The organism is Bacillus cereus group sp. BfR-BA-01347, assembly GCF_022663835.1.
In the GTDB taxonomy this organism is placed as follows: Bacteria; Bacillota; Bacilli; order Bacillales; family Bacillaceae_G; genus Bacillus_A; species Bacillus_A thuringiensis_K.
The window spans coordinates 1-115,343 of record NZ_JAKUGG010000008.1 but is presented as its reverse complement, the minus strand read 5'-3'; the positions used below and the strand labels follow the sequence as shown (position 1 = coordinate 115,343).

The following is a 115,343-nucleotide window of genomic DNA, read 5'->3' as shown; positions in this document are numbered from 1 at the left end:
CTCCCTGAAGAAAATACATTTTGAGCGTAACTGGCACTTGTGACCACATAAATTGATAAAACTCCTCGACTCTCCGATTTGTCGAAACAATTAAATCATTTACAGGTCCTTGATTCCATATTGAAGTTCTAACTGAAGTAAACGGAATATCTTTCCCATTAACCACTATTCTGGCCATACTTTGAGTTATGTCCACACCAATTCCCTCCATCGTTATAAAAATCGGACCTGTTTCTACAGTCATATTTTATAAATATTCTTGACTGTTATAAATGATTAAGGCAAATCCCTAATAAAATTTTTTATTAATTAATTTCCATTACATTTATATAAATTCTAGCCTTATACAGTTTTTATAATAAAATATGAAATATTCATGTGTTATCTTCAATACGTTCTTTTCTTTTTATAATTTCGTGTGAGATATACCATGACTTGAAGCCCTAGCCTCCTAATCCTAGGGCTTCTCCATTGAAATAACGATTTTAATAAAACTTTTCACCTTTTAACTGGACAAGCATATATTATTGTATGGAGGCATCCACTCATAGAAATCTATCTTTCTTGTGAAAGAGCATGCTTATATGCATGTTCTTTTTCGATATTATGAAATAAAGACTTCACATACATTAGAGAAATACATACAATACTTATGATCATCTCATTATGAATCATTTAGTATCATTTTCCATACATTCCTTGGTCATGGAACGCCTTTCTCCCAAGGCGTTCTTTAATTTCCAGATAAGGGGTTTGTTAAAGAATTGAATAAAGTGAAACTCTAATCAATGGGGGGTGTTCATCCCCCACTGATTATTAGCCCTCACCAATCGGGCTTTTACGGGCAGCCCGACCGCCACCTAACTTCTTTGCTTCTGCTGAATTTTAAGGTGGGGTCTTACTGCTCACAAATAGCGGGCTAAAATCTTTAAATCCACTGAAACCATGTTCCTTTGTCTCTCTGATTCCATCAATTATAGAAAATAGCTAAACCAATTAACGCCTTTGTTCACTGTAGTAATTTTCTTGTATAATAAAAGTTAATTAATCTAGAAGGGACTGAATTATGCGCAGATATCAATATTTTTAAACTACCTATTCTTACAACATAACGGAGGTAAAAGTATTGATTACTGAACTACACACACAACGATTATATTTAAGGCAAATGAAAGCATCTGATTCATTAAGTATGTTTAAAATATGGTCTGATCCTGATTACTAAATTCATGAATATAAGTAATTTCACCGATGAAAGCCAGGCAAAAGATATGATTCAATTTCTTAACGAACTCGCTCAAAATAATAAAGCTATACGTTTTACTATTATTGAAAAAGAATCTAATCACATTATCGGTTCATATGGCTATAATTCCTTAGATTTTGAAAACTCAAAGACTGAGATTGGTTATGATATTTCAAAAAAATTTTGGGGTAAAGGATATGCCCCTGAAGCAATATCCTCTTTATTAGATTATGCTTTTACACATTTAAAACTATATCGTGTTGAAGCAAAAGTTGAACCTGCAAATGTAAATTCCATAAAGGTATTAGAAAAATTAAACTTTACTTTTGAAGGGACTCTGAGAAAGAGCGAAAAATCAGCTGGAAAGCTTATCGATTTAAATATCTATTCGAAATTAATAAGCGATTAATTTTAGTCACTCTGCCCACACTCAATCAAAGTGTGGGCTTCTTTAATTGCTGTATAAAATTCAGAAGTTTGACACAATCCTGGAAAAAGCTTATAAAGTAAAGTGAGGTTCCGTTATTTTCACACTTAGAAGTGCAGTCATGTTATATACAATTTAAAATACAGTTTTATAAGTGTGAACGAACTACAAAACTAAAAAACAAATAATAAGTTTGCAACATGTTTGCAAATACGAATTTTGCATATAAATTCGTGTAATATTGAAAGGAGTTTTACTTATGAAAGAAATTAAAACAGAACAAGAATTCAAAGACATCATCGCAAGCGAGGAGCCTGTAGTTGTTAAGTTCTTTACTACATGGTGCCCAGATTGCGTACGTATGGACAACTTTATCGGAGATGTAATGGAAGAGTTCAATAAATTTGAATGGTATTCTATTAATAAAGATGAGTTTCCAAGTATCGCTGAAGAGTATCAAGTAATGGGTATTCCAAGTTTACTTGTATACCAAAATAGTGAGAAGCTAGGCCACTTACATAGTGCTAATGCAAAAACTGAAGAGCAAGTTACTGAGTTTTTAGAAGCATACTAAAATAAAAGCCCTCTGGAAAATATTTTTCAGAGGGCTTTTATCTGTTTTCACAATTATCTTTTGATGTTTTTCATCGTTTAATGAATTACACCCTGTCATTATAAGAATAGTACATAGTAAGAAAAGTATTCGCTTCTTCATCCATCTACCCTCCTATCTCTTTAGTAAATAAACTCTAATTAGGTTCACACCCTGACTTTGTACTTTTCAACATATTTTTCCTTCACGAAACTTTGTTATCCCCTTCTTAAAAAGCTATAAAACGTCAACAATGTTTGTATAGACCCACACGACTTTCGTTTGATACTCTATTTATAGAAAGAAATTCCTTTAAAGAAAGGTGAGTGATTAAAATGGATACTCTTTCTCATAAAGAAGCTGATAAAGGTGCTATTGTCAGCATTATGGCCTACATATTTTTATCCTCTATGAAAATCATCATCAGTTATATTACCCTCTCTAGCGCATTGCGTGCTGACGGTTTAAATAACTTAACGGATATCGGTGCTTCTTTAGCAATATTAATTGGTCTAAAAATATCTCGTAAACCTCGTGACCCAGATCATCCGTATGGGCATTCGCGGGCCGAACAAATCGCATCACTTGTTGCTTCCTTCATTATGGCAACAGTCGGATTAGAAGTTGTTATTAGTGCCATTCAATCTTTCTTAAATCCGAAACACGCAGCGCCTAATGTACTCGCTGCATGGGTTGCTTTATTTTCTGCTGTCGTTATGTATTGCGTGTATTTGTATACGAAAAAAATTGCAGCACGAACAAAAAGTAAATCATTAGAAGCCGCTGCAAAGGATAACTTATCAGATGCACTCGTAAGTATTGGTACTGTAGTAGGTATTGTCGGTTCTCAGTTCCAAATGCCTATTTTAGACCCTATTGCCGCTTTAATTGTCGGTCTTATTATTTGTAAAACTGCATGGGAGATTTTCGTAGAATCTTCTCATATGCTTACAGATGGAATTGATCCTGATAAAATGGAAGAATACGCTGATGCTATTGAGCATATTGGCGGTGTGGAAAACATTGTAGATATTCGAGCACGTATGTACGGGAATCAAACGTACGTTGATATTACAATTGAAGTAGATGCTCGTATGGATGTTGGAGAAAGTCACTGTATTACCGACAACATCGAAGCTATGCTTCGCAAAAAGTTTGGAATTTACCATGCACACATTCATGTTGAGCCAATGAAAAAAGAACCTATTATGACATAGGTTCTTTTTTTATAAACGTTTTATGGAATATAACACATAAAACGAGCCAGCTACCGCCGGCTGCCCATCCTGCTAATATGTCAGATGGATAGTGCACGCCAAGATATATTCGGCTAACTGAAATAGATAATACAACAAAGCTTGCTATAAGAATAATTAACAATTTTTTATGCAACGAAATACGCTCTTCAGTAATTGTGACGTATGCAATAAATCCTAAAAAAGCAGTAGCATTCATCGTATGACCGCTCGGAAAACTATATCCAGTTGCAGTAACAAGCTGCGTGACATCAGGTCTTGCTCGTTCGTACCATAGTTTAAGCATACTGTTTAAATAACGAGATCCGTAGTAATTAATTGTTAGAAGCAACGCACTAAGCAACTTTTTTCTAACGAGAAAATACATTACAAGAATAATGAGTAATGGAAAATATATTCTTTTGGAACCGATAAAAGACACCCAAGTAAAATAGGTCGTCAAATAATCGTTTCGAAAGCTTTGAATAAAATGTGCGACTATATTGTCAAAGTTCTCAATACAAGCGGTATGATACGAAAGTGATAATACGACAAAACAAATGAGTAACGTAAAACTTAGCAAGTATAAATGTCGATATCGTTTCACATACATAACCTCACTATGCAAAAAAATGGAGCGGTTGTTTTAGTTTTCCTCTCCATTTCTTTTTTATGCATAGTTTATTAAAAAATATAATTATTAATTTTTTGCTTCATCTCAGGGATATCTTCTCTTGTTACGGTAAAACGAATCACCTTCTCATCAAGATCAAGTGCCTCAGCGAATAAACCAGCTAATCCACGTGATTTTCTATCTACTTCCATAATTATTTCTAATCGGTCGTATGCACGTGGCAAGATTAATAATTCTAATTCATCTAATTTCCCATAGTACTCTCCAGAAACCGGAGTAAACTCAAATTCTTGTGCGAATGGAACTTGCTTACGTAATCGATGCGGTAATTCTTCACATTCTATATGACGTGCTTTAAACCCTAATTCATTTACACTATCTAAAACACTACTTAATAATGCATTGGGTAACACTTGAACGTAGTCGCGGTCACTTGGGTCTATACTACGTTTAATATCAAGACCTGTATGAATCCAAACCGTTTTCATACCAAGTGTAAGTGGTGCTTCAATTGGCATTGGAAAAGAAAATGGAATGTCAACTTTTTCATTCGGTTCTACAGAAAACGGTTCTGTTAAGCGTACTCGCTCTAAATCATATGTTGCTGTTACTTTCTTATCATCCACTTCTCGTACATACGACGTTGATAATGTTAAGTAAATGCTTTCAATTTGTTGGCTAACTGAACCTCCAGTTATATGAACTTTTCCAACTATTTCTTCCCCAACAATATACTCATCTTTTTCAAGAACAGTATCTACCTTTGCCCTTCCAATACCAACGCTTGCTAAAAACTTTTGAAACATGGAGTCTCCATCCTTTCTAAAGCAGAAGCTACATCTTGTTTTAAATCTTGTACATTCTCATAGTACGGCGTTTTTATTTGTAACATTCGCATAAGCATTTCGCGAGTATAATGTTCCAAAGTTAATTCTTCGTACCATGGTTTTTCCTGTTTTTCATTAGATTCATATCCTGCATATAATAAAAATAATGAGAAATGACCGAGCGCATAAAAGTCGCTACGAAAGTGAACTTCTCGCATCAAAGCTTGTTCACCTTCGTAAGTTGTAGCTCGCTCATCATCCTCACCTTTCCATTTAGCCAATCCAAAATCAATAATACTAATTTGATTTTCTTTCATTAGTATGTTTGGAATGCGTAAATCTCGATGAATAATGCCTTCACTATGAAACACCGATACAATTTCTAATATTTCATATAAAATCTCAAAAACTTCACGTTCTGTATATACATACCCATCTATGAAAATATAATCTTCAAAATTTTTACCAGGCATGTACTCCATCACAAAGAAGCTCTTTTTCTCCCATAGGAAATGATCATATAGACTAGGAATTGCATGATGATTTAATGTTTGTAAAATCATTTTCTCTTGTTCAAATGATCTTCTACCAGACTCATATCTTTGTTTACTTTGTCTTAATTGTTTTAAGACTTTATATCTATTTATTTGTAAATCATTAACGACATATGTAACCCCATAACTGCCCATTCCAATTACTGATTCAATTTTATAACGCTCTGCAACAATTGTATTTTTTCGCAGTGGTCTATCAAATAATGCTAGTACACGACGCCATTTCATCAGCTGCTTGAAAAGAAGCTACGGCTTTTACGTTTTCTTTTATAATGTTGATGTCCATAACCAGATGAACGTCGTTTATAATCGCTACTTGAATACGAGCGCCCTCTACGACGATAATCACTACTTGAATACGAACGATATTTTTTCTTTCCTAATAAAGAATCAATAATTTTTTTGAACATTCCTTCACCTCTTGAGTAAAATTTCCTTTTCATTATACCAATAATTATTGACTATATTTGTGACAGGTTTGTAAAGAGTAAAAAACGACGGGTTATGCCCGTCGTTACTTTCATTCATCCTCTTCATCAAAAACTTCATCAATCATGCATTTCTCTAATAAATACTCAAATGTAATATCTGCGAGATCTTCAATTTCTTCTCGTTTTGGGACGTACCCTCTTTCAATTAGTTGCTCATAAAAAAACTCCGCAATCTCTTCCGTATCAATCACGACTTCAATTTCCTTCATGAGCATCACTCCTTTATTTCTGTTTTATGAAAAAATCTCAAAATTATGTATATGAGATTAGAAAAATAGATTTTATTTTTTTATAGGTCATAACCTTTGGACGAGATACATACGATTGTAGTACAAGCTATTCAAAGGGGGAAATAATAATGGAAAATCAATATGAAGTAGGACAAACAAAAGAAGAGTTCATGCATGAAGATCAATGGGCAGACTCTCTTATAAAGTGGCTTTTTATTTTTTTAATAGTTGTAGGCATACCTTATACTGCATATGTTGTTGTTCAATTTATTCTCTCTTTCTAGTTAACTATTTTTTCTCTGTCAATTTAACTAAATAATTATGAACAACATCCATTACAATTTTATATTCTTCATCTTTAAATGTATCGAACAATAATTGATAATCGTTATAAATATCAAGTAATCCATCAATGATTTCTTGACGATTCGTCTTAACACTCACTTTTTTCGAGTTGTTAATTGACTTTAACTTCCCTAAATCTAATTTATTCATACCTGCTTTATCTTGTTTCATTTTCTTCAAAATTGCATTTGCCGTTTGAGCATTGGCGAGTAACGTTAAATCTGATTCATCCGCTTCTAACCATTCACCATCCGTAATCCGTGACAATTCATAAATTGTATCTTCCCATGCGTCATTCTTATATCTCCATACTTCTGTACGAAAACCAACAATACGGAAAACATCTTTATCATATCCAGTTACTTGCACAAGATCACCAAACGTAAAATTATAATTTAATTCAATCCACTCCGTATCGCCCTTTTTCATATCTTGCTCTGTAACGTGCTGCAATGTTTGCTCTACGTAAAACCCATCGTGATTATTGACTTCGTATACATAAACTCCATCTAAAACCTTCATATTTGTGATTTTCCCAACGGTTCCATATAGCGTAATCACGACTATGTCCCCTACGTTGTATTTAGGTTGTTTTTTTCTTGCCATCTCTATCTCTCCTTTTTTTGACGTCGTGATTTTGATATCAGTATATGCAACCTACATAAAAACGCTTATCACAGAAGCTTATATTCATAAATTTTTTCAATAAAAAATATAATCTTATAAAATTTACATTACACTCAAAAAAAAAGCTAGTAACTAGACTAGCTTCAAATCAACAAATTTCATAATAAAAAACATACAGAATACTTCACTTTAAATAAAGTAATGTATTCTGTATGTTTTCAAATAGTTTTTATCTATCTTGTATGTATAAATCCCAGGCTTCATCAAATATAGACATACTTTCTAGCATTCCGCTCAACTCTAAGTATGAACTAATTTCATCATAGTCTTCAGATTGCTTCGGAAAACTTAAATCATCATACATCGCCTCTGCTAAATCTGAAATTTCATTTCTAAATAAAGCTGCACGATGCTTCATCATATAATGGTAAAATGTCTTTTTCAAAAATATTCCCTACCTTTCTAACTTGGGTACATTATACAAGGCAAAAAAGAAAAAAACCAGCATAAAAGCTGGTTAAAAATCGAAATAATTTCTTTTTAATAGACGTGGTCTTCCCATTAATTCTTCATATGTTAGTTGTTTTGGTAAATCTTTCGTGTAAATTAAGAATAATTGATCTTCAATTTCTTTTACTGTATGGTCTGATTGATAGTCCATCCCGCACGAGGAACAAGAAATACATGGTGTCTCTTGGATTTCAATGGCTTTCGTACCATCTGGTAATTCCCAATATACAGTATTCAAGCTTTCTTTCGCTTCTGTACTGTCACACCACATACAATTCATACTGCATCACCCTCAGTTTTTTTGTCGTTTTCTTCTAATTTAGCCATTTGTGCTTGATATTTTTTATCTTTTAATTGATCGCGCTTATCACGTTTATCTTTTAAAGATGCATGAGTATCATTATCTTCGTAGTCTTTACGACGGTTCATACGCTGTAAGTCGTCTGGAACGAGGTTAAATTTCTTATCGCTCATAAGACCTGCGATACCAACATCTGAACGTTTTTCTTCGTAGTTCGGATAAATCTCTTTAAAGTATCCTTCCGCTCTTCCTGGAATATAGCTCTCTGGCTCTGGATACGTCGTAATAACACCTTCAAAGTTACGAAGTACAACTTTATCTGCACTTTGTGAGATTAAATAGTTTGGTTGAAGTGCAATTTTACCGCCTCCACCTGGCGCATCAACAACGAATGTCGGAACAGCATAACCAGATGTGTGTCCACGTAAACCTTCAATAATCTCAAGACCTTTAGATACTGGTGCACGGAAGTGACCGATACCTTCAGATAAGTCACATTGATAAATGTAGTATGGACGTACACGGATTTTTACTAAGTCATGCATAAGTTTTTTCATAATTGGAACGCTGTCGTTAATACCAGCTAAAATTACTGCTTGGTTTCCGACTGGAACACCAGCATTCGCTAACATTTCACATGCCTTTTTCGATTCTTCAGTAATTTCAATAGATGTATTGAAATGTGTATTTAACCATACTGGATGGTATTTTTTAATAATGTTACATAAATTTTCTGTAATACGTTGTGGGAATACTACTGGTGCTCTCGTTCCGATACGAATAATCTCAACATGCGGAATCTCTCTTAAATTTTTTAATACATATTCTAAAATTTTATCGTTAATTAGAAGTCCGTCACCACCTGAGATTAATACATCTCGTACTTGTGGCGTTTCACGAATATAAGTAATTGCATCATCTAATTGTTTCTTCGGTACACCCATTCCAATTTGTCCACTAAAACGACGGCGTGTACAGTAACGACAATACATAGAACATTGATTTGTTACTAGGAATAGTACACGGTCTGGATAACGATGTGTTAGCCCTGGAACTGGTGAATCTTCATCTTCGTGAAGTGGATCTTCTAAATCATATTTTGTTTTATATAACTCTTCCGAAATCGGTACTGATTGCATCCGAATCGGACAGCGTGGATCATCAGGATTCATTAGCCAAGCATAGTATGGTGTAATGTTTAACGGGATCGTTTTCGTTGAAATTTTAACGCCCTCTTCTTCTTCAGGTGTTAAGTTAATCACTTTTCTTAAGTCATCTAACGTTTTGATCGTATTCGTTAATTGCCAAACCCAATCATTCCATTGCTCTTCAGTAACATCTTTCCATAATTCGATATCCTTCCAGTGACGATTTGGTTTGTATACATCATGTAACATTGCTATTCCCCCTTTTTATACGCTCATTCTTTATATAAGCAATAGTTATGCCAACTTTACATTGTTGATAAGTAATTGTGCGGAGAACCCTATTACATAAGCGAAAAAATATTTTTAAGCGTTGTATGAAATCAATACTTAACATCATATTCATTACTATTTATATATGTAAACGCTCTTTTATTCGTGCAAACACATAAAAACCGCCGATTATTCGGCGGTTTTGTCGTACTTGCTCAGTTTATATTGAAGCGTTTGACGAGGGATACCCAACATTTTTGCGGCTTGTAATATATTCCCTTCCGTTTCAATCAACGCTTGATCTATCAATTCTTTTTCTGTTTGATGAAGTGCTTCTCTAAGTGGCATTATACCCTTCTTCTTCGAAAACGTCTCTTTCCGAAATATACGTGGTAAACAATTGGCTGTTAATGTATTTCCTTCTGCAATAATAACAGCATGTTCAATCGTATGTTTTAACTCCCGGACATTTCCAGGCCACTGATAAGCTTGCAGTCTATCTTTCGCTTCCTCATCAATTTGAAGTACACCTTTTTTATAACTTTTATTATATTCTTTCAAAAAATAAGATGCTAATAATAGTACATCCTCAGTTCTTTCACGAAGCGGTGGGATATATAATGAAAATACGTTTAAGCGATAATATAAATCCGTGCGAATTTTATTCTCTCGTAAACATATTTCTGGAGGCTGGTTCATCGCGGTAATAACACGAACATCTACTTTTCTCGTCTTATTATCACCAATTCTTCTAATGACTCCATCTTCTAACACTCGTAACATTTTTGCCTGCAAATCAAGAGGCATTGAATTCAGTTCATCTAAAAATAATGTACCACCATCAACCAGTTCAAATAGCCCAGCTCTTTCAATCGCTCCTGTATAGCTTCCTTTTGTCGTTCCAAACAATAAACTTTCTAGTAGCGACTCTGGTAAAGCTGCACAGTTTTGTGCAATAAATGGCTTATTTTTTCTTTTAGAAGCTTCATGAATTGCTTGTACGAACAGTTCTTTTCCTGTTCCTGTTTCACCATATATTAAAACATTCGCGTCTGTTGGTGCTACTTTTTGTGCTAACTCTTTCGTCTGTTTAAACCGCGTATCATTTGTCACTATCGTCTCAAATGCAGCGTGCTTTTTAATCACTTTTTTTCTAGATGATCGCTTTATTTTCGACTGTAAATCAACAATTGTGTCAGTAAGTTTTTGAATTGTAGAGTAATCCTTTGCAATTTCAACAGCCCCAGCAATATTCCCATCTATAAAAATAGGTAATGTCGTATTTACTGTACAAACATCTTCACCATTTAAATTTTGATAATGCTGTACTTGATGTACGATAGGTTTTTTTGTATCTAGTACTTTCATCAATGTACTCGTTTCCCTTGATAAAGACGGGAACGCTTCTAACAGATGTTTCCCTAACACTTTTTCAATCTTCGATCCATCGTGTTTTGCAGCTACAGAATTATAAAATATTGTAATTCCATTCTCATCTACAGCGTGTATAGCCTCATCAATACTGCCCAAAATCGCTTCAATGACTTCTTGTGTCGAAACTGCTAGCAATGTCATCCCCCCTCTTGCCGAAAATTCAGCAATTACATGCCGAATTTTCGGCATACCTATGTGCGATTGTAAGCATGACGATTCCGTTCTATAATTTTGATCAATTTTATATTTTCATTAGATAACTCGAGACTCTAATTAGTACGGCTTTTCGAACACCCAGCTCCACCTAACTGTTTTGCTTTACAGCCAAATTTTGAGGCGAAATTTTTACTGCTTTCGAATAGCTAGATAGATTTTTCACCCATATATTCATATCTTCCAACTTATCGAAAATGTAACAATTATTCGCCAGTCTTCCTGTATACGTATAGCCTAACTGATGAAAGGCAGCATTCATTCCGAAAGAAAGCGATCGAGCAATTGTATAGGAGCAGAAAATAGATCTTTCTCGAAGTTCTTCCTCTAATTTAATTAGTAAACTTTTCATAAATCCATGTTTACGATATTCAGGTAAAGTAGCACAATTTGTTAATTCTGCATTCCCTTCCTTTATGTTCATTTCTGCAGATGCTGTACTAATAATTTTCCCCTCAAATTCATATACGTAGTAAATTGTATCGTCTTCTTTCATCGTCTGTAATACATAACTCGCTTCATTTAAAGGTGTCGGATACACTTCAAACACTTTTCCGAATACAATTGCTAATTCTTCTGCATCTTCTTCAGTCGCTTTTCTCAGCAAAAATTCCTCTGGAACTACTTTTTCTTTTATTTCTTTTGCTTTTACACCGCTTAATATAGTATCTTCCTCAGTCCAATGCATACTATTTCGTCTTTCATCATTATTATATTTCACGAAAAAGTATGCATCGTGTCCTTGAAAATAATGAGGTATCGTTGCTTCCAACAAAAAACCGAAAGAGAGCCATGTTGAAACATGCTCTCCCTTTCCTTTAATAATGCATTTAGTGAAAGAATGTTTCTCTGCTAGTTCGTCAATTGTCTGTATAATACTTTCAACATTTCCTGTATAGTGATCTACCCGGATACGTTTATTAAAATAATCTAAAACGCCTTCTACTGTATAACAATTCGTCTGTTCTCTAAAAGATTCATAGTATTTCATTTTTTCACCTCACACCAATCTAGTAATGTACATGCAATAATTTTTGCGGCAGCTATCATTTTATCAACTTCTATATATTCGTTTGGATAGTGTGCTACTTTCGTCTCTCCTGGACCAAATACTATTGTTGGTACGTTTGCAATTTGTGTAAATAAACCTCCATCAGTCCCCCACGGAGATGCTTCAATAATTGGTTCGTTCCCTTCGATTTCAACAAAGTTGTGATGAAGTGTCGTAATGAGTTCATGATTCTCTTCTAGTTCACCAGGAACCCATCTCGCTCCAAACCATTCTACTTCTACTGGATTTTCAACAAACCAATTGTCCACATCATTTAATTCAGCAATCCAATTCTCAAACTCTTCTTTTGCCGCCTCTATAGTCTCATTCGGCGCAACACCGCATCTTCCTTCTAAAATTAATTCATCGGGAACAGAACTTGGCCAACTCCCTCCTTCAATTTTCCCAATGTTAATTGGAATCGGAATCGGAATTCCTTTAAATAACGGATCTGTAATTCGACTATTTCTTTTCTCCTCTAGCTTTCTTACATGTTCTATAACAAACATACTTTTTTCAATTGCACTAACCCCTTCATAGCGCGTTCCACCGTGTGCAGCTTTCCCTTTTACACGTAGACGAAACCACATGGAACCTTGTTGTTTCGGGAAAAACTTCATATTAGTAGGCTCTGGAATAATGACACCATCTGCCTTATATCCTCGTAATATAGTTGCTAATGTCCCAGCTCCGCCACTTTCCTCTTCTATTACACTTTGAAAATAGATGTCTCCTTTTAATTCAATGTTAGATTCAATAATCGCTTCCATCGCAAGCATAAGTGCGACATTTCCGCCTTTCATATCCGTCGTTCCACGGCCATATATACGATTTCCTATTTTCTCACCGCTATAAGGATGATGTTCCCACTGATTCACATCCCCTTCTGGAACTACATCAATATGCCCATTTAATATCATAGATTTCCCGTCGCCACTTCCTTTTAAAGTTGCTACAATATTTGGGCTATCTGAAAAACTTGTACGGGGTGATACAAAATAAGGATGATCTTTCATTTTAGAAAAAGAAGGCTCCCATATATCAAGGTCTAAACCTAATTCACGTAATTTTTCAATCACAATTGCCTGCGCTCCGCTTTCATCACCAGATACGCTCTTTTCTTGAATTAATCGTTTTAAAAATTTCACACTTTCCTCTTCATGGCTCTCAATATAATCACAAACTTGCTTTTTTAATTGCTCCATATATTACATCTCCCTTCATTCAATTACTAGTAAGTTAGAACTAATTTGAAAATCAGCTTCTGTATGTCGTTTTACATCTTCTACTGTGTATGGGCTCATTAATTCTAGTAATATAAGTCCACTCGGAGTTACCTCCATGACTGCCATATCAGTAATAATTAAATCTACACATTTCTTTGAAGTTAATGGCAATGTACACTCTGAAACAATTTTTGCATTTCCGTACTTATCAACATGATTCATCACAACAACGACCCGCTTCGCTTTTTGTGCTAAATCCATTGCTCCACCAATACCTGGAACACGTTTTCCAGGTACAATCCAGTTTGCTAAGTCACCATTTTCACTTACTTGTAATGAACCAAGAATCGTTATGTCTAGCAAACCTTTTCGAATCATACCAAACGCTGTGCAACTATCGAAATAACTCGCTCCTGTTATAAGAGAAGTTGGTAAACCTGCTGCGTTACACAAATTTTCGTCTTCATTCCCTTTACTTGGCGTTGGTCCCATGCCGACGATTCCATTTTCCGCATGAAACATAACATTTATATCGTCAGGCAAATGATTTGGTACAAGCGATGGTATGCCAATACCTAAATTTACAATCATGCCATTTTGTATTTCTTTCGCCGCTCGCCTAGCAATCTTATCCCTCACTTCTACGCCCATACCCATTTCCAGTTCACTCCTTCCGACGGTACAATATAATTTACGAAAACACCTGGAACGACAATTTCCTCTGGATCTAAACTTCCAAGCGGAACTATTTCTTCTGCTTCTACAATTGTTATATCCCCAGCCATAGCTACGTGAGGATTCATATTTCGTGCACTTTTGTCAAATACAAGGTTACCAAACGGATCTGCCTTTTTCGCATATACAATTGAAACTTCAGCAGTTAACGCTGTTTCAACTAAGTAGGTCTTACCATCCATTTCAACTGTTCGTTTTCCCTCTTCCACAATCGTATCAACACCAACATCAACTAAAACACCACCAAGACCAACGCCACCAGCGCGAATGCGCTCTGCTAATGTTCCCTGCGGAGAAAACTCAATTTGTAATCTTCCCTCGTTTAGTTGCCTTCCTGCATTTGGATTGGAGCCAATGTGAGAAGTAATTAGTGATTTAACTCTTTCATTTGTAACAAGACGACCGATACCTACATCAGGAAATCCAGTGTCATTTCCAACCAAATTTAAATTTGTAATGCCTTTTTCTAAAATTGCCTGTATTAAAGATGGAGGGGATCCAATCCCTCCAAATCCCCCAAACATTAATGTCATATCATCATGGAACAAAGAAATTACTTCCTCAATTTCTTTTAATTTACCGAATGTATTTGTAATAGTTGTCATGCGATACTATGCCCTCCTTTTTGCATCATCTCTTCCACACTTTTAGAGAAAATTGAAAGTAATTCATCTAACTCGGAATATGTAGTTGTCATTGGCGGTGCTACAAGCAGTGCACTATCTTCTTTTCCTGCTTGCCCTGAAACGGCTTGGTATAAAAGTAGCCCATTTTTAGCTGCAACTGAAATAAGCTCTGACGCTTTTGTAAACGGTTGCAATTCTACTCCGATTAGCAACCCTTTTCCGCGCACATCAGCAATGATTGTCGATTGTTGCTGAACTTTCTGTAAGCCTTTTATTAAATACTCTCCCTTTTCTGCTGTTTTTTCAGGGAGATTATGTTTCTCCATATATTCAATAACAGCTAAAGCCGTTGCTGCAGACAAGGGATTTGCACTTAACGTATGACCGCTCATTACTGAACGTGATCCACGTAATATTGGTTCCATAACACGATCACTTACAACTGTCGCTGCCATCGGTGTATATCCCGCTCCTAACCCTTTACCAAGTGTCATAATATCCGGCTCTACACCCCAATGCTCCATCGCAAACCACGCTCCAGTACGACCAAGCCCAGTCATTACTTCATCCGCAATAAATAAAATATCGTAATGATTACAAATATCTTTAATGACTTTATAATAGTCCTTCGGCGGAACAACCGCGCCTCCAGCTGCTCCGATAATCGGCTCAGCAATAAAAGCAGCAATATGCTCTGCACCAATTCTTTCAATTGATCTTTCTAGTTCAGTCGCACATGCCAGCTGACAAGTTGGATATACCTTTTGAACAGGACATCTGAAACAATATGGAGCTGGTATAGTCGGATAGTCTTCCAAAATAGATACAAAACGTTGTCTACGTAGTGGGTGACCAGACATCGATAAAGCACCCATCGTAATGCCGTGATAACTCATCCATCTTGATAAAATTTTATGTTTCCCTTGAATACCTCGCTCTTGAAAATGCTGAATTGCAATTTTCATAGCTGTTTCATTCGCTTCCGTACCACTATTTACAAAAAAACTCCAGTTCAAATCTCCTACACTTAAATCACTTAACTTCTTCGCTAATTTTTCAGCTGGTTCACTCGTAAACTGTGATCTATAAACGAAAGCAATCTCCTCAGCTTGCTTTTTAATAACGTCTGCAATCTCCTTTACGCCATGCCCAATACCTGCCGTAATTGCTCCTGACGAACCATCAAAATATTTATTGCCATTTTGATCATACAAATAAACACCTTTTCCATGTGAAATCATTGGATACGGCTGACCAACAAGTGGTTTAATTAAGTAATCGCGCATAGCGCTCCCCCATTTCTCCAATTTGTATATATATATGAAGAAAATTGACGTTTCTTTCATAAAAAAGAATCCTCTGCAAAAGCAGTGAATTTATCAAAAAACTATTATAAAATATACAAATGAGTGCTTAAAAATATTTATAAAACAGAAAATTCAGAGCTCTAAACGAAGACCAATCCTTTTCTATACGCCCAAATAACCCTCCCTTTTATATGAAATGACTACATCACCAAATGTTTTTATAGCATAATGTCAGCTGTCCTTAAATGCCGACATTCTGTACACTTCGACGGAACTCCCGTTAAACTCCTTCCTATTATCCTACTTTAAATTGCATATTTTAAAACAAATTTCGACACCCCACCTTACTAATCAATTCAAATTCCTATTTATTATGTAAACTTTTCATTTTTAAACTATAAAAAAAGAACCGATTAACCACACTAATCAGTTCGTCATGACGCTCTCTTATGGGTTAATACTGTCAATTGCTAAAATAAATAGAAAAATGAAGTTTACAAATTCATCCTACAGCCTATAACACAAAATCTTTTCATAACTTCATTCACAATTACTATCGGGATATCCCTATCCCGAAGTGGCACTCCTTTTCTCAGATTTAAATTATCTTTCCTTTATAATTTATGTAGGACAATTATCACTTTGTATGTGTATTTGCCTATAATTAAAAAAATCCCTAGTTTTCTAGCGATTTTTGGACATGTATTCTATATGTTAATTGAAATGCACTTACAATTTGGCATTTATTTTACTTTCATACAGTCATATGTACTGCTTTACTCTGCGAAATACTCATAAGCACCAGCACCTCTTTATGACAACATATTTGTTGTCAATTTTTAATTTCCCCTCTATAAAATCATTTTTTTCGCATAACCGCTTTCTTGCTTCGCATATAGTTTTAATGATGACAAAGGAGGAATGTTCATGTCTCAATCTGAAATCGAAAAATATGGACAAGAAGTTACACAATACGAACAGCTCGCACGTTACTATCAGTTTCGTAATCCTAAAAAATATATAGAATTATATATGAAATATTACGATGCACTATCAAAACTTGTACAGGCGTATGAAACAAGAGATTCACAAGAAGCTGCTTTACCTTCACATATAAGAATTTTTCATGCCAATCCAAATATACCGGCTGTTGACATTTTAGTAAACGGACAAAAAGTTATTAAAAATATTTCATTTAAGCAATTCAGCCCTTATTTATCATTAGTACAAGGTAAATACCGTATAGATATTGTTCCTGTCGGAAATGAAACTCCAATCTTTTCAGCGCTGGTACCAATAATGGGAAATCATACTTATACTCTTGCTGCAATAAATAGTGACAATCACCTACAATTACAACCTATACTTGATAATACACATTTACCAGCTGGTCAAGCCAAAATACGCTTTGCACATTTCTCTCCAGATACCCCTGTTGTAAATGTAGATTTAAAAGATGGGGATCATTTATTTGAAAATGTACTCTTTAAACAAATAACAGATTTTTTGCAAGTTAGCCCTGGTACAGCAGATATTGAAATTTCACTCGCAGATAATAAAAACGTTTTACTGACTATACCGAAATTCAATGTTGAACCAAATGTTATTTATACAATTTCAATAGTAGGTTATTCAACTAAAGATCCTAAATTAGAAGCCGTCATACTCACAAATTAAAACAGTCTACACCATTCATTTGGTGTAGACTGTTTATTTTTGAAATGCAATTTGAAATTCTGTCCAATCGTTATCTGATCGACACATAATGGACCCATTATGTTTTTCCACAATTTGTTTACATACAAATAATCCAATACCAGTTCCTAACTTTTTAGTAGTTACAAATGGTTCAAAAATCGTTTCTACATTTTCAGCTGGAATCATTGGTCCATTATTTTTTATCACAATTCGAATAGCTTGATCTTCTTCAAATACATCGATGATAATTTTTCGTTCTTCTTTCATTGATTCAAGAGCATCAATTGAATTCATTAATATGTTTAAAAATACTTGTCTCACTTCACTTCGATAACCAACAAGCGGAATTGGATACGGTAAGTTCTTTTCAATCAAAACATTCGCATTGACCAAACTCGGATATAAGAATTGTATAATGTCTTGAAACAAGTCATTAAGCCAAAACCGTTCCGATTCATTCCACATTTCTTTTTTCGATACGAGTAAAAATTGCGAAATACGAAAATTTAATTGGTCTAATTCATGCGAAATAATATCTAAATACGATAAACTCGGATGATCTGCCTTTAATAATTTGACAAACCCCATAATGGAAGTAAGCGGATTACGAAATTCATGTACAAAACTAGCTGACATTTGTCCTAAAATCGTCAGTCTTTCTTTATGTGTTTCGTTAATATATTGCTGTTTTTCCTCTAAATTCTTCGATATAATTTCCGAGTATTTTAAAACGGTATAATAAATTAATTTGTCAAAACAAGTATGTATTTTTGCCATAATTGGTTTCAATTCACGAGCACTAACATCTAATTCACACATCGCTTCGAAAAGTTCATTTCTTCCCACGTTTGCGTTATAAACAAAATCTCCAATATTCGCATCTGCTCCAGCACGTTCAATAGCAATTTTCTCGCATAACGGTTGAAGATAATTTATATCTTTATCTTCCATAGTAAGTTCGATAATTAACTCTAGTAAATCCTCTCCATTTTGAACTACTTCTAGTTTAAATGGATCTTTTTCGGAAATTATCATTTTGTTTTTCCAGTTCTCTACGAATTGGTGCCTATTGTTTTTCAAGTGTGAACAAAATATTTCTTTAATATCCTTATCGATTGGAAAAACCTCCATTCCCTCCATTTCCATACGACGAATACCCTTTATATTTTGAATATTAACACAAAAAATAAGATTCGTTAATAGATTTTTGTCACATTTTGTTAATTTCTGTTGATAAAATTATTTTTTTCTTTCTTATTTAACTAATTGTATGTAAATCCCCTTTTTCCTTCACATATTTTCATTATTTCCTTAGTCAAAACGACTTTTTTTTGCATCATTTTTAATTCTTGCGTACAATAGAAAATGAAAGGTGTGAAAAATATGGTAAATAAAAATGTGGAAGATTATCTCCAAGAAGGCATTTACGGCCAAAAGCAAAACAAACCAGAAGAACGTAATATGTATTTAACTACATTACGTGAGCGTGTGGAAATCGCTTTAACGATCGGTCAAGTAATGCAAAGTAATGTATACTCTGAAGTGGCGGGTAGCATGCGCTCTTCTCAATCATTACAACTCCTCCTAAATGGTGGCATTGCTTACCCACATTTATCAAAATACATTAAATTAGCAAACGAAAAAAATGTTCCTTTTACAATTGTTCAAAATAAAGATACAAAAACACCAATCGGTTTAGTATTAACTCATGCTACTGCTGTAGATAAAGAACAAATTTATGTAGAAGATACTATTTTCAAACAAGAAATGAAGTAAAAGTTACACTTAATTAAATAGTTACTAGAAGCGTAAAAAACGAGTATGGAATCGTAAACATTTCCTACTCGTTTTTTAGCGCAAGTTTTAAGTTTTTCTACTTTATTTTTTAATACATACTAATTTCATTTCTGTCATTTCTTCTATTGCATATTTAATTCCTTCGCGCCCCGTGCCACTTTCTTTCACGCCACCATAAGGCATATGATCTACTCTGAACGTTGGAATATCATTAATCATGACACCACCAACCTCTAGCTCATCAATTGCACGCATTGCTTTAAATAAATTATTTGTAAATACCCCTGCCTGTAAGCCGTAACGCGAATTATTTACTTGCTCAATCGCTTCATCAAATTCTTTAAATGTATTTACTGTCATGAGTGGACCGAATACTTCTTGGCACTGCACAGATACATGATCTGGAACATTTGTTAATACAGTCGGTTCAAAAATTCTTGCATCCTGCTTTTTACCACCGCATAAAACAGTTGCTCCTTCCTTAATTGCTTCTTGAACCCACATATCAATTCGCTCTACATCTTTTTTTGAAATTAAAGCTGATACATCCGTTTCCTCAAGCAGTGGATCACCAACAACAACTGATTCCATCGCTTTCTTTAGCTTCGAAAGAAATTCATGTATTTTCGTTTCATGTACAAAAACACGTTGTACGGAAATACAAACTTGCCCATTATTAACAAATGCTCCCCATTTTACACGTTCAATTATTTCATCTGTTAACTCTACATCTTCATCAATAATAACAGCAGCATTTGAGCCTAGTTCTAACGTAACTCGTTTTAGCCCAGCCTTTTGTTTTATTCCGATTCCAACTTTTGGACTTCCGGTAAAAGTAATAGAAGCAACATAATCATTTTTGACGATTGCCTCACCAACCGTGGAGCCAGGGCCAGAAATGATATTTAAAGCTCCATTTGGCAATCCTGCCTCTTTAAATAACTCAACTAATGCATAAGATGATAATGGCGTTTGATCAGCTGGCTTTAATACAACTGTATTTCCGGCAGCAATTGCTGGTCCAACTTTATGCGCTACTAAATTTAATGGGAAATTAAATGGTGTAATAGCCCCTATAACCCCAATCGGCTTTCGGATTGTATATGCAATACGCCCATTCGCACCAGGTGCGGCGTCTAATGGCAATGTTTCACCATATATACGCTTCGCTTCTTCAGCTGCAAATTTGTACGTTTGAACAGTACGATCTACTTCTCCCCTTGCAGCACGTATTGGTTTGGCAGCTTCTTTTGCAATAATCTCTGCAAATTCTTCTCTTCTTTCATCCATTTTTTGTGCAACTTTCTCTAAAATAGTCGCACGATCATATGCAGATAATTTATTCATTTTTGTCATTGCATTTTTTGCAGCAGTAACAGCCTCTTTTACATCTTCTTCCGTTCCTTGTGCAATTTCCGCTAATGTTTCTTCAGAATATGGTGCGTATAATGGTTTATACGTGTTTACAGTTTTCCAATGTCCATTTATATATAAATGCTTTTTCATACTTCTTCTCCTTCCAAATATATGTATACAATAATATTTCACCTAGTGAAAGAACTGACTTATTTCATTGTATCATAGCCCCTATCCCTCAAAAAACATTATGCTCAAAAAAACTCTGCTATATAGCAGAGTTTACGAGCTAATTTGCTCTTGTAACGAAATTTGTTTTTCATCTTCTAAAATAACAATCGATTCTACTATCTTTGTAACTTCTAATCTTTTTATATATCGTCCATCTAATTCTTTCACACAAAACTTATAATTTTCAATTTCAATGGAATCTTCTTCAGCAATCTCTATATTCTTCGTTAAAATCCAACCACCGATTGTATCAACACCATCATCATCAATCCCTAAACCAAATAACGTATTCACTTCACTAACAAGTACTTTTCCCTCTAGTATCGTCTTCGTTTCACTAACCTTTTGAATTTCTGGCTGCTCATCCGTATCAAACTCATCCTGAATATCTCCAACAATTTCTTCCAGAATATCTTCAACAGTAACAAGTCCAGATGTTCCACCATATTCATCTATCAATATAGCAATATGTGTTCTTTCTTTTTGCATTTTTAAAAACAAATCATGAATTGGAATAGAATCGATAACTAAAATAATTGGTCTCATATATTGCTCTACTGTCTTCTTATTAGCAGCTTTATGTTGTACAAATTCAGTAAAAATATCTTTAAAATTCACAAAACCTATTACATGGTCTTTGTCTCCATCAACAACTGGATACCTTGTATATTTTTCACGAGACATTTTTTGCAAAGCTTCTTCAGCAGGCATCTCTTTACTTATAATATTCATTTCAGTTCGAGGTACCATTATTTCTTTTGCAATCCGATCATCAAATTCAAAAATTTTATTCACATATTTATATTCAGATTGATTAATCTCACCATTTTTATAACTTTCTGAAACTAACAACCGTAATTCTTCTTCTGAATGTACCTCATCATGCCCCTTCGGCGGTTTCAGCCCTAGCAGCTTCGTAATGATTCGAGCTGAACCATTTAATAGCCAAATGAATGGGAATGCAATACGATAAAAGAAAATTAACGGCTTAGAAACAAGTAAACTCACCTGTTCAGATTTTTGAATTGCAAATGTTTTTGGGGCCAATTCCCCTATTACAACATGTAAAAAAGTAATTAACAAAAACACTAAAATTACAGCAAAAATGTCTGCTAGTTGAGTAGAGATATTCCAATTTGCAAAAAGCGTATCAAACATTTGCTTTAACGCAGGTTTACCAAACCACCCAATTCCTAAAGCTGTAACAGTAATTCCCAGCTGACAAGCAGATAGATATTCGTCTAAGTTTGTAATGACTGTTTTGACCGATGTTGCACGATTATTTCCTTCTGCAATTAAATAGTCAATTCGTGAACTTCTCACTTTAACAATTGCAAATTCTGCTGCAACGAAAAATGCCGTTAAGGCAATTAAAACAATCACTATACTTATACTATATATGTCCAAATACTTTTCCTTACTTACATTGTAAGCAAGGAAGCCACCTCCTACTTAATTTTATTCAAGTGAAGTAAGCATTCTAATACTCTAACAAAATTCTACATTAGCAACCACCTTTTTATATATTATATGCATACATAAAAAAGATATTTATCATTATGATAATCTAATTCATTTACACTCGTCAAATTATTCTAAATGCTACGATAAGACATTTTTATTTAAACGAACTATTCTTCTTAACTCAATTTCGTGAAAAAACACTTTCTTTGCCGATTCCACACTTCTTTTGTCGCACTAGAAGGGAACTTACTTTATAGCTCGAAATCATTCAACAGGATATATATAGGAGGGATTATTTTGGAATATAAAACACCATTTATCGCAAAGAAATTAGGTGTTAGCCCAAAGGCTGTTGTTCGGATCGCGCAACAATTAAATCTTACGATAGAGAAAAACAAATATGGCCACTTTATTTTCACACAAGAGGATGTCGATCAAATGTTAGAACACCATCGATTTCAAATAGAGCAATCTCAAAATTCTCAATCTACTCAAAAAGCTTCCTCAGATGAGGTTGAGGAATTAAAAACTCAAGTTAATACAATTGTTCAAAACATATCATCGAATGATTTTGAGCAATTAACTAATCAATTAAACACTATTACGAGAAGACTTGATCGAATGGAAGAACAAATGCAAGATAAGGCAAATGATGTCGTCACGTACCAACTTTTACAACACCGTCGTGAAATGGAGGAAATGTTAGAGCGAATTCAAAAGTTAGAAGCTGCCCTAACGAAAGAAGAACCCATTTATATTACTCCTGATTCAAAACCAACATATGAACGAGAAAAGAAACCGAAGCGCCGCAAAATGATTTTTAGTATATTTGGATTATAATTTTTAGACCCTTATTAAAATAATAAGGGTCTTTTTTAATGAAGAGTTATATCCTATACAAATATTATTCTCTTTATTATACATATTCACTTCGCTTTATTTCGTTAACATAATATTTTTACTGTATTCTGCAATTAATGCCTGTGCATGAGCATTCCCTTGAATCACATCACGAAATTCTTTTAAAGAATACAAATGCGTAACCCCTTTTCGAGCATGAATTCTTACTGGTACACCTTGTAAAGTATCATGAAACTGAAATGGATTATCTATCGGTTCAATTGGAAAACCAAGTGTAAGTAAATACATATACATTCTTTTTGTTACTGCTGCAATGTACCATTCAGCTTTTGTTTCTAACGCATGTATAAATAAAATAGCTGTTAGCCTTTTGAAATGTCCTCTCCCACGAGACGTTTTCGAAATACTTAACTTGCCTATTTCATACACATTCTTCAAATCTTTTACTAAATCATTTTTAGAAAACGGATAGAAAAACTCAGAATTCGATTGCTCAGGTACCGTATACTTAATACATTCTACTGTACCAATAGGATGTTCATCTTCTATTAATAAAAATCGTGATGGATTTAAATTACGTTCTACGAACATTAAGTTTCTTTCTTCACAAAAATCTCCCCATAGTTGTTCGAACCCAAAATGTTCTTCCTTTGTTTGAACACGCTGGAACATATTTAACCGCCTTTCCCATCGCCGCTCTGTTTTTTGATAACGCTTTCACTATCTATCATATAAGAACAAATCTTCGTATGCAACTAAAAATATTTATGACTTATTATATTCTGCAAAATGAATTAGATTCCAATTTAATCGACTTTTATCCCGCGCTCACATTCCTTTTAATAACACATTTGTATCACTTTTCAAATCTAAATTACATTATGTTTCTTTCCATACAGCATATAATTCTTCTTAATCTAAAGAAATCCTTTATGAAAAAGGATTTCTTTTACTTCTTAATGCTTTTTAACCATTTTTCAAAAATTTGTACCATCCCATGTTTTCCAGCTAATTTCTCTTCCCCTTGTTTCGTCTTATATGGATATAACTGCAAGAAAACACCGCATCCAGACTCAATTTTTTTGCTATGCATATGGCTTCCTGGATATACACAAATGACTTCATAAATTGACCTTCGATAATAGACTCGCTTTCCATCCTGTTCTTCTACATACTTTATAGACCAGTACTTATACATTTGCTCAGTTGCTTTCGTATTTCCGACGTGCTGAAAAATATTGTACATTGGACTATACTTCACTTCAATAATAATAGAAGATTTATATACGTATTTCCCACCTTCTTTTACATAACAGTCTAAGCGAATATCTGGCTTCTTCGTATCCTCACCATTGTAAAAATTACTACCTTTACTTAATGCAATAAGAGGATGTGTTTCAATTAAGTCATTAAATGCGACATGCACCTTTATATCATCTCGTTCTAAAACTACTGTCGTTCCATCTTGTAATCCATCTACATAAAAATGTTCTTGTATTTGTTCACGAATGGAGTTTCTAGCCTCAAAACCAATTTGCTCTAAAATTGAAATAACGATAAAAAAAGCGTAATATTCATACACTAAAAACGTTGGCTTATAAACAAATAATAACGATGGAGATTGATCCGTATATTGCGGGAGTACTTCTAAATGATGTAGTAATTGTTGATGTGGTATCGGTAAATCATGTAAGTTCATATTACTTGTTTCAGTAACTTCCCTCCAAAACGAAGAGTGCATTAACATTTGAAAGTATTGTACATTTTCATGCACAATATGCGCCAATATTTTATATTCTTGTATTTTCATTGAGCTCTTTCGTAAATCGGCTTCTTTTAGTAAATGTATATTTTTATATTTTTGCTTCTCTCTATCGGTTACTGATCCATTACGCTCAATTGTTTGTATAATCGTTTTTACAGCTTGAAACTCTTCTGATTTTTTCTTTTTTTCTCTTTCTAAGATTTCAATTGTTTGACGTAAAAAACTTTTAGCTTCAATTAAATAATGATAAAATTGCATCGCTTTATATTTAAGAAATGCATTTTCCTTACTATTTTTTTGTTCCATAAACTTACGATTATAATGTTTGGCATAAGGTTTTCGTTCTGCCACTATAGTTCCTTTTCTTGTTGGCTTTCGCTCTTTTCCTTCCCATTTATATTCATTTATAAATTTTGAGCTTGATTCTATTTTCTTAAAAATTGGCTTTATTATTTTCATTTTTTGGGGTAACTTTCTAAGTAACACTAAATAAGAAGAATCCTCAATATCGCTAAGTGCAGAGAAAGTCTTTTTATAGTAACCTCTATCCAAAATCAACTCATTTAAAATTGACTTCACATAGTCTTGAATCATTTCAAATTGATCATCAAAAAAGTTTTTCGGTACGATTTGAAATGCGCCATAATACGTTGTATCTTCTATACGCACTTCAAAATGGTATAGACCACAGCGCCATGGATAAAAGAATTCTGTTTTCCCATGTTCATATATTAATACTCTTTGTTTTTTTTCATTTATTTCATATTGAGCCTCTTTTATATTTTTCTGTCCCTCATATACTTTATTCCATATAAAAGTAATATTCATTGGGATTTCATAATTGTACTGCAATCTTATTGGTTTTAATTCTTGTACTTTATAAATACATTGAACTAATGCTGTAGTAGATGTACAAAGACGATTTAATAAAATATAATCTCCTTTCCCCTCATTTCCAATGATTAACTTTAATACAAAAGGGAGCGTTTCATTCGTATCAACGATTTTTGTTTCGTAACGCCCTTCATTTTGCATATCCATACAACTCCAGTTCTCTACGTTTTTCTCGTATATATGCTAAAGAGTGTTCAAATGTAGATACTCTGTTAGCAAGTGCAGATTGCAAAAGAGGTACTAAGGTCGCCCCCCTTTTTGCTTCTTCAGAAAGTAAAGGCCCAACCATCATTTCGGTCCCTCTGATTTTCGTCAATACACGCTGCTTTATTTGTAAATCAAACCCCTCTTCTCTACTGATCATATAGGTATGGTTATTTTGGAACGGTATGTTTTGCAAATAAGTCGCAATTGCATTTGCACATCGGAAAGAAATTCCCTTAGACGCGTCATGTGATGACAATACGACATGCAACTTATCTAATAGCTCTAATTCTTCTTCAGAAAATACTTCAATCATCGCTTTATTTCTCATCCAATTTATCCGAAATTCTCCCGCTGTTACTTTCAAAGGTGGATGTAATACGACTTTCCCCTGTTCCAGGCCCATCTCACAAAACGGAATTTTCTGTAACGTTATTAGGTTCGTTCGGTCTAATAATCGATCAGAGAGCTCTTTCGTTGTTTCATCAAAATTCACAGTACCTACAAATATAATATTTTCTCCAATTTCAATTGTTGATGGAATTGAACTCTCTATGTCCTGTACACCCTCATACAAGTTTAAAATACGATTTTTTGTTTCAAGTTCAAGAACAGATAGAAACGGAGTAAACCAATGCTCAATATGAGACATGTTCATTTCATCAAAAACGATTATATACAGTTGATTTGGATTTTCTTTCGCCTTCATTAACGTCCTAACTAACTTCGTTTCACTTTCAATAAAAGTACCATTTGGATGAAGGTAACCAAGTAAATCATGTGGTTCTTGATACGATGGCGAAATTGGAATCCAAACCAACTCTTCCCCATACTGTAACCCTAATGCTTCTGCATAAGTTTGCACAAAACGCGATTTCCCAACACCCGGTATACCACCAAGAATCGTTAACATATTTGTTTTTACACTTATATGGAAATTATAAATATCAGTTTCATCCAAATATAACCCTTTATTATGCACCATGCTTTGTACATACTGTAAAAAAGACGATTCACGCTCATCCCATTCCCATTCATCTTTTTGCACTTTTATATCCTCTACTTCAACTAGCTTACCTTCTTCATGCATTCGTTTTTGTAAGTGCTCATACACATGATCACTTACAAAATATAATTGATCTTCTACCGCTATTTCTACATACTTCGTCCAGTCACTGCAGTTTATATATTTACATTCACGTTTCTGTTCAAAATAGGCAATTGAGCTAATTGATGACTTTAAAGATATGTTTCCATACAGTCTTCCATCGTGCCACAATAATTCGGGAGACTCAAAGTCTTTCGGAAATTTTGGCATAAGAAATGATAAATAACCGTTGCTAAGTTTTCGTTCTAAAGATTCTCTTTTTTTATTATTTGTAACTTTAGGTGCCGGAATCATTTTATAGCTACTTGCTATTTCTTTCGGTTCTTCTGTACATATTAACTCCACGTATACATTTCCTCTTTCATAATAAAGACGAAACATTACTAGTTGCTTTTCTAATTTCCTCTTCTTTAATTCCGAAAAGATTTTTTCATTCTTTTTATTGCTACATAACCCTTCAAATACATATAGTTCATTTGCAAATTGTTCCTGTAAAGTGAATGGTATTGGCGATAAGCATTGTACAAAGAAATTTTCTCCACTCTTCTCTTTCTCAGCTTTTGTAAATTTCCCTAAAAATCTCATATAGTACATTCGTTTTATAAAACTTGGTTGAAGAGCTTTATGTAATTTCACCATAGTCACCTTCTTTTTTCATACTATTCTTAGTGTATGAAAGAAACGAAAAACTAGAAATAAAAAACCTGACATTATCCGCCAGGTTCAAAATGAAAACTTATATTAATGAGAAGGAAATGCTTTTTTCTCTTGTAAAATTGCATTATGAGCAATTTTCATTTTCGCAAGTACGTAACGTAATCGATCTTCAGCGTTTTCATCTTTACTTGTTTGTAATTCCGCCAAATTTTCAACAGAACTTGCTAAATTTTCAATGACTCCTCTCAGTTCAGGATGATGATTAAAAAAAGATTCTTGCACTAATACTTTCCTTAACTCACTAGCTAAATCAATTATTCTAGACAACTGTTCTTTTTCTTCCATTCTCATCCCTCCTGAATATCTTATGTAGTAAATATTCTCTAAACGAAGAAAAAAGCCCTTTAAATGAAAAGGACTTTTTACATTTTTATATTTCCAGTTAATAACATATACAGTGATGTGATAGCCGCAATAATAATTGCCCACATCACATATTTCTCTGCACCTGCAAAGCAACGGTTCCCTTGTTCTTTTCTTGCAAACGTGTAAACAATAATTCCAATTCCATACACAATTGAAACGAGTAGTAAATTCTTTAAACCAGCTGCATAAAGAAGCCATACAGAGTAAATAGAAGCAATTAAAGCTAACGCTCCGTTTTTGAATTTAGCGTCCCTTAGCTCGTTTGTAATGACTAATTTAAATTGGAATAACGCTGATAATAAATATGGTAATAAAATTGATGTTGATGCAATGAAATACATAATTTGATATGTTGATTCCGAAAACAAAACGATGATAAATATAATTTGGGCAACACCATTTGAAATCCATAATGCCATGTGCGGTGTTTGCTTTTTATTTGTTTTCGTAAAGACTTTCGGAAATACGCCATCTTTTCCTGCTACATGAGAAATTTCAGAAACAAGTAAAAACCAGCCAATTAATGTACCGACAAGTGAAGCAACTAATCCGATGTTAATCGCAACTGCACCCCATGGACCAACAACGTGCTCTAATACATGTCCCATTGACGGAGTTTCTAACACAGAAAGTTCGCCTCTTGTCATAGCTCCCATTGACAGGACAGAAATTAAAATATAAATGGACATTACTAAAATAAGTCCCAATACTGTTGCCTTACCAACATCTCGACTATTCTTCGCTCTTCCAGATAATACAACCGCTCCTTCAACTCCAATGAAAACCCAAAGTGTTACAAGCATTGTATTTTTCACTTGACCAAGTATAGCGGAAAGTGAGATCGTTCCTTCTCCCCAAAAATCATGTGTAAATGTGTCCCAGCGAAAGGCTGTTACCATTACAACAATAAATAAAACGATTGGAACTAACTTCCCTATTGTTGCGATAACATTCATAATAGAAGCTTCACGGATCCCAAATAAAATTAGAAAATGAAGTGTCCATAATAAAAGTGATGCCCCAACGATAGACGCAACATTATTTCCTCCCTTGAAAATTGGAAAGAAATAACCTAATGTACTAAACAGTAACATAATTGTTGCGACATTACCTAAGATTCCTGCTAGCCAATATCCCCAAGCACTATTAAATCCAATATATTCACCAAAACCAGCACGTGCATAACTATAAATTCCACCTTCAAGTTCCGGTTTTTGTCTTGCTAACGTTTGATATACGAGCGCAAGGGGAATCATTCCCATCGCTGTAATACACCAGCCAATTATTATTGCACCACTGTTTGCTCCTACTGCTAAATCATGCGGTAAACTAAAAACACCGCCACCAACCATTGTTCCAACTACTAATGCGATTAATGGAAAAAATCCTAACTTCTTTTCTATTTGTACCACCCCATCTGTCATTCTAGGTGTTATGTTCGTTCAACTATTAAAGTCACCTTTTTCTCTAATAGACGTTTCTCTTATATTTTTTCAGGAAAACATTACTTATTCTAAAAGAAAATGAGCAAAAATGGAATACTTTTTTGAAAAAATGTATAAGTATGCACAAAAAAACCGCTCATTTTGTAATGAACGGTCATTTCAAACATATAAATTTGTATATTCCTTGTAAATTTAACGAAGTAAATTCTCTTTTTGTAAAAATTGTTTTGCGACTTCTTCACTACTTTTACCATTTACGTTAACTTCATAATTCATTTTTCGCATTTCTTCATCTGTAATCTTTCCAGATAATTTATTTAATACCTTTTCAAGTTCAGGATATTTCTGTAACGTTTCTTTTCTTAATAATGGTGCTCCTTGATAAGGTGGGAATAGCCCTTTATCATCTTTTAGCACTTTCAGTCCGTATTGCTCCAATTCACTATCTGTTGAATATGCATCAATTACGTTAACATCTCCAGATTCAATTGCGCTATAACGCAGCTTCGGCTCCATCGTTTTAACATTCGAGAACTTATAGTTATATAATTTTTGCATTCCTTTATAACCATCTTCACGATCAGCAAATTCCAATGTAAATCCTACTTTGGCTTCCTGCGCAACATTCCCTAAATCAGAAATTGTATTTATATTCTTTTGATCTGCTATTTTTTTCGGCATGGCTAGTGCATATGTATTGTTATACTCCATTGGCTTCAACATAATCATATTATATTTCTTTTCCATTCCAACGCGAGCCTGCTCATATACTTCATCACGATTTGTACTCTTTGGTTCTTCTTTCACGAAAGTAGATAAAGCTGTTCCTGAAAATTCTGGGTATATATCTACTTCCCCTGATTTCAACGCTTCAAATACAAATGCTGTTTTCCCAAGACCTGGTTTTAATTGTACGTGTAAATCTGTATCTTGTTCAATAAGCTGCTTATACATTTGAATTAAAATTTCAGGTTCTGATCCAAGTTTGCCCGCAATAACAATATCTTTCTTTTCTGTACTCCAAAGAAATGGAGAAGCAATCATTATACAAACAATACATATCATCAATATAACACGCTTAGAAGAGCGTTTCGGTCGTTCAAGTATGCGAAGTACTATATCAAAGAATAAAGCGAGTAACGCGGCTGGTACGGCCCCTAAAATGATAAGTGCATGATCATTTCGATCTATACCTAATAATATAAGCTTACCGAGCCCACCAGCACCAATGAGAGCTGCTAATGTAGCCGTTCCAACAATTAATACCATCGCTGTACGAATACCGGCCATAATAATTGGCAATGCAAGAGGAAGTTCTACCTTCCACAATCTTCTCCAACTATTCATCCCCATAGCTTTCGCGGCTTCTATTAGAGATTCATCTAATTCCCTTATTCCTGTATATGTATTTCGTAAAATAGGTAATAGTGCATACACAACTAATGCGATAATCGCTGGAAGTTTTCCGATTCCTACTAACGGAATTAAGAGTCCAAGCAATGCAAGTGATGGCACTGTCTGCATTACTGCAGAAGTTCCTATTATAAATTCAGCCATTCGTTCTTTTCTTGTTAATAAGATGCCAAGTGGCACTGCTATAATTACTGCAAAAAATAATGAAATAAGCGATATTTGTAAATGCTCACTTAATGCAGTTAGTAATTCTATTTTTCGTTCTTGGAACGTTTGTATAAAATTAGTCACTGTTTAGCCTCTTTCCTTCATTTGTTCAACAATGTAATTGACAATATGACGACTTGTTAACGCTCCAATATATTGACCGTTTTCTTCAACTGGAACGACCTCTTCATCACGCACACGAACTAGTGCTTCTTGTAAGGAAGAATGTAATGATAGCGCCTGCCCTTCTAATTGCACACTTTGATCAAGTGGCAATACATCTGCTACACTTTTCCCCTCATACCAAGTTCGCCCATGATTTCCAATGAACTCCTCTACAAATTCATTTTTCGGATTATGTATAATTCCTTCTGGTGTATCTAGTTGAACAACTTTTCCTTCTTTCATAATACAAATGCGATCTCCAAGTGATAATGCTTCTTGCATATCATGTGTTACGAACACGATTGTTTTTTGAATCTTTTTTTGCAACTGTACAATATCCTTCTGAAGCTGTTCCCTACTTAATGGATCTAACGCACTAAATGGTTCATCCATAAGAACGATTTTCGGGTTTGCGGCTAATGCTCGCACGACACCGACACGTTGTTTTTGTCCTCCTGACAATTCATCAGGCATACGATCTCGATATATATCCGGATCTAATCCAACCATATGTAACAAGTCATCGACGCGTGCTTTTATTTCCTTTTTGCTCCATTGCCTCATTTCAGGAACAACTGCAATATTTTCAGCGATTGTCATATGAGGAAACAAAGCAATCTGTTGCAACACGTATCCTATATCCCAACGTAATTCGTTTATATTATATTGTTGAATATCTTTTCCATCGATTAAAATCGATCCTTCAGTCGTTTCGATTAAACGATTAATCATCTTCATTGTCGTTGTTTTCCCGCAACCACTCGGACCGATAAGAACAAAAAATTCTCCCTTTTTAATTTCTAAATGCAATGAATCCACTGCTTTCGTGCCATCTTCATACGATTTTGACACATGATTAAATTGAATCACAAATACAACTCCTTTACTGTTGTTTCCTTTATTTTGATGGAATATGGCATTCATTTCAAATGATACGCTTTTAAATTAAAAAAGAGCTCACATTTGAGCTCTAACGGTCGAACAATATTGTTTTCATAATAGCAGCATATTCGCGAACATACATTTTTCTCTTAGAACGAATTGGTGTTTCAGCAGCTAGTGCCTCCATCTTCATGCCTAAACGCTTTGCAATTATTTTCGTTCGATATAAATGATACGTATTACTTACAACTACTGCATGTTTCACATTATATAAATCCATACTAAACTTTAAGTTTTCATACGTATTTGTAGATTGATCTTCTATTAAAATACGACTCTCATCTATACCGTGTACCATTAAATAGTTTCTCATGCTGTGAGCTTCCGGTATATCTTCATCTTCTCCTTGACCACCTGAAACAATTACTTTCGATTCAGGATGGGAAAATAAATACTCCAACGCTACATCCAAACGATTTTGAAGAGATAAAGACGGTCTATCTCCAAATAACTTTGCACCCAGTATAAGAACGTACGGAGAGTGATAGCTCAACTTTTCACGAGCAACTTTGTTCATTCTAAACGTCATATAAATGATATATAGTGGCGGTAATAATAAAATTATAAGAAAGATCCATTTGTTCATAAATAAGTTTGCACTCCCTTTCTTTTTATTATATAAAAAAAGAAAGGGAGGCAGAAGTGTTTTTTTAAACGATTGATTTATTAGAAACATTCGCCGCTACTTTACGTTGTGATAGTACATAATAAATAGCTATTCCTAATGAGAAGATCAATATGCAGCTTAATACGTAAAATGGAAGCATTACTCCGGCTTTAGATACACCCGCTGTAAACAACATTAATAATACAATTCGTATTCCAGTACCAATTAGGCGAAATAAGCTGTCTACACGTCCCATTACTTCATTTGGAATTTCCTCCATCATCAATACATTTCTCGCCACTCTTGTACCCGCATTTCCAATTGCATGAAAAATCGCTAGTCCATATAAAAACAATACAGAAGGTTCAATACTCATTGCAGTAATTGAAATTACATAAATGAACATCGTCATAACGATTGAAACTTCTGTTTTGATATATTTCATTATGAGTGGAATACAGATCCCTGCAACAACCGCTCCGACACCGTACATCGTGCCCTCTATTGCGTATACAGAGGCATTGGCTTTTAGTATATCCGAAATATACACTGGTATTAAATAATTTGCCATCATGACACCTATAAACGGCATATAAGTGGCCAGTAAGAACCAAAAGAGCTTAGGACATTTTTTCATAAAGTGAATTCCTTCAAACAATTGCTTCTTAAATGTTATTTTTCTTTTCACTTCTTTTTTCTTTACGTACGGTATACATAAGAAAAGAAAAAATGCTCCAGCAAAAGTTAACATGTCTACTAACAAAATCCACTTCAAAGATACAATTTCAATTAAGAAGCTCGCGGCCGCTCCAGAAATAACTTGTGTTAACTGTCCTTGTATTTCCATCGTTCCACTTAAACTTTTATAATGTTCTGCTTGAAATATCTCTTGGTTGAACGCAAATATTGTAGGATAAAATAATAAATAGTAGAATGATCCGGCTATATAAATAAGAATATAGTGAATAGAATGATAAGGTTGCCCAGCAAATCCCCATATAACCATTATTCCGATTACGGCTATTCCGATTCCTTCGTTACATAGCAATAAAGATTTTCTTGAAAAACGATCAATACTTTGCCCAATGAATGGTGTTAATAAAAACATAATGAGGGTTGCAATGATAGAAACATAACCAAATGTTGTCTCTCCTCCACTCTCTTTAATTAACAGCCAAGGAATCGTTATCATAACAATCCCGGAACCAATAGCAGATAGACTATTGGCTCCTAGAATGTAATACAAGCGAGAATCATGATAAAGTGAGGACATATCACTCCACTCCTAGTTGTTTTTTCACCTCTTTATATACGCTCATATATGCTTTCAATTCTTTAACTACATCATGAATTAATGGTTTTGCATCTTCCCCAAGTTCACCATCTTGCACATGTAATCCATCAAGCACAACTTGTTTTGGAATTGCATTTGCATAAACACCTCTAGCGACCGTTCGCATGCTGTTTAATGCATTTATTCCACCTTTACCGCCACCAGCAACCGCTAACAACGCAACTGGTTTATGAATAAATTCACTACTACTTAAGTAATCTAAAGAGTTTTTCAGCGCACCGCTCATCGCATTATGATATTCTGGTGTACATAATACAACCCCATCCGCAGCTTTCACTAACGTTTTTAATTTTTTTACTGCCTCTAAATCACGTTGTGACTCTTCTCCATTGTATAAAGGTAAATCCTCAATTGCTAAATCATATAATTCCCCTTCAAATTGATCCGCAATATATTTCGCCACCACGCGAGTTCTACCAAATTTTCTTGGTGTACCGTTAATAACGACTAGTTTCATGATTATTTCTCCCCTTTGTTTTCAAGTTCTACTTATATATTATCAGAAATTTCTATACAAAACACAATATAAAGAGTTAACTTGCTTCATAAAATAGTATGATAAACAAAAAAGAACTCATACTTTCGTATGAGTTTCGTACAATTACTTTGTTTCATCTCTCAGACTCAACGTACCTAAACTTTCATTTGCTTCAAAATGATTATATGCTTTTTCCGCTAATTTTTTCCGTTCTTCTGGTAATTCTATATATTTCATTACGTTTTCAATTATTTTTTCGTACGGAGTAAATACAATTCCTGGCCACTCTACCTCATCTTCTGGATTACTATTTTCGGAAATAATAAATTTCTTATTTGCGACTGCATAAGACACGCGAGGTGTTTCAAGAATTCCTGATAAGTAAAAATGAATATTTAATATAATTTTAGCTCTAGCAATCAATTCATTTCTAACAATTCCCCACGCATTATTTTTAAAAACTATATTTAAATTCGGCGCAACCGCTTTTAGGTGGTCAAAAATAGCTTGCCGCCTCGGATTAAGAGCACCTATAAACAGAATATCAATATCTTCAGTAATCTCATCTTCAAATGCATCTTTTTTTATTTCCAAAGTGGGAGCATAGTTCATTTCTACATGTTTTATTTCTTTTCCTACCCCTTTTTGTTTAAGCCATTCTATATTTTGTTTACTATAATCCCAAATCACTCTATCTTTTAATAATATTAAATAAAGGGGGTGCGCATATGGACTTCCTTCGTATAGCTGTTCTAAATTATAAATAATTGCATCTTTCGGAAGAAGGTTCGGGTTATATGCGTATGTATGTGCTCCAAAAACAACTGTATTCTTTACATTTTCCAGTATTGTTTCTGATATAATTACGGTATTTCCCTCCTGCTCCAACCGCCACTTTAAAGCTCGCGCAACATCTATGAAACTACCGTATGTCTTTGGGCATATAAAAAGACAATAATCATATTCTTTATTCAAATAAACTTCCATTAATCTTAAATTATTTTTATATAAATCTACATCTGGATGTTTAAGTACCAACTCATTTGCATGTTTTCTTGCTACTTTATATAATCCAGCATAATAAGCAGCGATGCATCTTCTTAATTCGATTCTTTCCCGATCCTCATCTAATACATCCATGTTTAAAAGAAGATTTGCGATACAATACGCTTTTAAATGATCACGATCATAATAATAGTCTAGTAGTGGCATCAATTCTTCATACGTATTTCCATGCACCGATTCTCCTAGTTCAATCGCCCATCGCATTAATTCCATGATTACTCCACTACTCCTTTAACCGAAAATGTATTTAATAAAATTTCGCATTATTCTCTACTATATTTGCTATATGAAATGGAATCTTTTCTTTTATCGATTCCAAATACTTCTGCGACACCGCTCCTAAATGTTTTTTATGAGGTATATAGAAAGCACTAATAGAAATTTCATAGTCAAATAAGTAATCATACACATGATAATCTACAAATAGTAGATCATCCTTTGGAAAAGGAATTTCCTTCCCTTGCAGAGCATACATCAAAGCAATATTGTTTTGAGATCGTAATCGATACAACCTTGCAAGTTGGTATAATGGTTCAGCCCGGGTTGGTCTATATTCCCAAGCTTTTTGAAAATAAAAAACAGCTAATGCTAAATATTGCTCTTCTTGCCCTTTAACAGTTTCTTTTTCATCAGCATCTGTCACTTCATTTTGTTTATTTGCTGAACGATTTGCTAACTGCTCATAACAAAATCCTATTCGCAATAACGAATAGAATACCTCTTCAACCCATCCTCCTGCTTCCACTCGTTTTTTATACCATTTAATTGAATTCTCAAATTGACTTAAATGAAAATAAGTCTGAGCTAAATAAAATAAATATCTTATATGCAAATCTGGCGTTGTTTCTGGGTCGTTTATTCCTTGTAACAACAACCTCTCATCTCTTTCAAATTTATCAGCTTTGCTCCCGCCATCTCCGGGATCATTCACGACAAGAGTCTCTAACCGAGCTACCCTCGTATTGTAATTCGCTCCAACTTTTGAACGATCTATATCCCAATACTCATGAGTAACACCGACAGATTTCCATGGTAAAGAAGCTTTTAAAAGACGCGTAAGCCAATATTTAATATGAACATCATATTGCAGTGTAAGATAATGATCTTCCGTTAAGCTCGTTTTATCGAAATTCGGACCAACCTCTAAAATCATATCTGCATCTAATATTAATAAATAATCTGCTTCTGGGTATGTTTTTTGCGCTAACGAAACAGCTAAGCTTCTGTTATAACCAAAGTTTTTAAACGGCTCATGATGAACCGTCCCAGGTATCTCATTTTCCTTACACCAATTTTCAATAATTTCAGGCGTATTATCCGTCGATCCAGTATCACAAATAGAAACAAAGTCTACAATTGATTTTGTTGCATTTAAACATCTTTCCATAATTCTAGACTCATTTTTGACGATCATACAAAGACATAACTTTTTTTCTTCCTTTACAGACTTCACTTGCTCATTTCCCATTTAACCACCTCATATTTTATTAACACGCTCTTCTCATATGTAACAACATTTCTTAGCTATACTGATGACATAAGCACCCTTTTACTATTTATGAAAACTTCATTTTATTTATTCTTACTTTTATGTTGGGACATATTTCATGCAGCGCTTTATATTTGATACAATCAATACAAAAAACATAATGCGGGAATCCGTACATTTCAAAGTCTAAGAGGAGGTTATATTTTATTGGATTACATTTGGCTAGATGACAAATCACCAATTTTAGAACAACTACCAAGCACCTGTAAATCTGCAGCTATATTGCTACACCCTTTTGTCCAAATGCCTTTAGGATGGGAAAAGTCTGTGAGAAAAAGACCATATGAGCACATCTATCCTAGCGCTGAAGAAATCATTCATAATGGGAAATCCGTTTCTTGGAAGGAAATGATGTCTTATAGTGGATTACATTCATACGCAGAATTAGCAATGGCCATGTTGACTTCCATTGGTGCTTTTACAGAAGAATATAAAAGAGAGGATTTAGCTGAAAAGCTATATTCAAACTTAAAAAAAGATCTTTATTATCCAACAGAAGATTATACGTCTATATTTTTATTACATAAATTACTTAAACTCCTCGGTTCTAAAGGTGCAAAAAATTTATATTTCTCTGAACCAATTCTTGATACAAACGGATTATTAGCGGTAAATAATACTACTCCATTAGATATTTGGGACATTAGCAATAATGAGTTAATTATTACTGGCGAAGATAATGAGTATGCGTTTATGAGTATATTTAATTCCTTTATAACCTTATTATTAGCTAAAGAAGAAAATATAGAATATATTGTTCATTCAATGAACGTTGAAGCTGTCATTTGTGACAAAAAAACGATGATTGATTGGTATTTTTAAATTAGTAGTTTCTTAAACTATAAAAAAGAAACTTGCGCTTATGCACAAGTTTCTTTTCAAAAACATCCTTATTTTTTCACAACTTCATGTCCACCGAACTGATTACGTAGTGCTGAAACTACTTTTCCATGGAATGTATCATCTTCCTGAGAACGATAGCGCATAAATAATGACATAGCGATAACTGGTGCTGCAGCTTGAAGTTCAAGTGCAGTTTCAACAGTCCATTTTCCTTCTCCTGAAGAGTTCATTACACCTTTAATGCCATCTAGTTTCGGATCTTCTGCAAATGCTTTTTCAGTTAAGTCCATTAACCAACCACGGATAACTGATCCGTTCGCCCATACTTTTGCAACATCTTCATAATTAAAATCAAAGTCACTCTTATCTAGTACTTCAAATCCTTCAGCGATTGCTTGCATCATGCCGTACTCAATACCGTTATGAACCATTTTCAAGAAATGACCACTACCAACACGGCCAGCATAAGAATAGCCATTTTCTACTGCTAAATCTTTAAATAAAGGTTCTAATTGGTCGTAAATTTCTTTTTCTCCACCAACCATTAAGCAAGCACCGTATCTAGCTCCTTCTACACCGCCTGATGTACCGATATCTACATAATGTAATCCGAAGCTTTTTGCTTCTTCAGCACGGCGTAACGTATCTTTATAGAATGAATTTCCGCCTTCAATAACGATATCACCTTCATCTAATAACGGATAAACATCTTTTAATACTGACTCTACAACTTCTCCTGCAGGCACCATTACCCAAATTGTACGAGGAGCTTCTAGTTCAGCAATCATTTCTTTTAATGTATGACGTGCAGTAATTCCTAGTTTTCCTGCCTTTTCAACAAGCTCTTTATTTACATCGTATACTACTACTTCATGCTTGTCTTCATGTAAGTGTTCAGCTAATGGGAATCCCATTTTTCCTAATCCAATTAAACCTAGTTTCATATTAATCAATCTCCTATTCTATACAAATATATTTAATATCGAAATTAGCCCAAGTGCTACTACAGATAATATAGTCTCCATTGCAGTCCATGTTAATAACGTTTCTTTCACAGTCATTCCGAAATACTCTTTAATCATCCAAAATCCTGAATCATTTACGTGTGATAAAATTAATGACCCTGCACCAGTTGCAAGTGCTAGTAGTTCAACATTTACACCTGGTGTACTTGCTGCAATCGGTGCAACAATTCCAGCCGCTGTCATCATAGAAACAGTAGCTGATCCAGTTGCAATTCGAATAAGTGCCGCAATTCCCCACCCTAATAATATCGGTGAAATATGTGATTCTTTCGCCATATCTGCAATTGTCGTTCCAATTCCAGAATCTAATAATACTTTATTAAATGCACCGCCTGCACCAATCACTAACAATATGTTTGCAATAGGTCCAAGGCAATCATTTGTAAATTGTAACACTTTATCTTTTGAGAAACCTTTTGCATATCCAAGACTAAAAAAAGAGTAAATGGTTGCAATTAATAAAGCCACAATCGGATCTCCAATAAAGTGTAATACTTGTGCTAGTTGACTCGTTTTATTTAATGCAACTTCTGCTATTGATGCACCAAGCATAAGAAATACTGGAAGTAAAATTGTAAACAATGTATTCCAAAAGCTAGGAAGCTCTTTTTTATTATCTTTTTCAATAAATTGCTCCGCTATATCTAATGGTACTTCCTTATGTATACGAGCACCAATCCATTTCCCGTAAAGTGGACCTGAAATAATTGCAGTTGGAAGTCCGACAATTAACGCATATAAAATTGTCTTCCCTACATCTGCTTTAAAAATACCAACTGCCGCCATTGCCGCTGGATGCGGTGGAACAAGTCCGTGTACGACTGACAGTCCTGCTACTAGCGGAATACCAATTGTAATAAGTGATACCCCAGTTTCTAACGCAATTGTAAATACTAACGGAATTAATAGTACAAATCCAACTTGGAAAAATACCGGAATCCCTACTAAAAATGCAACGAACATCATCGCCCAATGAACTCGTTTCTTTCCAAAACGATTAATTAATGTGTTAGCGATACGTTCAGCACCACCAGATTCGGCCATCATTTTTCCAAGCATCGTTCCTAGTGCTAAAACTATTGCTAAAAATCCTAACGTATTACCAAGCCCTAGTTTAATAGAATCAATAATCCCTGGATCTTTTGGTGAAGTTCCAATTAAAGGCATTCCCATTGCTAATCCTACACCAATTGCTGTTAAAATTAATGCGACAAATGGATGCCATTTTACTACCGTAATAAGTAAAAGTAGTATGACAACTGCCGCTAGTACGATCCCAACTACCATTTCTCCCAATCCCCCTATTGTTTACGTTGGAAAGCAGCTATACAATCAAATTCTTCTTTCAAGCGATTGTAAAGTCGTTCATACATATAAAACATTTCTAAATATATAGCCGTATTTTCTTTATTCGGTACATGATGATGGACAATATCAATCCAATCCTTTACCTCTTCAAGAGAATCAATTTTTCCTACAGCATACAAAGCAACTGCTGCTGCCCCAAGCGCAGATGCTTCATGACTTTCAGGTACAAGCAATTCTTTTCCCATCATATCGGACAACATTTGTCTCCAAAATGCAGATTTTGCAAACCCTCCTGAAACTCGTATTTCAGTAAGTGGCCCTGTACAATCCCTGATTGCGAGTGCTACTGAATATACACTCATACAAACACCTTCCATCACTGCACGTATAAAATGTTCTCGCTTATGTTGAAGATTGATTCCAAAGAATGTACCACGAGCATTTGCATTCCAGTAAGGTGCGCGTTCTCCAGATAAGAAAGGTAAGAACAATAGTCCATCCGCTCCAGCTGGTACGCTTTCTGCATATTTAATTAATAAATCATAAGGATCAATGCCGAGCTTTCTTGCTACTTCTTGCTCTGGACTACCAAATTCATCACGTAACCATCTCAGTAATATTCCACCGTTATTCGTTGGACCACCGATTACCCAGTGCTCATCTGTTAATGCGTAACAAAACGTTCTCCCTTTCTCATCTGTATTTATATTTGATGAGATTGTTCGAACCGCACCACTCGTTCCAATCGTAATTGCAGCCGCACCCGGTGATATCGCCCAACTCCTACATTTGCAAGAACCCCATCACTTGCTCCGATGACAATTGGTGTTTCTGCACTTATCCCCATCTTCTGTGCTAATTCTGGCTTCATACCTGATAAAATATATGTAGTTGGTACAGGGGTTGATAATTGTTCTGGTGACATATGTAACATAGTTAAAACATCTTCATCCCAGTTTAATGTTTCTAAATTAAATAACCCCGTAGCAGAAGCAATCGAATAATCAACTACGTAGCGTGAAAATAATTGGTAAATCACATACTCTTTAATGGAAATGAATTTATAGGCACTTGTATATAACTCTGGTTCCTCTTCTTTCATCCATAACAATTTAGAAAGTGGTGACATCGGATGAATCGGTGTACCTGTACGTCTATAAATTTCATGCCCATTCATTTGTTGTAATAATTTTTCTGATTGCTTCGTACTTCGATTATCTGCCCAAATGATAGAACGCGTTAATGGCGCACCATTTTCATCTACTGCAATTAATGCGTGCATAGCTGTACTAATACCGATTGAAGAAATATCTTCTGGTAATACATTACCTTTTTCAATGGCAACGCTTACACTTTTGTATACAGCGGCACATATTACATCAGGATCTTGCTCAGCCCATCCTACATTCGGTTGAATAATTGGGTAATCGATTGCATGTGATGCAATGACTTTTCCTTTTTCTGTGAACACAACCGTTTTTGTACTTGTGGTACCGATATCAATCCCGATTACTCTCCCCCTTGTTTCCATGCGAATCTTCCCTTCATTTCTAGCAAAATACGATTTAGTAAACCGTTTACATGAATTAGTATATAAAATATTTTTTCATTTATCAAGTTATAAAAAGAAAATTTTTTTCATATCGAAAAATAAATCCCCTCATTCCATTTCACTTATATACTAAATTTAGCTTTTCCATGCGGTAAAATTACGTTATATTCGTTACGCAATACACTCTTTCCTCTCATTAACAACACATACATAGTCCTCCATACGTTCTACTTATTTGCTTGAAGAAAGAGTTGAAAAACAATATTCATTTTTAGCGGTCACGTAACATCACCATCAAGCCAAGAAAAGTAACTAACCGCAGAATGAGAATTCTGTGCATTTTGCTCTTATTTATTGTTTTAGGTTCACTAGTCTTTTATCTTGATAAACATAGAGCGCGGCCCCCTACTAACCCTTTTTTATCTTGTAAATATATCTTGCATACTATAAAACCAAAAAGTATTTTTATTTTTCAGAAAAACAAAAACAATAACACGGAATTTATTGTATAATGTTGTAAAAAGATGTCGGAGGGATTTAATGTTAAATAAAATATCTCAATTCACAATTAAGCTTTCATCAATTCTTTTATCACTCTTACTATTATTAAATTTACCTTATTTGTTTATCACCCAACAAGGATTTACCTTTCAACCAATTTATTTTTTTAATCAGACCGTTACTATGTTAAAACAGGTTTTTTCCCCTGAATCATTAGTGATTATAGGATCAGACCCGAAGTTTGGCCATTTCAAAAAAACACCATTATTTCCAACTGTTTTAGAACCTTACCTATATTCATTTACTATATTATTTTCAGCCTTTTTTCTTGCTCTCTTTTTATCATCTAGCATGGCATTTTTTTATTTTTTAGCAAAAGATTATATAAAAAAATGGATAAACCGAATTGTGTTCATATTAGAAGCTGTCCCTGATATGATGATGATGATTTGTTTGCAAATATTTTTCATATGGGTACTTCAGAAATTTGGGGAATCTCCTGTCACTATTATTTCTTTTAATGAAAATCGAGCTTATTTACTCCCTATTTTATCATTAGCTGTCTTACCTACATTACAAATGTTTCGGATGATGGTGTTATACATAAAAGAAGAGCAAGGAAAACATTACGTAGAGGTTGCATATGGAAAAGGCCTTTCATCAAGTTATATACTATGCATTCATTTATTCAAAAATATATCTATCCACTTCTTCCACCATTTAAAAACGATTTTTGTTTTCTTACTTTCTAATTTATTCATTTTAGAATTTGTTTTTAATATGGAAGGCATTATTCAATTTTTATTTAATAAGGCGTTTGTTTCACCTCCAGCTGCAGTTATCATACTTGTTATGATTATTTTACCGTTTTATGCCATTTTCCAAATAGTTTCATTCATGATGAATAGATGGAAAAAGCAATTGAAAGGAGTATCATTATGAAAGCTATTTGGAAATCAAAACGCTTTTTAATCGGCTTTACTTATCTATTCATACTTATTTCAGCTAGTTTTATTTATAGTTGGTTCTTTAAAGATAACATCCCAAAACCTCCTCAATTACTTTACAATGACAATAACGAATTACTTGGAAAGGCCCCCTTTCCGCCATCGTTAATTCCACCTTTTGGATCTGATCGTTTTGGAGAGTCTGTTTTCTTACAAATTGTAGAAGGAGCAAAATTCACTATTTTATTAGCCGTGGCAATTAGCTTCTTTCGAATTTTATGCGGAACATGTATAGGAATCCTCTTAAGTTTATTTGCTCCAAAACTCAAGAGATTTTTCCAGTCATGCTCAGAAGTTTTTTATTATATTCCAACTCTATTTATCGCATTCATACTCATCACGCCCGTTAATATTATAATCACATCAAATGCTGATGGGGTAGATCCAAATATTTCATTTACGTTTTATCAAGTACTCGTACTTATTTTCGTCGCTCTGCCTACACTTTCTTTATACATATCCTCAGAGGTTGATGAATTTATGAAACAAGATTACATCTTAAGTTCACAATTACTGGGGGCTAGTCGTTTTCATATTATTAAAAAACACTTACGAGTCTTATTACTTGACCGCTTATTTGTATTATTTATGGAACATATCGTCCAAACACTCATACTCGTTATCCATTTAGCGTTGCTTAACATTGTAATTGGCGGCATACAAATGCGTGAACTCTATGACGGAGTGCTCAAACCTGTTTCTCTATCTAATGATTGGGCAGGTCTTATTGGATTAAATCGTAATGAAATGAATCTTTCATGGTGGATTATTTTTTATACTCTCGCTTCATTCTTTATTACGATTCTATTTATTAAGCTTATGACCATCGGAATTCAAGATGCACTGAAAGCAAGGGATTCGCAAATTGTAACAATTCAAAACGTTCCAGATCATAAAAAATTTGTTAAACATAAAGATTCCTTTTCGTTTGCAAATAAAGTAAACCTTTAATCATTTCTCATTAATCAAGTATTAATTGGCATTGATATTAGTAGAATATAAAAAGATGATCTCTATTGAATACAGAGATCATCTTTTTTATATCGTCTAACTTTTTTACATGTACTTTGTTAGACTCATACTTTTTATATTTAAAGTGCATTATTTGCAATCACAATTATGCTGTTTAAAATCGATTACCATACGCCCTTGAATTTTACCTTGTTCCATTTCTTCGAATACATTTTGTACTTTATCTAAAGAACAAGTTTGAACAACTGGCACTACTTTTCCTTCTGCACCGAACATAAACGCCTCTTCTAAATCTTTACGAGTACCAACTAGAGAACCAACTACTTCAATTCCATCCAGTACAAGTCGTGGGATGTTTAAGTCCATTGTTTCTACTGGTAGCCCTACTGCAACTACTTTACCGCAAGCACGTACTGCATCAACTGCTGAGTTAAAGGCTACTTTAGAGACTGCTGTTACTACCGCAGCATAAGCGCCACCAAACTCCTCTTGCACAATTTTATCAGCAGGACCTTGAGAAATTGGATTGATAGTCATATCAGCACCAACTTCTTTCGCTAAGGCTAATTTGTCGTCATTAATGTCTACTGCGATTACCTTTGCACCAAATACATTTTTAGCATATTGGATAGCTAAGTTACCTAATCCACCGCAGCCATAGATTACAATAGGTTGACTAGGTTTAATATCTGATACTTTAATAGCTTTATATGTAGTTACACCAGCACAAGTAATTGATGATGCTTGAGCAGGATCTAATCCTTCTGGTACTTTTACCGTATAATCAGCTGTAACGATACATTGTTCAGCCATACCACCATCCACTGAATAACCAGCATTTTTAACTTCACGGCAAAATGTTTCTCTACCAGTTACGCAATATTCACAACGTCCACAAGATTGGAACATCCATGCAATGCTTACACGGTCACCTATCTTTAGTGAAGTAACATCATCAGCTATTTTCGTAACAATACCTGCACCCTCATGACCAAGAATACGGCCATCAGTGTTACCAAAATCATGATTTGCAACGTGTAAATCAGTGTGGCAAACTCCACAATACTCTACATCTACTAACGCTTCACCTGAGTGTAACGGACGTAATTCTTTTTCAATCACTTCGATGTTTGCTTTGCTGTTTTTATTAACCACTACTGCTTTCATATGTGATCTCCCCTTTAGTGTTTTAGCATTTTAATGAGTTTATCTCACAACTACTTTCTTCACTACTTTGGCTAGTTATTGTACCAAATTTAAGTGTTCAATCATCATTACATCTTCATCATAACATGACACTTCATAAACAGCTTGTGAAATTATGAACAATATTTGAATTATTACACAAATCGGTCTTTATTTTAAATTTTTAAAAATGAGAGTTTATCATTGACTATAAGTAAGTCACATATTTCTAAAACAAAATAAATTAACAAACTTCTCACCGATAAAAAAGCTCTTCACTCAATATTTTCTACATGTAAACACTTAGTTTCACAGTAATATCCTTTGCCACCAACATAAACTTTTTCTATTTTATTTTTGCTATTGGTTGCTAATTTAACTAATATTTCAGAAGGCGAGTGTAAAGAATAACCTTGTTCAAATACATAGACTTCTTTTTTCAAGTAGTCCTGTTCATAAAGATAGCAAGCTAATGCACCGTTTGAAGTTCCAGTCGCTGCTTCTTCATTAATGTCGTATAGTGGCGCAAAATTTCTGCATATAATTCGATTGTCATTAAAAGTATATAGATGCATCCCGACAACATTATAATACTTGCTGATTTCTTTAATTTTTTCAAAATTAGGTTGCAGTGCATGTAATTGTATTTCGCCTTTTATAGGAATTAAAATATCTTTTAAGCCCGTGGAGACAATTTGAATTGGGTATTTATTGTCTATATCTTTACTATCAAAACAGTCGGTGAACTCATTTGGAGATACAACATCATAGAATATCGGTTTATTTTGTTCCATGAATATGATGTCATCTGTTATAACAATAGTAAGAACACCACTGTTCGTTTCAATCGTATAGCGATTCCTGAAAAGTTTATTTAAATGCATTAGTATCGCGAAAGAGCCAATTGTGGCATGACCACATAAATCAACTTCTTCTTTTGGAGTAAAATACTCAAATTTATAATCAGCAATTTCAGATTCTGATATAAATGCGGTTTCCGCATAGCCCAGTTGTTTGGCTATTGCCATTTTTTGAGTAGTGTTCAATGTATTTGTATTCTCAATAAATACCACTCCTGCTTTATTTCCGCCTTTATGATCCTTGCTAAATGCACTTGCAACATAAACGGATATTTTCATAAGACACCTTCCTCACTTATAGTAAATTGTAGTATAGAAAGCACTACATATAAATGCCATTGGATAAATTATCTATAGATTAAGAGACAAACTATTTTTAGTATTTGAACTCTCCAAAAATAGTTTGTCTACAGTCTGAAAAGCCCTTCATTTGAAGAGCTTTTCTTATATTCGCTTCATCGAAATCGTTTCACGTATACTTTGTAAATTTTTTAACGTTTCCTCCTGTCGTTGCAACGACAACCCTACATACAAAGTATCTAATAAGCTTAACTGTGCTAATCTGGATGAACTTGCTTCTGTGCGGAATTCAGTCTCACGTGTTGATGTATATAACGTTATATCAGCAAGTTGACTTAATGCTGATTTCTTATAGCTCGTAATCGCAATAATTTTGGCCCCTCTTGCTTTCGCTACTTCTAATGCTTCAAGTAATCCTTTATTGCTACCAGAATGAGAAATACCAATAACAACTGAGTTTTTTGAGAGTAAACCTGCTCCCATAATTTGAAAATGCGAATCAGTATGAGCGATACAAGAAATACCCGTTCTCATAAACTTATGATACGCATCCATTGCAATAATACCAGAGCCACCATTTCCATAAAACTCAATTCGACTTGCTTCTTGCAAGGCTCGTACAGCCTGCTCAAGTGCCGTTTCATTTAGCAAATGTAAAGTATCTTGCAGTCCTGTAATATGCGAATGAAAAACTTTTTTAGCAACAGTTACCATACTATCTTCTGCTGATACCTCTTCATGAATATTTTGCATCGGTGTATGTACAATTTCACGAGCTAATGTAATCTTTAAATCTTGAAAACCTTGCAAACCAAGGTGTTTACATAAGCGGAATATCGTAGCTTCGGAACTACTCGTAACTTCAGCTAATTCTGTAATAGATTTATGTACAACATCTTGTGGATGTTTCAAAATATGTTCGGCAATACTTCGCAATTTCGGTGATAAACCATTTAACGAAGCCTGAATCTTTCCAATCCCACTTCTTGTATCAGGCATAGCATATCCTCCCCTTCCATCGTAGCTTTATCCTGTAAAAACCGATTAGTTAAACTAATCATCAGTGGGGATGGTCCCCCACTGATTAGAGTTTCACTTTATTGTACCTAATTATTGAAAGAAGAAAAACCTATATTAGGGATTACTATAAATTTAATTGCTCCTATGTATTCTGTCATACGATATAATAGAATTATTCATACTTATGAATAATTCTCCCCATGTTTAACTGCGTATAATGCGGCTTGCGTACGATCGTCCACTTCCAATTTAGCTAAAACGTTTGAAACGTGTGTTTTCACAGTTTGTTCTGTAATATAAAGTTCTGCTGCAATCTCCTTGTTGCTTCTTCCTTTCGCAATTTCGCGAAGTACCTCTTGCTCTCTTTTCGTTAACATTGAAAAAGGATTTTCTATTTCCTTCTTTACTGCGGAACGCCCTATTAATGCAGGTGTTACTTTCGGGTGAAAATTCGCATTTCCTTGATATACTGCAATAATAGAAGCGACAAGTTGTTCAGGTTGTACTTCTTTTAATTGATAACCATCTGCTCCAGCTTCAAGTGCTGGTATAACATAATCTTGCTCTGAAAAACTACTTAATATAAGTACCTTTATCGTCTCATCGTATTGCTTTAGACGTTTTGTTGCCTCAATTCCATCCATTTTCGGCATCGATACATCCATTAGTACGACATCCGGTTTTTCTTTTTGCACGAAATGTAATGCCTCTTCGCCATTTTCCGCTTCCCCAATAATTTCAAATTCTTCTCTCGTTTTCAAAAAGAATACAAGTCCTCTTCGAACGATATGATGATCCTCAACTAGTAGCAGTTTAATCTTCAACCTTATTCTCCCCTTCAAATCGGCAATTGAATTTCTATTTTTGTACCCTTTTTCAGCTCTGTTGTAATTTGAAACGATCCCTTCATTAACTGAATACGTTCCTTCATACTTTTCAGACCAAGTGCTGATTCCCTTACTTGTTCTTGTATAAATCCTATTCCATTGTCTTCTATGTAAAAATGTAACTGGTTATTTTCTATTTTTAAAAGAACATGTACCTTTTCACACGAAGCATGCTTTTTACAATTATGTAACGCCTCTTGGCTAATACGCCATAAAACTTCTTCTATTTCATCCCCAATTAAAACCATCCCATCAATTCGAACTTCCACTTGAACTCCTAATAACTTCCCGTAATTTTGAATTGCTTCTGCTAATCCTTTCTCTAATCCTTCAGGTCTTAATTGCCAAATTAATAGCGTCATCTCTTGTAATGCTTCTTGTGATAATTCTCCAATATAACTTAACATCTCTTGCAATTCTCTATCTTGCGTCATATTCAGAGTACCTTTCGCTGTTAGCATAATAGAAAATAACAATTGTTTTACTGAATCATGTAAATCACGTGCAAGTCGATTTCTTTCCGCTACCACTACATATTTACGTTCTTTCTCAACTAATTGAATACGTTGTATTGTCGTTCCAATTTGAAATGCAATTGATTCTAATAACGCTAACTCTTCCTCTGAAAAATGAGTCTTGTGAGGTGCAGCCACATTTAGTAGACCAAATTTTTCCAATCCAGACCTAAGCGGAATTGTCGCATGATGTGTAACATCTTCTGTCTCTCCCCAATTACATTCAATTGCATCTTCTATTCGCTTACATTCAATAATATTAGTCGCTTTTTCCAATCTCCCATTCACAAAACGTTCTACACACCAACAGTTTCCTTCACACATCGGCTTCTTCTCTTGCCACGTAAGAGCCTCTGGTAAATTTTCGTCTACAAGCATGCTGTGCTTTCCACTTTCATCAATAAAGAATATCCACCCTGTTTGTAAATTCATAACTTGTAACAATGTATGCAACACTTTTTCTAACATATCCTGTAAGTTTGTTGCTTCATTTAATAATTCAGCAATTTCTTTTAATGCTTCTAAACGATGCATCTCTTTTTCTTCAAAGCTCATTCTCATCACCAACTACAATTATAACATTAAGAAATTTCTAAATTCTATAAATAAAAAAAGAACCGAATTCCTTCAGCCCTTTCTTTATATCAATCATTTTATTATTGTTATTCTATCCAATGTTGGAAGCAAAATTTTTGTTAACAAATGATTCTACTTTAGCTGTCCGATAAAGATTGTCCACCATGGATATGCTGTAAGCCTTCAGTAGTAACAACCATATTCGCTGCTGGCATTTGCACTTGATTTTTATGGAACATAGACATTAATTCAAATCTTACTTGTCTAGAAGTTTCAAAATAATCTTCTGGCTTTATTAAACCTGTAATACAAAATTCATACCCAACATATTTCAAGTTAGGATTTAAGTCTGTAACACCGACGTATTTAAATGGTTCAACAGCCTCATCCTCTACTCTATAAAGAGTTTGATTCAATTTTTCATTGCATATAACACATACTTCTTCTAATAATTCCTTCACTCTTGTTGGATCTTCCTGATAACTTACCGTGATGCGTTCAATTACACGCATCCATCCTTTATTAAAATTTTGTATCGTTCTAATCTCTCCGTGCGGGATGGTAAGTAGTTTTCCTGACCATTCACGAATTTGCATAAAACGAATACTAATCTCTTCAATAGTTCCTGAATTTGTTCCGTTAAAAGTTACAAAATCACCAACCCGAAACTCTTTGTCCGCTAATCTTGCAAAGCCTAATATAACATCTTTTAGCATCTGTTGTGCAGCAAAACCGATGACAACTCCAGCTATCCCTGCACCTGCAATAATACTTTTTATATCTACAAATTGGCTAATTAAATATATGATAAGACTGATGATAATGATATATCTAAAAATAGATCGAATTACACTTTGAATCGTCTGCTCTACCTCTTCATCAAAAAAGCTTGATTTCCTAAAAAACCAATCAATAATACGGTTTATTACAAAAGAAATAATGATTAAAACTAAAGCAAATAGTAAAAATCTTAAAAGTAAAAACTCTCTTACATAATTAAAAAATTCTTCAGTATGCGTTAATAAGCTCATTTAACCACTTCCTTACTAATTAAAAAATTCGTAATCGCCTAAGTTTGTTCTAGAAAAATCTATTATCCTAATCTTAAATGCCACTACCCTTACTATGTATTTTGACTCTATTACTAATTCACTTTAAACAGTATGTCTAGGTGTTCTTTTTCCTTTCCCTTTAAATATACCCTTTTTAATAATCTAAAGGGAGCTAATAGTGATTTTTTTAATATTACAACTTTATTCTACTCATTAAGATTTCAATTAATTTATTTATTAACTAAGTACAAAAAAGAGCTGAACTCATCAGCTCTTTTATTCGATATTAATTGTTGTCTTACTGTTTTTTTCTTCTTTCAATTTTGGTAATTCAATTGTCAATACGCCATCTTTATAATTTGCTCTAACATTTTCTCCCTCAACTTGTTTAAAACTAAAGCGTCGAGTTACAGAACCTATAGAACGTTCTTTACGAATATATGTGCCATTCTCATTTTTTTCTTCTACTTCATTATGGTTAGTTGCTTGAATCGTTAATACATCTTGTTCAAAATCAACTTGAATGTTTTCTTTTTGAAAACCTGGTAAATCTGCTTTCACAGTATATTTATCAGATTGCTCATGAATATCTACTTTAAAAGTATCCATGTTCAGTGGCTTAAAGAAAGCATCTGTCATCCCTTCTAATAAAGAAGGCCCAAAATCAAAAATACCATTTTGACGTTTTGTTATCTCTGGAAATAAATTACGCATATTTTTTCCTCCTTATTATTTATGAATGAAAGATTATCTCTTTCTGCCTTTATTATAACATTTGGTCAAAAAAGGTCAAAGTTTTTGTTTGACTTTTTTGATGTATATTTTACCAAATAAGACACATGAGATATTTGACATCTCTCATCTTTATAAAGAGGAATATATTTATATAATAACGAATAGTTTATATGCTCTTATTTTTCCTTAAGGAGGTTACCTACAATGGGGTATATCGAAGAAATTAGCGAAGTTGTCGGATCAAGACCGTTCAATTTAGTAGGCGTTGCGGTAGCTGTTTTCAATGAACAAGGACAAATAAAAGAGACCTTTTTAAAGGCCTCTTTTTTATTTCACTTCTGCATGTAAACAAGATTTAAAATGTCCAAGTGCAAATTCATGTCCTTGCGCATTAAAAGATGCAACTGCCTTTTCATAAACAACAATTTTAAATCCTTTATTATACGCATCTACTGCTGTATGAAGAACACAAATATCAGTACAAACACCTACAAGATGAACTTCTTCTATTCCTCTTTCTCTTAGCTTCATCTCTAAATCCGTTCCAGCAAACGCACTGTATCGCGTTTTGTCCATATAATATACATTCTCAGCATTTTTATTTGTTTCGTATACTTCTTGTAACTCACCAAATAAGTCTCTACCATTTGTACCTGCTATATTATGAGGAGGAAATAATTTCGCTTCTGGATGATATTCATCATTTTCTTCATGTTTATCAATTGCAAACACTACGTAATCCCCATTTTCAATATATTGCTTCGTTATATGTACAATTTCCTTCTCAATTTCTTGGCCTGGTTTTCCGCAAGTTAAAGCACCTTTTTCCGCTACAAAATCATATGTATAATCAATATTAATAAGAGCTCGTTTCATAACCACTATCTCTCCTTCTTCTGTTTCACAGTAAACAATAGAAAATTTGTTATTACGACATCGTATGTACTATTCGACATTTCAAATGAAATACCTACATTTTTCTTACAAAACTCACCTTAATCCGAGTTTATCATAAAGTTAAACTTTAATCATTGGAGAGTTTGTTCATCTCCAATGATTATCAGCCCTCACCAATCGCGCATTTACGGACAGTTGATCTCCCACCTAATATCCTCACCTATTCCGAGTTTTAAAGCGAGGTCTTACTGCCCGTTAATGCGGGATATAATAGATAAACAATGGTAAAACAAATAGCCCTATTAACAAGTCATGAATTTGATAATTGAGCGTTATTTGCATAAACTCTTGTATCGTAAACCAAATTACTGCCATCATTAGGCTAATCAAAATGATACGAATACACCGATTCACGTATTCAACCTCTTTCTCTGTCATAGTAGTAACAAGTGATTTCTTCCTATTTAATCGTATTAGAAAATGAAATAAGTTATTCACTCTTGCACACTCTAGTCCAAACAAAAAAGCACACTACTTTTTGAGTAATGTACTTTTTATTCATATTAAGACGCTGGTTTTGTCTCAAATGTTGCTTGATTAAAACTAATAACCTTTCCTTTCGGGTCATTGTTTTCATACTGAACTGCAGTAATTGTATGACTACCTGTTTCCAGCATTTTTTCTTTTAACTGCACTGTTGTCTGCGTTGTACTAGTTACTTGATGTTTATCTGTATACATTTGATCTACAAATACGAATGTTTCTTTATCACTTTGAAAATTAGAAAGTTCTAATTCAACTTGCTGAATTAACGTATCCTTTTTGATGAATACAGTCGGTATATTGCCGTTTTCAGAAGTACCATCTGGAGTAATAACTTTTACTTTCCCTTCTCCAATTGACATTACTCCTTCTGGAAATACAACCATATTCTCATCACTTGCGTTTACAACTTGTTCTTCCTGTTTTGATTGTGCGTCCTCTTTTTCCTGTGGAGCACCGCAACCAACTAATAACAATACAGACAATCCAGTGATTATGAATTTTTTCAAAATTCATCCCCCCTGTAACTTCATTATAATTTATTATACAAAAATAACTTTTAAATTTTGAGACTACTTTCAACACTTTCATGAACAAATAGAATCTTACTCACGATTAATGTATCATACTTTCCTTAATAGAACATTAATTTTTTTTATGAAATAAATAGTAAATTCCTCTTATCTATCATTTTAGCCCAACATATGAATTACATACTCTCAAAAATAAAAAGACATTGTTAGTTCAATGTCTTTTCTATACAGCAATTAAAAAACAAACGTTGTAATCTCATCTACTTCTTTTCTTGGAAGTTTCTTCGGTTTATCTTTCGGAAATCCGAGTGAAATAACCATATTTATTTGTTTTTCAAGCTCAATTTGTAAATATTGGCGCAGTTCATCTTGAGCTAGCAATACTGGCCCTGTCATTGGACAAGTACCAAGCCCCTTTGCATGTGCAGCTAACATTAAGTTTTGTGCCGCTAAACAACTACTCTTAATGCCTTCTTCTTCCCAAACTGAATTTGGAACAAAAGCAATTGGATCAAATATCTTTTCACGGAACTTTGATTCATATGGTGTTGCCAAACATACGATTAATACTGGTGCCTCCGAGAAAGCTGTTGCATATGGTCCGAAAGAACGTGTAAGTAATTTCCCTGCTTTCTCTTCTCCATTTTCTGCTGCTTTTGCCGCAAGTTTATGTAATGCATCCCATGTCATTTGTTCAATTTCTTTAATCTTCTCTCGATTCATGATAACTAAGAATTCCCACGTTTGTGAATTGGTATCACTCGGTGCGTAACGAGCACAATCAATTATTTCTTTTATATCATTAGTAGATACTTCTTGATCTGTAAACTTTCTAACACTTCGTCTTCCGTGAATTACTTCTTTAAAATCTTCATAATTCATATATTAAATCCCCTTTTTACAGCGTTTTCAAAACTTGTCCTATGCTTGAATTATATCATGAAAAAAAGCCGGAAGAATACCAGCTTTTTTCTTCATGATTAATTTGTCACTTTAAACAAACGAATACTCTCTTCGTATGCAGCTTGTAGTTTTTTCGTAATTGGTCCTCTTTCACCAGCCTCGAACTGTTCATCACCAATTTGAACGACTGGGAATATTTCAAGTGGCGTCGCTGTAAAGAAGCACTCCTCAGCGTCATATACTTCTTGTAATGAAAACTCTCGTTCCTCTACATCGATATGTAACTCTTTCGCTAATGTAATTACGTAGTGACGTGTAATACCATGTAAAATGAAATGATCCGCTGGATGTGTAATTAACTTATTATTCTTCACGATAAAGAAATTGGAATGACATCCTTCAGTCACAATACCATCTCGTACTAATATTGCTTCTTGATAACCTTGTTCATTTATTTTGTTTTTGATCATGATATTAGGAAGCAAATTTAAAGATTTTATATGGCAAAACTTCCACCTGATGTCCTCTTCTACTGTCACCTTAATCCCTGCCTCCATTGAAGCAACTGGTCTTGGGAACGAAACAAGATTTGCAAAATATGTCGGTTGTAAATCTGATTCATATACATGATTGCGCGGTTGTGCACCTCTTGATATTTGTAAATATACATTCCCATCTTCTTGAAATTGATTTTTTTCAATCATTTGATATAACTCTTCTACTAATTCTTCCTTCGTAAATGGTGGAATTAGTTTTATTTCTGCCATAGAATTAAAGAATCTTTTCAAATGTAAATCTAATAAATGAGGCTTGCCGTCGTATAGTCTAAATACTTCATAAATCCCATCACCAAATTGGAAGCCTCGCTCTTCTAATGCTACCATCGGCTGTTCTTCCTTCGTATTAATTATTCTCCCATTAAACAAGATCCAATCTTTATGAGTAGCTTTCATTCTTCCCCACTCCTTTATCACATGATTGATTTTATTGTACAACTTATGACACCCTGAAAGAAGGAATTTTCTGTATTTTCACAAACAAAAAATACATCACTTCGTAAAAGTGATGTATTTTATCATTTATTTAAGGAAATATTTTTCAATATCATCTAACATAAGGTTCGCAGCTTTAATACCGCCTGCTGTATTCCAGATTACCTCGTCTACTTGGAATACTTTATTATTTTTAGAAGCCTGTAGTTGCTTAAAGAGTGGATCTTCTATCCATTCCTTTGCTAACGAATTTCCTTCATTATTCTTATCTGCATCTTTATCAGACGTGAAATAGAATAAGTAGTCTCCGTCCATATTTGGAATTTGCTCTTTTGTAATTCCTTTTATCGCAAAATCATCTTTATCTTGTAATGGTGGTCGTTTAAATCCAATATCATTTAAAACAACGCCCGAGAATGAGTTTTTTTGATAAATACGAACGTCACCTGGTACGAAACGAATAATAGAAACTTTAGAATTCAAATTATCGCCTAACTTCTCTTTCATTCCTTCAATACGTTTTTTATAATCATCAAGAGCTTTCTGCCCTTCTTTTTCTTTATTTACAGCTTTTGTATAAAGTGTAAAGTTTTCTTTCCAATCACCGCGTAATGTTTCTGCATAAACAGTTGGTGCGATTTCTTTTAGCTGATCATATATTTTTTCATGACGCATTTTATTTCCGATAATTAAATCTGGCTTAAGCTTCATTACAGCCTCTAAATTAATATCACGTTCAGTTCCTACAACTTCCGTGTTTTTTAACTCTTTCGCTATATGAGGATACCATTCATCACCAGCACGTGGTTTCGTAGTCCCCACTGGCGTTACGCCCACAGCTAGGAGAGCCTCTGCGCCTTCATTTGTTAAAACAACAACTTTTTTAGGTGTACCATTTACTATCGTTTCACCCATTGCATGCTTTATCGTATATGAATCTTTTGCTTTCGCTGATATATTATTTTCTTTTTTCTCTTCTTTACTACATCCTGCAATTACAACCATGAGTATCGTAATGCAGAACATAATTAGTTTTTTAGTATGTATCATATGTCCTCCCTAGATGAAATCGATTATCATTAACAATTAAAGATTAATGGATGTTACATACATTGTCAATGTATATCAGAAAACTTTTTTAATATATACTATTTAGATTCTATCCGCTTTTCTAATGTTTCTTTTTAAAACATAGTGCATAAGTATGAAAATAAATGTTGTTATTAAAATGCGTATTCTTGTTATACATAACAACAATACGCATCCATATTGCATTATCATTTTAATTCCTAATATTGAGTATATTTAATATACGCTGGGTCATTATATACCCACTGATTTCCACCAAGGTTTAACCAACCATTTTCATTTATATATACTAAATAAGATTCTGGAGAATTTAATTTGCGGATAACTGCAGATGTAGTTGATGGACCACTTCTTAAATTTACATTCATCCCTTGTATATATGCAACCCCAATCGGGCTTCCATCACTGTTGCTTGTCTTTACAAAATTAATGTAAGAAGGATCATTATACACCCATTGTCCATTCCCCAAATCTAGCCATCCGTTACTTTCCTGATATACAACGTAAGATTCTGGAGAATTTAATTGACGAATAACTGAGGAAGAAGTTGATGGACCATTTCTTAAATTTACATTTTTCCCAAGAATATAAGCGATTCCCTTCGTTTGAGGTGTCGGTTGTGGGTTAGGAGGTTGTGGATTTGGATCTACTCCAAAAATAGCTGCTATTCCATTTGCATACGCTTGACTTAGATCTTCAATAAATTGTGGATTTTTTAATAAATTTGCATCAAACGCTGTATCAATAAAAGCAGTCTCAGTTAAAATTGCATCCATTGTGGTTTCTCTTAATACCGCATAATTTTCTTTTTTTGCTCCTCGATCACGAAGACCGTATTTTGTTAATACAGGATTGACAGCTGTATGCATTTTTTGTTGCTTTGCATATGCAGTGCTGGTATTGGATAACGCATTATAAATATAACTTTCAAAACCTGTACCCCCGCCGCTATTAATATGAAATGAAATAAAATAATCCGCACTGAAAGCATTAGCAATATTAGCACGTTCCGATAAAGAAATAAACACATCACTATCACGTGTCATTTTAATTGTAATTGGGTAATTTACCGTTAAAATGTCTCGAACGCGTCTAGCAATTTGAAGTGTTAAGTTTTTTTCTACTAAACCATTACCAACAGCACCAGAATCATATCCACCGTGCCCTGCGTCTATAACAAGTTTCATTTTATTGCCCCGCCCCTTTCTTGTAATATGTTTGCATTTCTACTCGTCCTATTTTATGTGAAATGTACAAGTTCTGTTACAATTGCAAATAAAAAAACCGCCTTATGTAAGGCGGTTTCTATCATCTTGCTTTAACCAATTTAAAATAAATATATACGATTGATAGTGAACATAACGTATGCAAAATAAAATAAATAAAAGTGCTATTCCAACACCACTATAAAGTAAACCGAACTTTAAAAAAACATTTAAAAGTGGTGGAAAGTTCATTAGATTTTGTAATGTACTAAGCATACAAAACATAATGAAAAAGACAGATACGTATTGTAATTCATACGGCTTTTTTTTCTTACTCATTCTTTTCCGAATGATTATATGACATAATTCTGCTACTATAAAGCACCCTCCAATTAATACAAGACCAGAAGTCATCGTCATACATCCACCTGCCTTATGTTTATTGTATCGCATAAATAATCATCGTTATATTTTCTTTACATACTCTTCATCTTCTGAAGCAAAACCAAAACTCTCTATGAAAGACTTCGCCTTTTCTGTTAATTTCTCTTGTAGCACTTTTATTTCTTTCACATTTCTTTGTTTCATCATTTCTTCAAATGTAAAATACGTATTTGTACCATAACCGTAACCTTGGTAATCAAAATGAATAATTAGCTGTGATAAAACAGCCTGTTCCTCTTGTACACTATAATCTATTACACCAATATATGTATCATCAACTTTTACACAGTACTGTACCTTTTTCTCACCTAAACTATGCGATTTAAACATTTCTTTAACAACGCTTTCATTTTCTACAGTAACTTTCTCAAACGTAATCATATGTTGTCCATCCTTTTACTATTATTGTATCAATAATACTTCCTATTTATGAAAAAAACCTTAAGACCGTATGCGATCTTAAGGTTTTTCTATTTAAACTAAGCTATACGCACGTTTTGTTTCTTCATGGAACTTATTCGTATCGTATTTATGCTCAACATAAATTTGGTGCCATACCATAAACGCAAGTACAGTCCAAATTTTACGGCTATAATCGCCTTTATCTGCACAATGTGCTTCCAGTAAGTTTAATACATACTGTTTGTCGATTAAATGCTCTGTCTTACTTTCGTTTATAATATTTATAGCCCAATCATGCATTTCGTCTTTTAACCAGTGACGAATTGGTACTGGGAATCCAAGTTTTTTACGATCTAATACGTGATCTGGAACGATTCCGCGTGCTGCTTCACGTAAAATAGCTTTCGTAGTTCCGTTAGCAATCTTAAATTCAGTTGGAATTTTAGATGCAACATCGAATACTTCTTTATCTAAGAACGGTACACGAAGTTCTAATGAGTTTGCCATTGTCATTTTATCAGCTTTTAATAAAATGTCACCGCGTAACCATGTGAACATGTCAATGTACTGCATTTTACTTACATCATCATAATCTTTAATCTCATTATACAATGGTTTCGTGATATCCATATAGTTAACACTTTCATTGTAATACTTCATTAATTCAGCTTTTTCTTCTTCACGGAAGATTTTAGCATTTCCATAGTAACGCTCTTCAATTGGTGTACATCCACGCTCTAGGAAGCTCTTACCTTTAAACCCTTCTTTAAGAGCACCACTTAATGCTTTTAGAACGCTCTTACCTGGGCTAGGAATGTAAGAGAACATTTTTAGTGAGTTTGGCTCACGGTAAATGTTATAACCACCAAATAGCTCGTCTGCGCCTTCACCTGAAAGAACAACTGTTACATGTTTACGTGCTTCTTTCGCAACGAAGTACAATGGTACAGCTGCTGGATCAGCTAAAGGATCATCCATATGCCAAATGATTTTTGGGAACTCATCCATAAATTCTTTCGCTGAAATGAATACGTTATGGTTTTTAACGCCTAATTTCTCAGCAGTTTCTTTCGCAACATCAACTTCACTGAAACCACGTTGCTCAAAACCAACAGAGAATGTTAAAAGATTTGGATTCATTTCTCTTGCGATAGAAGCGATGATAGATGAATCGATACCACCAGATAAGAATGAACCTACTGGTACATCACTACGCATATGCACTTTTACTGAATCATATAACACATCACGAATCGCTTGGATATGCTCCTCTTTCGTTGCACTTGAAGCATTGAAATAAGGTTTCCAGTAGCGATGGATTTCCATCTCTTTACCGATTTCTTTTACGAAATAATGACCAGGCTCGATTTTATTAACATCAATTGTTAACGTTTCTGGCTCTGGACCATATTGGTACGTAAAGTAATGTTGTAGTGACGTTGGATTAACGCCTTTATCTTCCATCACATGCATAATACTTTTCTTCTCAGATGCGAAGAATGTAGTATCACCTTGTTGTGCGATGTATAAAGGTTTAATACCGAAGTGGTCACGTGCACCGAAAAGTTTCTTTTCTTCACGATCCCAAATCATAAATGCAAACATACCACGAAGGTAGTCTACACATTTTTCTTTCATATGTGCATACAATGCAATGATAACTTCTGTATCAGATTGCGTTGCAAACGTTGCACCTTTTTCAAGTAACATTTCACGTAATTCTACATAGTTGTAAATTTCACCATTAAAAATAATTACATATCGATCATTTTCATAAGTTAGCGGCTGATGTCCTGCCTCTAAGTCAATGATACTTAAACGGCGGAAGCCAAATTGTACATGTTCATCACGAAAATATCCTTCGTCATCTGGACCACGGTGGAAAATCATCGTGTTCATATTTTCAAATTGATGTTTTTCTGTTTCTGAAAACTCTCTAGGGTTTTCACATAAACATCCTACAAAACCACACATACTTCTTACCCTCTTTCAGTTTTCATTCTGTCTCTATACTACTATATCAACCCTATTTATACTAGCATAATCAACTGAATATGGCGACCAAAAACTATAAAAAAATCACTCCATTTCACATTTTTAACAATTTTTTATGAAAACATGAAAACTAGGCACTCACCTTTCTCCGCTTTTGTCATATGATATTGCAAATTGATTTCTAGGAGGGAATACCATGAGTGAAGAAAAAAAAGATTCTTCTCGCCCACCGGTTCGTAATTACTTAAAGCAAATTGATGATTTCTTCGAGCAAACACCTCTTCGCAATGTAATCGCTGATTTAAATCATTTTTTCCAAAAAGGAAACCGTTTATTAACATTCCCTGTAGATTTATATGAAGTTGGTGAAGAACTCGTTGTTACAGCTGAACTACCAGGTATACAAAAAGAACAAATTCAAATTGAAATACAAAGTGAATACTTAAAAGTCTCTGTAAAAGAAGAGATACTTGAAGAGGAAGAAGAACAAACATCCCATAACTATTATCGCCGAGAACGTTCCATTTCAGAAGCATCAAGATTGATTAAGTTACCGTATTCAATTAATAAAAAAGCGGCAAAAGCTTCTTATCAAAACGGCGTATTAGAAATTCGAGCGCCGAAACTTCCCCAGCAACATGACATTTTATCCATAGACTAATGCAAAAAAATAAGGGTGCTATGCACCCTTATTTTTAATCCACTAATCGCTTCATATCACGTATAATGTCTTCATATGGCGTATTACTAATGCCACTATACTTTTTCATTACTTTTCCGTTTTGATCAATTAAATAAAATGATGTACCATGTATGACCTGACCGTTCTCCGGCTTATCTACAAGTGATTGGAAATTATCTTTTGAAAACTTTGTAATATCTTCTAACGAATACCCTGTTAATAAATTCCAGTTACTAGTATCCTCTGTAAACTTCTGAATAAAAGCTTTCAGATTTTCTGGCTTATCAAGGTCTGGATCTACACTAAATGAAACAAACTGAACGTCTAATTTCTCTTCTTTTGCCATCTTTTGCAGCTTGGCCATATTTGCAGTCATTGGCGGACAAACTGTCTGACAATTTGTGAACATAAAATCTGCAACCCAAACTTTCCCTTTTAAATCTTTTGTACCGAATTGCTTTCCATCTTGATTTGTAAATTGGAAAGTTTCTAAATCCCAATTTAATGGTTTACGAAGCTTTGAACCTGATTCACTACATCCGGCAAGTACAAAGAGACAAAATACAACCATAAGACCAATTATTTTTTGATAACGCTTCATTTATAAACCTCTTTTCTCTATCCTAAATTTAAATAGGTTATGTTTATAATAACAAAAGTTAACACTACGAGAAAATTGTTTACTACATTTGTTCACGAAATCGTACGATTTTACGCATGTTACTTCTTTATTTCAAGCGAATTACTAGACAAAATATATTTTTTTACTATTATTTCTCTAAATAGAATTGATAAAACTAATTTTATTGTTACTTTTGTAAATACCTCTCCCTATTTTTTAACAATTCTTTAAACATTAATCCATGTTTTACACTGTATTCCTTAACAACATTTCGGTACAATACAAATACAACGATTTTAAATGAGGTGATGTTCATGGCAAAGCGCTATGAAAATATGGATAATGTTAGTACAAAAAAATCAATTCGCTCTTTTTTACGCTGGCGTAAAGAACGAAAGCAAAACAAAAAAGATTTTTCTTTCTTAGTAGAACAATCACCCGTTAAACAAAGTGCATTTTTGCAAAGCAATGTTGAAAAAACGACTGTCACATGGATTGGGCATTCCACTTTTCTTATTCAAACGAATGGACTTAATATATTAACAGATCCAGTATGGGCTAATAAATTAAAGCTAGTTCCAAGACTTACCGAACCTGGACTCTCTATAGAAGAACTACCTAAAATTGATATTGTCCTTATTTCACATGGTCATTATGATCATTTAGATTTTTCAACTCTTCGTCAGTTGAATGATGATGTTCTATATCTTGTACCTATTGGATTAAAAAAATTATTTACTCGTAAGAAATTTAAACATGTAGAAGAGTATAAATGGTGGGAAAGTACGATAATTAACGAAGTTTCTTTTCACTTCGTACCTGCTCAGCACTGGACAAGAAGATTCTTATTTGATATGAATACGTCTCACTGGGGCGGATGGATTATTGATAATGAAACGAATATGGAAACCATATATTTTTGTGGCGACAGTGGCTATTTCCAAGGTTTCAAAGAAATTGGTGAACGCTTTTTAATTGATATTGCTCTTATGCCCATTGGCGCTTATGAACCAGAATGGTTTATGAAAGTATCTCATGTTTCACCTGAAGAGGCCGTGCAAGCTTATTTAGATTTAAACGCTACGCATTTTATACCGATGCATTACGGAGCTTTTGCACTCGCCGATGAAACACCCCGCGAGGCAATAACTAGACTTCGAAATAATTGGAATTTGCGCATGTTACCATGGGAACAACTGCATGTACTCTTTTTAGGCCAAACTTTTATTTATAGTAACGCAACAAATGATAAGCAAATAAACGAAAAAATTGAAACTTTACATGTGTAACGTAATGACTGATTTTCTATATCCAACATATAATATAGAAAATCCTATAGTGAAGGCAAATAATCAAGCTTTTACGGGCAGCCCGCTACCTTACCTCTTTGCTCCAGCTAATTTTGAGGTAGAGAGTTTTACTGTCCGCAAATAGCGGGATAAAGGGTGTTTTCTATGAATGAATATTTACAGACTCGCTATATCATTAGCGGTAGTGCCTGTGTAGCTCTTCTTATTTCTTACTTTCTATTTACATAAAAAAGCTACTTGAAATATATTTTCAAGTAGCTTTTTTATTACTCTGCTAAATACATAAATCCGATTGCGCCCGGACCTGTATGAGTACTAATAATAGGCGTTGTATAGAAAATTTCTGATTGAGCAAATCCACTCACTTTTTCAACCGCCGCTTTCATACTTTCAGCTAAAGGAATTGCTTTCGCATGCGGAATTGCAACAGCTTTTACAACTTTTCCAGCCGTATCTTGCTCAAATAACTTAGCTAATGTTTTTACAATTTGGCCTTGGCTACGAACTTTCGTTACAGGATTATAAACACCGTCTTCAAGACTAGCAATTGGCTTTATATTAAGTAGCGAACCGATAAACGCTTTTCCTTTACCGATACGTCCACCCTTCACTAAGTTTTCTAATGTATCCACTACTACATATAAACGAGTATTCTTTCTTACTTCATCTACACGTTTTAAAATTTCTTCTAGTGAGCGTCCGTCATTTGCCATTTTTGCAGCTTCAATTACTTGATATGCTAAAGCATGTGTAATAAATTGAGAATCAACAACTGTTACTTTTGTATCGGTCATTGATGCAGCGCTATTTGCAGTTGCTACAGTACCGCTCATTCCACTTGTCATATGGATAGAAAGGACTTCGCTTCCATCTTCCCCTAGCTTGTCATACATTTCTACAAATGTACCCATAGCTGGTTGTGATGTTTTTGGTAATTCCTCTGATTTAATCATTTCTTCAATAAATTCGTCAGGTTGTAAATCAACGCGATCTAAATATGTTTGTCCATTTACAGAGATTGATAATGGTAAAACATGAATGTCATACTTTTCGATTACGTCTTGTGATAAATCTGCCGTTGAATCTGTTACAATTTTAATTTTTTGCATACTATACTTCTTCCCTTTCCAATACGCTCTCCTTGTTATTATACTAGTATTCCCATTGCTTTCAACAATTTGGAACGAAATTTCATCAAATTAATTATATTTTCATACCTAAAATGAAAAAGACAGAGTTTACTAACCCTGTCCGTACTTCGTATCATGCATTTTTTTCAAGGGTATTTGTTTTATATACATTTAAATAATCATTCCACTTCAAACATTTTTGTAAATATTCACGGAAAGAATATGAAAATCTTGGGTGTTTTTGTTTTTGAATTTTTGCAATAAATAATTGAAGACGAGACTGAATTAGAAACGATAATGGATGCTGTGCCTGTAGGACAGGGATTTCAAATATTTTAATACAATCCCCTGTTGAATGAGTGAAATAAAAACTTTTCGTAATCACAATATCAATCCTCTTTTTCATTGGATTTTTGAACTTCTACTTTACGCTTGTAACACGTTGTTTAAAGTGGCGACTCCCATGAATACAAAAGTATCCTTAGACAATCTCTGTAGTCCTTATGGTTAGAAGATTTATACTCTATTCATCTCCACCTAATCCATCCCTCATCCTAAATTTCTAATAAGACGAGGACTCGTTATCCGTATATTGCTTAATATATTTAGTATAAACTTATAAAAGCGCAAAGTTTGTCTAAATTTTGGAGATTCTATATTTTTTTTCTTCTCTATATTGTATACGTTTATAGCTAGAGTATAACAAATAAATAAAAAAAGTGCCTTTATAACGAGGCACTTTTCGACTGAATTTCTTCTTCTCTTTTCTTTTTTCGCTTACTAACAATCTTTGATAAAGCAATACTAATTTCATAAATACAAATAAGCGGTACCGCAACTAAACTATGAGATAAAAAATCTGGCGGTGATATACACGACGCAATGATAATCAATGCTACGTAAGCATACCTTCTTATTTTTATTAGAAGTTCCGCCGTCAATAGTCCAATACTCGTTAAAAACATTACTACTACAGGCAATTCAAAAATTACAGCAAATGGAACTGTTAAATTAAGAACAAAATGAAAATACTTTTCTGTCGTAAACATCGTATTAAACATTTCATTACCTATCGTAGTTAAAAAATGAAATAAAAACGGCATTACAACGAAATATCCAAAGCATAAACCTGCAATAAATAATATAGACAATACCGGTATATACATTATTGTCAACTTTTGTTCATTTGGATGTAAACCTGGTTTTACAAATAACCAAATTTGTATAGCAGCAAAAGGAATTGTACAAACGATAGCAAATACTGTAGCAATCGAGAAAAAAATCCACAATACATCACTTGGACCGAGAACAGTTAATTTCATTGGTAAATCTTTTACAAGCCAAAAATAAATATCCTTTGTAAAAGTAAATCCAATAATTAAAAATAGTACAAAGGATAACACCGTATATATTACTCTTTTTCGAAGCTCAACAATATGTTCTACTACGCTCATTTCCCGATCTTCCATCTCGTTCACCACACTTTATTTATCCATTACAAGGAAAATACACTACATTTTTTCTTTCTTTTCCTTTTCTTGAAATGCGTCATCTGTCAATTCTTTCGTTGATTTTTTGAACTCTTTTAACGTTTCCCCTAAAGCCTTCCCGATTTCCGGCAATTTTTTAGGTCCAAATAAAATGAGTACTGCTACTAAAATTAAAATTAACCCTGGAAAGCCAATATTTGAAAACATTTCCCCATCCCCTTTATTAGTAGTTTCCTTGTCCTACTATTACATAATTTTATTTTGTCAAAAAAGTTTGAAAACGTCAACAAATCCATTGTCTTTTGTCAAAAAAATTCAAAAATATAATCAATTATACAAATTTCATTTTCTATTGCTCTTGTGTATGATATGGTAAGGGAAATGACATATTATTTTATCCCGCTTTAACGGGCAGTAAGAACCACCACCTCAAAATTCAATGCAAGCCAAGAAGTTACGTGGGGGCTCAACTGCCCGTAAAAGCCCGATTGGTTCAACTAATAATCAGTGGGGGATGCCCCCCACTGATTAAAGTTTCACTTTATGATAGTAGAAAGGATTTGCATTATGACTGAAAAAATGACACGAATGACCCAATTTGTAAAAGAAGAAATTGCAAATGCAATTACACATGGTATCGGTGCCATTTTAAGCATCCCTGCCTTAATCATATTGATTATTCATGCTTCAAAGCATGGTACCGCATCAGCTGTAGTTGCATTTACTGTTTATGGTGTAAGCATGTTCTTACTGTACTTGTTTTCAACGTTGCTACATAGCATTCATCATCCTAGAGTAGAAAAAGTATTTACTATTTTAGATCATTCAGCCATTTACTTATTAATTGCTGGCACGTATACTCCTTTTCTACTTATTACACTTCGTGGGCCATTAGGATGGACGTTGCTTGCTATTATATGGACACTTGCAATCGGAGGTATCATCTTCAAAATTTTCTTTGTACGTCGCTTTATAAAGGCATCAACTTTATGTTACATCATTATGGGCTGGCTCATAATCGTTGCCATTAAACCACTTTATGAAAATCTAACTGGACATGGTTTTTCACTACTTTTAGCAGGAGGAATTTTATATTCTGTCGGAGCTATATTCTTCCTTTGGGAAAAGCTACCTTTCAACCATGCCATATGGCATCTTTTCGTTTTAGGTGGTAGTGCGATGATGTTCTTCTGTGTACTCTTTTATGTCTTACCTACAGCATAATAAAAAAGGTTTCAGCTTACTATAAGCTGAAACCTTTTTTATTACTTATGTAATTGTGATGCGATAACTTCCTGTGTATGCTTCGTTAATTCTTTAATATCCATATTCGCATAATCTTCAGGTGTAATCGGCTTAGAAATTGTTACTATTGCATGAGCTGGCTTCATACGATTTCCATTCGCTTCAAACATCTTATATGTACCATCTAACGTTACAGGTAAAATTGCTACACCTGACTTTACTGCAAGATGGAAACTACCAGCCTTAAACTCTCCAACTTCCCCACCCTTACTTCTCGTTCCTTCTGGGAAAATTACGATAGAATGTCCATTCTTTAATAGTTCGATTCCATCTTTAATTGCTTTAAGAGATTGACGACGATCGCTACGATCCATAAATACACAATTCATCAGTTCCATCCAAGTTGGTACAACTGGGAACTTTTTAATCTCTGCTTTTGACACGAATCCAATTGGTTTATTTAAGTAACCTAGTAAAACAGGGATATCCATATTACTTTGGTGATTACTTACAACTAGTACCGGCTTGTCTTTCGGAACATTTTCAAGTCCTTTAACTTCTACTGTCCCTCCAGCTACACGTACCATTTTCTTACCAAACCAATTTGTCGTTTTGTACACAGCATTATCTTTTTCTTTTGGCGCCATCATATTTACTTGTCTTTTAAGACGCCACATTCTTGGTGTAATCGCAATTACAATTAAAATTAAATAAAAGATTTTAAAAAACGTTTGAATCATACAGAACCCCCACCTATTATCATTCCGACCTTCATTATACTAGACAAACGAAGGAAAAAGAAGAAAAAAAGTCCAAACAGCAAGTGTTTGGACTTTTTAAGCATTCTATATTAGAAACGTTTTGCTAATTCACGAGCATTAGCAATTGCGGCTTCTTTAATTTCTTGTGCTTTTTCAGGGTTTGCATTCATACCTTCAACTGCAATATATTCAGTATCATTTACACCAACAAATCCTAATACAGTTTTTAAATGATTGCGACCGAAATCTACAGCTGCGTATGCTCCTTCAGAATATACACCACCTGTTGCTTGAATGTGAAGTGCTTTTTTACCTTCTAATAAGCCGACTGGACCATTTTCAGTATATTTGAATGTTTTACCTGCGATTGCTACGTTATCTAAGTATGCTTTTACTACTGGTGGATAGCTAAAGTTCCACATTGGAGTTACGAATACATAACGATCTGCATTCATAAATGTTTCTAAGTTTGTGTTCATTGCTGCTACTTTTTGTTGTTGAACTTCAGTTAAAGCTTCAAAGCCTTCACCTGCTGCAAATTTACCCCAAGCAGCAAATACATCTGCATCAATTGCTGGTACTGTAGTGTTGAATAAATCAATTGTTACAACTTCGTCTTGTGGATGTTCGTTTTTATAAGCTTCGATGAAAGCTTCCCCTACTGCCATTCCGAAAGAACCTTCTGCTGAATTTGGATTTGCTGTAATAAATAGTACTTTTGTCATTGTATTCTCTCCCTTTTTTCTCTTTATCTTTAATTCAAGATTTATTTTTCGAAAGTTAATAACTTACCTTATGTAAGTATGATACAAAAAGTTTCAATCGATGTCAATAAAAAATAGCTACTTTTTTTTCGTAAGTTAATGATTTATTTTGTTTCTTTAAAATTTAGTATACAGATATTAAGACTTCTCACACAAAAAGGCTATCTCTATAAATTATAGAGATAGTCTTTTATTACATATTATTTTTGAAAAACATGTTTTACTTTTTCAGCTGGAATGTTACTTCCACCTCTACCTTTTACATCTTCAATCATCATTGTAATGACCACATCTGGTGAATTCAAATCAAATGCAGCGAACCAGCCTAGTTCTTTTCCTTCGGCCTCTTTTGATACTTTTAATTCCGCTGTACCTGTTTTTCCAGCAAGAGTCATGCCATCAATTTTAGCAATTTTCCCTGTACCATCCGGATCATTAATTACTTTCGTCATAGCAGTTTTTAATATATCCTGATTTCCTTTAGAAATTACATTTTCTTTCCAAGCTTTTGGTTGTTTATCTGTTTTAATAATATACGGTGATGGAATCGTTCCATCATTTACAATTGGCGCATACGTTAAAGCTAAATGAAGAGGAGTCATTAATACTTGCCCTTGTCCATATCCTGTATCTGCCATTTGAATATCATTTTTAATACCGTCATTTGCAATTTTAGAAGCAGGGAATCCATATTCAATTGGTAATTTTTCATCGAATCCGAATTTTTTCGCTTCACTCATAAACTTGTCTTTTCCGATTTTCAATGCTTCTTGTGCGAAGTAAATATTATCCGAGTATTTCATCGCCTTATCAAAATCAATCGGATTTGCATCTTTCACACGCGTTACATAATAATTACCCCAAGAAGAATCTTTTGTCCATTTTAATCCTTCAATTTTTAACTCTTCTTTTGGATCGATCGTTTTCGTTTCAAGACCAATTGCAGCTGTAATTGGTTTAAATACAGAACCTGGTACCGATAATTGTGTAAAGCGATTCGTCATCGGTTTTTTCGGATCATTATTCCAAGCTTCGCGTTGCGCTTTCGATGTTCCTCGTGCAATTAAATTAGGATCATATGCTGGACTACTTACTAGTGCAATTGTTTCTCCACTTTTCGGATTAATCGCTGCACTTGAACCAGCTTCTCCCTTCATTTCATTATACGTTTTTTCTTGAACAGCACTATCAATAGTTAAAGTTACATTTTCTCCATCAACAGCATCTGTTTTTGCCAAGTTTTTAATTTCTTTTCCTTGCGCATCTTCTACAAAGACACGGCCACCTTTTTTACCGCGTAGCTTTTCCTCTAATACTTGCTCTAAACCAGCTTTACCAACTGGATCATCAGCTTGATAGCCTTTCTTTTGTAGCGTTTTTAAATCTTCAGCATTTACCTTTCCAATATAACCAGTCAGATGAGCTGCCGCTTCCCCTAACGGATATGTACGAACATTTACAGGTTTTGTTGAAACACCTGGTAAATCAATGTACGTATTTTGTGTTGCCCCTTCAGGCAAAATTCCAATTGGTACGAGATACCCTGGTTTTACCCATTTAGCAGCTAATTTTTGATCAATTTCTTCTACAGACATATTTAATAACTTCGCTACTGTTTCTTTCGTTTGCGGAGCAGTATCGCCTAACTTTTCAGGAATCAATCCGATTTCAGAAGCTTTCCCATTCGTTGCAAGACCTTTTCCATTACGATCGTATATTTCACCACGTTTTGGTTGTGTTGTCTGCATACGCACTTTACTATCTTTCGTCATGCCAGGGAAAATAAAATCAGGAGTCCAATCTATTTTCCAAGATTCTTTATCTCCATCTTTTTCTTTCACCATTTTTGCTTCATGACCAAATGTGATTTTACCACCAACTGTATCCATGCTTACTTTAAAAGGAACAGGACCTTCATCTTTTTTATCTTCTTTTACTTCCCCTGTTTCTACCTTTAAGTCTTTCACTTCGATACCAGAATAAATTTTTTCATATTTCTCAGTAAACTCTTTCTTTGAAATATCTTTTTTTGCATTTTTTGATAGTTGATCATACATATCTGCAAATTTTTGTTTATTCCACGCTTTTACATATGTATCAAACGCTTCTTGTGGCTTTTCTTCTTTACCACATCCAACTAACATGAATGTTAAGCAAAGAAAAAGAATCCCCCATATCTTTCTCAATCGATTCTCCTCCTCTTTCTATATTAGTACTTTTGAAAATTTTAGCATTTTTACATGCTACCTATCATTATAGCATTATCGAATCTCATCTATAAACTTATATTGGTGAATATAAATAAAAAGATTGACGTGAATTTTCACATCAATCTTTATTATTATTGTTGTTTCTCATATACATGGTAATAATACGTATACGGGTTTTTTTCATCCGTTAAACCTTTTTCTACAAAAATCTCTTTCCAATTTGTCATATCCATTTCTGGGAAGAATGTATCTCCTTCAAATGCATGATGGATTTTTGTTATATACAACTTGTCTACATAAGGTAAAAAGAGATCGTAAATTTGCGCTCCGCCAAAAATAAAAATCTCTTCTTCATTTTTACATAGTTCGAACACTTCTTCTACAGAATGAACAACTTCACAGCCTTCAACATGATACCCTTCATTACGAGTTACAATAATATTACGTCTTCCAGGCAGTGGTCTACCAATCGCTTCATAGTTCTTTCTTCCCATAATAAGCGGGTGGCCCATCGTTGTTTTCTTCACGTATTGTAATTCACTCGGTAAACGCCAAGGTAAATTATTATCTTTACCAATTACTCTATTTTCGTCCATCGCGACCATAAATGAAACAATCATTTTTTCATCTCCTCTACAATTATACTGCAACCGGTGCTTTAATTGCTGGATGCGGATCGTATCCTTCAATCGTTAAATCTTCCATTTCAAAATCAAACACAGATTTCACATCTGGATTTAATGTAAGTTTCGGGAATGGACGTGGTTCACGTGCCAATTGCTTTTCTACTTGTTCAAAATGATTTGTATAAATGTGTGCATCTCCAATTGTATGAACAAATTCTCCTACTTCAAGACCACATTCATGTGCAATTAAATGTGTTAGTAGTGAATAACTTGCGATGTTAAATGGAATTCCAAGGAATATGTCACCACTTCTTTGATATAGCTGACAAGAAAGTTTTCCGTCCGCTACATAAAATTGGAATAATGTATGACAAGGCGGTAATGCCATACTCGGTACGTCTTCAGGATTCCAAGCAGAAACGATTAAACGACGTGAGTCTGGTGTTTTTTTAATCATTTCAATTACATCTTTTAATTGATCAAGTGTCTCACCAGCTGTCGTTTTCCAAGCACGCCATTGTTTACCGTAAACGTCTCCTAAATAACCATATTTATTTGAGAACTCATCATCTTCTAAAACGTTCTTTTTAAACAATTCCATTTGCTCATCGTACTGTACTTTAAATTCTTCATCTTGTTGTGAGCGAAGACCAAAATCAGTCATGTCAGGACCAGTATACTCATCACTTTCTACCCAGCTCTTAAACGCCCATTCATTCCAAATGTTATTATTATGCTGCAATAAATAGCGAATATTTGTATCACCTTTCATAAACCAAAGTAGTTCACTTGCTACAAGGCGAAATGGTACTCTTTTTGTCGTTAATAAAGGAAATCCTTTGCTCAAATCAAAACGCATTTGATATCCAAATACAGATACAGTTCCTGTCCCTGTACGATCTTCTTTCTTCGTACCATGTTCCATTACATGGCGGCATAAATTTAAGTATTCATTTTCAGCATGTTTCATATGTAGGAAAACCTTCTTTCAATCGTATATGGAATTTATCATAACATGAAAAATGGTAAATTTAATAATCTTAATTAATAAAATTTCTTGCGCTAATTCTTACAAAATTATTAACTTTCCATATTTTAAAAGGTTTTCATTTTCTATTACCGAAAGTATAGTGCGGTAGATCAAAATTTATATTTGGAGGTTAGAAATATGTCTAAAATTGAAACACCTGTTATGACTTCTTTACAAACCACGGTTGAAAAAATGATGAAGGATTTAAATGTTCCTGGTGTTGCTGTCGCTGTTATAAAAGACGGTGAAGTTATTCTTTCAGAAGGTTTCGGCTATCGTAATATAGAAACAAAAGAGGCTGTTACACCGAATACTCGATTCGCAATCGGTTCCTCAACGAAAGCGTTTGGTACACTTTCATTAAGCTTGTTAGCACAGCAAAAAAAGTTTAATTGGGATGCTCCTGTCCCGTCTTATATACCTAACTTTACTTTATCTGAACTACTTGCTAGCTCACAAGTTACAGGACGGGATTTAGCTTCTCATCGAACTGGAGTGAGTCGTCATGAGGCTCTTTGGTACAGTTCTTCCTTATCTCGAAAAGATCTCGTTGAAAAAATAAAACATTTACCACTTGATGCACCGTTCCGGACTGCATTTCTATATAACAACTTAATGTATGCAACAATTAGCTACATTGTTGAAAACATTACAAATCAAACGTGGGAGCAATACACTACAGAACATATTTTAGAACCTTTAAATATGAGACATACAAACTTCTCTGTTAACGATTCACAAACTACAGATGATTACGCTTTACCTTACATTGAAAATGACGGTGAAATAAAAGCAGTTCCATTCCGTAACATCGATACAGTTGGCGCTGCTGGGTGTATTAATTCCACAATTGAAGATATGACAAATTGGGTACTTCTCCACTTAAATGAAGGAAAATTTGGAGATCATGAATTAATCTCCTCTGAATTATTACAACAAATGTATACACCACACAATTCAATTCCAGACCAACCGGTTTTATCACTCCCTGAATCTCCATTAAATAGTTACGGTCTTGGTTGGTTTATTAGCGCTTATCGTGGTAAAAAAGTGATTCATCATGGCGGTAATATCGATGGATTTTCAGCGCTTGTTTCATTCATACCAACAGAAAACATAGGCCTTGTCATTTTAACGAATGCTGGAGGAACATTACTTCCTACTTATCTCGCTAATCAAATTTATGACGAACTACTTGAATTAGAATCCATTGATTGGCATAAACGTGCTGTAGAAGATACTAAAAAAATGAAGGAAATGATGAAAGAAGCAACTGAATCCCTCCCTGAACAAATTAAAGGGACTACACCTTCGCACAAGTTAGAGGATTATACTGGTACTTTTGAACATCCTGCATACGGAACATTACAAGTATACAAACGAGATGATTCGTTATATGTACAATTTATGGAAATGGATATTCAATTAGGGCATCATCATTACGACATCTTCTCCACAAAAGTTGACTTATTCCAAATGAAAATGAGCTTATTATTCGCTTATGAAATGAATGTAAGTGGTGAATTCCCATCCCTTCAGTTACATGTACCAGCTACATTAAGTACTCAGCCGCTTACATTTAAGAAAATTAAATAAGTATCTTGATGGTAAAAAATAAAGGTAGGTGCGAATCACACCTACCTTTTCTATTTCATATCAATCTTATCTGGTTGAAACCAAATTGGCTTCGATAACTCAAAGTTATTATGATCCTCTAAAACTATAGTAAGACGCTCTAACATATCATCTAACATATGCGGCGCTGCTCGTAATGTCCAGACAACTGAGGAGAAAACTGTCATGCCAACATACACCGTGTATAATTTCCAGAACTCCTCTGGTATTTTCCTATTAAAGTATCCTTCTATTTGTCCGATTGAATACGGAATACTAATATCCCTTACAAACAGTGCAATTTTTACGAAATCATGAATTGGGTCGCCCCAGTCATAGCCATTAAAATCAACAACACCTACATATTTTCCATCCCGTACAATTATATTTTCTAAATGAAAATCATCGTGTTGAAATCGATTCGGGCGGCTCTTTAAATATATTTCATTTTCTTCTATAAACTTTATGATTTTATCATCATTTTTTATTTTTATTCCGCATGTTTTGTATACCTCTACATATTTACTATGTTTTTTCATAGCTCTTTCATACCATGGAAGTATATCCTTAGGAGCTTCAAATGTATGCATTTTTGCTAAATCTTTTCCTGCCTCTATACCAATATCATATTGTTCTTTTGGTGAATACGTAGGCAATAGCTTCTTCGCATCTTCCCCTTCTAAATATGAAAAAATACTATAGCATACACCTTCTTCTTCCAATATACCTATTTCAATTGGCCTTTGTGCCTGTACGTTACGTTTTACCATTTCATTTAAAATTTGAAACTCTATTTTCTTTCTTTCATACTCTTTTATATCGCCTGTCCGAAATAAATATTTTTCATTATTTGCATTCGTAATTATATATTTCTTATCAGGCGAAAAACCTTTAGAAATTTCTTCAATATTCGCTGCATCTTTTACTATTTGTATATTGCTTTGCCGTGCTGTAATTATCTTCATATCTATTCCCCTTACATTTCTGCATTTGGTGTATAGGCAACTTCTACAATAAATCCATTCGGATCGTAAAAATCAATCGTATAGTAACCTTCCGAATAATGATTCATTTCAATTGGACCACGTATTACCTTCACTTTCGTACTAGAAAGAAAATCTGCTACTTCATCAACTACCTCTCTATGAATAGCTTGATAACAAATATGTCTAGGCCCTAACGTCCTTACGATTTCCTCATCTACTTCTTTAAAATATATTTCACTTTCTCCTGTGCTATATGCTACTTCATTTAACTTTCTCCATCCAATTATGGAAAACAACTTATTATAAAAACAAATGGACTCCTCCAAATTCGCTACCCAAAATTCAATATGATGAATGCCTGCTCGAAGTGTATTCATATTAAGAATACGCACCTTGTACTACTTCCACAATTTCCATCGGCTTATGAACCATATAATCTGGTGCATCTTTTTTCACTGTTTCAATAACATCATATCCCCAAGATACCCAAATTACGTTCACTTCAGCCTTTTTACACGCTGCTACATCTCGCTGTTCATCACCAACGTATAACATATCTTTCTCTGTTATTTTTTTCGATTTTAAAAACCTTTTTATCATTTTATCTTTACCAAACAAATTTTTAGAACAATACACTTCTTGAATATTTTCGATACCATTCTTGTGTAAAAAAGCCCGAATATGCTCTTCTGAGTTCGATGATATGACTGCAATTCCGTAGCCTTTTTTATGTAGTTTATCTAATACATCTTTCATTCCATGGAACAAAACGAGATTTTTTATAGCAGGCTGATATAATTTATAAAATTCCAACGCTAATATCGGTAATTTATACAGTGGTACATCAAGTTGTTTACATCTCTCTGGCATCGTTAATTTACGTAAATGCTCAATTTCTTCTTCCTTTACTGCTTTATACCCATGTTTTTCAGCAAGTTGATTATAAATCCGTACAAATATATTTTGTGAATCTACTAATGTGCCATCAAAGTCAAAAACAATATATTTTTGCATCTCCATACTCCTTTTGCTTCTTTTTTCTAAACCTATGTTATTCAACAACATAGTTGTCTGTCCCTTCTATAAAAATAAAAAAGAACAAGATTTTCTCTTGTTCTTTTTAAGACAACCATTTCGGCGGTACATTTGTATTCCAATAAATATTTCCTAACTCATGATGTCCAGAGTATCCATCATCAAAACGGTGATAATGGAAATTAAAATAATAACCATCTTGCGGCGGATGATCTCTTCTTACATGGAAACGCAATAAATCATTTCCTGATTTCGTATCGTAGACGTGAAAAATCTTTTCATTATTTCCACCAGCTGGTTTTTGAGAAATCGCTAATGATTGTAGTGAGTCTTCTGGTACATCACTAGCAAGCTCAGCAATTGCCTCTTCAATTTTTGGTAATATTACATCTTTAAATTCATCTTCAATTACTGGACCAATTTTAGTACCAAACTTTTGCATCGACTGCTTCTCTGCTTCTTGCATTGCATAAGTAATAAAAGTATCGGTGGTTAACCTGTCATTCGTTTCTTCATATGTATAGGACGTGCTCTCCAAACTTTGTTGCCCAGCTGTGCTCGTAGGCTTGTCCGCAGCTTTGGCATTATCAAGTAATATGGAAGGAGGCGTCACTAAACCAAATGTAAATACGGTAATTAATGCGACTAAGGTTTTTCTAAACCAATTTGGCATTTATGTTCCCTCCCCTTTCACTCATTATTTTTTATATAACGGTGGTTTCTTCTATTATACAAAATGATTATAATTTTTGCACTTTACAATTTTGTTAACGTTCACATATTTTTCACTTGAATATGAAATTGTAAGATTTCATACAATAAAAATACAACAACAATAAGGAGGCGATCAGATGACTTTAGATGTCATGTATTCCGCCGCAAGTATACTCGTTTTAGTATATTTTATTTATCAATGTGTTACAGACTAGAAAAAGAGCCGTCAATGGCTCTTTTTTAATGGTAGAAATACAATCCATACAATTAATAAAATAAAAACAACACTGCCTACCACAGCTGGCAATAAATAAAACTGTAAAAATATAACTGTTACAATCAAGGAAAAGAATAACATATAACTATCTATATATCATTATAAAATATTTATTTTTATGGCAGGAAAAAACATTTTTTAACAGAATATTAAATGTTTGATTACATTTTATTGGAGTGGATAATATGTCTTTTCAAATTCCTGAAGCAACGATAGATGATATAGACGCACTTTGTTCTTTAACGAAAGAATTAAAAGGTTCCTCTATTTCCTATGAAGATATGAACAATCGATTACAATTCGTACAAATGAGTCCGTTTGATTTTTTATATGTTTACGAGGAAGAAGAAGCTATATTTGGATTACTTGGATTTCGTATACGTGAAAATTTAGAAGATGTAACACGTTATGGAGAGATTTCAATTATTAGCGTTGATTCTAACATACGACGTAAAGGCATTGGACAAGTTTTGATGGATTATGCAGAACAATTAGCAAAGAAACATAATTGCATTGGCACATGGCTAGTTAGTGGAACAAAAAGAGTAGAAGCTCATCCTTTTTACAAAAAATTAGGCTATGAGGTAAATGGCTACCGATTTGTAAAACATTTTTAAACTACTTATAAATTGAAGGGACTATAACTATGACAAACATTAAAGCAATTTTCATTGATCGTGACGGTACAATTGGTGGTGACACTACAATACATTATCCAGGATCTTTTTCATTATTTCCATTCACAAAAACATCCTTGCAAAAACTAAAAGCTAAAAATATAAAAATTTTCTCTTTCACAAATCAACCTGGTATCGCAGATGGAATAGCAACTGTAGCCGATTTTGTACAAGAATTAGAAGGCTTCGGTTTTGATGATGTTTATGTATGTCCTCATAAACACGGTGATGGTTGTGAATGCCGTAAACCAAGTACAGGCATGCTGCTTAAAGCAGCAAAAAAACATGGACTTGATTTAACACAATGTGCTGTAGTTGGCGATCGCTGGACTGATATTGTTGCAGGGGCAAAAGTAAATGCGACAACGATTCTAGTCCGAACAGGCGCTGGGTATGATGCTTTGCATACGTACCGAGACAAATGGGCACATATTGAACCAAACTACATTGCAGATAACTTTGAAGATGCAACAAACTGGATTTTAAATCAACTATAATACAAATTAAAAGAGGCGTTTTCAAAATGAAAGCGCCTCTTTTAATCTATTATTATTTAAAACGTTAATTCATAATGGAAATAACGATTATCTCTCAAATAGCCATTTTCAGCGTATAATCGTTGTGCTGATAAATTATCAATCTCTGTTTGCAATTTTACACCTTTTGCTCCATTTTCTAATGCGTATTCTTTAGCAGCTTCTAATAATTTTTTACCTGTTCCGGCTCCACGCTTCGCCGCTTGTACAAATAAATCATTTAAAATCCATAATTCTTTCATTGAAATGGAAGAAAATGATGGATATAGTTGCGTGAACCCAATATATTCGCCGTCTTCAACTGCTACGAAAATAACGGACTCTTTTCTCTCAATTCGATTTCGTAAAAATACTTTTGCCCCTTCTAAATCAGAATCTTGTCTATAAAATATGCGATAGTTATTAAAAACTGATGCTAGTCCATCTAAATCTGCAATTGTTGCCTCATATATTCTCATTTTACTCCATTCCCCTTCCAATACTGTCTCATTATATCCGTTGCCCATTTAGGCTGGTGTATTTCTTCTGTCGGCATAAACCCTTTCATTATTGGTTTTATATCCAATATAGGAGTGCCATCAATAGCATCTAATCCCTCAACAATAATTGATTTACCTTCTCTTTTGATCATCTTGACAATTGTTACACCTATGCGATTCGGACGATTTTTCCCGCGCTGTGCAAAAATACCTACTTCAGGATAATCCTTATTATTTCTAGGATGTCTAGCAAAATACTGAATTTGCTCGTCAGTTACTTTATGAAAATAAAAAACAACTTCAATATGAGAAAAATCTTCAATCCCTTGTATACTTTCTTCTGCATACATTTCAGTTAAAGTTATACGGGATCTTACTTTCCCCCACTCATCATCTTTTATTTCCTTTCTTTCATTATGTACAAATGCGATTGGTTGAACTGAAAACATACGCATTCCCCCTTAAATGTAACCACTTACATTATAAAATATTTTCTGAATGTTTTCCAGATATACGAATCAAGTTTACATAATATAATTATACTCTATCTAGAGCTACCTTGACTGCTTCAATTGCATGTATATGAGTTGTATCAAATATCGGGACAGATACGTTTTCTTGCTTTATTAATAATCCTATTTCTGTACAACCTAATATGATTCCCTGTGCTCCTTTTTGCACTAACTCTTCGATGACTCTTTTATAATATTCTCTAGATTGAGATACTATTTTTCCTAAACATAATTCTGTATATATTACTTTATTTATTTCTTTTCTATTTTTTTCTGATGGTACTATTACTTTTATATTATTTTCTTCTATACGTGACTTATAGAAATCTTGCTCCATTGTATATTTAGTTCCAAGCAGACCAACCTTTTGAATGTCTTTTCTTTTAATTTCTTTTGCAGTTGCATCAGCAATATGTAAGACTGGAATATCAATTTTCGCCTTTATTTTTCCAACTACCTTATGCATTGTATTTGTACAAATAATTATAAAGTCTGCTCCTCCCTTTTGTAATGAATATGCCGCATTCCCTAGAATTTCTCCAGCACCATCCCAATCTCCGCTAGACTGACATCGTTCAATCTCTTCAAAATCCACACTATTAATCAAACATTTTGCTGAATGTAGCCCTCCTAATCTCTCTTTTATTTCTTCATTAATAATTCGATAATATTCTGAAGTTGATTCCCAACTCATACCACCTATAAGACCTATCGTTTTCATATAAACAACACCTACCTAAACTTTTTTATAAAACTAATAACAACATTTTATTATGTATATTATACACAATAAAACAAGACTTTAAGTTTGGAATATAAGGTCTTGTTTTAACGTAAATATAGAATAATTGTACTTTCATTTCCAAGGAAATTTTTATAGAATATTCTGAAATTAATGATCTGATATTTTTATAAATTCTTTATACTTATAATTAAAACACTCTCGATACAACTCTTTGATTTCATCATATGATGGAACACGTGGGTTATTAGCTGGGCTACCACTTTCAATTGCATCTGATGCCATTTTAGAGATAGCATTTTCAAATTCAATTTCATCGATTCCGTATTCTTTTAAATTTGGAATACGAAGATCATAGCAAAGCTTTTTTATTTCCCAAAGCGTATAGTCTGCTACTTCCTCATCAGAATTCGAATACAAATCCTTATTTAAGTTACGTCCAATTTTTGCTAACCTTTTCACTGCACTTGTTTTCGTAAACTCTAACACTGTAGGTAATAGTATGGCATTTGATATTCCATGCGGTACATGAAATAATGCTCCCACTGGCCTTGACATTCCATGAACTAATGTAACTGATGCATTAGAAAATGCAATTCCAGCTTGTAAGGAAGCAATCATCATCGCTTCTCTTGCCTCCATATTACGTCCATCTTCATATGCTATACGTAAATATTTCATAATACTTTCAATAGCTGAAAGAGCAAGTACATCTGTAAGTGGTTGTGAAAATTTAGAAATATAAGCTTCAATCGCATGACATAACGCATCTATTCCTGTTGCTGCCGTAATTTGTGGTGGTAACGAACTTGTCAAAACTGGATCTATAATTGCTACTTTCGGTATAAAACTAGGATGCTTCATCATCATTTTTACATCTGTTTTTTTATTCGTAATTACTGCTACACTTGTAACTTCCGAACCAGTACCAGAAGTTGTTGGAATTGCAATAAGTGGTAGTGGATTGTTTTCTATTTCAATATCCTTTTGGACATAATCCTCAACTTCTCCACCATTTGTATATAAAACCGCTACTGCTTTCGCAGCATCAATACAACTTCCACCACCAATACCAATAATAAAATCGCACTTTTCCTCTTTACAAAGAGATAACGCTTCTAATACGTGTATATTTGTAGGCTCAGCATCCACTTTATTATATGTACTAACAGTAATACCTTTCTTATTTAGTTGTTGCATACACTTTTCAACATATCCTAATTTCTCCATAATTGTATCAGTAACTATAAAAGCTCTTTTCCCTAACTTTTTTGATTGTTCTCCCAGTTTTTCAAGCGAATTCCTTCCATATAATACCGACTTTGGCATACGAAACTCAGAAACCTCTTGCAAGTCCCCCACCCCTTCTTATCCTAATTAATATTTTATAATATAAATTATCGATTTGATGAATCTTTACGATTCAAATTTTTTAATAGAGTCCTGTTAAAGTATAGAATGCGATAACTAAAAATACAGCAACCGTTTTCAAAATAGTAATAGCAAATATATCTTTATATGACTGTTTATGTGTTAATCCCGTTACTGTAAGAATAGTAATAATAGCCCCGTTATGTGGTAGTGTATCCATTCCTCCTGATGCCATTGATACGATACGGTGCATAACTTCTAATGGAATATCAAATTGATTGGCCGCTGCAATAAATTTATCTCCCATTGCGCTTAATACTATTCCCATTCCTTCTGATGCCGAGCCTGTAATTCCAGCTAAAATATTCGTCGTTACTGCACCATTCACTAACGGATTTGTGAAAGTAGCAGAGATGCCATCTCTCATAATTGCGAAGCCTGGAAGTGCTGCAATGACACCACCGAATCCAAACTCAGCTCCTGTATTCATCGTTGCAAGTAGCGCTCCACCAATACTTGTATTCAATCCAGCTTGGAAACCTGTTACTACTCGCTTCCAATATAATAATAACGTTGTTAAGATCCCTATAATAAGTGCCAATTCTACAGACCAAATTCCTACTACTGCACTTAATTCTACTTTTCCAAATGCTTTCATACCAATTGCAGAAAAATCAAAACCGCTTGGATACCACTTCGGTATCATAATAGTAAACACTTTATTCATTACACCTACTAAAATAAGTGGTATAAATGCAATAAGTTGTTGTGCTCTTGTAATTTCAATGTTATTAATTAATGGCATATTTTTTTGTTCTAATTGCACAGATGCTGCCATTTCAGTATTTCCATCATTAAAACCAAAGTATCCTTCACCTGCTGCTTTTGCCTTCTTACGTCTACTCTCTAAATATAGTAAACCTAATGTAAGAACAAAAATTGCTCCTACAATCCCAAGTATCGGTGCAGCATAAATATCCGTTTTAAAAAATGTTGTAGGTATTACATTTTGAATTTGTGGTGATCCAGGTAGCGCATCCATTGTAAACGTTACTGCTCCAAGAACAATCGTTCCAGGGATTAAACGCTTTGGAATATTAGCTTGTCGAAACAACTTAGCTGCGAACGGATAAACAGCAAACACTACTACATACACACTAACACCACTATACGTTAAAATAGCCCCCATTAATACAATCGCTAATATAGTACGTTTTTCACCAACTAACTCAATAATTGTTTTTGCGATAGAATCTGCAATTCCTGACATTTCCACTACTTTTCCAAATATTGCTCCTAATAAAAACACAGGAAAATATAATTTTATAAATCCAACCATTTTCTCCATAAAGATATTAGAAAAGAAAGGTAATACATAACTAGGTTCTGTCAAAAATACTGCAAATAATGCAAATATCGGCGCGAATAAAATAACAGAAAAACCTCTGTATGCTACGAACATAAGTAAACTTAGTGCTAATAATATAATAACTAACTCCAATTTTACCCCTCCATTAAACAGAATATTCTAAATTTTATTGATAAATTTCTACTAACCTTTTAATTCTGACATCCCTCCTCTTATTCATACAAATTTTTATGCTAAAAATGTCTAATTATAATTATTCGATTACATATGAAAAATCCCTTTAAACAGAAACGAATTCATCGTCATACGTTATAAAGGGATTGCTAGAATCTATATTTACTGCTGTATTAAATTTTTCTCTACACAAAAATGATACAGTTCTTCAACATCTTTCACTATGTAGGTCGCACTAACTTCAGTCAGTTCTTTTTCACAGCCATAGCCATATAAAACACCAATTGAAGCAATTCCATTCTGATTTGCACCTATTATATCGTGCTTTCTATCACCAATCATTATCATTTCTTCTTTATTTAGTTCTTCATGTGTTTGTAAAATATGAGCAATTATTTCTTCTTTTTTTATTCTCGTACCATCTAAATTACTTCCAATGATGTCTTCGAAATAATTCGTTAATTGAAAATGCTCTATAACTTGTTTCGCAAATACAGTGGGCTTTGAAGTTGCTACGAATATGCGATTCCCTGAACTTTTTAATTGTTGCAAGAGCTTCAGAATCCCCTCGTATACATTATTTTCAAACAATCCACGCTGCTTTAAATACTCACGGAAGTAAAAAACAGCACGCTCAACCTCTCCTTCACTCATATTATATCTCTCTATGAATGATTGCTGAATAGGAGGACCTATAAATGAATCTAGCTCACTTATATGTACTTCTTCAATTCCTACTTTTTTTAATGCATATAAAACCGAGTTTACAATCCCTTCTTTCGGATCCGTTAAAGTTCCATCTAAATCAAATAGAAATGTTTTATACATGCTTCATTCCTCCACTTAATTTACGGTATAAATAAGTGCTAACATCTCTTCCACTTCTCCCTATTATACTATCATTATCTATTTTTCGAAAAATCAATTTCCATATGTCACATACTTTCAGTTACAAAATACGATAGATATGATAAAGTAAAAAAGTTACAATTATTTTAATAGAAACTGGTGAAACAAATGTCAATTACGTTAATTTTTATAATGGCTTTCACAATTGTGATTCACGCAGTTGAAACAAGCTCTTATAGTATTCGATTAGCTGGAGTACGTTTAAAGAAGATTGCGGTTGCCTTGTCTGTTGTAGGAATGGTGTTACTTATTTCAAGAACATCAAACTTACTACAAGCCTTTTTAATCGGTGGTATTGTCGATGAAGCAAAACTAGATTCTTCTATTAATTTAGAGCATATTATACGACTCGTACTATTATCGGCTTCTATCGGTACATTAATCGCGATCATTCTTTATCCAACTTTGACAAAATTATTTGGATATGTCATTCAAAACTTTGAAACAGACGGTTCTTTCATTCGAATGATGAAAACGAATAACATTCAAAAATTAAAGTACACAAAAAAATATGTCCGTTTTCCAAAGTTAGAAATGATTCATAGACTGCGTATCGGTGGTATTCCAAAGCGTATTATGCTTATTAACATGTTTGCTACTGCTATTTATACAGCAGGGGTACTTTCAGCCCTTTACGCTTCTTTTTTAAATCCAGATTATGCAACAAATGCAAGTACAGCTTCTGGCCTTGTAAATGGTTTCGCCACTATTTTATTAACTGTATTACTCGATCCACGCATTGCTCTTTTAACAGAACGTGCTCTACAATCAGAAAGCGGTGCTGAATCTATGAGTAAAATGTATGGTTGGCTAATGATTTCTAGACTTCTCGGCACATTATTAGCACAACTGCTATTTGTACCAGGTGCTTACTGGATTTTATGGATTATTGAACTGATGCATTAATTTACTAGAAAGGTGAATTTATCAATGAAGATCAAAACAGAGAAAGATATAATTCGCTTAATAGAAAACGACGAATGGATGATGAATGTATTACAAATGGCAAAATCACTAGAGCTACCTGATTGGTGGATTTGTGCTGGATTTGTTCGTTCTAAAATTTGGGATACTTTACATGACTATGAAGCGAAAACGGCTATGCCTGATGTTGATATGATTTATTATGATAGTCTACATCAAGATGAGATATACGAACAATCATTAGAAACGAAATTAATGAATATTGATGCTACTATCCCTTGGTCTGTAAAAAATCAAGCTCGTATGCATGTAGTGAATAATATGCCACCATATTCTTCTTCTGGTGATGCTATTTCTAAATTTCCTGAAACAGCAACCGCTTTAGGAGTTACGCTTGACGAACAAAATAGGGTCATTTTAACAGCTCCATGCGGAATAAATGATGTACTTTCACTACAAGTGAAACCGACAGCTCATTTTCTTGAAACAAAAAACGTATACATATGTACAAAAATAGAGTTATAAAAAAGAATTGGCAAAGTAAGTGGCCTAACATCACAATCACATATCCAGAAATTTAGAAAGGGTGCCTCTCATTTATAGAAGCACCCTTTTCTTCATTTCAAAAAATGTATGACTGTTTCTGCAAATCTATCTGCTTCCTCATAATGAGGTGAATGGCCGCTCTCTTCAAATACGATATACTTGCCGTTTCGGGCATCTTTATTAAATGTTTTAATTTGTTCTTCACACGTTACTACATCATGTTTTCCTACTATTAATAACATTAGATTTTGTACATCTTTTATTTTTGATAATAATGATGTATGACATGCTCCCTCTAATTTTAATCTATCAAAGTGCATTTTGGAGCGATTTGAAAATATTTCCCACTCTTCATCACTGTATAAACTCTCATCTGTCCTATCTTCCTTATTATTGTAAATCTCCATTCTTTTTTCTTCTAATTCATTGCTTAGTCTTATATAAGCCTCTAACAACTCTTTTGAACTAGCATTGCTAGATGAATAAGCAAGAGACTCTTCTGCTACTTCCTCTTTTCCATACTTTTTTAATAAATGCCCTGTCTTTTGTAACAAAGCCCTACTTGTTAATGCAAAATCAAAAGTTGGTCCTTCAAATATTATTTTCTCTATTGAACTTGGATATATCGACGCATAAAGCAATGCTAAATATCCACCGAAAGAGTGTCCAATTATAGACCACTTCTCAATTTGTAATACTTTTTTTAATTCCTCACAGTCTTCAATCAAATCATTTAATCCAAAAGCTTCGTCTTCAGTAATTTCTTCTGAGCGACAAACACCTCTTTGATCTATCATAATTACATATAGAGAATCTTTTAAACGTTCCGCTTGATGAAATGAAAAATCATAACAACTTTCTCCTGGTCCACCATGCAAGTATAAGACTGGCTTATTTTTAGGATTTCCATGTGTTTCAACGTATAGCTTTTTCCCTCTAATATTCATATATTTCCCTGCTTCTATCAAATTTTTCTTTATGATCATCACCCTTTTTTACTGAATATTATAACATTTAATGTTAAATAATCCCTATTACATTTAAGAAGACGATAATTATTGCAAGTGGTGCTACAAATCGAAGTAAAAATACCCAACAAGTAAATACTTTCTTTCCATAATTTCCACCTACAAAAAACTCTGCTTCTAGTACCTTCTTCTCCATTTTGAATGAAACGAAAATACTAATAAATAGTGCTCCAAGTGGCATTAATATATTACTAGATAAAAAGTCTACTGCATCAAAAATATTCTTTCCAAAAATCGTAATATCACTCCATACTCCAAATGATAACGCAGATGGTATACCTACTAAGAAAATGCAGAAGCCGATCATCCATGATAATTTCGTTCTTCTTTCTTGTTCACCATTTGCTAATGCTGAAACAACAGTTTCTAGTAGAGAAAATGCTGATGTTAATGTCGCAAATGTAAATAGTGCAAGAAATACTGTTAAGAAAAATCCACCGAATGGGATTTGACTAAATACAGATGGTAATACGATAAACAGTAATCCAGGTCCTTCTGTTGGCTCCATTCCTAATGAAAATACGGCTGGAAAAATAGCAAGACCTGCAAATAATGAAACAAATAAATTTAATCCAACAATTGTTATTGCTGATTTTGGTAAACTTTCTTTTTTATTTAAATAGGAACTATACGTAACCATAATTGAAATCCCGATACTAATTGCAAAGAATGATTGCCCCATTGCGAACAAAATACTTTCCGAAGTAATCTTTGAGAAATCTGGTTGTAAGAAAAACTTCACACCTTTCATTGCATCATCAAGTGTTAACGAACGAATAATAAGAGCGACAAATAAAACGAACAATGCTGGCAACATATATTTACTTGCTTTTTCAATTCCGTTTTGTACACCCTTTGATACAACCCATATCGTAATGAACATAAAAGCGAAATGTCCCATAATAGCCCAAGCAGGATTCCCAATTGTTTCAGTAAATAATGTACCGTAATTTTGTCCTGGAGTAATCAGTTGTCCAGTTATTCCTCTGAATAAATAAATTAATACCCATCCACCTACAACACTATAAAACGAAAGTAGTATAAAACAAGTTCCAACACCAAGGCGTCCAATCCAATGCCATCCTGTATTTGGTGCGATGCTTTTAAATGCTCCAACTGCTTGTTTCTGCGTACTGCGTCCAATCATAAATTCAGCTATAAGTAGCGGTAGTCCAATTAAAACAGTAAATAATATAAATATTAAAAAGAACGCTCCTCCCCCACTCTTCCCAGCGATATAAGGGAACTTCCATATCGCACCAAGTCCAATTGCTGATCCGGCTGCCGCCATTATAAAACCTAATTTCGAAGTCCATTGCTCCGTCTGTTTCATCTCATTTTCCTCCTAATTAAATCTTTTTATATAAATAAATAAATTTTATAAACCTATTCAAATAAACCCTCCATTTCTTCTTCCATATAATAAAAAAATGGCCTAGCATCTCTATATAAAGAGACGCTAAGCCATTTACTTAACGCGGTACCACCCTTATTGATTCCATTATGAATCCACCTTAGTAGTAATCGTTTGATTACAAACCTAATATCGAAGGTTAACCGTTAAGATTTACTAAGAATGTAATTCCGTTCCACCTTACTGCTCCTAGGCGAGTTCAGGATGTCATTTGACTATGTCACACCAACCCATAGCTCTCTGTACAAATACATGACCTTACTACTCCTATTCAACACATTTTAATATTTAGAATATATTTTCTTTTGAAATTAATATGAAGTATATCTGTTATATTTGTAACTGTCAAGGGTATATTGATTTTTTTGTCGAAATGGTTCATATTTCAACTGACTTTTACTAAGCTTATTAGAAAAAGAAAGAGTCTATATTTTCACCTTTTTAAACGAACTATAAAAAAAGAATCTTCGCGATAATCGCGAAGATTCTTTTTACGGTATGAGACGAGTACAATCTCTCGGAAAAGCACTCGCCTCTCGTACATTTGTTAATTCTAAAAGTTTATATACAACCCTTTCTAACTCAATTCCGAAACCTCCATGTGGTGGACAACCATATCGAAATGTATTTAAATAAGATTGAAATTTATCTGGGTGTAATCCTTTTTCTTTAAACGAAGCGAGTAACATTTCATAATTATGAATTCGCTGTGCCCCTGACGTTATTTCTAATCCTTTATATAATAAGTCGAATGAATCAGTAATAGATGGATTCTCTTTATTCGGCATCGTATACATCGGTCTCGCTTCTTTCGGATAATGCGTAATGAAAACAAATTCACTATTATATATTTCCTTCACATATTTCCCTAGTAACTTTTCACCTTCTGTATCTAAATCCCCTACAGGAGATTCTTTACGATACTTACTTTTCAAAATTTCTTGTGCTTCTAACAATGTAATTTTAGGTATTTCAGTAATAATAGGTACTTCTATTTGTAATAGTTGTAGTTCTATTTCACATTTTTTCGCTACTTGTTGAAACATATATCGTAAAACATCCGTTTCTAGTTGCATCACTTCATAAAAATCATGAATAAAACCAAGCTCTACGTCTAACGATATATATTCATTCAAATGACGGGAAGAATTATGATGTTCTGCTCTATATACAGGTGCAATTTCAAAAACTCGTTCTAACCCACCTGCCACCATCATTTGCTTATAGAACTGTGGTGATTGTGCTAAATAAGCTTCTTTTTGGAAGTATGGAAGCTTAAAAACATTTGCTCCTCCTTCTGCCCCTTGCGAAACAATTTTTGGCGTAAATATTCGTGTGAAATCGTTCTCTATAAGAACTTCACTAAAGCTCTGAACGAGTGCAGATTTTACTTTAAAAATCGCTGCGGTTCGCTCATGCCTTAATGATATTACTCGCTCATTAAGTAGTTGATCTAAGCCAACTTGTAACTTCTTTTTATTTATTTCAAATGGAAGTGGCTCTGCACCGTTTATTACTTTCACTTCATGAGCAAGTACTTCAACACCCAATTCTGTTTTCGATGTCTCGACTATTTCACCAATTACGTGAACGACACTTTCTACATCAACTTTATATCCAGCCAATTCATTTTCTAATACACATTGAATTACTCCTGTTCTGTCCCGTAATAATAAAAAACTAACATTTCCAAGATGTCGAATCTTTTTTACCCATCCTTGAAGTAATACAACCTTTCCACTTTGCTTTGTACATTCTTTTGTGAGTGAACGCTTCATTATTGAATCCATTATTTTTCCCTCCAGTAATTTTATATTTATTTACGTTATTGTTGTCATCGTCATCATCCACGGTCACTCACCCCCTTTCAAAGAATACAAAAATCCGCCCCTATAAATAGGGACGGATTTTTTCCGCGGTACCACCCAAATTGTCATACTGACCATCTTAGCCCTGATAACGGTAGGTACCGTTTGCTTTTACTAATAATCACGTTCAAAGCAACACTCACAGGTGTCTTTCCATCATGCGGTATCGCAACCTTCCCAGCAACCGGCTGCTCTCTGTAGACCTTTGCACCATGTACTTTTCCTGATCATCACTTTTTATATTTACAGAGTATTCTAACTCCTTTCCTTATAAAACGCAAGCTTTTTTTGAAACATTCTGGTTTTATAACTCCTAACTTCTTCTAAAGTGTGAAAAGTTAATTTTGTAATACATATTCTTATGTATTACAAAATTACACCTTTCATATTTTCCAATTTTTACATAAAAACTAATTCATTTACGCATATTAATAAAAATTTTAAAGCGAGGTGTGTATATGCAAAAAGCAATTAGTTTCTTTCTCCTTTTGTTTTGCTTAATTGTAGTAAACGAAACGTATGCCTATTCACCAAAATCTTTACCAATCTCTCAAAACTCTGATCAATGGCAAGTGAATATTGATAAACCGAAAAAAACAAACAAGAATATGCTTCAAGCTAAAAAAGAGGAATTTCAAACATATCATTTTTCAGTAAAGAATGTCGGGAATAGTGAAGTATATAATGTAAACGTCGAAGTATTCCGCAACGAACCAAATAAGAAAACGAAATATGAACTCTTTTCCCTAAAGGAAAGTCGTTTGGCAAGTGGAAAAACTGGATTTGAACACGCTAATTTACCCGTTGCTACAAAAGCAGATGAAGTTGATGTTATTATTACATGGCAAGAACACCCATTCCGATCGATGCGAAATGGTCAAAAAGTTGAATCTAGAAAATTTAAAGAGCATTTTGTTTTTAAAGAAGCTAAAAAGTAAATGGGATACGGATATATTCACACTATCATTGATATAGCTTTACTTACTAGTACCAGCTCTTAAGCAAATTAAAAAGTCGTGGCTTATAAATGCCACGACTTTTTATATTAATTCGTACTAATGCCTCTCGCTGCCCAAATGCGATCGATATCAGCAGCATGTTGTCCGCCATATAAAAGAGCATCCGCTTGCTTAATCGCTTTCGCTCCATCACTGAATTTAGAGTTTGGTGTTAATGACCAGTGTGATTGTAAAATGATTTTTGTTGCTACATCACGGCCAAAAGCTTGTGCCATTTCGTATTGACCTTGTGACCAAATTTCACCGTCAGCATGTACTTGATTTTTTATATCTTTCGGATACGCTTTATTCGTATCTAATCGGCGTAAGCACGTTGGATCTGAACTAGAGTAAGCTGCCGCATCCCACTCTCCAACACATGCTTTTCCATATCCTGTTGTCGATACAGCATCTTCATACGTAGCACCTAAGAAGTCACCAAATCCTTCTCCCATCGCTCCGCCTTCTGTTGAACTACCAAAGCCAGGAACTTGGTTATCTTGGATCGAATGTCCGTATTCATGTGCGATAATTCCAGCATCTTCTGCATCATCAACACCGCCAGTACCAAATGTTAAAGCTTTCGTTGTCGGTGAATAGAATGAGTTATCAGCTGTTGTTCCATTCACATTCACTTTAATCGAACGATTATTAATATTTTTAAACCCTAGACTTTGAATATAACGTTGCAATGTATCAATATGATAATATGACATTACATCTTCAAAGCTATCATTTGCACGTGTATAGTTGAATTGTAAGTTTGTAGATTTTGTTCTCGCTTTTGAAGAAATCGTTACATACTCTCCAATTAAAAAACCTGTCCCATCTAAGCCTTTTAAAGTAACAGTTTTTAATTGATTCGTTAGCGCTGTAGAATCTGCATCATTATTATCTTTTAATCCCACTAAACTCCCGCTTGATACGACAGGGTTAGGTAAAAATACTTTTCCTGTTCCTTCTACTTTTCGGTTTATATCAACTTTTTTAATTAACTTTCCATTTTCTGCATCAATAAATGTTTCCCACGCACCAAATGGATTATTAGAATGGACTACAACTTTATATACTGGACGAGCAATTCCTTCTTCAACAATATATCCGAACTCTTTATCTGTAGGAGCCCATAAATTTTGCTCACTTGCTTCTCCAACATACGCCATTGATTTTTGTATTGCATCTTTTTCACTAATTTTTGTCGTTACTTCCTTCACACCTGTAACAGGCTGATAATCAGAAACAGCGAGTACTCCCTTTCCCTCTCCGTTAAGCGTAACTGTTATTTGTTTTGAAAATACAGGTGCACCATTAACAACTTGTTGGAACCTAACATATGAAGCTACTGATGTTTCTGTTGTAGAAATATATTGCAAGTCTGAAAGATCTGTTTTCAATCCATACTGCGCAGCATTTTCTTTTAAATATTCAGTTGCTTTTTTCTGCGGTGAATAAGCTTCTAACTTTACTTGCTGTTGTTTTTCCAATGCCGAAACCGTAGAAATTGTCCCCATTACTAACGGCACAGTCATTGCCATTGCCACCATTTTTTTATTAAACATAGAACCACTCCCCCTAATAAAGTAGCTCAACCTTATCCCATTACCACTAGGCAATCATTCCCCGCAAAACGGATGGATAAAAATTGAATCTACGAGTAATTCTCTATGAACACTTCTATTACCTTTCCATTTAGGGTAAGTGAAATTTTCTCAATATTTATGTATGAATTGAACACAATACTGTAGAAATATATTTCTACGGTATTGTGTTCGGTACGCTATGAAAAAAGACAATTGCTAGTGGTCCTATCGAATGTATAGTCAAATAAATTCTAATCATACAAAAAAGGAAGTTGGAATCATTCCAACTTCCTTTTTTCTTTAATTAGCTGCACTTAATTTAATTCTAAGTTTTGTTTCACCTAAAGAAAGTTCATCGTCTTCGTTCGTTAAGTTACCAAATGTAAATTGTTTAACGAGTAAGTTTTCTTCCAATAAATCTTTATGGTTCGTTAACGTTCGCTGTAGTTCTTCTTCTGTATCAAGAATAATATCGACTCGTAAATTAACTGGTAAATTCAACTGTTTACGATATTCTTGAACCGCACGAATGAATTCACGCGCTACTCCTTCTTGTAACAATTCTTCCGTTACATTCGTATCTAACATAACTGTATATTGTCCGTTAGTCGTATTAGAGAATCCTGATTTTGCAACTTTCTCAACTAACACATCGTCAGCAGTTACAACTACTTCTTCTCCTAGTGTTGCTTCGTAAACTGCTCTTCCTGTTGATACAAAGTTTTGTACTTCTTCTTGTGATAATTGTTTTAGCCAACCATTCACTGCATTCACATTTTTACCGAATTTTGGCCCCGCTGTTTTAAAATTAAGCTTCAATTGATATGATGTGTATTTTGTTTCATCGAGTTCAACATGGAACGCTTTTACATTTAACTCATCCATAACGATATCACGATAAGATCCCCAATCCATATCATTCTCGTTATGCTCAAGTAATACAAGTTCTGCTAGCGGCTGTTTTACTTTTAAAGAATGCTGATTACGGTTACTTCTTCCAAGTTCAACAACTTGTAAAACAGCATCCATTTCCGCTTCTAATTTCGGTTGAAGTAGTGATTCATTTACAACTGGATAATCGGCTAAATGAACGCTGCTTCCTTCTAAATTCAGATGAATGTCTTCCGCAACAAACGGTGTAAATGGTGCAATTAATTTACTAATTGTTACAAGCACTTCATGAAGTGTCTCATACGCAGCTGCTTTCTCAGCGTTCATACCAGATTCCCAGAAACGATTACGTGAGCGTCTTACATACCAGTTACTCACTTCATCTACAAGTGTTGCAATTTCACGAGCTGCATTCGTAAATTGATAATCATCAAGTGCAGTTCTCACTTTTTTCGTTGTACTATGCAATCTTGATAATACCCATTCGTCTAATTTTGTAAGCTTTACATCATACGTTTCTTTCGGATTATACTCATCTAAATTTGCATATAAAACGTAGAAGCTATACACATTGACTAATGTATCTACAAATTTTGATTTCGCTTCCAGTACTGTTCTTTCAGAAAAACGCTTCGCATTCCACGGGGCACTATCAACAAGTAAAGCCCATCTTAGCGCATCTGCACCAAACTTATCTACTAAATCAACTGGATCAAGTGCATTTCCTTTGCTTTTAGACATTTTCTGCCCTTCTTCATCTAAAACATGCCCTAGTGATAACACTCGTTTATACGGTACTTTTCCTGTATATAGTGCTGATACTGCTAATAAACTATAAAACCAGCCGCGTGTTTGATCAATTCCTTCTGCAATAACATCCGCTGGAAACTGCTCTTCAAATAACTCTTTATTTTCAAATGGGTAATGATATTGTGCAAATGGCATAGAACCACTATCAAACCAAACATCAATCACTTCTGGTGTACGATTCATTGTGCCTCCGCATTTCCCGCAGCAGACTTGCACTTCATCTACATACGGCTTATGCAACTCCAAATCTTCCGGTGTTTCTTTCTTACTATGCTTTCTTAATTCGGCAATGCTTTTCGGTGCGAACTGATGATTACAACTTTCACATTCCCACACGTTTAATGGTGTTCCCCAATATCTATTTCGGCTAATATTCCAGTCCACCATATTTTCTAAAAACTTACCAAAACGTCCATGTTTCATATAATCCGGATACCAAGTAACAGAATCATTATTTTGTAAAAATGTATCTTTAATTGCAGTTGTTCGGATTAACCAACTTTCTCCTGCATAATAAAGTAGTGGTGAATCACAACGCCAGCAATGCGGATAGCTATGTTCATATTTTTCTTTATGATACAGTAAACCTTCCTTCGCTAAATAACGAACGATATCCACGTCACAATCTTTTACAAATTTCCCTTTCAAAAATGGTACTGCTTCTGTATACTCACCTTTTTCATCTACAACGTGCAAGAATGACAATCCTTCACTTTGAACGACTCTATAATCGTCCTCTCCATATGCTGGAGCAATATGAACAAGTCCTGTACCACTATCTGCCGTTACAAAATCTGCTGAGATAACGCGGTAACCATTTGTAACTTCTTTCATCGGAAATGGCGCTGTATAAGATGTGTTTAATAATTCTTCGCCTTTATGAACAGATAATACTTCATAATTCTCTTTTAATACTTCTTGTACACGTTCTTTCGCAACAATGTATACATGACCTTCTTGTTTTGCTTTAACGTATTCCATATTTGGATGGACAGCAAGCGCAACGTTTGCTGGAAGTGTCCAAGGTGTCGTTGTCCAACCTAAGAAATACTCATTTTCACTATCTTTCACTTTAAACTTCACAGTTGCACTTAAATCTTTTACTGTTTTATACCCTTGTGCAACCTCATGTGAGCTCAATGAGGTTTGACAGCTTGGGCAGTATGGTGAAACTCTATATCCTTTATATAACAATCCTTTTTCATGGATTGTCCCCAAAATATGCCATACACTTTCAATATATGGATTCTTTAAAGTTACATATGGATCATCCATATCTACCCAATAACCAATACTTTCAGTGAATTCACGCCACTGCTTCTCATATGTGAAAACACTCTCTTTACACTTTTGAATAAATGGTTCAATACCATATTCTTCGATCTCATGTTTACCAGAAATACCAAGTTGCTTCTCAACGCCTAATTCTACAGGTAAACCATGTGTATCCCATCCCGCTTTTCTTAACACTTTATAACCAGCCATCGTTTTATATCTTGCTACTAAGTCTTTAATTGTTCGTCCAAGTGCATGACCTACATGCGGTAGTCCGTTCGCCGTTGGTGGTCCTTCATAAAATACGAAAGACTGTGCGCCTTCTCGATTCTGAATTGATTGTTCGAAAATATTTTGTTCGTTCCACTGTTTGCGAATTCGCATTTCTCTTCCTACAGCTGATTCTTTTACATCTACTTTTTCCATATACAATCACTCCTTTGAATATTTTAAAGCACACAAAAAACCCGTCCCTATAAAGTAGGGACGGGTTTACCCGCGATACCACCCTAATTCTATTAGCTTTTTCACTAATAGCACTTAGCAACGTACTATCATACGTGTTCTTTGTAACGGTAGACATCCGTCCGGGCTTACTTACTTTCAGCCTCGGCTCCTCGGAGATGATTTTCAAATAACGTCTGCACACCGGCTTTCAGCAATATACCGGCTCTCTGGAGAACAGCTCACTATTTTACTCTTTCTCGTCTTCAGATTTGTATACTTTGTTAAAAGTTATTTTATGCCATTTAGCAACTAATTGTCAACTAATTCAAAATATATCCTTATCTTTTTTCCCTATTCTTATACAATTACTTTTCAAATTCTCGCAATGCTGCTAAATTTTCATCATCCTCAATAAGTTCAGCAAAGAATCCCGATTCATCCTCACGAAGGACAAATTCAAGCTCTTCCTTCGCCTCTTCATTTCTATTTAACTGTGCTAAATAACAAGCTCGATCATATCTTGCTAACAAATCACTCGCGTCAATTATTAATACTTCATTTGTTATTTTTTCTGCCTTTATCGTTTGGCCGGCACCATGATATGAAGATGCTAAAGAAAGAAGAATTGCTGTTTCATTTGGATGATGTATAGAAGCATTTTCTAATACATGAATTGCCTCTTCAAACCTTTCTTGACTTTGATATATTTCTCCTAAAGCAAGAAATGCTCTACTTACAAACGGTGTTTGCTCTGTTAATTGTAAGATAATCTTTTCTGCTTTTCTTTCTTCCCCTGCTTTAAAGAATACTTGTGCTTGCAGAAGAAGAGTATCATAATCATCTGGTAGTTCTCGAACCATCTGTTTCGTTAATTCCAAAGCATCTCTTAACATATCTTCTTCCTCGCACTCAACGAAAAGATTTACAAGTTGCTTCGCTACGTCATAATCCCATTTATTTTCTAGTGACGTATGCAGAATCTCTATTGCTTCTTTATTCATCTCTACATTCTCATAAAATAGCGCAAATCGCTGTGCTGCCATACTATTTTTCGGATTTAACTTTAAAGAGATTTCATATAAATCAATTATCATAGTAACCATTGAAATTTCTTTCGCACGATTTTTCATACGATAAAAAGCTCTCGTAATGATAGATCGTTTTGGCTGTTCATGCAGCTGGCGTTCAATCCATATTTCCGTAACCGCAGCTGCAGCATACATGAATGCTGTACTCCTTTCTGCTTTTTTCACCTTTAACGTATGAAGAAAATCTCGTATGTTAGACAATTTTTTATGTTGCTCTACTGCTTTTACATAAACATCAAATATACGTTCATTATCAAAATCTTTTTGTATTACTTTCATTGCAACTTCAATTGCTTTTACATTTCTTTTTTTCACTAATACTTTTGCATAATGATATAGAACTTCTATATGCTCACCATCTAATTGTAGTGCGTATTCAACCTGTGCTTGTTCTTTATCTATTTCATTCATCGCTCCGTACACATATGCAATCGCATCTAAACGCCATATTTCAGGTACTTCGTCCGCTAATTGTTCTAGTTCAGTCAGCAATTCTTCCTGAAGATTCATATCTACTGAAAGCTGTGCTAAATATTCCATATTAATATGCAACGGCTCTTCTTTCATCGCCTGAACCATATGACTTTGTTCTTTAGAACGGTTTTCTTCTTTTTCGTATATTTCCGCAAGCTGTAAATGTACACCTACGAAATTCCCATCAAGCTCTAAACATGTTTCATACGCTTGTTTTGCTTCCGTCAATTGCCCTAATGCCATAAGTGTTTCACCAATTCGGTAATACGGTAATGCCGTTTCCATTTGTTCTATCGCCTTATTATATCTTTTCATCGCTTGGCCGTACTGTCCAATAGATTCATATAAAATACCTGCATAACAACCGTACTCACTTACTTCATTTCTTTCTTTGTGTAACGTTCTTAAAAATGCTATACCTCGTTGTACAAATTCCGTTCCTTTAATTCGATTCACATATTCATCTAACGCACTTGCTACATTATAATCACTTTTCTTTATACCATTTTCTAACTTAGATAGTGCTACTTTAAACCCTTCTTCATTTCCACCAAGTTCAATTTCAGCATCCCATAAAACCATTCCTGCATTCATGAGGAAATCTTGGCTCTTTTCAATTTGCTTCTCAAGACCAAGTATATATTCTTTTGCTTCCTTATATTGTTCTCTTGCCATATAAACTTGTGTAAGTCCGAAGTGAGAATAAACATCCTCATCATTTTCTTCTAAAGCACGATTATACAATACTTCTGCTTCTTCCAAGCTATCATTTTGAAAATGATAATCACCTAATTTTACGTAAAGAGGTGCTTTATCATCACAATTCTCAATACCCTTTAATAAAATTTCTTTCGCACTTTCCTCATCCTTCAAATCAGATTCGTATATTTCCGAAAGTTTCGTATAAATGTAAGGTGCATTACTATCCAAATGAATCGCTACTTTAAGCCCTTTTATTGCTAAATATAATTTCCCTAGTTGATGTGCACATCTCGCTCGTTCATACCATACATGCGCTTCATATTTATACTCTTTTAACAAGTCATTAAAGATTTCATATGCTTCTTCATATCTTTCTAAATCTATTAATATTAAACCGTGATTTGTTAAAGTGAACCTTTCAGGACTACGCTCTAACGCAACTTGAGAGTATTGCAATGCTTTTTCAGATTGATCAATATACATATAGGATAAAGCGAGAAAACTCCAAGCAATAGGCTGATCTGCGTCTAATTGTAACGATAAACGAAAGCTTGAAATCGCTTCTAGATAACTTTCCTGTTCAAAAGCATATCTTCCGTTTATTAAATGATATAAAGCACGATTATTTTTCTTCTCAACGCTTGTCAGCATTTGCTCCGCTTTCTCTACTTCTTGAAGACGAATAAAACACTGTGCACCATGCAATTTAACAAAGTCCGAGTTCGGAAACTTTTCCATTAACTTATCGATACAATATAAAATAAATTCTTTATCTACTTCAACATCTAAGTGCTTTATCGTATATAACCACGTATTTGGATTATCACTCGTTTCTTTTAAAAATTGTACTAAGTTACTAATCCCCTCTTTGTCATGTTCATCTAAATGATCCGTAAGAGAAAAAATAGATTTAAAATAACGATTTTCTTCTTCACTTAGAAACGCTAGTTGCTCCTTCTTTTCTTTCGGAACAAACGTGATTGCTAAACAGCCTGTATAACGATATTTTTCTTGTAATTTACTATATTCCACAAGAACTGGTTCTATAAAGTTTGGATCTTGAACATAGAAAGCTTGCAATGTATCATCATATCCAGATAGAACTTGTACGTGTGAAGCATGCTCAATATCTATACTTAATAAAACAGGAATTCCTTCGTCAATCAGTCTCTTATAATTCTCTTCATTCCCTTTAAAATAACGATATTCATAACCTAATTCTTCTAAATAAGAAACAGTATCTGAAAACTTCGAACCTGTCATATCAAAAATAAACTCTGCTATTTCATCTTGTGTACGTTTCTCTCCCCATATACGCAACATCATCTCTAAACTTGTCGGAACACAATAATTATCCTTTTGTACAATAGGAACTATCGGCAAGTGAACCTTTTTTCCATCCGGATTTTTTTCTAAATTATGATATAAAGATTCTTTTAAACTCTTTTCTTCTTTTAATAGTTTTTGTAAATCTGCAAATTTATTCATTTTGTACAGTGCTTCTGCACGTAAATGTACAAAGTAAGTATTATAGGCATGATACGGCAGCTGAGTATTTATGTTATCTATTACCGCTAACATCTCTTCATATTGCTCTAAATCTAATAAATACTTTATCTTCTCAAAATGAAAATATGGTACTTGTGGGAATTTTACAATTGCATCATCGATTAACTGTATCGCGCGTTTTTGTTCTCCTTTATTCGCATACAATTGTGATAATAAATAGGTAGATAACTCTTCACAATCTTCATGCTGCATGCCAGCAATAAATTGTTCTTCCGCTTTCTCCCATTCACCTGTATGCATATAAACGTAGCCCCATTTATCAAACACTGCGCGTGTACTGTACTCCTCTGCTTTTTGCATATACATTAACGCTTCTTCGTTTCGTTTCATTTCTAAAAGACATCGTACTAACGTAAAATATGTTTTCGCTAAAAAATCTGCATCTATTTCTTCTTTATTACTCTCTTCTAAAGTTTCTTTTAACAGCTGCTCTGCTTCAAGAATTTTCCGCTCATCAATTAACTCATCACAATATAAAGAGAGCGTTCTCATATTTGGGAATTTTTTATAAGCGTAACGAATGAGGAATGAACTGTATTGGTGCATAAGCCCTTCATCAGTAAGACGAATTAATATATCGAACTCCTTATGCGAAGGAATATTGGCAAGCCAATTCTTCACATAGGATAAAGTATTCGTTTCTTTTATATATGCAATTTCATTATTTATTTCCTGTAATCCATCTACAAATCTCTTGTCTTTTAAACAAGTTTCTAACTGCTTAAAATCTAGCATGCATTCACCTCGAATTTATATTTAAACTGCTACTTGCTTAGATTTTACACACCATATAGTATGTATTCAACTAAAATCTCTTATAATGGATGGTATTAATTAATATTATTCAAATTTATAACAAAATATAGTAAAAATGATTGTTTTTCTCCGTATTTTGTTTAATTATATGGAATAACGTAACATGCGGTTTTAATCTTGTAGAAGCTGAAATTAGTACATAAAATTATATCGGCGATAATTCAAATATATCAGCGATTCTTTCATTTTATCGGCGATTTTCAAATTATATCGACCGATTCTTAACATTTATCAGCGATTATATGTCGAATATCGACTTATCGACATTAAACGACAATCCTTATACATCATACCTTTTAACAAACTATGTCACCAAATTTAATTTTCATATTGGGAGCGTATACAAAAGAAGAATACACATGAAATATTTTAAAAAATCGTAGTTCAGCTTCATATTGAGCTAGCGCATTATCATATATTAATCCTCTGGCTATTAAACGTTCTACAAATTGTTGCTTATCACCCGGATCACCTGCAATCCCCTCTTCTTTTAATGATTGATACAAATCGTTTTTATCATTGTGATGCATATTTAAATCTAAAAAGTTCACTTTATCGCTTACTCTACATTCAATATTTTTCACACCTAATTCACTTAAATATATCGGTATTTTCATGCCTATATTGCCATCTTTACCATTTCTTTGCGTATCACTTTCAAATAATTTCTGCAAAACACCTAGCTGAATAAATTCCGATTGTTTCTCCCCATCTAGTAAATAAGAAGCCATATTAGAAATCCAATGTGGTTCAAAACAGATTATTTTCCCGCCTCCTTTTATATACAAAACTAAAGTTCTCTATATAATAGCCGTATTCCTACACTTTTCTTAAAATTTCAAAGCAAAAAGCTAGTGTATTATTAAAAATACACTAGCTTTTTATTTGGAAGAAAAATTTAACAAGTACAATCACAATCAAAACAATCCGTACAGTCTAAATCGTCACAATCTGCTTTTCTCTTTCTTTTGTTTCTTTTAAGATAATAATACAGTAGCCCAAACAATAGTATACAAATAACAAAAGCTATTATTGCTTCTGTATAGTTATTTTGAGTCATAAAACCAATTCCACTTCCGCCTGAAATAAAAATTAGAATTAAATAAATCCAGAACATCTATGTAAATACCTCCATTACTATATATCTTAAGATAATATCCATATAACAGTAGATGAAATGAATAATCCCATACCATTACCGCTTAATACACCAGTAGTTATTCTTAGCAAATTTGAGCTACTTCTCCATTTCCACTTTTGGGTGAACCCATCGATAAGTAACGGAATTTGAGCGAAAAATGATAGTATGATTGCCAAAAGAAATGAAGGTGTCATATAAAAATAAATTGGAAACATTAAAATACCAATAAGCATGCCTGTACAACGCGCACATAAAGGTATGTACTTTTGTAGTTTAAAAAAACTCCTATCTAATCTTCTATGACAAGGAATTTGTAAAATAAAAGTTCGAATCAATATGAATCACCCTCTCTAAAAAGATTTTAATTGATTTTGCAAAAAAAATATATATCCAATAAAAAAACAAACCAGGTTTATACTAGACCCAGTTTGTCAGTTTACTACTATGTTACATTTCCTCAGGTGCCTCCACCCCAAGTAAACGTAATCCTTCTTTTAATACAACCGTCACAGCATAAACCAATGCGAGTCTGCTGTCTTTTTCTTTGCTCTCTTCTAATATACGAACATTACCGTAATATTTATTGAATGATTGTGCTACATCTAATATATATTTCGAAATAAACGATGGCTCATTTTTATTGAAAGCTGCTTCAATTATTTGCGGGAATTTATTTAGTAATTTTACGACACTCCAGCTATGATCGTCTTTTAAAGCAAATGTACATGTTTCAAATTCTACACTTTCTTTTCTTAAAATAGAACAAGCACGTGCATGTGTGTACTGTACGTACGGGCCTGTTTCTCCTTCAAATTTCAGCATGTTTTCTAATGAGAATTCAATATTGTGCATACGCTCATTTTTTAAATCGTGGAAGATGACTGCACCAACACCGACTTGCTTTGCTACTACTTCTTTTTGTTTTAAGTTTGGATTTTTCTCTTCAATATTTTGTTTTGCAAGTTCGATTGCTTCTTCGAGTACTTCTTCAAGTAAAATAACTCTTCCTTTACGTGTCGACATTTTCTTACCATCTTTTAAAATGAAGCCAAACGGTACGTGTTCCATACCATCAACCCAAGTATAGCCAAGTTTTTTTAATACGGTGAAAAATTGATTGAAATGTAAGCTTTGTTCTGGACCAACAACATATAGCGCTTTATCAAACCCATAAGTGTTTTGACGATATAAAGCTGCCGTTAAGTCACGCGTTGCATAAATCGTCGCACCATCTGATTTTCTAATTAAGCAAGGCGGCATTCCTTCTTCTTCTAAATTAACGACTAATGCACCTTCTGATTCTTCAAGCAACTCATGTTCTTCTAAAATCCCAATAAAATCTTCCATTAAATTATTATAAAATGCTTCTCCCTGAAAATTAGTAAATTCTACGCCGAGAAGTTCATAAATGCGAGAAAATTCTTTAAGGGACTCATGACGGAACCAATTCCAAAGTTCTACCGCTTCTTCATCACCTTCTTCTAGTTTCTTAAACCAAGCACGTCCTTCTTCTTCTAGTTCTTCGTCGTCTTTTACCTCTTCATGGAATTGGACATATAACTTAAATAGCTCACGTATTGGATCTTCTTTAACTACTGCTTCATTTCCCCATTTTTTATAAGCCGTAATTAACTTTCCAAACTGTGTTCCCCAATCTCCTATATAATTAATCCCTACAACTTCATAGCCACATTTTTCAGCGATATGTTTCAGCGAATTTCCTATCATTGTAGAACGTAAATGCCCCATCGAAAAAGGTTTCGCGATATTAGGAGAGGAATAATCAATTACTACTGTTTTTTCACAGCCAAAGTGGTTTTGACCGAACTCTTCTTTCTCCGCTAAAACTGTTTTTAATACTGCATCACTTACAGTTTCACGATTGAAAAATACATTTACATAAGGACCAACGGCTTCTACTTTCGTAAAAAACGGATCATTGAATTTCTCAGCAACTTCCTTTGCGATAAGAGCTGGTGCTTTTTTATATTGCTTCGCTAATGAAAAGCATGGGAACGCTGCATCTCCAAATTCATCTTGTTTCGGTGTTTCAATTAAATCTAAAATTTGTTTTTGCGTTAATTCATTCGTGAAAATATTAGATAAACTTTCCGCAAACTGCATTTTATAATCCATGATACAACCTCCTTATTTTTTAAAACACAAAAAACTCGTCTCTAAAAAAGAGACGAGTTTTAACCCGTGGTACCACCCTTGTTGTTCGTTACGAACCACTTTCCCGTTTATAACGAGGACAGGGGGCCTCGGCTTTCTCTACTATTCGTTCAAGAAGCATCTCCGAAGTGCGCTTCACCTTTTTCTTCCGTACTAGGCTCACACCATCCCTAGCTCGCTTTCCTTCTAAAAAAGACTACTCTCTTCATCACAGACAGTATATTTAATTAATTATTGCTTATTATACATCTTTTCAAACAATTAGCAAGGGTCAATTACACCAAAGTGAAACTTAGCACTTTTTCTTTTGTATACATAAAAATTGTGTTTTTCAAATCTAGAACTACGAAAATGATCTTTTAAAACGACACGTTTTCTCGCCACTCGTTTTGCCTCCGCAATTGTTTCGTCAGTAATATCATGATACAAAGCGAAGTGTTTTAATCCTTTAATTCCATCGGATTCTATGACAGTTTCTTCAAACATCGGATCAAGGTAAACGACATCGTAACTATTGTCTTCACATTGCGCTAAAAATGAAAAATGCTCCGTTTGCTTTACTTGAATTCTTTGCATTGCTTCATCAATTTCAGAAACGGATGAAGACCATGTTTTCAAACCATTTTCCATAATATAAGCCATATACTCATTGCCTTCAAGTCCTGTTACTTTTCCGCTTTCACCAACAACATAACTAGCTACAATACTATCTGATGCCATCCCGAGCGTACAATCTAACACTGTCATTCCTCTCTCTAATTGCGTGGCTTGTACAAACGGATCGTGTTCTCCACGCATTAACCTTTTCACACGAAACATCGCTGAGTTCGGATGAAAGAAAAACGATTCTTCCGTACCTTTCGGATAAATAGCTAATCGGTTCTTCCCTACGACAAGCACATCTTGTTGATACTGCTCATGTAATTTATGCACTGGTATGTCATTACGTTTAACGAATGAACGATTTAATTCTGCGGCTACCTGCTTTGCATAATCTGTCATTTCTTTATTCGTTCTTCCTGCTGTTGTTACGATCATTGTTTCACCTCTATATAAAGAAAAGAGGGAGATTTACTCTCCCCCTTCTTTAGCAATTCTTTTCGAAAGCTTGTTCTAAGTTCGTAATAATTTCGTCCATAGTTGCACCTTCAATTTCATGACGGTGAATGAAGTGAACAACTTCTTTTCCTTTTAATAATGCCATAGATGGTGAAGATGGAGGAATTTCTCCGAAGTATTCACGCATTTTTGCAGTAGCATCTTTATCTTGACCTGCGAATACAGTTACAAGATGATCAGGTTGTTTTTCAGCACGAACAACCGCTTGACCTGCTGATGGACGTGCTAAACCAGCTGCACAACCACAAACAGAGTTTACAACTACTAAAGTTGTACCTGATGTATTTTCCATAAATTCTGTTACAGCTTCTTCTGTAGTTAACTCTTCAAACCCAGAACGCACTAACTCTTGGCGCATTGGAATTACCATTTGGCGCATGTATTCTTCATAAGCATTTGACATCTTGTAATCTCTCCTTCAACTTTCATTCCAAATTCATCATATCACGCTCTATTAATAGGTGCAAAAGAAAGATAACGATGATTTCATTTTTTTGTAGGGATTTCACAAACCCCACCGCGGCAATGCCCCACTGGAACAAGTTTTCTATTATTAGCGATATAATCGTATACTTTACTTCCAAAACCAAGTACGATAGATAGCTTTATAAAAGGAACGGCAAACCAATAAGATGGAACGGCCTTTGCTAATACATCTATGCTCTGAATACCGTCATACCACTTATTATGTTTTAAAATATACAATCTTTGTTCCATCTTGCTTTGTAGTTCTTGAGAAAGTTCATACTTCTCAACTACATTTTCATCTCGAAATGAAACAAATTCCATCTTACCCTTTTTATCTAATTTTTTCGTACGTTCTGCAACGGCCGTACACATCGGACACCAACTATCATAGAAAACAATCATATATTATTCCCCTTTACGAGACTCCGTCATTTGTTTCCATACAGAACCTTTTGCTTCTTCTCCGCCTTCAATACGCTCTAATGCTAGACGTGCTTGCATGGCTACTTCAAACTCTGGATCATCTTGCGCTGCTTTTAATGCTGGAATCGCACTTTCATCTCCAAGTTCAAATAAGAACATAGCTGCACGCCAGCGTACTAATTTACTTGGATCTTTCAGAGATTTAATCATAACGAACATCGCTGCCGGATCACCTACATCTGATAAACAATCTCCTGCAGTACGACGAACACTTACAGAGCGATCTAATAAAGCTTTATATAATAACGGTAATACTTCATCACCTTTTACCATACCTAAATACGCTGTTGCTAAACGACGAATTGAAACTTTTTCATCATCTAACGCCATCTTCAACACTGGAATATCTTCTTCAGTAGGATCCATTTGTTCTAATGCTGCAAAACGGTTTTTCCAGTCAGAATCTTTCATCATCTCTTCTGTTACTTTATATGGCTCACGCTTTTGAATCGTTACTTCAACAGCACCTGCTTGATTTAATAATTCTTTAACCGTTTCATTTACACGTTCTTCTGAATAAGCAGCAACAATCTCTTCTACTACTTCTTTCCCGATTTCTTCAAAGTTACCGTAACGTGTACTTTGTTCTACCCATTTACGCTCTTTTACAACGTTTGGTGCAGACATTTGCACTTTCATAATTGATTCTTTAAAACGATCTGGTAAACCAACACGTTCTTCCGTCGTTCCATCTGTTAACTTTACTTGCATTGGAATTGTAAAGAACATTTGAACAAACACTTTCACTTCTCCAAAATGAGCAAGTTGTTGTTCTTCACTTTCTTCCAATACTTCTTCGCCGAAAACAGCACGAACTTGTTGTAATAAAACTTTCCAGTCATACTTCGCATTTCGCTCCACTGCTAAAAAGTCGGCTACATGATATACACCTTTAATGCCTTCAATTTTCAAAATTTCTTGCACTTGCATTGGTGCTTGTTCTTTATTTTCATTTGTATAATTATTACGCGCTCCTGATGGTAATACTTCATTCAAAATAACTTTCATTGTATTTGGACTTGGCGTCGGTTCAATTGCTTTAATCTTCACGTAAAAAACTCTCCTTTATTGCATGTTCTTAGCTGTATTGTAACATGTTATCACTCTATACTCCTACTCGGATGCTTAATTTTACTACTTTCTTCCCGCTACCATACTATTTCATTCTTTTTACATTTTAAATTAGGAACGGGATTTTAAAAGCTTTCGTTTCCGATGATTTTTATTTTTTATCCATTTCTTGAGGCATCGCCAGTATTTTTGAAAAAAACACGCTAAGCAAAAAAATATGTAAATAAGCTCTCCATATGGATAGCTTATTTACATATTTTTCGTTATTGGAAGTTATTTATTTGCTAATAAATCTTCTGCGTAACATTTAATCATCATGTAACCTGCGTAACCGAACTGATCATACGTATCTGCTTCTTCTTTGGTCGCCTGTCTAAGTACTGAATATCCTTTCATTAACATACAATTCTCATCATGAACCATTTGTGAAGTGAAATACTCTGTTTCAATTCCATCTAATTCTAATGAACGATAGCCACTTATAAAACCATCCAATGCTGTTTCATGAATGGTTTTAATATGAACATCTATTTGTATTAACGTTTTACAACCTTTTAAATTTTCAGCCATAGGTGGGCTATCTCCGATCCAGTCCATCAAACCTGCTAAAAATCCCCTTCTACTATTTGGATCTGTTTCAATTACTCTACCACATGCAAATTTACTGTTATCTAAAGGAATAGTCCAAAATTGTCCTGGTACTAAATAACGATTTGATTTTGGTTTAAATGGATAGTTTATACTCATTGTTCTCCCCATCTCTTTTTTATCTATTGTATAACATATTCATGTAAAGTTAACATAACGTCCTATTATCGGTAGCAACAAAAAGGAGGATTCCTTACGCTCAGAAGGAATCCCTTTTTTTATTTTCTATCACTCGATTCATCTTTTTATACATTCCTATCCTGTGATGGGTTTTACGATTCTCGTTTGTTACTGGATTAGCCAAAAAACGTTCTAAAATTTTATATACTCTTTACTTATTTTTTCAAAAAAGCTGGCGGTATCCCCTCTTTAAGTTTATTAAAATACTTTCCACAATTTTTTCCGAAGCTATTACTTAAAATCACCTTTTATTACGATGCCCCCTCCCGCCTTCTCTCCAAAAAGGTAATACTCTCAATCACAACTTCAGTTCTATATATTCTCTTGCCTTGTTCATCATCGTAATTACTAGTCTGAATACGCCCTGTAATCCCAACGAGCGACCCCTTCTTACAATATTCAGCTACATTCTCAGCCGATTTGCGCCAAACGACACAATTAATAAAATCGACTTGTTGTTCACCTAAACTATTTCGAAATCCTCTATTCACCGCAACACATATTCGTGCATAAGCGACGCCTTGTTTTGTGTAGTATAATTCTGGCTCCTTTGTCAATCTACCGATTAATACAACTCGATTCATCATAAGTTATACCACCTCACATGTTTTTCTTCATTGTAAGGAGAGATGTTTGAATGGTAAAAAGCACAAAATGACATATCCATAAGTAAAAAGTATTATTTTAGACCTTACAAAACAAAAAAAGAAACCATACATAGTTCAAACATGTATGGTTTCAAAATTTATTACACTTCAGTACAAGATATGTAATATCCTCCGCGAGCCATCTTTATTTCAGCACGGTACATTGCATTTTCTAAGTAGAAAGTAATCGGTTTAACTTTACTCTCAAATTTTAGTCTTTCATTGCATTCAGTTGCATATCCTTCAATCGCTAAAGTAATAACTTTTGATGATGGATACGTTAAAGCTTCATCTAGTTCTATGAAAAAACTTTTAGAAAATATTTTTTTCATAATCCCCTTCTTCTCTTTCATCATATTCCATCTCCTTCACTTCAAGTCGCTATCATCCATATTATACCATACATTCAATATATCTTTGAAAATAAAAAATCCTGCATTTTTCATGCAGGATTTTTTTATTAGTCATTTTTCGTAAAGTAAGAAACAAAACGAAGAATTTCTAAGTATAACCATACTAATGTAAGCATTAGTCCCATCGCAGTATACCACTCCATATATTTCGGAGCTTGACTACGTACACCATTTTCGATTAAATCGAAATCTAGTAATAAGTTTAATGCAGCAACTACAATAACAACTGCACTAATAATAATACCGATTGTACCACCTTGGTGAATGTATGGAACAGTTACACCAAACATATTTAGTAGGAATACGACTAAATACATAACCATAATTCCAAGTGTTGCTGCCATAACGCCTGTACGGAATTTATCCGTTACTTTTACTACGCGTGTTGCATATAACACTAACATTGCAAATAGAATTGAGATTGTTAGTAATACAGCATTTAAAACGATAGAATCGCCAAATTTCATTGTATAAACTGCTGAAATACTTCCTAACACAACCCCTTCTACCGCTGCATAGATTGGTGCACCAAAAGGTGAAATACGCGGGAAGAACATAGACGCGAATGCGATGATTGCCGCAACGATTAAAGCACCAATTAATACTGGCATCTTCATCGTCCCCTGCATCATCTGTATGTATGAATAGACAGACGTTGCAAGTAGCAAGATAAGCATAATAAACGTTTTGCCTACTGTTCCGCCAATCGTCATCGCAGAAGCGCTTGCTCCCTCTTTACGGAATGCCTCTTTTTTCAACATTGGATTAGATGTTCTCATTTTTTCCCTCCTAAAATAGGTTCTACCAATAGTGTAAAGTTTTTCTCTTTACTTTTCAATATATGCAGCTTGTTTTTATTTTAATCCTTCAACGATGTCTGATAGTTCACTCCATCTTTCCATCTTTTTTTCTAGCTCTTCTTCTGTTTTCTGCTGTGCTTCAGATAATTCTTGTGCCTTTGTGAAGTCAGATCCAACTTTCGCAAGTTCTTCTCCAATTGACTCAATTTTCTCTTCAAGTTCGGCAATTGTATCTTCAATCGTTTCCCATTCACGCTGTTCATTGTATGAAAGTTTACGTTTACGTTGTTGTTTTGGAGCTTCTTCTACAACTTTTTTCTCTTTTTGAACTTCCGCTTTCTCCATAAGTTCTCTCGTTTTTTCCATTTCTAAATAATCTGTATAACTACCTAAAAACTCACGCACTTCGCCTCCACCAGTAAAGATGAACAGTTCATCTACTACTTTATCTAAGAAGTAACGGTCATGCGATACAGTTAAAACGACACCTGGGAAATCTTCTAAATAATCTTCTAGTACTGTTAATGTTTGTGTATCTAGATCGTTCGTAGGTTCATCAAGTAAAAGTACGTTTGGTTCTCCCATTAAAATACGTAATAAATATAAACGTCTTCTTTCACCACCAGATAGTTTACCAAGTGGTGTACCATGTGAATGCGTCGGGAATAAGAAACGTTCTAACATTTGAGATGCACCAATTACTTTTCCATCTGTCGTATGAATAACTTCTGCAATCTCTTTAATGTATTCAATCATACGCTGATTTAAATTCATCTCTTCATTTTCTTGCGTATAATAAGCAACTTTTACAGTTTGTCCTACTTCAACTTCACCACTATCAGGAGATAACTTACCTGCAAGCATATTTAATAGGGAAGATTTCCCGCTTCCATTCGCCCCAATAATTCCGATACGATCACCCGGTTTCACAATATGATTAAAATTATGTAATACCGTCTTATCGCCAAATTTTTTCGTTACATCTTTTAACTCAAGTACTTTCTTTCCTAGACGACTTCCACTTAGTGCAATATCAACTGACTGTTTTGCAGCTGGTCCTTCTTGTGCCTTTAGCTCATCAAAACGCTGAATACGCGCCTTTTGTTTCGTAGAACGGGCTTTTGCACCACGACGAATCCAAGCAAGTTCACGACGATATAAATTTTGGCGTTTCGATTCTTGTGCCAATTCTTGCTCTTCACGAAGTGCTTTCGCTTCTAAAAATGTACTATAGTTTCCTTCGTAGCTATATAATTTACCATTATCTAATTCAAAAATACGATTCGTCACACGATCTAAGAAATAACGATCATGGGTTACAAGTAATACCGAACCTGTATATCTCGCTAAATATTCTTCTAACCATTCAACTGTCTCATGGTCAAGATGGTTCGTAGGCTCGTCTAAAATTAATAAATCAGGTGTTTCAATAAAACATTGTGCCATTGCGATACGTTTTTTCTGTCCACCAGATAAGTTCCCAACAATTGCAGTGAAGTCCGTAATTCCTAATTTCGTTAAAAGAGATTTCGCATTTGCATTTGCTTCCCATGCACTCATTGCATCCATACGTTGCTGCACTGCAAATAATTGTTCCTGTACTTTTTCATTACTTGGATCTTTTTCAATATTTAATAGTGCTTTTTCATAATCACGAAGAAGACGAATTAAAGGTGTATCACCATGGAACACTTGCTCTAATACTGTCAGTTTTTCATCAAACTCTGGTTGCTGTGATAAATAACTAATTGTATACCCACGTGAATGCGTCATATCACCTGTATCAGGAGTTTCTAATCCTGCAATAATTTTTAATAATGTCGATTTACCAGTTCCGTTTACACCAATAATTCCGACACGTTGTCCTTCTGTAATACTACATGATAATCCATCAAATAACGGCTTTTCCCCATATGATTTTGATAAGTTCTCCACAGTTAACATTTTCATATTTGTGCATTCCACTCTTTCATAAATTGTTCAATAAACTGTTCCATATAACGATGACGAATTTCAGCCTCTTGTTTTGCTGCATTCGTATTCATTAAATCTTTTAATTTCAAAAGTTTTTCATAAAAATGATTTAAAGATGGATCATTATTTTTTCTATATTCTTCTTTCGTCATTTCTTCACGCGGCGGAATAGTTGGGTCATACATTAATCTCCCTTTCGCCCCACCATATGCAAATGTACGAGCAATTCCTATTGCACCAAGAGCATCTAAACGATCCGCATCTTGAACAATTTTCCCTTCAAGTGACTCTACTGTGCCGCCATGGCCACCTTTATAAGACATATTGGCGATGATATGAAGAATATGTTTACTTTCCTCTTCTTCAACCCGTAGCTCTTCTAACCAATCAGAAACTTTTTTCATTCCTGCTTCTTCACTTTCATTTAGCTTTTCATCTGCCACATCGTGAAGTAATGCTGCCATTTCAATTATAAAACGATTTCCACCTTCTTGCTCAGATAAAGAAATCGCCATTTTATGTACACGTTCAATATGATACCAATCATGCCCACTCGCATCTTTTTCTAAAATATGTTTTACAAAAGTAATTGTTTTTTGAATTTTTTCTTGTTTTGTCATTTTATCTTCACCCAGTTACTTATTGTAACACGCCCGCATTTTTTCATCACATATTTTCTTGTCCGCCCATACACTAGGTGGTAGGCATCATCATGAAGGAGGAATAAACATGTTCTATAATAATCAACCGCCTTATCCAAGGCAACCATTGTATCCTCAACAACAAGAACAGAGATACACAGAACAATACGAAGAACAAGAGTTACAACAGCAAGAGCCACAATATGACGAAAACCCATATGCAACAAAGCAAAACCTAGAAACTGAATTTCAACAAAATCCATATGACACACGTCCAAATTATGAATATCCTCAAAATCCATATGCAGCACCACAAAATCAAGAACAGCGATATCCTCAAAATCCATATGTAATACCACAAAACCAAGAACAACAATATCAACAAAATCCATATGCAGTACCACAAAACCAAGAACAACAATATCCTCAAAATCCATATGTAGCACCACAAAACCAAGAACAACAATATCCTCAAAATCCATATGTAGCACCACAACAACCACAATACCAACAACAAATGTATCAACCAAACTACGACGCACGTGTCTCACCACCTAAACCACCAACAATAGATCCAACTCAACCACAAATTTTACCGCCTGGACCAACACTAGACATTACACAACCACAAATATTGCCACCTGGACCAATTACTGAACCAACACAACAACAAATTCAACAAGTTGTCGGTACACAGTTTTTACCTTTCAAGAAACCCGTACTAGATTTCGTAAAACCATGGGTAGATTACGGTTTAAATGAAGCAAAACATACATCACACGAACACGCATTAACAGAAGTTGCTGCCATTATGTTTTTAGTTGGTAAAGGCTTCAATCCGACGATTGCACATTATATCGTTGAATCTTGGGAGAAGAATGAACAATTTTAGAATTGTTTATTTGATAAAATACAAAAACACAAAAGTGCCAAAATCCCTTATACAACAAGGGTTTTGGCACTTTTTAATATCTGGAATAAATTTTATTAAAATAATTATTTTTATAGATTTTCATACTTTTTTATATAGTACGTGAACAAAATGTGAGCAAAATGTGCGCAAATATATGAATCACATTTTGCTGTTGGTGCACTGGTTATTTAAACCAATTCTCAATTATGAGATTTATATGAAAAACCAACACTTTTTCCCGTTGGCACCCGGACAGTTTCCTGATATCCAGCCACGACACTCATGCACCGTGGCTGGATATATAAATTCAATTAAGTTTTTCGTCTTTTTCTTCCTTTTTTCTCCGTCCATTCCGACCAAGTAACGTTTTGACAAAGGGGCTACGCTATCCCTACAGCATTCTTTTTTCAAAGAACAATTAACTGTAGAAATGTCGTACCGCCGATTCCAAAGTAAAAAGGCACCTGATTAAGTGCCCTAAATAGTGCCCCGAACAGTACGCCTAAAATTCCATTACTTTTTAAATCATGCCAAGCGCTGTAGCAAAGTTGATGATACCTGATTTACGTTTTCTATAAAACTTATCTCGTTTCATTCCAAGGATAGTATAAATGTAATCATCATTTAATTCTTTGATACTCATATACTTCATTTCAAAAATCCTTTGTTCATCCTCATCAAGAGCTTCTTCAAAAGCTCGTTTTAACTGTCTATATTTCAACTCATGTTTATCCACTTGCTTTAGCTCAGGAAACAATAATTCTACTCCAAATTCTTTTTTTCCTGCTGATTTTGAAACCGAATACGTAAAACTCTATATTTCCGTAACTCATCTATAACAAATGGAACAATTATCATTTTTCATCTACATGTTTGAAAAATGATAATTGTTCCATATATAACCTCCCACTTCTCAATCCTTACATATGTAAGATTAAAATTTAAAATATTTTAGATATATGCCTTTGTATGTGTATGAAATTAGTTATGTATCCCAAATAGGTTGGAAACCTTCATTTTTTTATGCCTATTACTGTGTAATTTACTAGCAGTGATCATTTAACTTAACACAATTACACTACATTCTCATAGTATATTTAATCATTTTCACCAGACATAAAGTATAAAAACAATTAAAGAAAAGAGACTGTCTTCAAAAGTTAATCTGTGGATACTTTTTTGACAATCTCTTTTCTTATATCAAAATTTTCAACTACAAAACTTATAACTGATTATACGAATGTTATACCCGCACTTGCGAATCCTGTAATAGCAGTAGCTATATCAAAACCAGGTGTAGTCGATGAAACAACAAGTAATATCTTATCTTGTGGAGCGACCGCAATTGCTTGTGCGCTAATACCACTCGCGGTATTACCGATAGCAATAAGACCACTAAATGCTGGTGTTAATAGTAACGGTGTACCTACTGGAGTGAAAGTATTACTTGCTGCTGGTGCGCTGTACAACTGCATTTGAATTTGTATGCTTCCTAATGCTAAAGCAACCGCTACAGTTACACTAAAGAATCCTGCTAACGAAGTAATTGTACCTGCGCGAGGAGCTACAAATGCGAAATCAAATACTGGAGGTACAGGGCCTATAGTAATCGGGCCACCAGGTGGGACAATTACAGGGAAGAATGAACTTCCAAATCCAAGAAGTGCTCCTGTGTTTGCTAATCCACCTAAAACAGTTGCTAATGCTACTGGCCCACCTGATGCGAACGGAATAACTGCTCCAGCTCCCGTTGCTCCTGTTAGGCCTGTTGGACCTGTTAGACCTGTTGCTCCTGTTGGACCCGTTGGACCTGTTGGACCTGTTGGACCTGTTAGGCCTGTTGCTCCTGTTAGGCCTGTTGGACCTGTTAGACCTGTTAGACCTGTTAGACCTGTTAGACCTGTTGGACCTGTTGGACC

General features: G+C 34.2%; 107 protein-coding genes, 7 pseudogenes and 4 other annotated features (1 of these 118 running past the window's edge). Of the genes and pseudogenes, 21 read left to right on the top strand and 93 right to left on the bottom strand.

Annotation, left to right across the window (positions count from 1 at the left end):
* Positions 1–244, bottom strand: the 5' portion of a protein-coding gene (locus tag MR143_RS14450; RefSeq protein ID WP_199717810.1) for a hypothetical protein. 83 nt of this gene lie to the left of the window's left edge; the window shows 244 of its 327 coding nt (coding positions 1–244); it begins with the start codon at positions 242–244; the stop codon falls past the left edge of the window.
* An 882-nt stretch (positions 245–1,126) separates the two neighbouring features.
* On the opposite strand from MR143_RS14450, the pseudogene MR143_RS14445 reads away from it, so the two are divergent.
* The 3 genes and pseudogenes from MR143_RS14445 to MR143_RS14435 all read left to right on the top strand — a co-directional run bounded on the left by MR143_RS14445 (position 1,127) and on the right by MR143_RS14435 (position 3,482).
* A pseudogene (locus MR143_RS14445) lies at positions 1,127–1,655 on the top strand (GNAT family N-acetyltransferase).
* A 277-nt stretch (positions 1,656–1,932) separates the two neighbouring features.
* Positions 1,933–2,247 carry a thioredoxin family protein gene (locus tag MR143_RS14440; RefSeq protein ID WP_000658788.1) on the top strand — a complete coding sequence of 105 codons (315 nt, stop codon included), beginning with the start codon at positions 1,933–1,935 and terminating at the stop codon, positions 2,245–2,247.
* A 353-nt stretch (positions 2,248–2,600) separates the two neighbouring features.
* Complete coding sequence (locus MR143_RS14435; RefSeq protein ID WP_000380379.1) at positions 2,601–3,482, top strand: cation diffusion facilitator family transporter; 882 nt, start codon at positions 2,601–2,603, stop codon at positions 3,480–3,482.
* Here the strand turns inward: MR143_RS14435 and MR143_RS14430 are convergent.
* The 5 genes from MR143_RS14430 to MR143_RS14410 form a co-directional block, all read right to left on the bottom strand.
* A complete protein-coding gene (locus tag MR143_RS14430; protein ID WP_000833370.1) occupies positions 3,472–4,107 on the bottom strand; it encodes a phosphatase PAP2 family protein in 636 nt (211 codons plus the stop codon). The genes MR143_RS14435 and MR143_RS14430 overlap by 11 nt on opposite strands.
* A 77-nt stretch (positions 4,108–4,184) precedes the next feature.
* On the bottom strand, positions 4,185–4,940 hold the full coding sequence (locus tag MR143_RS14425; protein WP_242280808.1) for a sporulation protein: 756 nt from the start codon (positions 4,938–4,940) through the stop codon (positions 4,185–4,187).
* On the bottom strand, positions 4,922–5,743 hold the full coding sequence (locus MR143_RS14420; protein ID WP_000872068.1) for a serine/threonine protein kinase: 822 nt from the start codon (positions 5,741–5,743) through the stop codon (positions 4,922–4,924). Before MR143_RS14420 ends, MR143_RS14425 begins: the two co-directional genes overlap by 19 nt.
* A complete protein-coding gene (locus MR143_RS14415) occupies positions 5,743–5,925 on the bottom strand; it encodes a hypothetical protein (protein WP_000473371.1) in 183 nt (60 codons plus the stop codon). Before MR143_RS14415 ends, MR143_RS14420 begins: the two co-directional genes overlap by 1 nt.
* A 110-nt stretch (positions 5,926–6,035) precedes the next feature.
* Positions 6,036–6,215, bottom strand: coding sequence for a YozD family protein (locus tag MR143_RS14410; protein WP_000658451.1), 180 nt, complete (start codon positions 6,213–6,215; stop codon positions 6,036–6,038).
* A 149-nt stretch (positions 6,216–6,364) separates the two neighbouring features.
* On the opposite strand from MR143_RS14410, the gene MR143_RS14405 reads away from it, so the two are divergent.
* The gene (locus tag MR143_RS14405) at positions 6,365–6,520 is read left to right on the top strand and encodes a DUF3930 family protein (RefSeq protein ID WP_000431486.1); all 156 of its coding nucleotides are present in this window, start codon (positions 6,365–6,367) and stop codon (positions 6,518–6,520) included.
* A 4-nt stretch (positions 6,521–6,524) separates the two neighbouring features.
* Here MR143_RS14405 and MR143_RS14400 read toward each other — a convergent pair whose 3' ends face one another.
* From MR143_RS14400 to MR143_RS14355, 10 genes are all read right to left on the bottom strand, one after another.
* Positions 6,525–7,187, bottom strand: coding sequence for a hypothetical protein (locus MR143_RS14400; protein WP_000101499.1), 663 nt, complete (start codon positions 7,185–7,187; stop codon positions 6,525–6,527).
* 250 nt (positions 7,188–7,437) lie between these two features.
* Complete coding sequence (locus MR143_RS14395; protein WP_000750717.1) at positions 7,438–7,653, bottom strand: YozE family protein; 216 nt, start codon at positions 7,651–7,653, stop codon at positions 7,438–7,440.
* 72 nt (positions 7,654–7,725) lie between these two features.
* Positions 7,726–7,998: a YokU family protein gene (locus MR143_RS14390; protein WP_000995763.1), complete on the bottom strand. Its 273-nt coding sequence runs from the start codon at positions 7,996–7,998 to the stop codon at positions 7,726–7,728.
* Entirely contained in the window at positions 7,995–9,416 is a 1,422-nt protein-coding gene (gene kamA / locus MR143_RS14385; RefSeq protein ID WP_000902147.1) for a lysine 2,3-aminomutase, read from the bottom strand. The genes MR143_RS14390 and kamA overlap by 4 nt, the downstream gene beginning before the upstream one ends.
* A 210-nt stretch (positions 9,417–9,626) precedes the next feature.
* On the bottom strand, positions 9,627–11,012 hold the full coding sequence (rocR, locus tag MR143_RS14380) for an arginine utilization transcriptional regulator RocR (protein WP_080029637.1): 1,386 nt from the start codon (positions 11,010–11,012) through the stop codon (positions 9,627–9,629).
* Positions 11,013–11,175: 163 nt separating this feature from the next.
* Positions 11,176–12,075 (bottom strand): putative beta-lysine N-acetyltransferase, encoded by a 900-nt coding sequence (gene ablB / locus MR143_RS14375; protein ID WP_000878595.1) that lies wholly within the window; start codon positions 12,073–12,075, stop codon positions 11,176–11,178.
* On the bottom strand, positions 12,072–13,340 hold the full coding sequence (locus MR143_RS14370) for a peptidase (RefSeq protein WP_000436690.1): 1,269 nt from the start codon (positions 13,338–13,340) through the stop codon (positions 12,072–12,074). Before MR143_RS14370 ends, ablB begins: the two co-directional genes overlap by 4 nt.
* A gap of 15 nt (positions 13,341–13,355) precedes the next feature.
* A complete protein-coding gene (locus MR143_RS14365) occupies positions 13,356–14,018 on the bottom strand; it encodes a CoA transferase subunit B (protein WP_000525274.1) in 663 nt (220 codons plus the stop codon).
* Positions 14,003–14,701 carry an acetate CoA-transferase subunit alpha gene (gene atoD / locus MR143_RS14360; RefSeq protein ID WP_000208101.1) on the bottom strand — a complete coding sequence of 233 codons (699 nt, stop codon included), beginning with the start codon at positions 14,699–14,701 and terminating at the stop codon, positions 14,003–14,005. Before atoD ends, MR143_RS14365 begins: the two co-directional genes overlap by 16 nt.
* Positions 14,698–16,008, bottom strand: coding sequence for an aspartate aminotransferase family protein (locus MR143_RS14355; RefSeq protein WP_001205879.1), 1,311 nt, complete (start codon positions 16,006–16,008; stop codon positions 14,698–14,700). Before MR143_RS14355 ends, atoD begins: the two co-directional genes overlap by 4 nt.
* 948 nt (positions 16,009–16,956) lie before the next feature.
* Here MR143_RS14355 and MR143_RS14350 point away from each other — a divergent pair.
* Entirely contained in the window at positions 16,957–17,706 is a 750-nt protein-coding gene (locus tag MR143_RS14350; RefSeq protein ID WP_000083286.1) for a DUF4397 domain-containing protein, read from the top strand.
* Between the two features lie 33 nt (positions 17,707–17,739).
* Here the strand turns inward: MR143_RS14350 and MR143_RS14345 are convergent, their stop codons facing one another.
* A complete protein-coding gene (locus MR143_RS14345; protein WP_000425086.1) occupies positions 17,740–18,873 on the bottom strand; it encodes a BA2291 family sporulation histidine kinase in 1,134 nt (377 codons plus the stop codon).
* Positions 18,874–19,110: 237 nt separating this feature from the next.
* Here MR143_RS14345 and MR143_RS14340 point away from each other — a divergent pair, with 237 nt between their 5' ends.
* The gene (locus MR143_RS14340; RefSeq protein ID WP_000247560.1) at positions 19,111–19,503 is read left to right on the top strand and encodes a YueI family protein; all 393 of its coding nucleotides are present in this window, start codon (positions 19,111–19,113) and stop codon (positions 19,501–19,503) included.
* Between the two features lie 102 nt (positions 19,504–19,605).
* Here MR143_RS14340 and MR143_RS14335 read toward each other — a convergent pair whose 3' ends face one another.
* Together MR143_RS14335 and MR143_RS14330 are read right to left on the bottom strand one after the other, a co-directional pair.
* Entirely contained in the window at positions 19,606–21,030 is a 1,425-nt protein-coding gene (locus tag MR143_RS14335) for an aldehyde dehydrogenase family protein (protein ID WP_000716479.1), read from the bottom strand.
* A 132-nt stretch (positions 21,031–21,162) separates the two neighbouring features.
* Complete coding sequence (locus MR143_RS14330; RefSeq protein WP_000356249.1) at positions 21,163–22,518, bottom strand: hemolysin family protein; 1,356 nt, start codon at positions 22,516–22,518, stop codon at positions 21,163–21,165.
* A gap of 354 nt (positions 22,519–22,872) precedes the next feature.
* On the opposite strand from MR143_RS14330, the gene racA reads away from it, so the two are divergent.
* Positions 22,873–23,415: a chromosome-anchoring protein RacA gene (racA, locus tag MR143_RS14325; protein ID WP_000456019.1), complete on the top strand. Its 543-nt coding sequence runs from the start codon at positions 22,873–22,875 to the stop codon at positions 23,413–23,415.
* 96 nt (positions 23,416–23,511) lie between these two features.
* Here the strand turns inward: racA and MR143_RS14320 are convergent, their stop codons facing one another.
* The 12 genes from MR143_RS14320 to MR143_RS14265 form a co-directional block, all read right to left on the bottom strand.
* Positions 23,512–24,108: a hypothetical protein gene (locus MR143_RS14320; protein WP_000487795.1), complete on the bottom strand. Its 597-nt coding sequence runs from the start codon at positions 24,106–24,108 to the stop codon at positions 23,512–23,514.
* Between the two features lie 277 nt (positions 24,109–24,385).
* Positions 24,386–26,236 (bottom strand): hypothetical protein, encoded by a 1,851-nt coding sequence (locus MR143_RS14315; RefSeq protein ID WP_001178722.1) that lies wholly within the window; start codon positions 26,234–26,236, stop codon positions 24,386–24,388.
* Complete coding sequence (locus tag MR143_RS14310) at positions 26,226–28,043, bottom strand: AAA family ATPase (RefSeq protein WP_033690264.1); 1,818 nt, start codon at positions 28,041–28,043, stop codon at positions 26,226–26,228. The genes MR143_RS14315 and MR143_RS14310 overlap by 11 nt, the downstream gene beginning before the upstream one ends.
* 105 nt (positions 28,044–28,148) lie before the next feature.
* On the bottom strand, positions 28,149–28,409 hold the full coding sequence (locus MR143_RS14305) for a hypothetical protein (RefSeq protein ID WP_000391449.1): 261 nt from the start codon (positions 28,407–28,409) through the stop codon (positions 28,149–28,151).
* A gap of 77 nt (positions 28,410–28,486) precedes the next feature.
* Positions 28,487–29,914: a basic amino acid/polyamine antiporter gene (locus MR143_RS14300; RefSeq protein ID WP_000129445.1), complete on the bottom strand. Its 1,428-nt coding sequence runs from the start codon at positions 29,912–29,914 to the stop codon at positions 28,487–28,489.
* Between the two features lie 213 nt (positions 29,915–30,127).
* Complete coding sequence (locus tag MR143_RS14295; protein ID WP_000181011.1) at positions 30,128–31,639, bottom strand: ABC transporter permease/substrate-binding protein; 1,512 nt, start codon at positions 31,637–31,639, stop codon at positions 30,128–30,130.
* Between the two features lie 3 nt (positions 31,640–31,642).
* Positions 31,643–32,590 carry an ABC transporter ATP-binding protein gene (locus tag MR143_RS14290; protein WP_000614074.1) on the bottom strand — a complete coding sequence of 316 codons (948 nt, stop codon included), beginning with the start codon at positions 32,588–32,590 and terminating at the stop codon, positions 31,643–31,645.
* Between the two features lie 100 nt (positions 32,591–32,690).
* A complete protein-coding gene (locus MR143_RS14285) occupies positions 32,691–33,248 on the bottom strand; it encodes a YdcF family protein (protein WP_001045714.1) in 558 nt (185 codons plus the stop codon).
* A 64-nt stretch (positions 33,249–33,312) separates the two neighbouring features.
* Positions 33,313–34,542, bottom strand: a complete 1,230-nt coding sequence (locus MR143_RS14280) for an MFS transporter (RefSeq protein WP_000097158.1) — start codon at positions 34,540–34,542, stop codon at positions 33,313–33,315.
* 1 nt (position 34,543) lies between these two features.
* Positions 34,544–35,080: an NADPH-dependent FMN reductase gene (locus MR143_RS14275; protein ID WP_000780352.1), complete on the bottom strand. Its 537-nt coding sequence runs from the start codon at positions 35,078–35,080 to the stop codon at positions 34,544–34,546.
* Between the two features lie 144 nt (positions 35,081–35,224).
* Positions 35,225–36,379, bottom strand: coding sequence for a CgeB family protein (locus tag MR143_RS14270; protein WP_000422329.1), 1,155 nt, complete (start codon positions 36,377–36,379; stop codon positions 35,225–35,227).
* Between the two features lie 34 nt (positions 36,380–36,413).
* Entirely contained in the window at positions 36,414–37,634 is a 1,221-nt protein-coding gene (locus tag MR143_RS14265; protein WP_000526227.1) for a glycosyltransferase family 2 protein, read from the bottom strand.
* A gap of 139 nt (positions 37,635–37,773) precedes the next feature.
* Between MR143_RS14265 and MR143_RS14260 the strand changes: the two are divergent.
* Positions 37,774–38,537 (top strand): annotated as a pseudogene (locus MR143_RS14260) (DUF2711 family protein).
* A gap of 68 nt (positions 38,538–38,605) precedes the next feature.
* Here MR143_RS14260 and gnd read toward each other — a convergent pair.
* The 3 genes and pseudogenes from gnd to gntK all read right to left on the bottom strand — a co-directional run bounded on the left by gnd (position 38,606) and on the right by gntK (position 42,422).
* Positions 38,606–39,502 carry a phosphogluconate dehydrogenase (NAD(+)-dependent, decarboxylating) gene (gene gnd / locus MR143_RS14255; RefSeq protein ID WP_000765982.1) on the bottom strand — a complete coding sequence of 299 codons (897 nt, stop codon included), beginning with the start codon at positions 39,500–39,502 and terminating at the stop codon, positions 38,606–38,608.
* Between the two features lie 18 nt (positions 39,503–39,520).
* Positions 39,521–40,870, bottom strand: a complete 1,350-nt coding sequence (locus MR143_RS14250) for a GntP family permease (RefSeq protein ID WP_000260203.1) — start codon at positions 40,868–40,870, stop codon at positions 39,521–39,523.
* Between the two features lie 14 nt (positions 40,871–40,884).
* A pseudogene (gene gntK, locus MR143_RS14245) lies at positions 40,885–42,422 on the bottom strand (gluconokinase).
* Positions 42,423–42,983: 561 nt separating this feature from the next.
* Between gntK and MR143_RS14240 the strand changes: the two are divergent.
* Together MR143_RS14240 and MR143_RS14235 are read left to right on the top strand one after the other, a co-directional pair.
* Positions 42,984–43,886 carry an ABC transporter permease subunit gene (locus MR143_RS14240; protein WP_000932689.1) on the top strand — a complete coding sequence of 301 codons (903 nt, stop codon included), beginning with the start codon at positions 42,984–42,986 and terminating at the stop codon, positions 43,884–43,886.
* Positions 43,883–44,902: an ABC transporter permease gene (locus tag MR143_RS14235; protein ID WP_000644669.1), complete on the top strand. Its 1,020-nt coding sequence runs from the start codon at positions 43,883–43,885 to the stop codon at positions 44,900–44,902. Before MR143_RS14240 ends, MR143_RS14235 begins: the two co-directional genes overlap by 4 nt.
* Before the next feature lie 150 nt (positions 44,903–45,052).
* Here MR143_RS14235 and adhP read toward each other — a convergent pair whose 3' ends face one another.
* The 7 genes from adhP to MR143_RS14200 form a co-directional block, all read right to left on the bottom strand.
* Positions 45,053–46,090 carry an alcohol dehydrogenase AdhP gene (gene adhP / locus MR143_RS14230; protein ID WP_242280807.1) on the bottom strand — a complete coding sequence of 346 codons (1,038 nt, stop codon included), beginning with the start codon at positions 46,088–46,090 and terminating at the stop codon, positions 45,053–45,055.
* 293 nt (positions 46,091–46,383) lie between these two features.
* Complete coding sequence (locus tag MR143_RS14225) at positions 46,384–47,247, bottom strand: PhzF family phenazine biosynthesis protein (RefSeq protein ID WP_000704321.1); 864 nt, start codon at positions 47,245–47,247, stop codon at positions 46,384–46,386.
* 165 nt (positions 47,248–47,412) lie between these two features.
* Complete coding sequence (locus MR143_RS14220; protein ID WP_001113484.1) at positions 47,413–48,267, bottom strand: MurR/RpiR family transcriptional regulator; 855 nt, start codon at positions 48,265–48,267, stop codon at positions 47,413–47,415.
* Positions 48,268–48,470: 203 nt separating this feature from the next.
* Positions 48,471–49,112, bottom strand: a complete 642-nt coding sequence (gene casR / locus MR143_RS14215) for a two-component system response regulator CasR (protein ID WP_000694627.1) — start codon at positions 49,110–49,112, stop codon at positions 48,471–48,473.
* Positions 49,113–49,126: 14 nt separating this feature from the next.
* The gene (gene casK, locus MR143_RS14210) at positions 49,127–50,245 is read right to left on the bottom strand and encodes a two-component system sensor histidine kinase CasK (protein WP_000007231.1); all 1,119 of its coding nucleotides are present in this window, start codon (positions 50,243–50,245) and stop codon (positions 49,127–49,129) included.
* A gap of 158 nt (positions 50,246–50,403) precedes the next feature.
* Complete coding sequence (locus MR143_RS14205) at positions 50,404–51,297, bottom strand: mechanosensitive ion channel family protein (RefSeq protein WP_000055370.1); 894 nt, start codon at positions 51,295–51,297, stop codon at positions 50,404–50,406.
* Between the two features lie 297 nt (positions 51,298–51,594).
* Positions 51,595–52,032: an Hsp20/alpha crystallin family protein gene (locus tag MR143_RS14200; protein WP_001245048.1), complete on the bottom strand. Its 438-nt coding sequence runs from the start codon at positions 52,030–52,032 to the stop codon at positions 51,595–51,597.
* 225 nt (positions 52,033–52,257) lie between these two features.
* Here MR143_RS14200 and MR143_RS14195 point away from each other — a divergent pair, with 225 nt between their 5' ends.
* On the top strand, positions 52,258–52,401 hold the full coding sequence (locus tag MR143_RS14195) for a hypothetical protein (RefSeq protein ID WP_002181592.1): 144 nt from the start codon (positions 52,258–52,260) through the stop codon (positions 52,399–52,401).
* Here MR143_RS14195 and MR143_RS14190 read toward each other — a convergent pair.
* From MR143_RS14190 to asnB, 10 genes and pseudogenes are all read right to left on the bottom strand, one after another.
* Positions 52,381–52,929, bottom strand: coding sequence for a cysteine hydrolase family protein (locus MR143_RS14190; protein ID WP_000816755.1), 549 nt, complete (start codon positions 52,927–52,929; stop codon positions 52,381–52,383). The two genes, MR143_RS14195 and MR143_RS14190, sit on opposite strands and share 21 nt — an antisense overlap.
* Positions 52,930–53,182: 253 nt before the next feature.
* Positions 53,183–53,448 (bottom strand): annotated as a pseudogene (locus tag MR143_RS14185) (hypothetical protein).
* A 65-nt stretch (positions 53,449–53,513) separates the two neighbouring features.
* Entirely contained in the window at positions 53,514–54,002 is a 489-nt protein-coding gene (locus MR143_RS14180; protein WP_000713498.1) for a putative periplasmic lipoprotein, read from the bottom strand.
* Positions 54,003–54,260: 258 nt separating this feature from the next.
* On the bottom strand, positions 54,261–54,908 hold the full coding sequence (locus MR143_RS14175) for a nitroreductase family protein (protein WP_001105286.1): 648 nt from the start codon (positions 54,906–54,908) through the stop codon (positions 54,261–54,263).
* A gap of 98 nt (positions 54,909–55,006) precedes the next feature.
* Positions 55,007–55,882, bottom strand: a complete 876-nt coding sequence (gene dat / locus MR143_RS14170) for a D-amino-acid transaminase (protein WP_000648355.1) — start codon at positions 55,880–55,882, stop codon at positions 55,007–55,009.
* Positions 55,883–56,008: 126 nt separating this feature from the next.
* Entirely contained in the window at positions 56,009–56,971 is a 963-nt protein-coding gene (locus tag MR143_RS14165; protein WP_000581996.1) for an ABC transporter substrate-binding protein, read from the bottom strand.
* A 239-nt stretch (positions 56,972–57,210) separates the two neighbouring features.
* Complete coding sequence (locus MR143_RS14160) at positions 57,211–58,197, bottom strand: N-acetylmuramoyl-L-alanine amidase (RefSeq protein WP_000779897.1); 987 nt, start codon at positions 58,195–58,197, stop codon at positions 57,211–57,213.
* 102 nt (positions 58,198–58,299) lie between these two features.
* Positions 58,300–58,629 (bottom strand): hypothetical protein, encoded by a 330-nt coding sequence (locus MR143_RS14155; RefSeq protein ID WP_000200462.1) that lies wholly within the window; start codon positions 58,627–58,629, stop codon positions 58,300–58,302.
* A 51-nt stretch (positions 58,630–58,680) separates the two neighbouring features.
* A complete protein-coding gene (locus MR143_RS14150) occupies positions 58,681–59,040 on the bottom strand; it encodes a GNAT family N-acetyltransferase (protein WP_000627518.1) in 360 nt (119 codons plus the stop codon).
* 93 nt (positions 59,041–59,133) lie between these two features.
* A complete protein-coding gene (gene asnB / locus MR143_RS14145) occupies positions 59,134–61,035 on the bottom strand; it encodes an asparagine synthase (glutamine-hydrolyzing) (RefSeq protein WP_000333816.1) in 1,902 nt (633 codons plus the stop codon).
* Positions 61,036–61,252: 217 nt separating this feature from the next.
* Here asnB and MR143_RS14140 point away from each other — a divergent pair, with 217 nt between their 5' ends.
* Positions 61,253–61,717 (top strand): Hsp20/alpha crystallin family protein, encoded by a 465-nt coding sequence (locus MR143_RS14140; RefSeq protein ID WP_001288085.1) that lies wholly within the window; start codon positions 61,253–61,255, stop codon positions 61,715–61,717.
* Between the two features lie 34 nt (positions 61,718–61,751).
* Here the strand turns inward: MR143_RS14140 and MR143_RS14135 are convergent, their stop codons facing one another.
* Positions 61,752–62,339, bottom strand: a complete 588-nt coding sequence (locus MR143_RS14135; RefSeq protein WP_000833333.1) for an SCO family protein — start codon at positions 62,337–62,339, stop codon at positions 61,752–61,754.
* A 335-nt stretch (positions 62,340–62,674) separates the two neighbouring features.
* On the opposite strand from MR143_RS14135, the gene MR143_RS14130 reads away from it, so the two are divergent.
* Complete coding sequence (locus tag MR143_RS14130) at positions 62,675–63,649, top strand: MBL fold metallo-hydrolase (RefSeq protein WP_001129635.1); 975 nt, start codon at positions 62,675–62,677, stop codon at positions 63,647–63,649.
* A gap of 287 nt (positions 63,650–63,936) precedes the next feature.
* Here the strand turns inward: MR143_RS14130 and MR143_RS14125 are convergent, their stop codons facing one another.
* The 4 genes from MR143_RS14125 to MR143_RS14110 form a co-directional block, all read right to left on the bottom strand.
* Complete coding sequence (locus MR143_RS14125; protein ID WP_001169470.1) at positions 63,937–64,779, bottom strand: DegV family protein; 843 nt, start codon at positions 64,777–64,779, stop codon at positions 63,937–63,939.
* Between the two features lie 154 nt (positions 64,780–64,933).
* On the bottom strand, positions 64,934–65,185 hold the full coding sequence (locus MR143_RS14120; RefSeq protein ID WP_000629011.1) for a DUF2535 family protein: 252 nt from the start codon (positions 65,183–65,185) through the stop codon (positions 64,934–64,936).
* Positions 65,186–65,525: 340 nt separating this feature from the next.
* On the bottom strand, positions 65,526–66,269 hold the full coding sequence (tatC, locus tag MR143_RS14115; RefSeq protein WP_000390118.1) for a twin-arginine translocase subunit TatC: 744 nt from the start codon (positions 66,267–66,269) through the stop codon (positions 65,526–65,528).
* Positions 66,270–66,311: 42 nt separating this feature from the next.
* The gene (locus tag MR143_RS14110; protein ID WP_000492443.1) at positions 66,312–66,497 is read right to left on the bottom strand and encodes a twin-arginine translocase TatA/TatE family subunit; all 186 of its coding nucleotides are present in this window, start codon (positions 66,495–66,497) and stop codon (positions 66,312–66,314) included.
* A 360-nt stretch (positions 66,498–66,857) separates the two neighbouring features.
* Here MR143_RS14110 and trhA point away from each other — a divergent pair, with 360 nt between their 5' ends.
* Complete coding sequence (gene trhA, locus MR143_RS14105) at positions 66,858–67,514, top strand: PAQR family membrane homeostasis protein TrhA (RefSeq protein WP_002163996.1); 657 nt, start codon at positions 66,858–66,860, stop codon at positions 67,512–67,514.
* 41 nt (positions 67,515–67,555) lie between these two features.
* Here the strand turns inward: trhA and MR143_RS14100 are convergent, their stop codons facing one another.
* The 5 genes from MR143_RS14100 to MR143_RS14080 all read right to left on the bottom strand — a co-directional run bounded on the left by MR143_RS14100 (position 67,556) and on the right by MR143_RS14080 (position 72,866).
* Positions 67,556–68,275: a lysophospholipid acyltransferase family protein gene (locus tag MR143_RS14100; RefSeq protein WP_000616574.1), complete on the bottom strand. Its 720-nt coding sequence runs from the start codon at positions 68,273–68,275 to the stop codon at positions 67,556–67,558.
* Positions 68,276–68,385: 110 nt separating this feature from the next.
* Positions 68,386–69,021: an FMN-dependent NADH-azoreductase gene (locus MR143_RS14095; RefSeq protein ID WP_000170025.1), complete on the bottom strand. Its 636-nt coding sequence runs from the start codon at positions 69,019–69,021 to the stop codon at positions 68,386–68,388.
* A 239-nt stretch (positions 69,022–69,260) separates the two neighbouring features.
* Positions 69,261–71,246: a penicillin-binding protein 3 gene (gene pbpC / locus MR143_RS14090; protein ID WP_001227244.1), complete on the bottom strand. Its 1,986-nt coding sequence runs from the start codon at positions 71,244–71,246 to the stop codon at positions 69,261–69,263.
* A 155-nt stretch (positions 71,247–71,401) separates the two neighbouring features.
* Positions 71,402–71,890: a dihydrofolate reductase gene (locus MR143_RS14085; RefSeq protein WP_000637206.1), complete on the bottom strand. Its 489-nt coding sequence runs from the start codon at positions 71,888–71,890 to the stop codon at positions 71,402–71,404.
* Positions 71,891–71,909: 19 nt separating this feature from the next.
* Positions 71,910–72,866 carry a thymidylate synthase gene (locus tag MR143_RS14080; RefSeq protein ID WP_000679609.1) on the bottom strand — a complete coding sequence of 319 codons (957 nt, stop codon included), beginning with the start codon at positions 72,864–72,866 and terminating at the stop codon, positions 71,910–71,912.
* A gap of 198 nt (positions 72,867–73,064) precedes the next feature.
* On the opposite strand from MR143_RS14080, the gene MR143_RS14075 reads away from it, so the two are divergent.
* On the top strand, positions 73,065–74,522 hold the full coding sequence (locus MR143_RS14075) for a serine hydrolase (RefSeq protein ID WP_000034351.1): 1,458 nt from the start codon (positions 73,065–73,067) through the stop codon (positions 74,520–74,522).
* A 50-nt stretch (positions 74,523–74,572) separates the two neighbouring features.
* Here the strand turns inward: MR143_RS14075 and MR143_RS14070 are convergent, their stop codons facing one another.
* The 4 genes from MR143_RS14070 to MR143_RS14055 all read right to left on the bottom strand — a co-directional run bounded on the left by MR143_RS14070 (position 74,573) and on the right by MR143_RS14055 (position 77,234).
* Positions 74,573–75,505 (bottom strand): aminoglycoside phosphotransferase family protein, encoded by a 933-nt coding sequence (locus MR143_RS14070; RefSeq protein WP_000692079.1) that lies wholly within the window; start codon positions 75,503–75,505, stop codon positions 74,573–74,575.
* Between the two features lie 11 nt (positions 75,506–75,516).
* Entirely contained in the window at positions 75,517–75,903 is a 387-nt protein-coding gene (locus MR143_RS14065; RefSeq protein ID WP_001094649.1) for a VOC family protein, read from the bottom strand.
* A gap of 1 nt (position 75,904) precedes the next feature.
* On the bottom strand, positions 75,905–76,540 hold the full coding sequence (locus MR143_RS14060; RefSeq protein ID WP_001175004.1) for an HAD family hydrolase: 636 nt from the start codon (positions 76,538–76,540) through the stop codon (positions 75,905–75,907).
* A gap of 106 nt (positions 76,541–76,646) precedes the next feature.
* Positions 76,647–77,234, bottom strand: a complete 588-nt coding sequence (locus tag MR143_RS14055) for a YpjP family protein (RefSeq protein WP_001134421.1) — start codon at positions 77,232–77,234, stop codon at positions 76,647–76,649.
* 503 nt (positions 77,235–77,737) lie between these two features.
* Here MR143_RS14055 and MR143_RS14045 point away from each other — a divergent pair.
* Both MR143_RS14045 and MR143_RS14040 read left to right on the top strand, forming a co-directional pair.
* Positions 77,738–78,169 carry a GNAT family N-acetyltransferase gene (locus MR143_RS14045; protein WP_242280806.1) on the top strand — a complete coding sequence of 144 codons (432 nt, stop codon included), beginning with the start codon at positions 77,738–77,740 and terminating at the stop codon, positions 78,167–78,169.
* A 29-nt stretch (positions 78,170–78,198) separates the two neighbouring features.
* Positions 78,199–78,726, top strand: a complete 528-nt coding sequence (locus MR143_RS14040) for an HAD-IIIA family hydrolase (protein ID WP_000181773.1) — start codon at positions 78,199–78,201, stop codon at positions 78,724–78,726.
* Positions 78,727–78,782: 56 nt separating this feature from the next.
* Here the strand turns inward: MR143_RS14040 and MR143_RS14035 are convergent, their stop codons facing one another.
* From MR143_RS14035 to MR143_RS14010, 6 genes are all read right to left on the bottom strand, one after another.
* On the bottom strand, positions 78,783–79,223 hold the full coding sequence (locus tag MR143_RS14035) for a GNAT family N-acetyltransferase (protein ID WP_001223853.1): 441 nt from the start codon (positions 79,221–79,223) through the stop codon (positions 78,783–78,785).
* Positions 79,220–79,693 carry an SAM-dependent methyltransferase gene (locus MR143_RS14030; protein WP_000493266.1) on the bottom strand — a complete coding sequence of 158 codons (474 nt, stop codon included), beginning with the start codon at positions 79,691–79,693 and terminating at the stop codon, positions 79,220–79,222. The genes MR143_RS14035 and MR143_RS14030 overlap by 4 nt, the downstream gene beginning before the upstream one ends.
* Positions 79,694–79,781: 88 nt before the next feature.
* On the bottom strand, positions 79,782–80,477 hold the full coding sequence (locus MR143_RS14025) for an aspartate/glutamate racemase family protein (protein ID WP_000848571.1): 696 nt from the start codon (positions 80,475–80,477) through the stop codon (positions 79,782–79,784).
* Between the two features lie 171 nt (positions 80,478–80,648).
* Positions 80,649–81,851: an iron-containing alcohol dehydrogenase gene (locus tag MR143_RS14020; RefSeq protein WP_001158671.1), complete on the bottom strand. Its 1,203-nt coding sequence runs from the start codon at positions 81,849–81,851 to the stop codon at positions 80,649–80,651.
* A 79-nt stretch (positions 81,852–81,930) separates the two neighbouring features.
* Positions 81,931–83,370: a GntP family permease gene (locus MR143_RS14015; RefSeq protein ID WP_199717807.1), complete on the bottom strand. Its 1,440-nt coding sequence runs from the start codon at positions 83,368–83,370 to the stop codon at positions 81,931–81,933.
* A 204-nt stretch (positions 83,371–83,574) separates the two neighbouring features.
* Positions 83,575–84,240: an HAD family hydrolase gene (locus tag MR143_RS14010; protein WP_000278478.1), complete on the bottom strand. Its 666-nt coding sequence runs from the start codon at positions 84,238–84,240 to the stop codon at positions 83,575–83,577.
* A gap of 189 nt (positions 84,241–84,429) precedes the next feature.
* Between MR143_RS14010 and MR143_RS14005 the strand changes: the two genes are divergently transcribed.
* Positions 84,430–85,227, top strand: a complete 798-nt coding sequence (locus tag MR143_RS14005; RefSeq protein ID WP_000028915.1) for a lipid II flippase Amj family protein — start codon at positions 84,430–84,432, stop codon at positions 85,225–85,227.
* 24 nt (positions 85,228–85,251) lie between these two features.
* Positions 85,252–85,826 (top strand): annotated as a pseudogene (locus MR143_RS14000) (nucleotidyltransferase family protein).
* A gap of 36 nt (positions 85,827–85,862) precedes the next feature.
* Here the strand turns inward: MR143_RS14000 and MR143_RS13995 are convergent.
* From MR143_RS13995 to aspS, 3 genes are all read right to left on the bottom strand, one after another.
* Positions 85,863–86,738 carry an alpha/beta fold hydrolase gene (locus MR143_RS13995; RefSeq protein WP_199717805.1) on the bottom strand — a complete coding sequence of 292 codons (876 nt, stop codon included), beginning with the start codon at positions 86,736–86,738 and terminating at the stop codon, positions 85,863–85,865.
* 73 nt (positions 86,739–86,811) lie between these two features.
* Positions 86,812–88,152 carry a sodium-dependent transporter gene (locus tag MR143_RS13990; protein WP_000814540.1) on the bottom strand — a complete coding sequence of 447 codons (1,341 nt, stop codon included), beginning with the start codon at positions 88,150–88,152 and terminating at the stop codon, positions 86,812–86,814.
* A gap of 116 nt (positions 88,153–88,268) precedes the next feature.
* Positions 88,269–88,517 (bottom strand) — a binding site (T-box leader).
* A 207-nt stretch (positions 88,518–88,724) separates the two neighbouring features.
* Positions 88,725–90,023: an aspartate--tRNA(Asn) ligase gene (aspS, locus tag MR143_RS13985; protein WP_242280805.1), complete on the bottom strand. Its 1,299-nt coding sequence runs from the start codon at positions 90,021–90,023 to the stop codon at positions 88,725–88,727.
* A gap of 105 nt (positions 90,024–90,128) precedes the next feature.
* Positions 90,129–90,341 (bottom strand) — a binding site (T-box leader).
* A gap of 218 nt (positions 90,342–90,559) precedes the next feature.
* Between aspS and MR143_RS13980 the strand changes: the two genes are divergently transcribed.
* Positions 90,560–91,039 (top strand): hypothetical protein, encoded by a 480-nt coding sequence (locus tag MR143_RS13980; protein WP_001167917.1) that lies wholly within the window; start codon positions 90,560–90,562, stop codon positions 91,037–91,039.
* A gap of 107 nt (positions 91,040–91,146) precedes the next feature.
* Here the strand turns inward: MR143_RS13980 and MR143_RS13975 are convergent, their stop codons facing one another.
* From MR143_RS13975 to MR143_RS13895, 17 genes and pseudogenes are all read right to left on the bottom strand, one after another.
* Positions 91,147–92,658, bottom strand: coding sequence for a M36 family metallopeptidase (locus MR143_RS13975; RefSeq protein ID WP_000482278.1), 1,512 nt, complete (start codon positions 92,656–92,658; stop codon positions 91,147–91,149).
* Between the two features lie 321 nt (positions 92,659–92,979).
* Complete coding sequence (gene ileS / locus MR143_RS13970) at positions 92,980–96,081, bottom strand: isoleucine--tRNA ligase (protein ID WP_000416541.1); 3,102 nt, start codon at positions 96,079–96,081, stop codon at positions 92,980–92,982.
* A gap of 53 nt (positions 96,082–96,134) precedes the next feature.
* Positions 96,135–96,375 (bottom strand) — a binding site (T-box leader).
* A 92-nt stretch (positions 96,376–96,467) separates the two neighbouring features.
* On the bottom strand, positions 96,468–100,670 hold the full coding sequence (locus tag MR143_RS13965) for a bacteriocin-processing peptidase family protein (RefSeq protein ID WP_000883840.1): 4,203 nt from the start codon (positions 100,668–100,670) through the stop codon (positions 96,468–96,470).
* 377 nt (positions 100,671–101,047) lie between these two features.
* Positions 101,048–101,533, bottom strand: a pseudogene (locus MR143_RS13960) (methyltransferase); the annotation flags it as partial.
* A gap of 116 nt (positions 101,534–101,649) precedes the next feature.
* Entirely contained in the window at positions 101,650–101,868 is a 219-nt protein-coding gene (locus MR143_RS13955; RefSeq protein WP_000498606.1) for a hypothetical protein, read from the bottom strand.
* Positions 101,869–101,897: 29 nt separating this feature from the next.
* Positions 101,898–102,227 carry a DUF2085 domain-containing protein gene (locus tag MR143_RS13950; RefSeq protein WP_000621477.1) on the bottom strand — a complete coding sequence of 110 codons (330 nt, stop codon included), beginning with the start codon at positions 102,225–102,227 and terminating at the stop codon, positions 101,898–101,900.
* 112 nt (positions 102,228–102,339) lie between these two features.
* Positions 102,340–104,028 carry an arginine--tRNA ligase gene (gene argS, locus MR143_RS13945; protein WP_000384908.1) on the bottom strand — a complete coding sequence of 563 codons (1,689 nt, stop codon included), beginning with the start codon at positions 104,026–104,028 and terminating at the stop codon, positions 102,340–102,342.
* Between the two features lie 45 nt (positions 104,029–104,073).
* Positions 104,074–104,288, bottom strand: a binding site (T-box leader).
* Between the two features lie 40 nt (positions 104,289–104,328).
* Entirely contained in the window at positions 104,329–105,105 is a 777-nt protein-coding gene (locus MR143_RS13940; RefSeq protein WP_000637453.1) for a class I SAM-dependent methyltransferase, read from the bottom strand.
* A 49-nt stretch (positions 105,106–105,154) separates the two neighbouring features.
* Positions 105,155–105,589 carry a BrxA/BrxB family bacilliredoxin gene (locus MR143_RS13935; protein ID WP_000063706.1) on the bottom strand — a complete coding sequence of 145 codons (435 nt, stop codon included), beginning with the start codon at positions 105,587–105,589 and terminating at the stop codon, positions 105,155–105,157.
* An 83-nt stretch (positions 105,590–105,672) separates the two neighbouring features.
* On the bottom strand, positions 105,673–106,056 hold the full coding sequence (locus MR143_RS13930) for a thiol-disulfide oxidoreductase DCC family protein (RefSeq protein ID WP_000634872.1): 384 nt from the start codon (positions 106,054–106,056) through the stop codon (positions 105,673–105,675).
* Positions 106,057–106,059: 3 nt separating this feature from the next.
* On the bottom strand, positions 106,060–107,187 hold the full coding sequence (locus tag MR143_RS13925) for a conserved virulence factor C family protein (protein ID WP_000692564.1): 1,128 nt from the start codon (positions 107,185–107,187) through the stop codon (positions 106,060–106,062).
* 294 nt (positions 107,188–107,481) lie between these two features.
* The gene (locus MR143_RS13920) at positions 107,482–107,955 is read right to left on the bottom strand and encodes an Imm26 family immunity protein (protein WP_000026686.1); all 474 of its coding nucleotides are present in this window, start codon (positions 107,953–107,955) and stop codon (positions 107,482–107,484) included.
* 332 nt (positions 107,956–108,287) lie between these two features.
* On the bottom strand, positions 108,288–108,623 hold the full coding sequence (locus MR143_RS13915) for a single-stranded DNA-binding protein (RefSeq protein ID WP_000982014.1): 336 nt from the start codon (positions 108,621–108,623) through the stop codon (positions 108,288–108,290).
* Between the two features lie 161 nt (positions 108,624–108,784).
* Entirely contained in the window at positions 108,785–109,039 is a 255-nt protein-coding gene (locus tag MR143_RS13910; RefSeq protein ID WP_199717803.1) for a DUF4318 domain-containing protein, read from the bottom strand.
* Positions 109,040–109,143: 104 nt separating this feature from the next.
* Positions 109,144–109,875, bottom strand: a complete 732-nt coding sequence (locus MR143_RS13905) for a Bax inhibitor-1/YccA family protein (RefSeq protein WP_001260655.1) — start codon at positions 109,873–109,875, stop codon at positions 109,144–109,146.
* Positions 109,876–109,950: 75 nt separating this feature from the next.
* Positions 109,951–111,846, bottom strand: coding sequence for an ABC-F family ATP-binding cassette domain-containing protein (locus tag MR143_RS13900; RefSeq protein WP_000783169.1), 1,896 nt, complete (start codon positions 111,844–111,846; stop codon positions 109,951–109,953).
* Complete coding sequence (locus tag MR143_RS13895) at positions 111,843–112,490, bottom strand: HD domain-containing protein (protein WP_000165966.1); 648 nt, start codon at positions 112,488–112,490, stop codon at positions 111,843–111,845. Before MR143_RS13895 ends, MR143_RS13900 begins: the two co-directional genes overlap by 4 nt.
* Before the next feature lie 109 nt (positions 112,491–112,599).
* Between MR143_RS13895 and MR143_RS13890 the strand changes: the two genes are divergently transcribed.
* Positions 112,600–113,403 carry a hypothetical protein gene (locus tag MR143_RS13890; RefSeq protein ID WP_000499710.1) on the top strand — a complete coding sequence of 268 codons (804 nt, stop codon included), beginning with the start codon at positions 112,600–112,602 and terminating at the stop codon, positions 113,401–113,403.
* Between the two features lie 541 nt (positions 113,404–113,944).
* Here MR143_RS13890 and MR143_RS13885 read toward each other — a convergent pair.
* Together MR143_RS13885 and MR143_RS13880 are read right to left on the bottom strand one after the other, a co-directional pair.
* Positions 113,945–114,320, bottom strand: a pseudogene (locus MR143_RS13885) (ArpU family phage packaging/lysis transcriptional regulator).
* Positions 114,321–114,656: 336 nt separating this feature from the next.
* Positions 114,657–115,343: exosporium glycoprotein BclB-related protein (locus MR143_RS13880; protein WP_277932507.1), on the bottom strand; the 687-nt coding region annotated here is incomplete at its 5' end.

Bases quoted from the DNA above. Each gene is read 5' to 3' on its own strand.
- MR143_RS13995 (WP_199717805.1), bottom strand. From the start codon at position 86,738: ATGAATATTAGAGGGAAAAAGCTATACGTTGAAACACATGGAAATCCT.
- MR143_RS14165 (WP_000581996.1), bottom strand. From the start codon at position 56,971: ATGATACATACTAAAAAACTAATTATGTTCTGCATTACGATACTCATG.
- MR143_RS14320 (WP_000487795.1), bottom strand. From the start codon at position 24,108: ATGTTCCAGCGTGTTCAAACAAAGGAAGAACATTTTGGGTTCGAACAA.
- MR143_RS14280 (WP_000097158.1), bottom strand. From the start codon at position 34,542: ATGTCCTCACTTTATCATGATTCTCGCTTGTATTACATTCTAGGAGCC.
- MR143_RS13975 (WP_000482278.1), bottom strand. From the start codon at position 92,658: ATGTTTAATAAAAAAATGGTGGCAATGGCAATGACTGTGCCGTTAGTA.
- MR143_RS14150 (WP_000627518.1), bottom strand. From the start codon at position 59,040: ATGATTACGTTTGAGAAAGTTACTGTAGAAAATGAAAGCGTTGTTAAA.
- MR143_RS14235 (WP_000644669.1), top strand. From the start codon at position 43,883: ATGAAAGCTATTTGGAAATCAAAACGCTTTTTAATCGGCTTTACTTAT.
- MR143_RS14205 (WP_000055370.1), bottom strand. From the start codon at position 51,297: ATGAGCTTATTAACGCATACTGAAGAATTTTTTAATTATGTAAGAGAG.
- MR143_RS14095 (WP_000170025.1), bottom strand. From the start codon at position 69,021: ATGACAAAAGTACTATTTATTACAGCAAATCCAAATTCAGCAGAAGGT.
- MR143_RS14435 (WP_000380379.1), top strand. From the start codon at position 2,601: ATGGATACTCTTTCTCATAAAGAAGCTGATAAAGGTGCTATTGTCAGC.
- MR143_RS14070 (WP_000692079.1), bottom strand. From the start codon at position 75,505: ATGAAGATAATTACAGCACGGCAAAGCAATATACAAATAGTAAAAGAT.
- MR143_RS14045 (WP_242280806.1), top strand. From the start codon at position 77,738: ATGTCTTTTCAAATTCCTGAAGCAACGATAGATGATATAGACGCACTT.
- MR143_RS14240 (WP_000932689.1), top strand. From the start codon at position 42,984: ATGTTAAATAAAATATCTCAATTCACAATTAAGCTTTCATCAATTCTT.
- MR143_RS13980 (WP_001167917.1), top strand. From the start codon at position 90,560: ATGCAAAAAGCAATTAGTTTCTTTCTCCTTTTGTTTTGCTTAATTGTA.
- rocR (WP_080029637.1), bottom strand. From the start codon at position 11,012: ATGACATTGCTAGCAGTTTCGACACAAGAAGTCATTGAAGCGATTTTG.
- atoD (WP_000208101.1), bottom strand. From the start codon at position 14,701: ATGACAACTATTACAAATACATTCGGTAAATTAAAAGAAATTGAGGAA.
- MR143_RS14175 (WP_001105286.1), bottom strand. From the start codon at position 54,908: ATGAATTATGAAGATTTTAAAGAAGTAATTCACGGAAGACGAAGTGTT.
- MR143_RS14110 (WP_000492443.1), bottom strand. From the start codon at position 66,497: ATGTTTTCAAATATTGGCTTTCCAGGGTTAATTTTAATTTTAGTAGCA.
- MR143_RS14225 (WP_000704321.1), bottom strand. From the start codon at position 47,247: ATGAAAATATCCGTTTATGTTGCAAGTGCATTTAGCAAGGATCATAAA.
- MR143_RS14135 (WP_000833333.1), bottom strand. From the start codon at position 62,339: ATGAAGCGTTATCAAAAAATAATTGGTCTTATGGTTGTATTTTGTCTC.
- MR143_RS14265 (WP_000526227.1), bottom strand. From the start codon at position 37,634: ATGGGAAATGAGCAAGTGAAGTCTGTAAAGGAAGAAAAAAAGTTATGT.
- MR143_RS14085 (WP_000637206.1), bottom strand. From the start codon at position 71,890: ATGATTGTTTCATTTATGGTCGCGATGGACGAAAATAGAGTAATTGGT.
- MR143_RS14010 (WP_000278478.1), bottom strand. From the start codon at position 84,240: ATGTATAAAACATTTCTATTTGATTTAGATGGAACTTTAACGGATCCG.
- MR143_RS14190 (WP_000816755.1), bottom strand. From the start codon at position 52,929: ATGAAACGAGCTCTTATTAATATTGATTATACATATGATTTTGTAGCG.
- MR143_RS14415 (WP_000473371.1), bottom strand. From the start codon at position 5,925: ATGTTCAAAAAAATTATTGATTCTTTATTAGGAAAGAAAAAATATCGT.
- trhA (WP_002163996.1), top strand. From the start codon at position 66,858: ATGACTGAAAAAATGACACGAATGACCCAATTTGTAAAAGAAGAAATT.
- MR143_RS14005 (WP_000028915.1), top strand. From the start codon at position 84,430: ATGTCAATTACGTTAATTTTTATAATGGCTTTCACAATTGTGATTCAC.
- ileS (WP_000416541.1), bottom strand. From the start codon at position 96,081: ATGGAAAAAGTAGATGTAAAAGAATCAGCTGTAGGAAGAGAAATGCGA.
- MR143_RS14400 (WP_000101499.1), bottom strand. From the start codon at position 7,187: ATGGCAAGAAAAAAACAACCTAAATACAACGTAGGGGACATAGTCGTG.
- adhP (WP_242280807.1), bottom strand. From the start codon at position 46,090: ATGAAAGCAGTAGTGGTTAATAAAAACAGCAAAGCAAACATCGAAGTG.
- MR143_RS14155 (WP_000200462.1), bottom strand. From the start codon at position 58,629: ATGACTTCTGGTCTTGTATTAATTGGAGGGTGCTTTATAGTAGCAGAA.
- MR143_RS13890 (WP_000499710.1), top strand. From the start codon at position 112,600: ATGTTCTATAATAATCAACCGCCTTATCCAAGGCAACCATTGTATCCT.
- MR143_RS14055 (WP_001134421.1), bottom strand. From the start codon at position 77,234: ATGCCAAATTGGTTTAGAAAAACCTTAGTCGCATTAATTACCGTATTT.
- MR143_RS14305 (WP_000391449.1), bottom strand. From the start codon at position 28,409: ATGGAAGAAAAAGAACAGTTGTCTAGAATAATTGATTTAGCTAGTGAG.
- MR143_RS14285 (WP_001045714.1), bottom strand. From the start codon at position 33,248: ATGAACAAATGGATCTTTCTTATAATTTTATTATTACCGCCACTATAT.
- MR143_RS13955 (WP_000498606.1), bottom strand. From the start codon at position 101,868: ATGTTCTGGATTTATTTAATTCTAATTTTTATTTCAGGCGGAAGTGGA.
- MR143_RS14345 (WP_000425086.1), bottom strand. From the start codon at position 18,873: ATGGAAATGGAGGGAATGGAGGTTTTTCCAATCGATAAGGATATTAAA.
- MR143_RS14355 (WP_001205879.1), bottom strand. From the start codon at position 16,008: ATGCGCGATTACTTAATTAAACCACTTGTTGGTCAGCCGTATCCAATG.
- MR143_RS14335 (WP_000716479.1), bottom strand. From the start codon at position 21,030: ATGAAAAAGCATTTATATATAAATGGACATTGGAAAACTGTAAACACG.
- MR143_RS14130 (WP_001129635.1), top strand. From the start codon at position 62,675: ATGGCAAAGCGCTATGAAAATATGGATAATGTTAGTACAAAAAAATCA.
- MR143_RS14025 (WP_000848571.1), bottom strand. From the start codon at position 80,477: ATGAAAACGATAGGTCTTATAGGTGGTATGAGTTGGGAATCAACTTCA.
- MR143_RS13990 (WP_000814540.1), bottom strand. From the start codon at position 88,152: ATGAAACAGACGGAGCAATGGACTTCGAAATTAGGTTTTATAATGGCG.
- MR143_RS14040 (WP_000181773.1), top strand. From the start codon at position 78,199: ATGACAAACATTAAAGCAATTTTCATTGATCGTGACGGTACAATTGGT.
- MR143_RS14030 (WP_000493266.1), bottom strand. From the start codon at position 79,693: ATGTTTTCAGTTCAACCAATCGCATTTGTACATAATGAAAGAAAGGAA.
- MR143_RS13930 (WP_000634872.1), bottom strand. From the start codon at position 106,056: ATGATTGTTTTCTATGATAGTTGGTGTCCGATGTGTACGGCCGTTGCA.
- MR143_RS13905 (WP_001260655.1), bottom strand. From the start codon at position 109,875: ATGAGAACATCTAATCCAATGTTGAAAAAAGAGGCATTCCGTAAAGAG.
- argS (WP_000384908.1), bottom strand. From the start codon at position 104,028: ATGGATTATAAAATGCAGTTTGCGGAAAGTTTATCTAATATTTTCACG.
- MR143_RS14350 (WP_000083286.1), top strand. From the start codon at position 16,957: ATGTCTCAATCTGAAATCGAAAAATATGGACAAGAAGTTACACAATAC.
- ablB (WP_000878595.1), bottom strand. From the start codon at position 12,075: ATGAAATACTATGAATCTTTTAGAGAACAGACGAATTGTTATACAGTA.
- MR143_RS14315 (WP_001178722.1), bottom strand. From the start codon at position 26,236: ATGCAAAATGAAGGGCGTTACGAAACAAAAATCGTTGATACGAATGAA.
- MR143_RS13900 (WP_000783169.1), bottom strand. From the start codon at position 111,846: ATGAAAATGTTAACTGTGGAGAACTTATCAAAATCATATGGGGAAAAG.
- MR143_RS14270 (WP_000422329.1), bottom strand. From the start codon at position 36,379: ATGGAATTAATGCGATGGGCGATTGAACTAGGAGAATCGGTGCATGGA.
- MR143_RS14160 (WP_000779897.1), bottom strand. From the start codon at position 58,197: ATGAAACTTGTTATAGACGCAGGGCACGGTGGATATGATTCTGGTGCT.
- MR143_RS14440 (WP_000658788.1), top strand. From the start codon at position 1,933: ATGAAAGAAATTAAAACAGAACAAGAATTCAAAGACATCATCGCAAGC.
- MR143_RS14410 (WP_000658451.1), bottom strand. From the start codon at position 6,215: ATGAAGGAAATTGAAGTCGTGATTGATACGGAAGAGATTGCGGAGTTT.
- MR143_RS14035 (WP_001223853.1), bottom strand. From the start codon at position 79,223: ATGAGAATATATGAGGCAACAATTGCAGATTTAGATGGACTAGCATCA.
- MR143_RS14220 (WP_001113484.1), bottom strand. From the start codon at position 48,267: ATGCCTGATACAAGAAGTGGGATTGGAAAGATTCAGGCTTCGTTAAAT.
- MR143_RS13965 (WP_000883840.1), bottom strand. From the start codon at position 100,670: ATGCTAGATTTTAAGCAGTTAGAAACTTGTTTAAAAGACAAGAGATTT.
- MR143_RS14405 (WP_000431486.1), top strand. From the start codon at position 6,365: ATGGAAAATCAATATGAAGTAGGACAAACAAAAGAAGAGTTCATGCAT.
- dat (WP_000648355.1), bottom strand. From the start codon at position 55,882: ATGAAAGCTACTCATAAAGATTGGATCTTGTTTAATGGGAGAATAATT.
- MR143_RS14065 (WP_001094649.1), bottom strand. From the start codon at position 75,903: ATGAATACACTTCGAGCAGGCATTCATCATATTGAATTTTGGGTAGCG.
- asnB (WP_000333816.1), bottom strand. From the start codon at position 61,035: ATGTGTGGTTTTGTAGGATGTTTATGTGAAAACCCTAGAGAGTTTTCA.
- MR143_RS14420 (WP_000872068.1), bottom strand. From the start codon at position 5,743: ATGAAATGGCGTCGTGTACTAGCATTATTTGATAGACCACTGCGAAAA.
- MR143_RS13940 (WP_000637453.1), bottom strand. From the start codon at position 105,105: ATGATCGTAACAACAGCAGGAAGAACGAATAAAGAAATGACAGATTAT.
- MR143_RS14075 (WP_000034351.1), top strand. From the start codon at position 73,065: ATGTCTAAAATTGAAACACCTGTTATGACTTCTTTACAAACCACGGTT.
- MR143_RS14250 (WP_000260203.1), bottom strand. From the start codon at position 40,870: ATGGTAGTTGGGATCGTACTAGCGGCAGTTGTCATACTACTTTTACTT.
- tatC (WP_000390118.1), bottom strand. From the start codon at position 66,269: ATGGAAGATCGGGAAATGAGCGTAGTAGAACATATTGTTGAGCTTCGA.
- MR143_RS13915 (WP_000982014.1), bottom strand. From the start codon at position 108,623: ATGATGAATCGAGTTGTATTAATCGGTAGATTGACAAAGGAGCCAGAA.
- MR143_RS14140 (WP_001288085.1), top strand. From the start codon at position 61,253: ATGAGTGAAGAAAAAAAAGATTCTTCTCGCCCACCGGTTCGTAATTAC.
- MR143_RS14080 (WP_000679609.1), bottom strand. From the start codon at position 72,866: ATGAAACATGCTGAAAATGAATACTTAAATTTATGCCGCCATGTAATG.
- MR143_RS14370 (WP_000436690.1), bottom strand. From the start codon at position 13,340: ATGGAGCAATTAAAAAAGCAAGTTTGTGATTATATTGAGAGCCATGAA.
- MR143_RS14300 (WP_000129445.1), bottom strand. From the start codon at position 29,914: ATGACAGATGGGGTGGTACAAATAGAAAAGAAGTTAGGATTTTTTCCA.
- MR143_RS13935 (WP_000063706.1), bottom strand. From the start codon at position 105,589: ATGTCAAATGCTTATGAAGAATACATGCGCCAAATGGTAATTCCAATG.
- MR143_RS14340 (WP_000247560.1), top strand. From the start codon at position 19,111: ATGGTAAATAAAAATGTGGAAGATTATCTCCAAGAAGGCATTTACGGC.
- MR143_RS14425 (WP_242280808.1), bottom strand. From the start codon at position 4,940: ATGTTTCAAAAGTTTTTAGCAAGCGTTGGTATTGGAAGGGCAAAGGTA.
- MR143_RS14390 (WP_000995763.1), bottom strand. From the start codon at position 7,998: ATGAATTGTATGTGGTGTGACAGTACAGAAGCGAAAGAAAGCTTGAAT.
- MR143_RS14125 (WP_001169470.1), bottom strand. From the start codon at position 64,779: ATGCAAAAAATTAAAATTGTAACAGATTCAACGGCAGATTTATCACAA.
- MR143_RS14195 (WP_002181592.1), top strand. From the start codon at position 52,258: ATGGGGTATATCGAAGAAATTAGCGAAGTTGTCGGATCAAGACCGTTC.
- MR143_RS13895 (WP_000165966.1), bottom strand. From the start codon at position 112,490: ATGACAAAACAAGAAAAAATTCAAAAAACAATTACTTTTGTAAAACAT.
- MR143_RS14365 (WP_000525274.1), bottom strand. From the start codon at position 14,018: ATGGGTATGGGCGTAGAAGTGAGGGATAAGATTGCTAGGCGAGCGGCG.
- MR143_RS13910 (WP_199717803.1), bottom strand. From the start codon at position 109,039: ATGATGAAAGAGAAGAAGGGGATTATGAAAAAAATATTTTCTAAAAGT.
- kamA (WP_000902147.1), bottom strand. From the start codon at position 9,416: ATGTTACATGATGTATACAAACCAAATCGTCACTGGAAGGATATCGAA.
- aspS (WP_242280805.1), bottom strand. From the start codon at position 90,023: ATGGATTCAATAATGAAGCGTTCACTCACAAAAGAATGTACAAAGCAA.
- MR143_RS14275 (WP_000780352.1), bottom strand. From the start codon at position 35,080: ATGAAACTAGTCGTTATTAACGGTACACCAAGAAAATTTGGTAGAACT.
- MR143_RS14200 (WP_001245048.1), bottom strand. From the start codon at position 52,032: ATGCGTAATTTATTTCCAGAGATAACAAAACGTCAAAATGGTATTTTT.
- MR143_RS14060 (WP_001175004.1), bottom strand. From the start codon at position 76,540: ATGCAAAAATATATTGTTTTTGACTTTGATGGCACATTAGTAGATTCA.
- MR143_RS14100 (WP_000616574.1), bottom strand. From the start codon at position 68,275: ATGATTCAAACGTTTTTTAAAATCTTTTATTTAATTTTAATTGTAATT.
- MR143_RS13920 (WP_000026686.1), bottom strand. From the start codon at position 107,955: ATGAGTATAAACTATCCATTTAAACCAAAATCAAATCGTTATTTAGTA.
- casK (WP_000007231.1), bottom strand. From the start codon at position 50,245: ATGAGCTTTGAAGAAAAAGAGATGCATCGTTTAGAAGCATTAAAAGAA.
- gnd (WP_000765982.1), bottom strand. From the start codon at position 39,502: ATGAAACTAGGTTTAATTGGATTAGGAAAAATGGGATTCCCATTAGCT.